Origin of the sequence: Neobacillus terrisolis (assembly GCF_051233475.1) — a bacterium.
In the GTDB taxonomy this organism is placed as follows: domain Bacteria; phylum Bacillota; class Bacilli; order Bacillales; family Cytobacillaceae; genus Bacillus_BU.
This window is the reverse complement of record NZ_JBKFGH010000011.1, coordinates 1-115343: the sequence shown is the minus strand read 5'-3', so window position 1 is coordinate 115343 and position 115343 is coordinate 1. Positions and strand designations below refer to the sequence as shown.

The window sequence follows — 115343 nt, the reverse complement described above, 5'->3', positions numbered from 1 at the left end:
TGCGGTTTTTGCCGGGTTAATCACGCTGCTCATTGCCGAAATTGTAGCCGGTGCAAATTATCTCGCCGCGGTTGTACCAAATCATTTAGATACGATTATTTCTTACATAGAAAAGATGTTTGCGGGACAAATTCTTCCGTTTTATCATCAATTAACCAATTTATTTCAAAACCTCGATGCAGGTCAGCAAGAAACGATTATGACAAATATTGAAAACGTTGGAAAAAGGTTTGGCTCAACGGTTGGAAACTTTATTCAAAACTTTTTCGGTAATATTCCAAACGTTTTATCATGGTTTCCAAATGCAGCAACAGTTCTGATTTTTTCCCTCTTGGCCACCTTTTTTATCAGTAAGGACTGGTACAAGTTTTCGAATATGGCTGGACGCTTCCTTCCTAATCGGGCAAGAACAAGTGGGAAAACAGTGTTTGTTGATTTGAAAAAAGCTTTATTTGGTTTTTTAAAAGCTCAGGCAACACTCATCTCGATAACAACCATCATTATTTTAATCGGTCTATTAATTTTACGCGTTGATTATGCGATAACCATTGCATTAATTGCTGGGATTGTTGATATCATTCCCTATTTAGGAACAGGCGCCATTTTTGTTCCCTGGATCATTTACGAAGTCATTACGGGTGAAACAGGTCTTGCGATCGGTTTAGCCGTTCTTTATATTGTTGTTTTGGTTCAGCGCCAAGTAATGGAGCCAAAAGTTTTATCCTCCAACATCGGCCTTGACCCTCTGGCAACATTAATTGCCTTATTTGTCGGGTTTAAGTTAATTGGCTTTCTTGGCTTAATTGCAGGGCCTGTTGTTTTAGTCATCATCAATACTTTACATCGAGCAAATGTATTCAAAGATGTTTGGTTGTTTATAAAAGGGGATTAAATAGTAGATCATAGGGCTGACATTGCGTCAGCCCTTTTTCATCTTATTATCGTGATTCTCCCTTTGTTAAGCCATTTATTAAAAAGGCTCGTTAACAGCTTTTTGAAAAAAATTCTCGTAGGGGGAACTAAAAGTAAAAAACCTAGGCTATCGGTAATAAATCCAGGGGTTAACAACAGTGTGCCGCCCACGAGGATACAAATACCATCTAATAATGCATCTTGAGGCATACTTCCATAATTTAATTGTTCCTGGGCCCTTCTAATCGTTTCTAAACCTTGTTGCTTTGCTAAATATGCCCCAATAATCCCCGTTAGAATAATCAATGAAATAGTAGGAATGAGACCTAAAATTTGACCTGATAACATAAGCAAACCAATTTCTCCGGCAGGAATAATAATTAACAATAAAATTAAATAACGCATTCCATCACCTGCTCTCCCCGATTTGTTCCAAAAAAGGATGGGAATTCCCATCCTTTTCATCCTTATTTATAGTACGCTGGCATGGCCGTTGTAAATGACGCCTCTTGCGGCATCAACTGTAATCTCTTGACCATCTGTTAATAATTTTGTTGCATTCTCAACACCAATGATAACAGGAATACCTAAGTTTAACCCTACAACTGCGCCATGGCTTGTCAAACCACCCTCTTCGGTGATTAACGCACTGCATTTTTCAATCGCAGGAACCATATCCCGGTCAGATCCAATCGTAACTAAGATGGAGCCTTCTTTAACCTTACTTAGTGCTTCACTAGCATTTTGAGCGATAACAACTTTTCCATACGCCGATTTACGCCCAATTCCTTGAGCCTTAGCCAGAACATCACCAACAATATGGATCTTCATTAAATTAGTCGTTCCTGTTTCACCTACTGGCACTCCAGCTGTAATGACAACAAGGTCACCATGCTTAACGATTGAGCTGTTAACACTTTCTTCAACGGCAAAATCAAGCATTTCGTCTGTTGTTGTAGCTTTTTGACTTTTTTGAGGATAAACTCCCCAAACGAGCGCTAAACGATTGCAAACATAATCATCATACGTAACTGCGACGATTGGTGCTTTCGGACGATACTTTGAAATCATTCGCGCTGTATGGCCGCTTTCAGTTGGAGTAATAATCGCATTTACATCTAAATTCAATGCTGTATGTGCCACTGACTGACCAATTGCATCGGTAAGATTGTGTTCTGTATTTTTACTGCGATTAGATAAAATCTCCTTATGGTCTAACGCCATTTCTGCTCTAGATGCGATATTGTGCATCGTTTGGACTGCTTCCACAGGGTACATTCCTGCTGCAGTTTCTCCTGATAACATAATTGCATCGGTACCATCAAAAATTGCATTCGCAACATCACTTGCTTCTGCACGTGTTGGGCGTGGATTTCTTTGCATCGAATCAAGCATTTGGGTAGCTGTGATAACAGGCTTTCCTTGAGCATTACACTTTTTAATTAATTGTTTTTGAACTAACGGCACCTCTTCAGCCGGTATTTCAACCCCTAAATCACCACGTGCAACCATTAATCCATCTGAAACCATTAAGATTTCATCGATATGGTCCACACCCTCTTGATTCTCGATTTTCGGGATAATTTGGATTTGAGTGGCTTGATTATCCTCTAGTAACTGACGAATTTCTAATACATCTGACGCTCTTCTTACAAAAGACGCTGCAATAAAATCAACTTTTTGCCCGATACCAAACAAAATATCTTGTGCATCCTTCTCAGTGATTCCTGGTAAGTTCACTCGAACACCTGGGACATTTACGCCTTTTTTATTTTTTAACGTTCCGCCATTCAGTACTTTAGTTACAATTTCACCGGTTTCTTTTTCTACCTTAGTTACTTCAAGACCAATCAAACCATCATCTAATAAAATGATTGAACCAGGATGAACATCATCAATTAAGCCTGGATAAGTAATCGAGAACTTTTCAACCGTTCCCAATACTTCAGTCATTGAGATTCTTACTTCCTGACCAACCACAAGGTCAATGGCCCCGTTTTCCATATTATTAGTACGAATTTCTGGACCTTTCGTATCTAATAGTATCGCAACATTTTTACCAGTGTTTTTTGCAGCTTCACGAATATTTTTAATTCTTTGCCCATGCTCATCATGATCACCGTGAGAAAAATTCAAACGGGCCACGTTCATGCCAGCCTCAATTAATTGGGTTAGCTTTTCTACACTTTCACTTGCTGGACCAATCGTACAAACAATTTTAGTTTTACGCATTTCATAATCCTCCTGCCGGATAAATAGTACTTATATTGATAGCTCTTTTGATAATTTTAATAAATCAAAATCAACCACGTGTTTTTGTGCTAATGCTTCAATGATATCGTAATCAACTAAACGATTGCGCTCAATTCCAACCGCTCGGCCACCCTTATTATTGATTAATAACTCTACCGCATGTGCGCCTAGTCGGCTAGCTAACACTCGATCGGCTGCTGTTGGTGTTCCACCACGCTGAATATGTCCCAATACAGAAACCCGAACATCCGCATTTGTTGCCGCCTTTAATTCCTTGCCAAATTCAACACCACTAGTGACACCTTCTGCAATAACGATAATACTATGCTTCTTACCGCGCTCAGAACCCTTTTTCAAACGATTTAAGATTTCTTGCATATCGTAGTTTTCTTCAGGAATTAAGATTGTCTCTGCTCCACCTGCTAACCCGGACCAAAGAGCAATATCACCCGCGTCACGACCCATAACCTCAATTACAAATGTTCTTTCATGGCTAGTCGCTGTATCACGGATTTTATCGATTGCGTCAATAACAGTATTTAAAGCTGTATCAAAACCAATTGTCAGTTCAGTTCCCGGAATATCATTATCGATTGTACCTGGAACGCCAACACAAGGATATCCTTGCTCAGTTAACGCTTTTGCTCCCCGATAAGAACCATCACCGCCAATAACAACCAGTCCATCAATACCATGGGCTTTTAATTGCTCAATCCCTTTTTGTTGGCCTTCTTTTGTTTTAAATTCTTCACAACGAGCAGAATATAACATTGTTCCACCACGATGGATAATATCACCTACGGAGCCTAATTCAAGTTTTTTAATATTTCCGGTAATTAAGCCTGCATAACCTCCATAAACACCATAAACCTCTAAGTTGTGGTAAATAGCCTTACGAACCACAGCACGGACGGCAGCATTCATTCCTGGAGCATCTCCACCGCTAGTTAATACACCAATTCTTTTCACGATGACATCACCTCATATTATTATAGGTAAAAAATATGTAAAAAATTTCTAATCACTAAACCTGTTGACTTTCTTATTATGAACAATATCTTATGGAATATTTCTAAAATATCATGAAGAAAGAGGTATAACAACTGAATCCTGCCTATTTTTTCATATACGGAATTATTCGTAAAATGCAACCGCTTTATTCGGTATATTTTTAGGGTTTCCCTCCCTTTTTTCACAAATTATTACCATAAAAATGAAAAACCTGTGACTGGAAATGGCTGTCACAGGTTTATATTTTTACTATTTCACAACACTATATTCGGATGAAAAAGAATACTCACCGATTGCTTTAAATTTTTCATATCGGTCGTCAACAAGTTCTTTTTCAGAAAGCGCTAGTAATTCTTTTAACGATTTCAATAACATTTTATTAATTTCTTCTGCCTGAGCTTCAACATCTTTATGAGCTCCACCTTTGACCTCAGGAATTATTTCATCAATTACGCCCAATTCCTTCAAATCTGGTGCAGTAATTCTCATTGTCTCAGCAGCTTGTTTCGCAAGGGCGGCATCCCTCCACAAAATGGAAGCTGCACCCTCAGGAGAAATGACTGAGTAAGTGGAGTTTTCAAGCATATAAATACGATTACCAACTCCTAAAGCAAGCGCACCACCGCTTCCACCTTCACCAATAACAATACAAATCACAGGAACCTTTAGGCTGGCCATTTCAAACAAATTACGAGCAATCGCTTCGCTTTGACCGCGTTCTTCCGCCGCCTTACCAGGATAAGCTCCTTTCGTATCAATAAAACAAACAATCGGACGACGAAACTTCTCAGCTTGTTTCATTAGCCTTAAAGCCTTTCTGTACCCTTCCGGATGAGGCATACCAAAATTACGTCGAATGTTTTCTTTCGTATCTTTTCCGCGCTGATGGCCAATGACAGTTAGCGGGAGACCATTAAACTTCGCAATTCCACCAACGATCGCTTCATCATCACGGAACGTTCTATCACCGTGACATTCAATAAAATCGGTAAATAAAAGTGAAATGTAGTCAAGTGTTGTTGGCCGATTTTGGTGGCGAGCAAGCTGTACTCGGTCCCAAGGCTTCATATTTTCATATATCTCTTTTTCAAGCTTTTCCAGTCTCATTTCAAGATTGAAAATTTCCGTTGATAAATCAACATCAGCGGTTTTAGTGAACTCCTTCAAATCGAGTATCTTTTGTCTAAGCTCGATTATCGGGCGCTCAAATTCTAATTCTCCAGCCATTCGAGCTCACCTCCCGGTTGATGAATAGAAAGTATAGTAGCAACCTTTTCCTTTAAATCTAATCTAGAAAAAACAGCATCAAGTTGCCCATACTTTAATAGAAATTCAGCAGTTTGGAAATCCTCTGGTAGTTCCTCGCGAATGGTTTGCTCAATGATTCTTCTGCCTGCAAAACCGATTAATGCACCCGGTTCAGCTAAATTATAATCACCAAGTGAGGCAAAGCTCGCAGAAACTCCACCGGTCGTAGGATGGGTCATAATTGAAATAATCAGCCCGCCATTATCACTAAAACGTTTTAAAGCAACACTTGTTTTCGCCATTTGCATTAAGCTTAGTGCACCCTCTTGCATTCTTGCTCCGCCAGATGCCGTAAAAATAATAAATGGGACAGACAGTTCGTCCGCTTTTTCAATCGCTCTGGCTATTTTTTCACCGACAACGGAACCCATACTACCCATTCTAAAGGTAGAGTCCATAACGGCAACGACCGCAGAAAAATTATTTATTTTAGCCATTCCTGTTACAACCGCTTCATTTATGCCTGTTTTTGCTCGGTCCGCTTCAAGCTTTTCAAGATAATCAGGAAACTGTAATGGATTAGTAGAAACCATATTTTGATTGATCTCTTCAAAACTACCTTCATCGACAAAGCTTTCTAGTCTCTCCCTTGAATTCAACGGAAAATGATAGCTGCAATGCAGACAAACCTTCAAATTTTTCACAAGTTCTTTTGTATACATATTCTTTTTGCATTTTGGACATTTGATCATGATTCCTTCTGGAACATCACTTTTTGCAGGTTCTGTTGGAATTGTCGCATACTTCTTTTTCTTTGGTTTTGTAAAAAACTCTTTAAGCAAGGTGTTACCTCCCTTGTTGATTCACTAATGTTTAAGGAAATATCAACATTACATTATTATTAACAAACAGTATCGTTACCCGGAAAGTGGCCAGACCACCCAAAAGAATATACGGCTTGTCATTACATTATAAGAGAGTAAAAATTAAAAATCTGTAGGATTACGTCGTCATCGGCTCGACAATTTTCTTAGTATGTTAAAAGCAGAAATAATTGCAGTATGATCTTTGTTAATTAACGCTTCGAGCAAGGTAAAATAATTCTCTCTTGGCATTTGCTTTTTCTGCTTATGTAATGCAATGTCATATTCCTTTAAAATTAACCAGATTCTTAATATTAACCTGTTTTCAGCTAATGTGACAATGTGTAAAAAGAAATCATCATCGCTAAAATCGCTTTTTTTCAGCCAGTTATATAAATTATTCAACTTTTCTTCATTATTTCTTTGAACAATCAGGCGTAAACAATCTAATTCAATTAAATATTTTGTTTCATGGACATCTTTTTTGGCCTGCTCATCCTGCAAAATAAATGTACTGAGTAATTCAACGAGGTGATGGCCCTTGAAATCTCTAAGAAAAGTGCCTTCCCCTCGCCTAGTCTCAATTAACCCTAAAAGCTCTAAAGAACGCAGAGCCTCTCTAACGGAAGAGCGCCCTACACTAAGGCGCTCTGTTAGTTCCCGTTCCGATGGAATTTTATCTCCAGGTTTAAGATTATCCGAATGAATCATGTCCCTGAGCTGTTTCACAATCTCTAGATAAACCTTGGAATTTTCTTGTGATGTATTCACGTATTTGTCACTCGCTTTTTCCTAAACTCGCAAGCTTTCGTGTCTTTTCTTTTATTTCTTCAAGATCGACTTTAATTCGTGCAACACCTGTCTCCATTGCAGCTTTAGCTACTGCTACAGCTACGGCAGGAGCAACACGCGGATCAAACGGCCCTGGAATCACATAGTCGGCATTTAGTTCATCATCACTAACAAGATTTGCTATTGCTTCAACTGCTGCTACCTTCATTTCCTCATTAATGTTCGTTGCACGAACATCTAATGCACCGCGGAAAATACCAGGGAATGCCAACACATTGTTAACTTGATTTGGAAAATCTGAGCGGCCGGTTCCTACAACCATTGCCCCGGCTTCTTTTGCAACAGACGGCATAATTTCCGGATTAGGATTAGCCATTGCGAAAATGATTGGATTTTCATTCATCGTTTTTACCATTTCAGCGGTTAGAGCCCCTTCTGCTGAAACACCGATAAACACATCCGCACCTTGAATAACATCAGCTAGGCTTCCTTGAAGATTTTCCCGATTCGTAAATTTTGAAACCTCATCCTTAATTTTATTCATACCAACAGGGCGTCCTTCATAGATGGCACCTTTTGTATCACACATAATGATATCGCGCACACCATAAGTGAATAAAAGCTTAATAATAGCGATACCAGCAGCCCCAGCCCCATTAGCAACCACTTTAATTTCAGTCATTTTTTTGCCAGTCAGCTTTACCGCATTTACCAATCCGGCTGCTGTAACAATTGCAGTTCCATGTTGATCATCATGAAAAACTGGAATATTTGCTTCTTTCTTCAATCTCTCTTCGATAACAAAGCAATTAGGTGCTGCAATATCTTCAAGATTGACCCCACCGAAATTCGGCTCTAATAATTTAACCGTTTCGATGATTTTTTCAATGTCCGTTGTGTTTAAACAAATTGGAAATGCATCCACACCAGCAAAGCTTTTAAATAAAACGGCTTTTCCTTCCATTACAGGCAATGCAGCTTCTGGACCAATATTCCCTAAACCGAGAACTGCGGTTCCATCGGAAACGACAGCAACCATATTTCCCTTCATGGTGTAATCATAAACCGTTTCAGGTCGATCATAAATTTCCTTACAAGGCTCGGCTACCCCAGGTGAGTACGCTAAACTCAAGTCTTTAGCGTTTTGAACCGGAACCTTAGGAACGGTTTCTAACTTTCCCTTTTTTATACTGTGCATGTGCAATGCTTCTTCACGAATAGTCAACTTTTCCCACTCCCTCAAATGTACCAAGAAATAGCGTTTATCGCTTACGATTGAATCCTTCTAGTGGTCTGACCAGTTGTCATATATCAATATATACTATTCCTTAAATAGATGTAAAGATAGATTATTTTAAAATTACATTCTCAACACCAAGTAAATCCATTAATTCCTGCCTACATTGTTCCGTCCCATTTACGCTTTCCTCTTCTGGCAATAATACCGTTTTATCCACTCCGTCATAATGAAGAACAACATTTATATCACCAGAAAAACGATGCAGCAAAGCTTTCAATTGATGAAGATGCTCTGGTGTTTGTTTATCAGTTACTAATTTCAAATAAAGCTTTACTTTATTCATTTTCGACAAAAAACCCTTAATTTCCTGTCCATTTTTTACAATAAACTGTAATTTCCCTTCCCTTTCCTCGACATCCCCTTCAATCATCAGCATTGCGCCTTGTTGAAATAAATGACCAATTCTCTTAAAAACAAGAGGAAATAGCACAGCTTCTAGCTCTCCACTTTGATCACTAATCGTTAAAAAAGCCATAGGATCGCCTTTTTTTGTTCTGATCTTCTTTATGTCTGAGACATAAACTCCTTTTTGTGCCTTCTTCATTCCTGGATAAAGTTCTGCAAGCGACGTGAGCTTTGCTGTTTCAAATTCTTTCTTAAAGACCGCAAGAGGATGATCGGATAAAAATAAACCTAAAACCTCTTTTTCAAAAGCTAATTTTGCATCAATTGGCAAGGGATCAACCGTAACATATTTCGGTTTGATTAAAAATTCATCCTCATCAAAAATATCAAATTGAACTGTATCTTCCGGCATAAACAATAGAGCATGTTCAAGCGCTACATCTAAGCTGGCAAGCAAAACGGCTCGGTCCTGTCCAAATTCATCGAAACTTCCTGAGTGGACAAGTGCTTCCATTGTTTTTCTGTTTACCGCCTTTGATGGAACCCTTAGGCAAAATTCAAATAAATCTTTAAATGGTTTTCCTTTTCGAGCCTGAAAAATTTCCTTTAACGCGTTAGCCCCTACCCCTTTTATTGCTAAAAGGCTGTAACGAATCGAACCTTTTTCAACTTGAAAGGCATAATCGCTTTTATTAATAGATGGCGGAAGCAGCTTGACATCCATTTGATGAAGCTCCCGAATATATTGGACAATCTTATGATCATTCCCGATTGCCGAAGATAGTAAGCAGGCCATAAAATATAAAGGATAGTGAGCCTTTAAATAAGCAAGCTGGTATGCAATGAGACTATAGGCAACAGCATGGCTTCGGTTAAAACCGTAATTTGCAAAGCGGACAATTAAATTATAAATTTCATTTGCCGCATTTTCACTATAGCCGTTTTTCTTGGCTCCTCTTACAAAATGATTACGTTCACTATCAAGGGTTTGTTTTTGTTTTTTACTGACAGCTCGGCGCAACAAATCGGCTTCTCCAAGCGAAAAACCGGCCATAACGGATGCAATCTGCATGATCTGCTCTTGGTATACAATGACTCCATATGTATTTTTTAAAATGGGTTCCAAGTCCGGATGTGGATAAGAAATCTTCTCACGACCATGCTTTCGATTAATAAAGGTTGGAATATTTTCCATCGGGCCAGGCCGGTACAAAGCATTAACAGCAACAATATCCTCAAAATTAGTTGGAGCAAGCTGCATTAGTACTTTTCGCATTCCTTCTGATTCCAATTGAAAAACCCCGGTTGTATTACCTTTTGCCAACAAATCAAAGGTTTGTTTATCATTTAATGGAATGGATCGAATATCGAGCCTTTTTCTTGTATGGCGAAAGATAGATGAGAGGATTGACTCGATAAAGGAAAGATTCCTTAGTCCAAGAAAGTCCATCTTTAATAAGCCAACATCTTCTAAATACTCCATTGAATATTGTGTTAAATACACTCCATTGTGTCCAGACTGAATTGGAACGGTTTCTACTAATGGTTGCTCACTGATGACAACACCTGCAGCATGAATGGATGTATGCCTTGGAAGCCCCTCAAGTTTTTGGGCAGTATCAAACAAACGCTGGTGCAGTTCTGACTCCGAAATAAATCTTCTTAACGGTTCCGACTCTTGGAAAGCTCCATTTAACGTTATTCCAAGCTTTGCGGGAATCAACGAGGAAAGTTGGTCCAATTCTTTCGGATTGAATCCAAAGACCCTTCCTACATCCTTTATTGCCGCCCTAGCTGCTAAAGTCCCAAACGTAATGATTTGAGCAACGTGAAGTTCACCATATTTTTTGGCCACGTATTGAATTACTTCTTCTCGCCGAGTATCCGGGAAATCAATATCGATATCCGGCATCGAGATTCGTTCTGGATTTAAGAATCGCTCAAATAATAGATGATGCTCAATTGGATCGATATCTGTAATATACAAAACATAGGCAACCATCGATCCCGCTGCAGACCCCCGTCCAGGTCCAATTAATATCCCTTGTTCCCGGGCGAATTTGATAAAGTCCCATACAATTAGAAAATAATCACTAAAATTCATTTTTTGAATAATGGAGAGCTCGTACTTTAACCTTTTCTTATGTAAACTGGTTGGATTAGCATACCTTTGTTCGAAGCCTTCTAAGCAAATTTTTTCCAAAACCATGTCAGAGGTTTGGCCTGCCTCGATAGGGTATCTCGGAAGTCTTTTCTGATTAAGATCAAAGCGGACCTGGCATCTTTCAGCAATTTTCAACGTATTCTCTAACGCATCCGGTAAGTCTGAGAAGAGCTCAACCATTTCCTGAGTGCTTTTTAAATAATATTGATCGGTTTCCAAACGTTTTCGGTTCTCATCATTTAATTTTCCGCCATTTTTTATTGCCATCAGACATTCGTGTGCAAAGGCATCAGCTTTTTCCAAATATTGTACTTCATTTGTAATTACTAGCTGAGTATTTGTCCTTTCCCCAAGCTCTGTTAAAGATAAAATGAGCGATTTTTCGGTTTGGATTCCATGGTCCTGCAGGGCTAAATAAAAGTTTTCTGCCCCAAACATCTTTTTGTATATATCTACTAAATGGTTGGCTGTGTCAATTTTTCCATTTAGCAGAGCCTCCTCGATCTCTCCCGATTTACCAGGTGTTAATGCGATCAATCCATCTGCGTAGTGTTTTAGCCATTTAATCGGAATTCCAAGTGAAGATTTGGTTTGTACGACACTCGATATTTTCAACAGATTTTGAAACCCTGTTTGATTTTTAGCTAATAAAACAAGCGGATAAGCTTTCGCTTCAACCGTTTCACTCTCAATATCCACCGTTAGACCTATGATCGGTTTAATTGATTGTCTAAGACATTCCTTATAAAAAGCTACTGTGCCGTACATGACATTTCTATCTGTTAAGGCAATAGCGGGAAAACCATTTTCCTTTGCTTTCTTAACAAGCTCACGTATGTCAGCGGTACTTGATAAAAGGCTATATGAACTGTATACATGCAGGTGAATAAAAGACAAGATTCTTCACACCCTTATCACTACTATCTTTATTTATTATAAGGTGAAACATTAGGAAAAGAAAATATGTTCTTATTTTACATAAATAGAATTGTTAAATTCATAATCTAAGAGGATTGTCCATAAAATAAATTATGTCGATCAAAAAAGGTGAATTTTCGTGAAGGAAGGAACATTTTTCCCATCATTTATTGAAAGCTATTTTATTGCATTAGGTGTTATTCTTGGTGGGTCGATTATTGGCGGTTTGGCCGCATTTCTAAGTGGAAATCCACCGTTAACGGCCATCTATCGACTTTCAAACCTGCTAAGGATTTGGGCAATTGTTGCCGCAATCGGGGGAACCTTCGATGCGGTGTATAGCTTTGAAAGAGGACTCCTTCAAGGTGAAACAAAGGATTTATTTAAACAATTCTTACTGATCTTAGCAGCGTTGGGTGGTGCTCAAACTGGCTCCCTGCTTATTAAGTGGATGACTCAGGAGCATCTATCACCATGAGAATCCCGCCCTATTATCATAAACCTTCCTGGCAGCAATTTTTCTCTGGGATGGCCATCGGTGGAGTGATTAGCTGGGGGCTGTTTCTCTATATTTATGGTGTTTGGCAGGAGGAACAGTCAAAAGAAATTCAAACACAAAAGGAAACCATTGAAGATCTAAATCGTGCTATAAAGATTTGGCAGGATGAGTTTGCAGCACTAAACAAAAAAAACATTGAACAAATGACGATTCAAGAAATCAGAATAAGGCTTTCTAATGCTGAACGATATGATTTTGACCGATTAAGCGTGTTTCAAATCGAAGAAGGTGTCAAAGAGGATATTAATATGGTGATGGCCAAAGATTTAGAAACCGTTTATAAGAGTAAAGAATTAATTCGAAGAGCGATCGAAAACAAGGTAGTAAAAGTCAATGATAAGCGTTACCGCTTAAAAATCAAAGAAATTTTCATCTATACGACATTATCTATTTCAGTTGAATTGCAGTTAGATAATTAATCCCGACGTACGATGAACCACTAAAGAAGTGAGGCTAACATATCGTTAGCCTCACTTTTTTTACTTACAAATTTCTTCTACATCACGAAGGACGTCTTCCACTTCATCCCATGAGTGAATCGATGCACCAGCGGCAAGCGGATGGCCTCCGCCTTTATACTTTTTCGCAATGCCGTTAATAATCGGGCCTTTCGAACGAAGCCGGACACGAATTTGGTCGTCTTCTTCGATAAAGAATACCCATGCGATAATTCCTTTCACATTTCCCAATACACTCACTAACAGGGAAGCATCCGATACTTTTGCATCGAATTTCTGCAATAGCTCCTTAGATAAAATCATTGAAGCCACACCATTTTTTCTTACATCAAAGTTTTGTAAAACATATCCATTTAATTTAACAATATTCGGCGCTAATTCATACATTTTGTCATAAAGCTCTGTTCTTGAGAACTTGTAATGAATGAGTTCACCTGCGTACATAAACGTTTTATCCGTTGTGCTCGGATATAAAAATCTTCCGGTATCTCCCACGATTCCACCATAAAGAAGTCTCGCAGCCTCATCCGAAATGGTTAATTGTTGTTCCTTGGCAAATTCATAGATTAACTCACTAGTTGAGCTGGAGGTTGTGTCAACCCAAACAATATCTCCGTATGGATCTTCATTTGGATGATGATCAATTTTTATCAATTTATCTCCCGTCTTGTAACGCTGATCATCAATTCTTTCAACATTTGCGGTATCACAAACTATCACTAAAGCCCCCTGATAGACTTCATCGGGGATAGAATCGAGCCTGCGCATAAAATTGAGCGATTCCTCTTCTTTTCCAACCGCAAATATCTTTTTTTCTGGGAAATTAGTTTTCAACACTTCAACTAGTCCACATTGTGACCCGTATGCATCTGGATCTGGACGGACATGGCGATGGACTATGATGGTTTCGTACTGACGAATGGTTTCAATTATTTTTTCCTTCATTAGTTGACTCCTTATTAAGAAAATTCAAAATCTGCAGCTTGTTAATGGAATTTCTATTAAAATACAGCTAAAATAGGGTAAGATTATTTAGACTTGGAGGATAGTAAAATGCCATTTCTTGTTTTTCTAATAATGTTTTCTCTTGCCCTATACCTTTTTTATAAAACAAAATATTTTCGTTGCAATAGACCTGCTGAAAAAAAATGGCTTTCGGCAAAGTCTAGCATATCTCTAGGGGTTTTTGTCGGTTTATTTGGAATTAACCAGTTGTTCCTTTTTTCAAGCACGATAACGTATGTGATTGCTTCCATTTTCATTTTACTAGGGTTTTTAAGCGCGATAAACGGAATAAAAGCCTATCGCTTTTACCTTCCTTTTGCTCAAAAGGAAGCTGAAGAATGGAGTCAACATTAATTTTTTAGGATCAACTCGATTAAATAAACTTGCCAAGGCTGATCTCCCTTCGAGGATTGATCAGCCTTTGTTAATTCCGATCAATTAACTGGCACATCATCATTGCTTTTCCGACTAAAATACCTTCGTTAAATACTTCAACATCTACTTTTCCAAATTTCCGCCCAACCTCAAGCACTTTTGGATATATTTCTAGTGTACTTTCAATTTGAACGGGTTTGAGAAAGTAAATAGTCATATTCTCTACAACTAGATCTCCCTTTTTGGAGCTTCTAAGGATACGGTTTGATGCTTCCGTAACAATGGTGGTTAATACCCCATACGAAATTGTTCCAAGATGATTGGTCATCTGCGGGGTAACATCACAACGATAAACCTCTTCGCCTTTCGGTCTCCCTTGAATAAGAGCGAGACGGCTTGTCACTGTATCATCAATTGTCTCCCCAACCTGTGGTTGGCGCTGAATCATTTGCAATGCTTTAAGGACATCTTGTCTTGAGATCATCCCGTCTAATTTATTAGAATCATCGACAACGGGAAGAACCTCAATTCCTTCCCATACCATCATATGGGCAGACGAAGCAACACTGGTTTTCCCGCTTACCGTCATCGGATTTTTTGTCATAATCTTTTCCACTGGGGTATCTTGATCATGACCGATGACGTCCTTTGATGTAACCATCCCTTGAACCTTCATATTTTGGTCAACCACCGGGAAGCGACTATGCATCGTTTCTCGATTACAATGATACCAATCCGCTACGGTTGAATCTGTTCTCAGGTATACAGTACTTTCGAGAGGAGTAAGGATATCCTCAACAAGAACGATCTCTTTCTTAATCAACTGATCGTAAATCGCGCGATTAATCATCGTTGCTACGGTAAAGGTATCATAGCTAGTTGAGATGACAGGCAACTGTAATTCATCAGCTAATTTTTTCACATGCTCTTCGGTATCGAATCCCCCAGTTATTAGGACAGCGGCACCAGCCTTTAACGCAAGTTCGTGAGCATTTGTTCGATTTCCGACGATTAATAAATTTCCCGCACCGGTGTATCTCATCATTGCCTCAAGCTTCATCGCACCGATTACGAATTTGTTCAATGTTTTATGTAGTCCTGCTCTTCCGCCCATTACTTGGCCATCTACAATATTGATTACCTCTGCGAAGGTGAGCTTTTCAATATTCTCTCTCTTTTTCCTTTCAATTCGAATCGTACCAACCCGTTCAATTGTACTCACATATCCTTTATTCTCCGCATCCTTAATGGCCCGATATGCAGTACCTTCACTGACGCTCATTGCCTTCGCAATTTGTCGTACAGAAATTTTCTCACCCACTGGCAGTTCATCAATATATTGCAAAATTTGTTCATGCTTTGTAGCCAAGAGCTTCACCCTTTTTCCAGTTTTTCCAAATTGTATGATAATCTTGTAATTTTCCTTAACTTTATTATAAGGTGAATAGTTGCATGATTCAATTTTATATATTGATGAACTTATGAAGGTTAGCCGTGGTATGAACGAATTTTCCTGTTTGTTTTTAAATTGGAAGGTGAATGATGGTCATTTCTCCGTTGTTTTTTAGAAAATAATAAAGCGGATAAGTTTCCTGCGATTACCATTAAGGCAAACAGAAGCCAGCTGATCGCAAAGACTCCCTTTATGCCATCATTAAAAATGTCCAACCTTGGTCCCGCATAATAAATCATCCCACTGCATAATAGCAAACAGAGTACATAACGATTTCGTTCCACTTATCTCCCCCTCCTTCTTTTTTAGCTTGTTTCATCATATGCAAATCAGGCTAAAAAAAGTATGCAAATAGGCACCCCTTTGCGCCCAATTGTTTTCCTTTTTAGAGGGAGAATGCATCTCTGCGGAAAAATTAGCCCTTATAGCTCAAATACTTCGCCGAGTTCTAGTACTAAACCTTGACCTTCATCAAGTAACTCAACATACTTTTTCGGATCTTGGACAATAGGTGGGAATGTATTGAAATGGATTGGTACTACTTTTTTTGCCTGCAAAAACTGTGCTGCAAGGGCTGCATCTTCAGGGCCCATTGTAAAATTATCTCCAATTGGCAGGAACGCCAGATCGATTGGATGCCGTTCACCGATCAGTTTCATATCAGAAAATAAGCCAGTATCACCTGCATGATAAATTGTTTTTCCTTCAATAAATAGCAAGACTCCTGCAGGCATACCGAGATAGATGATTTCATTATTTTCTGTAACAAGTCCTGTTCCGTGGAAAGCAGGTGTTAGTTTAACGGTCCCAAAGTCAAACTTAAAAGCACCGCCAATCGACAAACCATGTGTCATTACCCCTTGCCAGGATAAATAGGTTGATAATTCAAAGTTAGCAATAACAAGGGATTGATTTCTTTTTGCCAGTTCGATTGTATCTCCCAAATGGTCTCCATGTCCGTGAGTGACAATAATAACGTCCGGCTTTTCCTCAGAAGCATTTAAATCAGTAGCAGGATTACCCGTAATAAATGGATCAATTAAGATTACTTTTTCACCTGTTTTGATTTTTACCACTGAATGTCCATGATAGGATATCTTCATCGTTTCATCTCCTCATTTATTATTGATTACTATTTACATTTACATTTCCATAATCACCGATCTTTTCCTTTTATCCATTGTTACTTTTTTTAGATTGATTTTACATTTTTAGTTTAAGTTGCTAATCTGAAAGGTGGAACAAATCAAAGATAACGTTATCCGATTGGAGGCAGTATTTTGACTAATAAATTGAATGAAATTTCTAAATGGCTTAAAGAAAACGATAGCGAGGTTTGCTTCATAACCTCTCCTGAAAATGTATTTTATTTAAGTGGTTTTTACAGCGATCCGCACGAACGGGTACTCGGATTAGCCATTTTTCAAGATGCAGAGCCCTTTTTAATCTGTCCGGGAATGGAAACAAATGATGCACGTAATGCCGGATGGCAATACGAGCTTATTGGCTATAGCGATATTGAACACCCTTGGGAGCTAGTACATAATGCAATAGTAAAACGAGTGAAATCCATTTCAAAAATTGCCATTGAAAAAGAACATATGAATGTTGAAAGATATGAGGCTCTTACTAACCTGTTCCCTGGATCCATCTTTCTCTCAGCTGAGGAAAAGCTCCGAAAGCTTAGAATGATTAAAAGCAAGGATGAAATAGCTACACTTCGTCAAGCGTGTGAGTTAGCTGATTTTGCCATTCAAATCGGGGTCGAGGAAATTAGCGAAGGCAAATCAGAGTTAGCTATATTAGCAGCAATTGAATATGCCTTAAAGAAAAAAGGCGTCTCCCAAATGTCATTTTCGACAATGGTGTTAACAGGTGCAAACGCAGCCTCTCCACATGGAACACCTGGACCTACAACGATAAAAAAAGGCGACTTAGTATTGTTTGATTTAGGTGTGATTGTTGACGGATATTGCTCAGATATAACGAGAACCGTTGCCTACGGAGATATTTCGGATCAACAATATGAAATTTACAATACTGTTTTAAAAGCTCAACTAGCTGCCGTTTCAATGGTTAAGCCTGGGGTTACATGTTCAGAAATTGACCTTAAAGCAAGACGGACAATTACCGATGCAGGTTATGGCCCTTATTTTCCACACCGGCTTGGACACGGCCTGGGAATCAGTATTCACGAATACCCGTCCATAACCGAAAAAAATTCACTGCCACTTGAAGAAGGCATGGTGTTCACTATTGAACCAGGAATATATGTCCCTAATGTTGCTGGGGTAAGAATTGAAGATGATATTCTTGTGACAAGTACAGGGTGCGAAACCTTAACAAAATTCCCAAAGGAGCTTCAAATTATTAAATAAACGGGTTCTTATTCGAAGTGCAAAAAGGAAAATTCCCATTAAAACGCTGTACCCTTTTGAAAAGGACATACGTTCCGTTATTTTTCGAAAAAAGGATCGTTTAAGAGGACAAGCGGACATAGGTTCCGCTATTTGCCTAAAATCGAGCTACTTGACGTGTATTTTTAGCAAATAGCGTACCTGATGTCCGCATCCACCTCCAAAATACCCGTTTTTATTAAAATAACGTACTCCATGTCCGCACAATTAATCGGGTTGCATTAGTTCCATTAATAACGCTGTTGAAATCACAATCAACAGCGTTTTCTTATGTGATTATAAATAGAATTAGCTTTTTACTGCTGCAAAAGCTCCTTAGTGCCGCGATACGGCAAATTTAACGAGTCTGCAACAGCTTTATAAGTGATAAATCCTTTAAGTGTATTAACCCCTTTTAATAAAGCCTCATTTTCAAGACAAGCTTGCTTGTAGCCCTTGTTTGCTATTTGAACTGCATACGGCACAGTTACATTCGTTAAAGCAATGGTAGACGTTCTGGGTACCGCTCCGGGCATATTAGCTACAGCATAATGAACAACACCAAATTTCTCATAAGTTGGATGATCATGTGTTGTAATCCGATCAGTCGTTTCAAATATACCGCCTTGATCAATCGCCACATCAACAACAACAGACCCATTACCCATTTGCTGTATCATGGCGGTTGTGACAAGCTTAGGCGCTTTCGCACCTGGAATAAGAACTGCTCCAATTACAAGGTCGGAATGTTTGACGGACGTAGCAATATTATAGGGATTTGAAATTAATGTGGTAATACGATGGCAAAAAATGTCATCCAGCTGACGTAATCGTTCAGGGTTTACATCTATAATCGTTACATTTGCGCCTAAACCAATCGCCATTTTGGCTGCGTTTGTACCCGCTATTCCACCACCGATAATCGTTACTTTACCTCTAGGTACTCCAGGGACACCAGCAAGTAAAATCCCTTTCCCTCCATATACTTTTTCTAAAAACTGAGCCCCCACTTGTGTGGCCATTCTGCCCGCAACCTCACTCATTGGCGTTAAAAGCGGTAAGGTCCCGTTTGGAAGCTGAACAGTTTCATAGGCAATTCCAATAACCTTCTTATCGAGTAATGCCTTTGTAAGGACTGGTTCTGGGGCTAAATGCAAGTATGTAAATAATAGTAAATCCTCACGAAAATATCCGTATTCACTTGGGAGAGGTTCTTTTACCTTCATTACCATTTCCATTGCCCAAGCTTCAGCACCTGTTTCAACCAATTTGGCCCCTGCATCCTTATAATCATCATTACTAAAGCCTGAACCAATGCCAGCATCCTTTTCTATGAATACCTCGTGACCAAGCTTCGTTAAAGTTAAAACTCCTGCAGGTGTTATTGCTACACGGTTTTCATTATTTTTTATTTCCTTTGGCACTCCAATACGCATCAGTTCGCCCCCCCACCAACATGGATACCTTTACTATATCATCGTTTTAAAAGAGGAAAAAATAATAAGCCCCTAATCTATTTCCAAATGAAAAGCTGCCTATTGCAGGCAGCTCAGGCTGTCGAAAAACTTCAGATGGGCTTTTTAACAAGTCTGTTGATTTGCGCTCCAGGCGCTTCGCGCACCTTAGGGGCGGGCGCTGAGCCTCCTCGTCGCTCATGCTCCTGCGGGGTCTCACCTTCCCGCTGCTCCCACAGGAGTCTTCGCGCCTTCCGCTCCAATCAACAGGTGGTATTAATAAAGACCTTCATTTCAACTAATAGTTAATAAAATTTTCATTTCTTTTAAAAAAGATTCGTCCTTCTCATGTTCTTTATTATATTAACAATGAAAAGGCAAATGGGTTGGCTATCCTTTTAGTAAAGTCTGTTAAAAAAAAAAAGATTGCAACACACTTATAATGGTTTGAAAAAGTGTGTTGCAATACTTGTGGTTGATTTGCGCTCCCTGTTGATTGGAGCGGAGGGCACTCGACTCCTGCGGGATATAGAGGTCACTGGAGACCCCGCAGGCGCTAAAAGCGCCGAGGAGGCTCCAGGAGCTCCCCACGGAAAGCGAGTGCCCGCAGTGGAAATCAACAGGCCCATTTGCAGGGTCACTTGCTTTTCCATGTTAAACGGCAATTAAGATAACGAGTCTGATTCTTCTTGTTTATTCTTAGGATCTTTCGTTTGATCAATTACACCGCTGTTGTAAGCATCCATAATTTGGTCACTCACTTGTTTCGTCCCTGTATTATCATAATAATAAGTTTTCAGGGTATTATTCTCGCGTTCCTTCATGCTGTTCTCCCCCAATTTATTATTGAATAACGATATTATTGTTTGATTTTTCGAAAGATATATACACCTTATTTTATTTAATTATTGTATAATATAGGTAAAGGAGGAGAGAATCATGTCTTTAAAATACAAAAAAATATTGGTTGCAGTTGATGGATCAAAAGAAGCAGAATGGGCATTTAAAAAAGCGATTGAGGTAGCTAAACGTAACAACGCTAAGCTTTTATTAACTCACATCATTGATACAAGAACGTTTGCCACAGTTGAAGCTTATGATCGTGCCATTGCGGAAAGAGCTGATCAATTCGCTGCTGAGTTAATGCAAAATTATCAGAAGCAAGCAGTTGATGCAGGGATAACCGATGTAGACTATATAATTGACTATGGCTCTCCAAAGGTTAAAATAGCCAAAGATGTTGCCAAAAATAACGATGTTGATCTGATTATGTGCGGAGCCACCGGATTAAACGCAGTCGAACGGTTCTTTATCGGTAGTGTATCAGAACATATTACTCGTTATGCAAGCTGTGATGTTCTTGTCGTCCGTACTCAAAATGATCCTGAATAATCATATAAGTACTAGAAAAAGAGTCTGACTCAAATGAGTCAGACTCTTTTTTAATCTTCTAGACAAAGTTTTGCTTTTTCAAGTGCTAAATAAACCTGCTTAAATCCTGTCCCACCGGCACTATTACGACGTTCCACTGCCGTATACGGATCTAAAGCATGATAAATATCCTGTTCAAATAGCGAACTTGCTTCTTTATACTCATCAAGTGTTAAGTCAGCAAGATAACAACCTTTATTTACACAAGCTAAAACAAGCTTACCAACAACTTCATGTGCTTCTCTAAATGGCATCCCTTTATCAGCTAAATAGTCGGCTAGTTCAGTCGCATTCGAAAAATCAGTCTTTACTGCTTTTTTCATTTCATCTGTGCGAACCTTCATAGTTCGAATCATTCCGGCAAAAATCTTTAATGAACCAGTTACCGTTTTAACTGTATCGAACATTCCTTCTTTGTCCTCTTGCATATCCTTGTTATAAGCAAGTGGCAAGCCCTTCAATACCGTTAATAGGCCAACAAGATTTCCATATACTCGACCTGTTTTTCCACGGATAAGTTCGGCCATATCTGGATTTTTCTTTTGCGGCATAATGCTGCTTCCCGTTGAAAAGCTGTCATCAAGATCAACAAAACGGAATTCCTGGCTTGACCAAAGAATGATTTCTTCACTTAATCTTGATAGATGCATCATTAAGATAGAGCTTGCTGAAAGGAACTCAAGGATAAAATCACGATCGCTAACTGCATCGAGACTATTCTCATATATACCATCAAACTCAAGCAGTTCGGCGCTGTAATATCGATCAATTGGGAAGGTGGTTCCCGCCAACGCTCCTGCCCCAAGTGGAGAGATATTGATTCTCTTTAAACCTTCAGCAAAACGAGCTTTATCTCGTTCAAGCATCCAAAAATAAGCAAGTAAATGATGGGCAAAAGAGATAGGCTGTGCTCGTTGCAGATGTGTATATCCTGGCATGATTGTTTCCACATGCTTTTCAGCTTGTTCAATCAGCGCAGACTGCATTTCGGCAATTAGTTCCGTTATGTTGCTTACTTGATTTCGCAAATATAAATGCATATCGGTTGCAACCTGATCGTTTCTGCTTCTTCCTGTATGAAGCTTACCGCCAACGGGTCCAATTTTTTCCGTTAAAAAACTTTCAAGATTAAGATGAATATCTTCTAATTTAACAGAAAATGGGAGCTTATTCTGCTTAGCTTCTTCTTTCAACTCTAGCAAGCCGCATTTGATGGTCTCTCCTTCTTCAGGGGAGAGAATCCCGCATTTTGCCAGCATCGAAACGTGTGCAATGCTTCCTTCAAGATCCTCCATTACCAGCTGTTGGTCGAAGGAAATGGAGGCACCAAATTCATCTACCCATTCTTCTGCAGTTTTTGTAAATCTGCCGCCCCAAAGTTTTTTCACACTGTCACCTTCTTGACTTGTTCCATTGCTTGAACCTTTGTTGGAAGACCAAATAATTTAATAAATCCTACCGCTGCATCGTGATCGAATTGATCTTCAGATGTGTAAGTAGCTAATGCCTCATCATATAAAGAATATGGTGATTTTCTTCCTTCAACAATTGCATGTCCTTTGAAAAGTTTTACGCGGACTGTTCCAGTTACATACTTTTGTGTTTCTTTTAAGAAAGCTTTCAAAGCATCTGTTAACGGTGAGAACCATAGGCCGTTATAAATAACTTCTGCAATTTTTTGTGAAATAATTGGTTTAAAGTGTGCTACTTCCTTAACAAGAGTTAAGTCTTCAAGCTCCTTGTGAGCTTTTAGTAATGTTAATGCACCAGGAATTTCATATACTTCACGAGATTTGATTCCAACAAGTCTATTTTCAACATGATCAAGACGACCGATGCCGTGTTTACCTGCAAGTTCATTTAATTTTAAGATGATTTCAGAAAGTAATAGAGATTCACCATTTAATGTTACGGGTACTCCTTGTTCGAAACCAATTTCAATCACATCTGGAGTATCCGGTGCATTTTCAAGGCTTACAGTTAACTCATAAGCATCTTCTGGTGGAGCCATCCATGGATTTTCAAGAATTCCACATTCATTTGCTCTTCCCCAAAGATTTTGGTCAATTGAGTATGGGCTATCTAGATTAATTGGAACCGGAATTCCATGCTCTTTTGCGTATTCAATTTCTTCTTCACGAGACCATTTCCATTCACGTACTGGAGCCAATACTTCTAAATCTGGATTTAATGCTGAGAAGGAAACTTCAAAACGAACTTGGTCATTTCCTTTTCCGGTACAGCCATGTGCTACCGCTACTGCACCTTCTTGTTCTGCAATTTCGACTAATTTCTTGGCGATTAATGGACGAGATAATGCAGAAACTAGTGGATATTTTTGTTCATAATATGCTTGCGCCTGTAGTGCAACTAATGCAAAATCCTGTGCAAATTCTTCTTTTGCATCAATAATATAGGATTCAACAGCACCCATGTCTTTTGCTTTTTGCTGAATAAAAGCTAAATCTTTTCCTTCACCTACATCTAGGCAGCAGGCTACTACATCGTATCCCTTTTCCATTAACCATTTAATAGCTACTGATGTATCTAAACCCCCGGAGTATGCTAGTACTAATTTAGGCTTGCTCATTTATTTGTTCCTCCATTCTATTGTATAAACATTCATGTTTTTTAATTTTTATTCAAATATGTATACACTTTAGCAACTTTTTAGGAAAATTTCAATAGGTATTCTACAATTCTTGCAAAAATTAATTTTAGTGATGTATGTCACAAAAATGTCAATGGATACCAAACTTAGAATATAGTACAATTAATATATTAAAATCGAAGGGGGAGTTTATAAATGATGGAAGGTTATTTTTTCCACGACGCCCGTTTGGGAATACCTTTACCCTCCCTGGAAAAGGATTGGGAAGAATACAACATGATGACCCAGCAGGAGATCCTTTTACACTGGGAAGCTATACGAGGTCAAATCCCTGATCGAATCGCATCATTAGAAAATGTTATCAACCAAAAACTTGCACAACTGTCGGATGAAAGTGATTTTATGCAATCTTGTCGGTTAAACAATGAAATTGCTGAACTTGCCTCTGTTATTAATGACCTTTGGATTTGGTACCGTTCCTCAGAAGACACTATTGAAAGCAAATTAGAGCAATAGACATCTCTCCTAAAGCTTTCCCATCATATAGAGACCAGCTAATACACCAACGGGAACAATATTCGTTATCTTTTATGAAAAGAGCCTATCTTTCCTTTTGGGAAGATAGGCTCTTTCCGGTATAAAGGCATGTATGTAAATGGTAAGACCTCATAAAACACGTTACAAATCTTTTTGAAGTTCGCTCACCACATGACCTATTTCCGGTAAAATAAGCTTTGTCATCGCCAGTCTAACAGCACCTGTAGACCCCGGTGTAGAAAAAACCGCTTTATTGTCGATCACCCCTGCTGCTGCTCTTGATAAGATCGCAGCTGAACCAATATCTTCTTGATAACTTAATAAACGAAATAACTCCCCGAACCCTGATATTTCCTTTTGGAATAAAGCAGCAACGGTTTCGATAGTTACATCGCGAAGTGCAATCCCAGTTCCTCCATTGGTTAGAACAACATCAATATTAGGATCTTCACAGCCCTTTAATACCGCGTCACGAATCGGTTCTGCATCATCTTTTACGATGACATAATCTGCAATAACGTGTCCCGCCTCGGTTAGTAACTCAATCATGAGTCCTCCGCTTTTATCGTTTTCTTTAGTTCTCGTGTCACTAACTGTAACAATTTTACACCTAACATTCTTGGGAGCTGCCTGTTTATGTTCCTTTGTGCTCATATTAATCTCCTTTTTTTTCGACTAAGTATCTCATTTGATAGTACTTGTGAGCAAAATCTGTTATCTTTCGTGTAAATAAATAATTGGAACTGGCACCAATTCCGATACTGATTATCGGAATCCCCTTCATCGTCTTCTTTTTAAACATAGCGATAACGATTGCCTTAAAAATTTGTTTGATTGGCTGTTCCATCCAACTTATATCGGTTATTTCTTCATTGCCTTCATAAAAATATCCATTGTTCGCAAATTGTAGCTCGCTAAACAATTCCTCCCAGGCCTTGTTCTGGATTCTTGTTGGAAGTGATGCACTATGAAAAACCTTTAATGAGGTCATCATTTCAAAGGGTGTATTCACCTCAAAACCGTAAGACAAAGCAATTAATTGGACGACACGCAGATTAATAACTGCCATGGCAGGAATGTCCGATCCAAGTAAAAGGGATCCTCCTGTTCCTGTTAATCCCCCCTGCACGAACGAATACGTCCGGTGCCGGGAGATTTGCTGCTCGGCTATGTATTGAAGCTGATCAAATGGTAAAGAGCGCAATTCTTCTATCTTACTAATGCCCGAATCAAAAATTCGTCCAGCTGTAATGATTCGCTCTTTCGCATCCATTTGCAGCTGGGACCCTTGGATCATTGAGTGAAGATGAAACAACCAGCTGTCGAGCATAGAAAAAAATTGGTCCTGGACCCTCTCTGGTAAAAGGGCAAAGGATTTATCTAAATATTTATCAAAGGTTAACTCAAAATCGTTTGCTTCGTATTGTGAAAGCTGATCTTTCCATTCAAGTATCTCCTGTAATACCTTTAATTCCCGTTCAGTAAGTGGCATTCGGAAAACCTCCCTTGCACAGGCCGTTTTTAACAGTATAACATAACCAAATGGCGCTGTAGACCTTACACCCCGTAACAATCTACCCCAAAATTCACAAACAAAAAAAGCCATCGAGGTTGAGCCTCGAATGGCTTTTTAATGTTTTAGCATTTTTGTGCTACTTTTGAAAGACTAACAACATCACGAGCAATCATTACTTCTTCATTTGTTGGAATGATTAGTACTTTTACCGGTGAATGTGGATAGTTAATAAATGCTTCCGTTCCACGAACCTTGTTTAAAGATGGATCCCAATATACACCCATAAACTCTAATCCTTGAAGGACACGAGCACGAATAACATCACTGTTTTCCCCGATTCCTGCAGTAAAGATGATCGCATCTACACCACACATCCGTGCTGCATATGAACCAATGTATTTGTGAATTCTGTTCGCAAATAACTCTAATGATAACTCAGCACGTTCATTTCCTTTTGAAGCCTCTTGCTCAATATCACGGAGGTCACTTGAAAAACCGGATACTCCAAGTATTCCACTTTTCTTATTTAAAACGTCAAGTACTTCATCCGCATTTTTTCCAGTCTTCTCCATTATATAAGGAATTAGGGCTGGATCAATATTTCCTGAGCGAGTTCCCATTGTTACTCCAGCTAGAGGAGTGAATCCCATCGAAGTATCAATTGATTTACCACCTTCTATGGCAGCAATACTTGCACCGTTTCCAAGATGGCAAGAAATTAAACGCAGATTTTCAATTGGACGACCTAGTAAGTCAGCAGCACGCTGTGAAACATACTTATGGGAAGTGCCATGAAACCCATATTTTCTAATTCCATAGTTTTTGTAATATTCATAAGGTAAACTGTATAAAAATGAACTTTCCGGCATGGTTTGATGGAACGCGGTATCAAATACTGCAACAGATAGAACATCTGGAAGTACTTGTTGAAACGCTTTAATTCCCGTAATATTAGCCGGGTTGTGGAGCGGTGCAAGTTCAGATAATTCGTCAATTTTATTGAGAACCTCTTCTGTAATAATAACGGAATCATTAAATGCTTCTCCGCCATGAACCACACGATGACCAATTCCTTCAATTTCAGAAAGGGATTTAATAATTCCTAAATCCGTTAGCTTATTAAGCAAAAGCTTAACCGCAACTTCATGATCAGGAATATTAGAAATTTCCTGAATTTTTTCTCCATTTACCGTGATGTTAAAAACTCCATCAGTTAAACCAATTCGTTCAATTAAACCTTTTGTAATTACTTCCTCACTAGGCATTTCAAATAATTGAAATTTTAATGATGAACTGCCCGCATTAATTGCAATAATTTTCGCCATTAATCTACCGCTCCTTTTATTAGTGCCACATCTATGGTGAGACCGCAAACCTGTACAAAAGTTATTTTGTACAAATGTCAATAAATATATCTCTCAATTCTTCATTAAAACATTGGGAACCGTACATTTCAAGAAGTTATTGGTGTTGTTAACGTTTTCAGCACAAAGTAAATATATTCAAAATATCCAACAATTTTTACTTTTCTGATATAATATAGCCAGAACGCCAAACGGCGCCTGGCTTATTTTGGATATATTTTTATTTTTTGTTCTCTTTCACCCAATCATCAATCTGAGATAATATATTTTCAATTGACTTAACCTTAGAAATAGAAGGCAAATTTACAAGTAATGCTTGCTTTGGCGGTACTACATGTTCACCTTTTTTTTGCAAAATTAAGATGCTTTTTGCAGATTGTTTCGTTTTAAACATGGTGAGAGGCAATTGTAGAAGTCCTTGTATAATTACCTTTTCTTTCAAAAATCCATGAAGCTTTGCGGCTTGCTCACTTTCGAAAAGACCGTTTGGAATCATGAAAAACAGATAGCCACCATCCTTAGTATGCTTTATACTTTGTTCGATAAAAAGATGGTGGGAATAAGAATGTCCTTGTATAGCCGCTAACTCATATTGTGAAGCTCTTACATCATTTGGATAATAACCAACTGGGAGATCACAAATGACTACGTCAACAGGGTCAACATATAACGGCTCAAGACTATCTTGGTTAAAAAATTCAATCGGATGTTGCTGTAAATTTGCATTTACATATGACAGCCTAATTAATAAATCATCAACGTCCACACCAATTGCACCTATCTCTTTTGGTTGAAGATAATTCATTACAGTGGTAAGTAAATTTCCCGTTCCGACTGCTGGATCCAATAGGGTAAATGAATGATCCGTTACCAATTTATTCAATAAATGGCTGATTAACATTCCTACTGCATCAGGCGTCATTTGATGATTAGCTTGAACACTTTCTCTCATTCCTTTTAAAATAACGAGCTGAAGTGCTTTTCTTATCTCTTCGTTTTGATACTTATTTAATTGCACTTGGTCATATAATTTTTCAAGGCGTTTTTTATTTAATTCACTTATTTCCTCTTGAAGAACTGCTTCCTGAAACAAGTTTTCTCCGGTCTCAGCTAGCGCCTCTAAAAATGTACATGCTATCTCTTCTTGTATGATAAGAGCTGTTTCATTGATTATCGTAAAGAGCTCTTCAACTGGCGAGATTTTTACCATGAGTTTCCTCCTAATTTATCCTATTTTCCTATTTTAACGGTCAACCTAACCAATCTCAAGTATCAATTCTACAAAACATGACAAAAAAAATAGACCCTTTATAAAAGGGTCTATTGCATCGAGCTTATTTTGCTTGCTTTGCTGCTTCAATTGCCGCTTCGTAATTTGGATGATTAGTAGCTTCGCTGACATATTCTGCATATGTAACAACATCATTTGAATCGATTACGAAAACAGCACGAGCCAAAAGACGAAGTTCTTGAATGGCTACACCATATGCTTCTCCGAAAGATAAATCACGGTGATCGGAAAGAGTTTGGACATTTTCAATTCCAGCCGCTCCACACCAACGTTTTTGTGCAAATGGAAGGTCAACGCTTACAGTTAAAACCTTAACGTTCCCTAACTTTGTCGCTTCTTCATTAAAACGGCGAGTTTGTGCATCACAAACTCCAGTATCTAAAGAAGGAACTACACTTACAAGACGAACGCTGCCTTTTGAATTCTCTAATGTAACTTCAGATAAATCATTTGCTAACACAGAAAAATTAGGTGCCTTGTCTCCGACCTTGACTTCCTGACCTAATAGAGTTACTGGATTCCCTTTAAATGTTACTGATGCCATGTTTTTGCCTCCTTAATTATTACATCTCTCATAGTGTTAATCATAACTTTTCAAAATATTTTTTTCAATTATTAAGCCTCGGGATAGACAAACTTGATCGCAAAGGAAAACTCGCCCTTAAAAAGGCGAGTTTTCTAAAATTCCTGTTTTTGTCCATCATTATTTCCCTGTTGATTGTTTTGCTGTTGTCCTGATTGATTATTTTGATCCTTTTTAGACATCATTTGCTGTATTTTTTCAACTGCCTGAGGAGCTAAATCTAATATTTTTTCGTATAAATGAGTATTTTCATCTAAATGGAGCATTTTTACACCATTTGAACTTACAATCAAAAATGCGATTGGCGTAATCGAAACACCGCCACCACTACCGCCGCCAAACGGATGCTTAGGCCCGCTTTGATTCTGCTCTTTAGATCCTGAGCCCCCTCCTGAACCGGAGCCTCCACCCCCATTATCAATAATAAATTCACTTCCTCCAGCCGCAAAGCCAAAGCCTACTTTCGAAACCGTTAAAATGACACTGCCATCTGGTGTTTCTACTGGATCCCCTATTATCGTATTAACATCAATCATTTCTTTCAGGTTCTCCATCGCGGTTGTCATTAATCCTTGAATTGGATGATCAGACATGCTATCTTCCTCCTTCATTAAACACTTTTGACTTATCCTTAGAAATGAACTTTAATTGCTCGGACTGGAAATGAGGTCTCCCACCTTTCCAGAATTTCACTAGTTTTATTCCTGCTAACATAGCATACCCGATGCGAAATTGAATCATACATTGAAAATTAGTTTGTGAAATAGCTTTTTGAAAACTAGGTGTTATCGAAATAATAGGCATTTCTTTTAGTTTAAAATAATGGCTAATCAAACCTATAAGCCCTCCTTTGGCAGCCCAAAGTGCCCCCGTTAAGCTTCCAGTTAATGCAGCATCACCGATTCCGATTACAGAATGCCACTCTACTTTCTTAACCGAGATCTTTTTAAGGAAACTTCGAACAATCTTATGTAAGGATATGACATGGTTTAACGTTACTTTCATATCATGCATGCTATTAATCATTTCTCTTGCAGAGAATTTTTTTACATCTTCCTTGTTTGGTTCTTGTTGTGTGGCTGTTTGCACTTTTTCTTTATACACAACGGAAGGAGAATCATTATCCAGTTTGATAAGAGGGACGGAGATTTTATAGGTAATTAATCCAAACCAAGCTTTAAATTTTACATTAATCTGGTTATCTTGTTGGCTGTGCAGAACACTAAAAAGAATTGTAATTTTTGTAATAATAATTAGAATGATTAGGAGAAAAAAAATGAAGAGTCCAATGACAAGCCATTTCAAATTACCTCACTACCTTTCAGCCTTTTAGTATCTACGTAAAGAAAAAAAATAAACCTGCTAAAATTTAGCAGGTTTATCCATTTACTTATTATGGATTACGCTTGTATCAACGAAAAGATCATGCAAGCCTTGTTTTTTTGGTAAAAATGCAATGATTACATAACTAACAAAAAGCGTCACGGAAATAAATCGGCCGATCCACTCCCGAAAAAGGACTGTATTCCATGATAATGGCTTCCCAGCTAAAGTAACAACCCGTAAGCCAAAGACCATTTTTCCAAGCGTCTGCCCAAAAAATTTGGTCATCAAAACGAAATATCCATAGAAAGTAACTGCCGTTACAATGGAAACCGGGGCGAATATACCAGGGTCTTGAAGGGAAAGATCAAAAAATCGAAAAATCGGGTTAATGATAATTCGATTAATACTTCCAATCACAATCAAATCAAGAAGATAGGCCCAAAACCGCATCCAAAAGCCGGCAAAGCGAATCGGTATCGCTGTTATATTATGATACATTTGATTGTGGTCCTGACCTTCCATCGACTCTGTAGAATGACTATTTATAGAATCACTTTCTCGAGACGGGACATCTACTTGTGTTGTTTGTTGCTCATTATAATCTTCGTAGCTCATGATTACTCCCTCCTTTATTCCGCGTAAAGATACATTAAACGGGGAGAATTCGGTTGAGCTAAGACCTTCATTAACCCTGCAATTTCTAAATCCTTGCCTGCTAGCTTACTCGCTCCCATTGAAAATAATGACTCAAAACCGAAACTTTCAGTATATCGAATAACTTGAGCATCTCTAATATGTAAATCTTTTCTCATGTTGGCAATAACATCATCTAAATATCCGTATTGATCAATTAAGTTTAACTCTTTTGCCTGACGGCCATCATAAATACGGCCATCTGCAATTTTTTTAACTTCGTCGGACGGAATCCCTCTACCGTCAGAAATCACCTTTACAAAGCCTTCATACGAATTATTTATCATATTCTGTAATATATTTCTTTCTTCTTCTGTCATCTCTCGAGTCGGACTCATGATATCTTTATACGGTCCGCTTTTTATCGTGACAAAATCGACACCGTATTTTTCGGCAAGACCTGAATAATTGATTCCTTGCATGATGACCCCTAATGAGCCTGTCATTGTTTCTTTACTGGCAAAAATTTTATCTGCCGGAGTAGCGATATAATATCCTCCTGATGCTGCGACAGCCCCCATTGAAACGTAAATTTTCTTTTTTGTTTCCTTCTTAATTTCTAACAGCTTATCATGAATTTCAGCACTTTCCATTACGCCGCCGCCGGGGGAATTTATTTTTAAAATAATTCCTTTGATTGTGTCATCGTCTTTTACATAATCAAGCTTCTCCATAAAACTACGATGATTATAGGTTGGACTTTCAAAAAATGAACCAACATCCCCAGTATCTTGAATAACTCCATCCACATCCAGGACAGCAATTTTATTGAATTCATCGCCCTCCTTGACAATCTCTTCCATAAACGTTTCATCGGTAGTGGCGAATAAATTAGTAAATCCAGAGTCCACCTCCGTAAATGCAAACGAACTTAATGTATTGATTAAAATAGATACTATAAATAACCCAGTCGCAATTCCCAATGCAGCCCAACGTTTTCCATTCATCTTTAATGCTCCTTCTCTATTTTTTTTAGCATTTAAAAATATGTTACACTAATTAATATTAATCATTGTACAAAATAATTGGCATAAAAGGTAAAAAAAAACATCATTAATTTCATAAAGGAGGAAAAACAGATGACCAACCGAAATTCTTTGTATTTTTTTCATCATAATGATGCTGACACAATACAAAAAGTCACTCCCCTTTATAAAGAAGCAGAAACGTATGGATTTCACATCACGAATGATCCTAAAAAGGCAAATATCATTGTTAGCATTGGAAATGATGGTACCTTTTTGCAAGCAGTAAGAAAAACTGGCTTCAAGGAGGACAGTCTGTATGTCGGTATTTCCACAACTGGACGTTTAAATATGTACTGTGATTTTCATTTAGATGAAATTCCAGAGATGATTTATGCAATGGCAAATGAACAAATCCAAGTGCTTCGTTATCCAATTATTGAAGCGATTGTTGACGAGGAAACGACATTTTACTGTTTAAACGAATTTAGTATCCGGTCTGCGATTATTAAAACTTTTGTTGTTGATATCTTTATTGATCAACTCCATTTTGAAACATTTAGAGGTGATGGCATTATCGTTGCCACTCCCACAGGAAGTACAGCATATAATAAATCCGTTAACGGGGCTGTTGTAGACCCCTCTCTTCCGTGTTTACAAGTGAGTGAGCTCGCTTCATTAAATAATAATCGGTTCCGTACTTTAGGTTCCCCATTTATTCTTAGTGGCGAACATTCGCTTACGTTAAAGGTGGTTCAAGATGGCAATGACCATCCAACAATGGGGATGGACAATGAAGCGTTAAGTATTAAGCACGTTGAAAAAATAGAAATTAAATTGAGTGATAAAAAAATAAAAACGGTTAAATTGAAAAACAATTCCTTCTGGGAAAAAGTTAAAAGGTCTTTTTTATAGGCTGTTAGATTGCTGTTGATTGCAGCGAGAGGTGCTCCCTTTCCGCGGGGGAGTCCAGGAGCCTCCTCGGCGCCATAGCGCCTGTGGGGTCTCCCGTGACACCTTCTCCCGCAGGAGTCTCGCACCTTCCGCTCCAATCAACAGCGTGCTTAAAATTAACATTGTTCTTTAACACAGCAAACAATAAAGGCTGACCGAAGTCAGCCTTTATTGTTTTTCTTTATCGTGCGCTGAAAGCTTCTAATTCTTTCTGACGTAATTCAATACGACGAATTTTACCAGAAGTTGTTTTTGGAAGTTCTGATAAGAATTCAATTGCACGAGGATATTTATAAGGTGCAGTAAGCTCCTTTACATGCTCTTGCAGTGTTTTTATAAGATTAGGGTCATTTTCATTAATTTCTTCCCTTAATACAATAAAAGCCTTTACGATATTTCCACGGATTTCATCTGGACTCGCTACTACCGCACACTCTTTAACATAAGGGTGTTTCACAAGTGCATCCTCTACCTCAAATGGCCCAATCGTATATCCAGAACTAATGATGATATCGTCCCCGCGACCTTCAAACCAGAAATATCCTTCCTCGTCCTTCTTCGCTTTGTCACCGGTTACATAATATTCGCCACGGAATTGCATCGCCGTTCTCTCAGGATCCTTATAGTATTCCTTAAATAGAGCTGGTGTTTCGACATGGACAGCGATATCGCCCACCTCTCCTACTGCACAAGGTTGTCCATTTTCATCGATTATTTCAACACGATTTCCCGGTGTCGGTTTGCCCATTGAACCAGCCTTTAACTCCATACCCTTTGTAACACCGATTAATAAAGTATTTTCAGTTTGACCATAACCATCTCTAACTTCAACATTAAAATGGCGCTTAAATGTATCGATTACTTCACGGTTTAATGGCTCCCCTGCAGAAACAGCACTGTGAAGGTGCGGCAAATTGTATTGGTCAAGATTATCGACCTTAGCCATAATCCGGTATTCAGTTGGAGTGCAGCACAGTACATTCACATCATTCTTTTCTAACAATTGCAGATATTTTTGCGGTTCAAATTTCCCATTATATACAATTCCAGTTGCACCTGAACCTAAAACAGATAAAAACGGGCTCCAAATCCATTTTTGCCAGCCTGGACTCGCTGTTGCCCATACCTTATCTCCCTCTTCAATGCCAAGCCAATTTTTCGCTGCCGTACGTAAATGAGCATATGCCCATCCGTGAGTATGAACAACTCCTTTTGGATTGCCAGTTGTTCCTGAAGTATACGATAAAAAGGCCATATCACTTGCTAGCGTATCTGCAAAATCTAATTGATCAGAAACATGCGCCAATTCCCCATCAAGCTGGATCCAACCATCAGCCTCTGCGCCGATCACAAATTTTTGGAGATTTTCCGCTTCTTCAAGCCCTACAAATTGATCTAAATACGGATAATAACATACAACAGCTTTCACATCACCATGAGTGATCCGATATTGCAAATCTTTTTTTCGTAACATTTCTGAACTTGGAATCACGACGATACCTGTTTTTAAAGCGCCAAGATAAACCTGATAGGCCTCAATTAAACGAGGTACCATAACTAAGATTACATCTCCTTTTTGTAAGCCATTTTGTTTAAGGAGATTTCCAACTTTATTTGTATTATTGATTAATTGCTTATATGTAACTTCTTTTGTTTCCCCAGCTTCATTTTCCCATTTTAATGCGAGCTTTTGTTCATCTCTCGCATATTGTTCTACCTCACTTACTAAGTTGTATTGCTGTGGTGCAAGTAATTCTCCTCTACCCATACTATTTCCCCCTTTGAAATAATGGTCATAATAAAAATAACTTACCTCTTCATTTTAATACAAATTTTTTAAAAATTTAAAATTATTTTTCTATTTATTTTGACAAAAAGCGATGAAAAGATGTCACTTTTTGTAAACGTTTCCAACAAATAATAAGAAGCGAGCCCGAAGACCCGCTTCCTGTAGCCATTTATATTTTTTTGTTATCGAGTAAAACCACTCAACTGTTGTTGAGCCATTGATACTAAACGCTTTGTGATTTCACCACCAACGGAACCGTTAGCGCGTGATGTAGTATCTGCCCCAAGGTTTACACCAAATTCAGTAGCGATTTCATACTTCATTTGGTTAAGAGCTTGCTCTACACCTGGAACTAATAAGTTGTTTGAGTTGTTGTTTGGCATGTGATTTCACCTCCTTGTGAGTATAGAGTGTGTAGAATCACATAGCTTCATACAAAACTTCTGTTGGTAAATGTTCACAATTTCTTAACAAATGATGTTTTCTACCTAGAACAAATCGTCTACTGACATATTATGGTTTTCGTTCCCTATTCTTATACGAACTATTTCAGTTTCATTTACAGCTTTTTCAATAAAAGGTTCAAAATCAAAAAAGCTTTCATAATGTAGAACTTTATCACGTTTTGGCTTCGTTTTTGGTGAGGAAGGAACAAAAACGGTACAACAATCGTCATAAGGACGGATCGAAATATCGTATGTATCGATTTCCTTAGCAATCTCGATTGTGTCGTGCTTATCTACAGTAATCAATGGTCTTATTATCGGTGTATTCGTGACATCATTGATGGCATACATGCTTTCCAACGTCTGACTCGCAACCTGACCAAGGCTTTCACCCGTGATAATTGCCAGTCCTTCCCGTCTTTTCCGAATTTCATCAGTTATTCTCAGCATCATCCGTCTTGTCGTTGTCATCGAATAATTTTCTGGTATTTGCTTTTGAATGATTTGCTGGATCTCAGTAAATGGAACAATATGAAGATCAACATAGCCGCTTACATTGGCCAATTTTTCTGTTAAATCGATTACTTTTTGTTTGGAACGTTCACTTGTGAATGGGGGACTATAAAAATGAACAGCTTCTATCTCTAATCCCCTTTTCATTGCTAAAAATCCTGCAACCGGACTATCAATACCACCGGACAGCATTAACATTGCTTTACCGCTTGAGCCAACCGGCAATCCGCCCGCGCCCTTGATGGTCTCGCACGATAGATACGCAGCATCAGAACGAATTTCAATCAATAAATTGATATCAGGATTTTTTACATTTACCTTTAAATTGTCTATGTTTTGAAGTAAATGAGCACCAAATTCCTGATTTATATCTTCACTGGTCAGCTCAAAAGTTTTATCGGAACGTTTACCAGTAATTTTAAAGGTTTTCCCTTCTTCATATACTTCTTGAAAAAGCGTTAACGCAGCTTCCTTCATTTTTTCGATGTCCTTGTCTACTTTAACTGCCGGGCTAAAGGATTGTATCCCAAATATCCCCTTTAATCCTTCGATGATTCCAGAACCATTTTCCCCGTTTAATAAAATGTACATTCGGTCTCGACTTGCATCGATTTTGGCTCTTGGTGTGTTTCTTAACAACGGTTTGATGCTTCTTCTTAATTTATCAATAAATAATTTTCGATTTCTACCTTTTGTCGATATTTCGCCGTAACGAATAATAATCCGATCATAATTCATCTTAGTTCATTACCTCACCTAAATGGTTTATTGTCTCTTTAATAGCACTGATTACATATACCGCTTCTTCAATTGTGTTATTGTATGACAGGCTTATCCTTAATGCACTTTTGGCAATTTCCTCCGGAATTCCCATTGCAAGTAACGTTTTGCTAACTTCTGCTTGTTTAGATGAACAAGCACTAGTTGTTGATACATATACTCCCTTTTCCGCAAGAGAATGGACAAAAACCTCTCCTTTAAAACCTGTAACCGAAAAATTAACAATATGAGGCGCTGTACCCTCTTTTGGGGAATTTACGGTAATCTCTTTCACTTTCTGTAATTCATCTCGTAAATACTGCATCACGTGTTTCATTTTTGATAAATCTGCACTATAGTGATCCATTGTCATACGCAATGCTTTTGCCATGGCAACCATTCCTGCAACATTCTCTGTTCCACTGCGATGTTTGGACTCTTGATTTCCTCCAGTGATAAGAGGAGAAATTTGCAATCCCTCTCGTAAATAAAGTGCTCCTGTACCCTTTAAGCCATGAAATTTATGCCCGGAAATCGAACATAGATCAACCCCTGCCCCATGAATATCCAAAGGGATTTTTCCAGCACCTTGAACATGGTCTACATGAAATAAAACCTTCGGATAATTCTTTAGCATCGCGCCAATTTCTTCAATCGGTTGAATGGTACCTACCTCATTTTGAACGTGAATGACCGATACAAGAATCGTATCTTGCCGTATTGAATTTTCAATATCTTTAACGGATATTCTCCCATCCTGATCAGGCTGGATATAGGTTACGCTAAATCCCAATTTCTTTAACTGTTCCATTGTTTCCCGAACGGATGCATGTTCAATTTCTGTTGTTATAATGTGCTTGCCTCTCCCCTTGTACATCAATGCTGTACCTTTAATAGCAAGATTGTTACTTTCTGTTCCTCCAGAGGTAAACAGGATTTCCGAAGCTTTTACCTTCAAGAGCTTTGCGATTTGGTTTCTTGCTTGAGATAACAGCTGCTCAGCCATACCGCCCAATTGGTGCAAGGAGGAAGGGTTTCCAAAGTAATCTGAAGATACCTTTACGAAAGAATTAATTACTTCGGTATATGGTTTAGTTGTTGCACTATTATCAAAATAAATCATGGTTTTCCCCTTTCAAATAAGGACCGTTTGCATCTTTGAATCTTACCATAATCCATTAAATTCGCAACAAAAATGATAAAAAACCCTTTGTGCACTTTTCAACTATTATTCCAAAAAAACTATAAAATAACAATCGATAGAAAATATGGTAACTGATTCTAAACGATCCCATCCTAAAAAGCTGGTTCCCCAACAAATTGGTGAACCAGCTTTTTAGAAATATTATAATACTTTTTCCGACATGAGCGCTTCGATCTTCTTCATTGCACCTGGCTCAACCTTTTCAATCGTTGTAGCAGCTTGTTCAAGGGCTAATTTATAATCATAATCTCTAAAAGCCAGCTCTGCTTCATTTAACCCTTCAGCAACCGAAGGGTATCTACTTTTAAAACGGTTTCCATATTGAATTACTTTTTCTGCTAACAAGACATTTTCTAACATTTCGTCCGTATTTTTCACCAACTCTTCCACTGATTGAACAGCTAAATCAAGAAAATGCTGCACAGTTGGAATATTTAGAGGTTTTTCAGCAAGCTTCTCGATCACCCTATTTATACTTTCCTCGGCGTCCTCTAACAAAAATTCATATTCTCGTGGAAGACCAGGTATTTTACTTTTTGAAACGGTACGAATTGCTTCAGCCATTTTCTTTTTGAGCTCTTTTACTTTGTCTCGTGCAATAATTTCATCTTTTCTAAGCATATGCAAAGCTTCTCGATACTCTTTTTGCTCTGTAGCAATCGTTTCAATCATTTGTTTTATTTCACTAAGCTCTTCTGAAAGGTGTGAGTGAGCATCGCCCTGCTCAGATATTCTTATTTCAAGGTGTTCATAGCGCTTTAAGAGCTGCACTACTTGTTTTTCAGACTGTTTCTGAGCATCTAGCTCTGTTTTTGCAAGATGATAAATCTGCTGTACATACTCTGTCTCTTCTTTTAGAATTCTGCAATTATCTTCGATTTCGTTTAATGCAGCTTTTATCTCATCCTTATTCTGCTGTATGTAGTGTTTTGCAAGAACTTCCTTTTCTAACAGGACATACAACTGTTCAATCGTTTCTTTTACTACGGCAATTCCCGTTTCAACTTCTTCAACCTCAGTTTGGCCAAGCTGTGCTAAGAATGATTGAATTTCTTGCTCTAATCGGACTATTTCTTGTTCAAACCGCAAATGTTCAAGTCGATAGCCTTGCCCGATCATTTCATGGAAACCGTCTTTTAATTCATTTATTTGCATTGGCAATCCTGTTTGGCAGTCCATTAAAAGTTTAGGGATAGCTTCCATTTTTTCTGAAATTTTCATCAGCCGCTCTTTAATGGTTAGGACAACCTCGCGTGCTTCTAAGTAATCACCGTGCTCTGTTTTTTCTTCAAAGATTTGAAAGTTTTCCATCATCTCATCCAATTGTTTTTCAAACGCATCAACTGCATGACCATATGTATGACGATGAGCTAATAATGACCTTTTTGATTCTCGATATACATCTTTTAGCTCTTCCATTTCTTCTCTGTTTTTTTGCTCACTTCCAACTAATTCGTTTAATTCAGTAAGGATTTGTTTAATTTTTTCTTCACTTTCTGTTAAACTCGCTCTGATTTCAGCTTGAATCTCTCCGGCTTTTTTAAAGCGGAGTTTATCAATGGCTTCCTCTGCATCAAACAATAGCTCATCAATTTCTGGAAGTCCTCCCGCTGCAATCTCATCCCATTCCTTACGCCATCTTTCGAAAAGTTCCTCTGTTTGTCCAGTCATATTTAATTGTTTAACCTTCGACATTTCATCCTGAACGGGTCTATTTGTAATATCTATTTTCCAACTTTCCAGTCGATCTATTTCTTTATAATATTTTTTCCTAGTAAAATATCCTACCAATAATATACAAAGTACAACTACAATTGCACCGATCACAAATCCCATCTTGCACACACCTGCTCTCACAGAATACGAAGTTTTCATCCGTTTCAAATTTTTTATCGATATATTTACACCCTTACTTTTAACGTAAAAGGGAAATCAAAATTAGGATTAAGAATAACATTCATAAAAATGTCTTTTTCATTGTTTTTATGATAACATGTAAACGACATTTTTTGACTAATAAAATCATTTTTTTTTGGAGAAATTCTGCCATTTCCATGCGAATGAAAGGCAACTATGGCTATTTTATGACCAATGGAAATTTTCTATGAAAGGGAGTGTCGAGTTTGCTAAAAGATGGACATATTCACTCGCCCTACTGCCCACACGGAACAAAGGATTCCTTTAAGGAGTATGTAGAAAAGGCGATCACTTTAGGGTTTAAGGAGATCTCCTTCACTGAGCACGCACCACTGCCAAGCGGTTTCATCGACACAACTCCAACCCAAGACAGCGGCATGCAGATGGACGAACTGCAAAGCTATTTTCACGACATTTCCATCATCCAAAACGAATATCATCGTCATATAAAAATTAATTGTGGACTTGAAGTGGACTATATTGAAGGTTACGAGGTTGAAATCAAAGACTTTCTCACTTCATTTGGTCCACAATTAGATGACGCCATTTTATCAGTCCATTTTTTAAAACATGATAATGGATACGATTGTATGGATTACAGTCCCGAGGTTTTCGGACAAATGGTAACCATCTATGGTTCGATTGATGCTCTTTACAAGAAGTATTACGACACTTTATTAAAATCGGTTAATGCAGACCTTGGTCCATTTAAACCAAAACGGATTGGGCATATTACACTTGCCCAAAAGTTTAAAAAAAGGTTTCCGACAGAATCCCGCTTTGAATTGGAAGTGGACAATCTGTTATTAGCGATTAAAGAAAAAGGCTATCAATTAGATTACAATGGGGCTGGATGCGCCAAACCACTTTGCCGTGAGCCATATCCGCCTCTTTGGATCATTAAAAAAGCGATTGCACTTGATATCCCGTTAGTATATGGTTCAGATGCCCATCAAGTTAAAGAATTGGCTCAAGGAATTGATCAAATGGAAATAATAAAAACATCCTAACTTGATAGCTAGTTAGGATGTTTTTAACATACAGCTGCTCTGCATGGCAGGATCAATACAGACGATTCTATCAACCCACTGGTTAATCTCTTGTAAATACTTATCCGCAAAATAACGCTCATGGGGAAATACATGCAATACTTCCGTTAAATACTGTGTATTTAAGAATGGGCTGGACAAGAGTCCCTTAAATTGAATGATTAAATACTGGATTGAGGTAGCTTTAAACTCCTTTGTATCCATACCCTTTTCAATAACCTTATGAAATATATATCGCTCTTTCGTATAATACGTTGTCAAGATTTCTCTTACAATCTGGGAATCAATGGACATTTCCCTTAACACAAATCTTGTCAGTTGAATATGGTTGCACTGATAGTTCCAAAGTTTCTTGGCAATTTCCTTTAAACATTGTGAAGCACCATGCTCTAAACTTTGAAAACCCTTTTCTAATTCCGCCATATAGTTTTCGAAGAAGACGGTAAGACAATACTCTAATAGGCCTTGCTTATTTCGAAAATAATAGGAAATATTAGCAGCATTAATCTTAGCTTCCTTGGCTATGTCGCGGATCGAAGTACCATCAAATCCATTTGCATTAAATAATGAAACGGCTGCAGTTACGATAGCTTCCTTTGAATTTTTTCTCATAAGCCCCTGTTTTCCTCCTATTAGTATGTTGATTACACATCATTCTTTATAATTAAGAACATTCTTTATCATTAGATAATATCCTTTTAAAAAATATCGACAAAATCCCGTGATTTTCCGCATTGCTTGCTAAACAGAATGAAAATGGATCAATAATCAACTAGAAACGAGTCGAAATAAAGTAAAAAAGCAGGAAAGGCGTAACCTTCCTGCTTTTTATCGTTTCAGTTCTTTTTGGGTGACCACTTTATTTTTCCCAGAGGTCTTTGCTAAATACAATGCTTGATCCGCTCGGTTAAATAACTGTTGGACAGAATCTTTCTTCCTTTTTGTCCAGTGCGAAACCCCGCAAGACACAGTAACAGATGGACTCGTCCCTTCCATAACCCGCTCGACGATTCGTGTGGCGATCATACTTCCCCGTTCAATTGATACCTTCGGCAAGTAAATGGCTAACTCCTCCCCGCCCCAACGTGCAGCTACATCGGAATCTCGAATATTTCCTCTCATAACATTTGCAACCTGAATCAGAATATCATCTCCAACTTGATGCCCATACGTGTCATTAATCCCTTTAAAATTATCAATATCTATTAATATAAAGGTTCCTTGGCTGTCATCCCTCATGGATAGTTGAATTTGTTGATCCAAATAATTACGAGTAAATAACTTAGTTAAATAGTCGGTAATTACCATCCGCTCTAATTCTTCTCTTAACGTCGAATTAACAAAAGCAAGCGTAGAATGATAGATAAGGGAACGCAGGAGTTTATACGACTCGAATGAGAAATGATATGGCTGTTTATGCATAACCAGTATAAAACCTTCGATTACACCTGTCTGAATCATTGGTACCGCCATGATGGAGCGAAACTGGCGATCATTGAGCAAATTAAAATCCCCAATAAAAACGGCACCCTTTTCCCGTAAAAGCTGCTCTTGAAAATACTGAATGTATATTTCTGCTTTGTTTGTAAAGAAAAAACGAGTGCTTCCTTCTAATATTTTTGCCTTTTTTCGACTTTCTTTATAAAGAATAAAACCAACCTCTTCTGCATCAAAGGACTTAATAATTTGATCGCACATATAGGTTACTGTATCGCTAAATCGCTGCTTAGAATTCAGGTGGTGTGAAACTTGATTTATTAATTTCAAATCGGAAATTAGCCGTTTAGACTGCTGGTACAACTGAGCATTCTCTAAAGCATTTCCTGCAGTGTTAGCTAAAAGAGAAATAAATTCAACCTCTTTTTTGGGAAAAATAAGCGTGTTCGAGGCAGTAATTTGGAGAACACCATAAACGCCTTGCTTACCCTTTAAAGGCGCATAAAGATTCGATCGATTTTCATTTATAGAATCCTCTGTTTGAACAATCCCCGTGACGTATGCTTCCATTGCCGCCATATTTTCACTATCATAATGTAGTCCTTTGATGGGGAGGTGGCTATTACTATGATTATCTTGAGATAGGTATAATGAATAATGGAAAGCGGGGTATACCTCCTGCAAAACGGCAATGATTTCCTCTAGCACCCCATCCATGTCCATGGTTGAATGAAACTTCTCTGTTACCCTAAAAAGGAGACGATATTTTTTCTCCCTAACGGCGATTTTTGAAAGATTTTGAGCTTTCTTCAGAAAGCATCCGGCCTCGCGTCCAATTTCCTCCAATAAAAAAGAATTTCTAGCATCAAAATCAGTTCCGTAAATGGCTAAGAAGCCAAAAGTCTCACCATCATTACAGACTAAAAGTGTTGAGGCTGAGCCTTGTTCAACACCTTCAGCAAATTCCGAACAGGAAACAGCTGGCCGGACCAAGTCTGTATCGTCAATATTTACCCCATCAACCATCAAGCGTTCCTTCCAATCGGAACAATAGAAAAAGCAAACCTCATTTACTCTAATCGTATCCGCAATGATCCTCGTCATATTTCCAATGATCTGTTCAAAATGTAACAAACTATTTTCTTCATCTAAAATATCTAAAAAACGGCTCTTAATATGTATTAAAACCAGATCTTTTTCTTTTTCCATCCTACATCACCTATGATCCATTTTGGTGTAAAGGGAAAATATATTTATGTAATAAAAAAATCAAAGAAAGCCTAATGTGTTAAAATTTTCGCTCAATATTTATTATTCTATTATATCATACAAAAGTCGCAGGAAAATTGACTCATTTATTAATTATTCTTAACATCGTATTCTTCCATTGACATTTACATAGGAATAATCATATAATATTCTTTGTGTAAAATATCGCAGCCTATATGAACACTTTTTTGTCATCATTTTGTTCCATCGCTCAATTGATTGTGAGCCGTTTTTTGGTGGGGTATTGCGTAACCCTCTGCTGCGAGGGCGAAGGTACATGAAAACAAAATGAGCATCATTGTTGTTTCATTACTGTTTTTATTTTACCAAAATAAAAACACAAGGAGGAGTCATTCATGGCTCGTTATACTGGCCCAAGCTGGAAATTATCCCGTCGTCTTGGCGTTTCACTAAGTGGAACAGGAAAAGAATTAGAAAAGCGTCCTTACGCTCCAGGTCCTCACGGTCCTAACCAACGCAAAAAGCTTTCCGAATACGGATTGCAATTACAAGAAAAACAAAAACTTCGTCACATGTACGGTGTAAATGAGCGTCAATTCCGTAACCTATTTGACAAAGCCGGCAAAATGGCTGGTAAACACGGTGAAAACTTCATGGTTCTTCTTGAATCACGTTTAGATAACGTAGTTTACCGTTTAGGTTTAGCTCGCACTCGTCGTGCTGCTCGTCAGTTAGTTAACCACGGACACGTAATGGTTGATGGATCTCGCGTTGATATCCCTTCATACCGCGTAGCTCCTGGTCAAACTATCAGCCTTCGCGAAAAATCTCGCAACCTTGATGTTGTGAAAGAATCAGTTGAAGTAAACAACTTCGTACCTGATTTCTTAACTTTCGATGCTGACAAATTAGAAGGTACTTTCACTCGCTTACCAGAGCGTTCTGAATTACCAGCTGAAATTAACGAAGCTCTTATCGTTGAGTTCTACTCACGTTAATAACTTGTGGAAAACCCCTTGGTCGCTTGACCAGGGGGTTTTTATTTGTTGATTATTAAAAGCAAACAGAAAATAGGGCTCCTTTGCTCGATTTAGTATCCTCCCTTCCTTTCGAAATTCTTTATTTAGGGTACTATTCCTATCGTTAGTGCCCTCTTTTCCTTTCCAATTTTTAATTCAGGGCACTAATCTCACCATTAGTGCCCTCTTTTCCTTTCCAATTTTTAATTCAGGGCACTAATCTCACCGTTAGTGCCCTCTTTTCTTTCCTGCGCACAAAAACAGGGAGCTAATTTAATTCTAAAAATTACGGCTTAGACTATTCACACATAATATGTCCCTTTGCCAACTCCAACAGCAACATAATGTTTTTTTAAAATCTTTCTTAGCCATTTCATAGAAATCGAAAGCATACACCAATCTAGTACAATATTGGCTGTAATCTTCACCTCTGGAAAAAGCAACTTCAGTTCTTCTACGCATCTTACGACAGCAAACTCAATTTTCTCCTGCTCCCCACACTGTAAACACACAATTTTTCTGCCATCGACTTCCAACGAAGTTGAACAACAATTATTACAAATTATCCTCTTCCGAAGCGATTGATATTTATATGATGGCAGCTGCATATAAGGCGAATCAGCAATATGCTCCTCCAGCAAAAAATCCGCCAAATTCCAGTGGTTGCTATTTAAGTTGGCAGGTTTGGAATCTAATTCAGTAAGGAATTTTTTGAGTTGTGGGTGGAAGACGGTTGGTTCATTCATCGGGGCTTGGTACAAATAAAATTCGGGATTGATAAAGATAAGGTGACCTTCGACGGGGATGTTGAAACCATTTTTTTGAAGCAATTTTTGAAGCATGATTTTAATTCGGTTTAATTGATCAAGAGGGTTTTTAATAATATTTTTGGAACTGCAACTGTAAAAATTTTTATCGCCGTGGTAATAATAGTTTCCGTCAAAATTTTTAATTTCACAAGGAAGAATCCAATGCTGGGTAATAATGGTGGAATCAATTTGAAATATAGTATTGTCATATTTCAGTAGTAAATCATTTAAAATATAAAACTTCTTATCGAGACCTGCTCCTTCTGTATATTGATCAAATTGAACTTCACCTTCATAGCCTTTCTTCAAATTTAAGTAGTGTTGCTTTTCATTCTGTTGCAAATCCATTCTTGCGTTTAACAAATGAAGACTCCTTAGTTCCTTCGATTCTTCTCGATTTTTATAAAACATATTCCACTTCCTTTCTGGGATTCTACATTCATCTTAATTAAAAAATGATGGACAATCATATGAACAATGTGTGAATTTTTTGAAAAAACCAAAAAATCAAGCATGTCCTGCTAGCAGACAAAAAAGAGCCCCCCAACAACTGGAAGGCCCCCTACTCAAAATCAATCTTTAGTATTTTATCAACGTGTATTTCTTCTTGCCACGGCGAATAATCGTAAACTGCCCCTCAATTCGATCTGCCTCACCTAAAACATAGGCGGTATCCGTTACCTTTTCCCCATTCACAGACACTGCACCATTGGCAATATCCTCACGTGCCTGGCGCTTAGACGGTGAAATCTTGGCATTAACAAGCAAATCAACAAGTCCAAGTTCCTCAGCACCAACAACATGATAAGAAGGTACATCCTTAAAGCCCTGTTTGATTTCGGCAGCTGTTAAATTTTTAACATCGCCACTGAAAAGAGCAGCAGAAATCTTCACAGCTTGATCCAAGGACTCCTGCCCATGAATCATCCGGGTCATTTCCTCTGCCAAAGCCTTTTGCGCCTTTCGTAAATGCGGCTCCTCAGCAACCGAAACCTCCAATGCCTCAATTACCTCACGGGACAAGAACGTAAAGAACTTCAAATATTTCACAACATCCGCATCTGCCGTGTTAATCCAGAACTGGTAAAACTCATACGGTGATGTTTTTTCAGGGTCAAGCCAAATCGCACCGCTTTCTGTTTTACCAAACTTCGTACCGTCGGCTTTTGTCACAAGCGGAATCGTCAATCCGTAAGCTTGCTTAGAACCTTCCGGACTCATTTTACGAATTAATTCCAATCCGGTCGTAATGTTGCCCCATTGATCACTTCCGCCAATTTGCATGCGGCACCCATGGTTTTCATACAAATGGAAGAAGTCCATCGCTTGTAAAATCGTATAAGTAAATTCCGTAAAGGAAATTCCCGTTTCTAAGCGAGAAGAAATTGTGTCTTTCGCGAGCATGTAGTTAATCCCGACATGCTTCCCAAAATCGCGCAAAAATGTCACGATATCCATTGAACCGGCCCAATCATAGTTATTTACCATGATTGCACCATTTTCACCCTCGAAATCAAAAATCCGTTGCAGCTGCTTTTGCAAACAGCTCACATTGTATTGAACGATTTCTAGGGTTTGCAATTTTCGTTCTTCCTTCTTGCCGCTTGGGTCACCAATTAACCCTGTTGCCCCTCCAACTAGCACGATAGGACGATGACCGGCCTTTTGAAACCGGCGCAGCGTTAAAAACGGCAAGAGATGCCCGATATGCATACTGTCAGCCGTCGGGTCAACGCCGCAGTACAAGGAAATACGCTCATCGTTAAGTGTCTTCTCAATTCCCTCTTCATCCGTTTGCTGATAAATAATCCCTCTCCACGCGAGGTCTTTTAATAATTCATTCATAAATCTTCCTCCTTCTCAAAAAAATAAAAACGCCCCTGCAATATGCAGGGACGCAGAATATGCGCGGTACCACCCAAATTAAAAACCAAAACGGTTTTCCACTCAAAAAAATAACGGTTTATCCGTTCACTGCTATCATTAGTTTTCACAGTGAAAGCTCCGGGAGGTAATTCATGCTTCTATTTGTACCGGCTCGCAGCAGCCGCCGGCTTTCTGGTAACAGGGATAGAAGAACTACTGGATTCCCATCAACGCATAATATTCAATTCATTATTGAATTTTTACCATAAATAGATAAAGATTGTCAAATACAATATGCGAAATACAGGAAATTTGACGATGCTTGTCATTTTCTTTCCGTCGTTATGCTATAATGTATGTGATTTTAGGGGGTTAGATAAGCTCATGAATGAAAATCAAAATTGGAAAGAAAAACTCAGGTCAAGCGTCCACCTTTTTAAAAATAAAAAAACAGTTAAAGGTGTTCGGATAACCTATCAAGTAGTTTGGAATTTATTATTATTATTTTTTATTATTCTCCTCATCGGAGGAACATTTGCTTTAGGTGTAGGCGGTGGTTATTTTGCTTCACTAGTAAAAGACGAACCGATCCGCACATATGCCAGCATGAAAAAACAAATTTATAATTATGAAGAAACATCAGAATTATATTTTGCTAATGACGTTTATTTAGGAAAGCTCCGCTCAGATATTGATCGGGAAGAAGTAAAGCTTGATCAAGTTTCAAAATATTTACAGGATGCCGTTGTGGCAACAGAGGATGAATATTTTTATAAGCATAGTGGCGTTGTCCCAAAGGCTATTTTTCGCGCTTTATTTCAAGAAGTATCAAACGCCTCTATTCAAACAGGCGGCAGTACATTGACCCAACAGCTTATCAAAAACCAGCTGTTAACAAACGAAGTTTCCTTCGAACGAAAAGCAAAGGAAATCCTCCTTGCACTTCGTTTAGAAAAATTCTTTGATAAAAAAGAAATATTAGAAGCCTATTTGAATGTATCAACCTTTGGCCGAAATTCATCAGGCCGTAACATTGCAGGTGTACAGTCAGCAGCAAAAGGGATCTTTGGTGTTGAAGCAAGCCAATTAACGCTTCCACAAGCAGCATTTATTGCTGGTCTTCCACAAAGTCCGTTCGGTTATACCCCATATACACAGAATAAGACGATCAAAAATGATTTAACACCTGGATTAGAACGAATGAAAACCGTATTAAAAAGAATGTTTGACGGGGGTTATATTTCTGAACAGGAATATAACGAGGCTCTTACTTACGATATTACAAAGGACTTTATCCCGCCAAAGGCGAGCCCACAGGAAAATTACCCTTGGCTCACTACTGAATTAGAAAAACGCTCAATTGAAATTTTAGCTGGAATCCTTGCAAAACAGGACGGCTATGAAGAGCAGGATTTGAAAAAAGATAACGAGTTGATGCAGGAATACCGCTCTGTTGCCGACCTTAATATTAGACAAAATGGTTATAAAGTTTATTCAACCATTAACAAGGACATCTATGATGCGATGCAGCAGGTAAAAGATAATTACCCACATTTTGGGCCGGACAAGCCACAGGAAAAAATCGATCCAGAAACAGGCGAAAAAGTGACTGTGATGGAGCCGGTAGAAGTAGGGGCTATCTTAATTGAAAATAAAACAGGAAAAATCATCAGCTTTGTCGGTGGACGTAATCATGAGCGCGAGGAATTAAACCACGCCACAAATGCGGTCAGACAAAACGGTTCAACGATGAAGCCGCTGCTCGTTTATGCACCTGCATTTGAGTTGGGCGCCGCTGCACCTGGAACCATCCTCCCAGATGTTCCTTTAAAGCTTAACCCTGCAAGCAGCAACCCATGGCCACAAAACTATGATTTGAGATACAGCGGATTAGTATCAGCCCGGTATGCTCTAACGAAATCTTACAACGTTCCGGCTGTAAAACTTTACAAGGATATTGTGGCACAAAGGCCAGCCAAGTATTTAGAAAAGATGGGATTTACTTCCCTAGTTGAAGAAGATTATTCGAATTTATCCACTGCCATCGGTTCTTTAAAAAACGGTGTCACGGTTGAAGAAAATACTAACGCATTTGGAACGTTTGCCAATGGCGGAAAATTCATTGATGCCTATATGATTGAAAAAATTACCGATCGTGATGGAAAAGTTATTTACCAGCATGAAGTAAAGCCAACTGAAGTTTTCAGTCCACAAACATCCTATTTAACGTTAGATATGATGCGTGATGTCATTAAGAAAGGAACAGCAACCTCATTAAATGGACGGTTGAAATTCCAATCCGATTGGGCAGGTAAGACCGGTACTGGGAACCAATTTTGGGATGCATGGTTTGTAGCGACCAATCCAAATGTATCTTTTGGGATTTGGACAGGTTATGATACGCCAAAATCATTAAAATCAGGTGGATTAAATTACAGTTTGCGTAATATCTATTTATGGGCTGATTTAATGAACGCCGCCTATGATATAAATCCTGATCTAGTTGACCCGGCTGACTCGTTTGCCATGCCTGGAGGGATTGTAAGACGTTCTTATTGTGCAGTTTCTGGATTACTCCCTTCTAACGCATGTTCGCGAGCGGGATTAGTTGAAACGGATCTGTTTAACGCAAAATTTGCCCCATCAAAAGTAGATGACAGTTTGATTGATGGGAAGTATGTTCAAATTGGCGACAAAAAGTATTTAGCGCTCGATTCTACTCCTAGTGAATTTGCTCATTCCGGGGTGATAATTAATCCTGACTATGTTCAAAAAATAATGGGAACCACAAAAGGGGCAAGTCAATTAATTCCGAAAAAGGACCGTTGGGCAAATGTACTTGTTCCAGATGCAAAAATGGAGGAAAACGGAAGAACTCCTGCTCCGTTAGGGCTTGCCTTGTCTGGTACTACAATGACTTGGGCACCGCATCCTGATGAAGATGTAATTGGCTATCGGGTATACAAAAAAAGTGGAACTGGAGTACAAAAGGTTGCCAGCATTAAATCTGGTGAATCCCTTTCCTATTCAGGAGGAAACGGTTCTTACTATGTAACAGCTGTAGACATTGCCGGAAAGGAATCTGATCCTTCAAATTCCGTTCAAATTGGCGAAAAGCCAGCTGAAACTGAAGCACCTGCTGCAAATTAACAAAAGCTGCCTCCAATCGTAAACAGCGATTGGAGACAGCTTTTTTAATGGTTTAAGAAACTATGATTTTAATGCTGTAAATAACTTTTTATACGTAAGACACGTCCAGCTCCAGCGCCTAACGACTAGTGGACTTCGCCCACCTCCCTACGATAAGTCAACATCGAATCGCTATCGCTCTTCGTGTTTCCTTTATCTCAGTCGATGTGCTCCAGTCCTGTCGTGCGCTACCCGGGCGCTTCCGCTTTTGTTCTTAATCTTCCATTGTTGACAAATCACCAGTCGGTAAATTGAGTTCCCATGCTTTAAGAACACGGCGCATGATTTTACCGCTTCGCGTTTTTGGAAGTTTATCACGGAATTCAATTTCACGAGGCGAAGCATGTGCTGCTAAGCCGGTTTTAACAAATTGACGAATCTCTTCAATCAGCTCATCGCTTGGCTGATATCCTTCACGTAATGCGATAAAGGCTTTAATAATCTCACCGCGAACCGGATCCGGTTTTCCGATTACGCCTGCCTCTGCTACAGCTGGATGCTCAACAAGCTTACTTTCAACCTCAAACGGACCAACGCGCTCACCAGCTGTCATGATCACATCATCGACGCGGCCTTGGAACCAGAAGTATCCTTCTTCATCCATGTAAGCAGAGTCTCCGGAAACATACCAATCTCCCGGCATGAAATAGGACTCAAATTTTTCACGATTATTCCAGATGGTGTGCATCATCGATGGCCAGCCTTTTTTAATCGCTAAGTTGCCCATGCGGTATGGTGGAAGCTCATTTCCTTGGTCATCCACAATCGCAGCTTGTACTCCTGGAATAGGTTTACCCATTGAACCAGGTTTAATTTCCATACAAGGGTAGTTACAAATAAGCTGCGCGCCCGTTTCTGTCATCCACCAAGTGTCATGAATACGTAAATCAAACACCTTGGCTCCCCATCTTACAACCTCTGGATTTAGCGGCTCGCCAACGCTCAGAATGTGGCGCAGACTGCTTAAATCATATTTGGTTACTACTTCGTCACCAGCACCCATCAACATTCTGAATGCAGTTGGGGCACTGTACCAAACGGTTACTCCATATTCTTCAATCATACTGTACCATGCATCTGGACTAAATCTTCCGCCTATGATGACATTAGAAGCCCCATTTAACCATGGACCAAATATTCCATAAGAGGTACCCGTTACCCAACCTGGATCGGCTGTGCACCAGTAGACATCCTCTTCTTGTAAATCTAGTACCCATTTAGCAGTTTGATAGTGTTGAATCATCGCGTTATGAACGTGGAGAACCCCTTTAGGCTTTCCTGTTGAACCGGATGTATAATGAAGAATAAGGCCATCTGTACGGTCTACCCACTCAATATCAAGCTTGTTACTAGCTTCAGCAAACTTTTTCTTAAAATCTATTAATTTTTCAGTTTCTTCGATGTTTTCTCCTACTAGGAAAATATGTTTTAATGCAGGAAGTTCATTAATTGGTACACGATTTAATAATTCTGGTGTTGTTACTAGAACCTTTGCTTCACTGTCCTCTAAACGATCGCGAACCGCACCTTCCATGAAAGCTTCAAAAAGCGGACCAACTATAGCACCTAATTTAATCGCGCCTAACACTGTAAAATAAAGTTCAGGTGATCGCGGCATAAAAATGAAAACACGGTCTCCTTTAACGACTTCACCGTATGCTTTAAGCACATTTCCTGCTTTATTTGACAGGTCCTTCATTTCCTTAAAGGTATACTTCTCTTTTCGAGCACCATCGCGATAGTATAATGCAACCTTGTTTTTTCGGAAAGACGCTGCATGGCGATCGATTGCTTCGTGTGCCATATTTACTTTTCCGGTTTCAAACCAAGTAAACTCTTTCTCAGTATCCTTCCAATCAAACTGCTTGTACATTTCTTCGTAGCTTTGCAAATTGAAGTTCCCCTTAATTGCTGACAGCGCTTCCAATTTCATTAAACATATTCCTCCTTTGTATCCCTTTTGGATAAATCTATTTTTTCACAATTTTTAAAATATTTAAAGTATTTTTTTAATTTTTTTTAAAAATTATTTTTTTCACTGTAGAAAATTAGTTGAAAGCGCTTTATTGTTCTCCATTTTATGTATAATAGAATGAAGAACGGTTTTGATATATTTAGGTGGTGACTAAATGGAGCATAAAAAAACGTACTATGCAAAGGAAATAGAAACACTAGAAGGAATTGTCGTTATTGAGGGTCCTGTTTCTGCCGAAAAACTTGCAGAATATGATTTTCATCAAGGTTTAATCGCCTTCCGTCCTCCGAGCGAGCAGCATAAAGCTTTGGTGGAGATTGCTAGATTACCTGAAGGCAGAATCATTATCGCCCGTCACCAAAATACGATAATTGGATATGCAACCTTCCTCTATCCAGATCCCCTTGAAAGGTGGTCGGAAGGAAAGATGGATAACTTAATTGAGCTCGGTGCTATCGAAGTCATTCGAGAGTTTCGAGGCTGCGCGGTCGGAAAGCATATCTTGATGGTGTCGATGATGGATGATGCAATGGAAGATTACATCACAATTACTACTGAATATTACTGGCATTGGGACTTGAAGGGCACCGGTTTAAATGTTTGGGAGTATCGAAAAATTATGGAGAAAATGATGAATGCCGGCGGACTCGAATGGTACGCCACGGATGACCCTGAAATCAGTTCCCATCCAGCGAATTGCTTAATGGCTAAGATCGGCAAGCGGGTTGACCAAGACTCGATCCAACGATTTGATCGGTTAAGATTTATGAACCGCTTTATGTATTAATCAAGTTCGGCTCTATCTGTTCATATGATTGCATTATAATTCAGTCAGCTGTTTTTGCATAGTATTTTTAGAATAATATTTCTGAATAATGAAAAAAGGAGGGTTCTATCCATGATAGTTGAGGAAATAATGAAGACAGATGTAGCTACATTAACAACCGTGAACACCATTGCTGATGCAATTGAGTTAATGGGAAGCAAAAATATCCGTCATATTCCCATCATTAATGAACAGCAAAATGTAGTTGGTTTAGTAACGGACCGTGACATTCGTGATGCAAATCCTTCCATATTTTATGCGGAAGAACATCGGGATATTTTAGAAAAGCCACTACATACAATTATGCAAACAAATATTATTACGGGGCATCCCCTTGATTTTGTTGAAGAAATTACCGCCGTATTTTATGAACATCATATTAGCTGCCTGCCTATTGTGAAAGAAAATAAGCTAGCCGGAATCTTAACAGAAACCGACTTGTTAAGAACATTAGTTGAGCTGACCGGGGCACATCAGCCTGGTTCCGTTATAGAGGTAAGAGTTCTGAATATGACAGGTGTACTAAGTGATGTTACAGCTGTTATAAAGAAGCGTAATGCAAGTATTCAAAGTGTTCTCGTGTATCCAGATAAAAAGGATGAAAACTATAAGAATTTGGTAATCCGACTTCGGACGATGAATCCGATGAATATCATAGAGGACTTAAAAAAGGCAGGCCATACCGTTCTTTGGCCAAATCTACCGGGGATTTCATCATGATCGACTCCGTTTTTGTTTTTTCAAACGATCTATTAAAATACAAATTTAATAGTCACCATCCTTTTAATCAGCGGCGTCTGGAAACTACACTTGATTTAATAGAAAAACTCGGTGCCATTAATCAAGAGCAGATGGTTCAGCCACGTATTGCAACTGATGAAGAGCTCCTCCTTATCCATGATCCAAATTATATTAATGCAGTAAAATTAGCCAGTGTCGGTCAACTCTCTGAGCATGTTGCAGAAAATTATGGACTAGGTACAGAGGATACACCTGTTTTTTCAAATATGCATGATGCAAGTGCCTTTTTAGTAGGCGGGACTTTAACCGCAGTCGATTATGTAATGACAGGGAAAGCACGCCATGCCTTGAACCTCGGCGGTGGGCTTCATCATGGTTTTCGCGGAAAAGCCTCAGGCTTTTGCATATATAATGACAGTTCTGTTGCCATTAAGTATATGCAAGAAAAGTATAATGCTAGAGTTCTATATGTAGATACGGACGCCCATCACGGTGATGGAGTTCAGTGGTCATTTTACGATGATCCAAATGTTTGTACACTTTCAATCCACGAGACAGGACGCTATTTATTCCCGGGGACAGGAAGTATAAATGAACGCGGGCAAGGAACAGGGTATGGTACAAAATTCAATATTCCGTTAGATGCATTTACAGAGGATGAGTCTTGGCTAAATGCTTATACGACCGCGTTACAAGAGGTTGCAGAATTTTTCAAACCCGATGTAATCTTAACGCAAAACGGAGCGGATTCCCACTACTTGGATCCACTCACCCATTTGTCTTCAACTATGAAAATTTATCGGGAAATTCCAAAGCTTGCTCACAAAATTGCCCACCAGTACTGTGATGGAAGATGGGTAGCAGTTGGTGGAGGCGGTTACGATATTTGGCGGGTAGTCCCTCGGGCCTGGGCATTGATTTGGTTAGAAATGACAGAAAACTCAAATTGTTCCGGCAGTTTACCTGCCGAATGGGTTGAGAAATGGCAGTCAAAATCACCTGTTCCTTTGCCAACAGAGTGGGACGATCCTAGTGATTTGTATCCGCCTATTCCACGAAAAGGTGAAATCACTGAAAAAAATGCGCAAACCGTTGAAAAAGCCCTTTACCCTATTCGTAATCAAAAAACCATTAAATAATAAGTAAAAACATTTTTCCAATATATAAAAAAGCTGACACGAGTGTCAGCTTTTTTTATGCTCTTGTTGAATTCCGTTCCTCAATTCGATGCGGAAGAACAACAATTTGATTGCTAATTTCTTCATGATTCATTAACTTCGTTAATAGTCTCATCGCCACAGCACCAATATCATAAAGCGGCTGTACTACTGTTGTTAATTGTGGACGAACCATTAAGGTTAATCGCGTATTATCAGAGCTGATGACTTCAAAATCCTCTGGGATTGAAAATCCTTTATCCTCTGCGCCGTGAACCACACCAAGTGCCATTTCATCAGAACCTACAAAAATGGCTGTTGGCTTCTGGCTCGCTTCCATTAATTTCTCAAAGGCCTCGATCCCAGAATCGTAAGTGTCATCTCCTTCAACAAGAAGCTCGTCAACAAATTCAATCCCTGCCTCAGATAGCGCTCGCTTGTACCCTGCTAATTTCTTCACGCTATTGATTGGTTCATGAAGAGGACCAATCACAAATGCGACATGCTTATGACCTTTGTCAATAAATGCCTTCGTTACATCGTAAGCAGCTTGTTCATAATCGATGTTAACGGACGGAATTTTTTCAGTTTCTTCAATTGATCCGGCTAAAACAATCGGCACTGGGGATTTTTCAAATTCCTCAACATGTCCTTGTGTAATATTGCCAGACATAAAAACAATACCATCTACTTGTTTACCAAGCATTGTATTTAACAAGTGCAGTTCTTTATCCTTGTTTTGGTCTGAATTACTTAAAATGATATTGTACTTATACATCGTAGCAATATCCTCAATCCCTCGGGTTAAATCCGCAAAAAACGTACTGGAAATATCGGGAATAATAACGCCGACAGTTGTTGTTTTTTTGCTGGCCAACCCTCGAGCTACAGCATTTGGACGGTACCCTAATCGTTCAATTACTTCTAATACTTTCTTTCTTGTTGCTGGTTTGACATTTGGATTTCCATTGACAACCCTAGAAACGGTTGCCATAGAAACATTGGCTTCTCTGGCCACATCATAAATGGTAATATTCAAGACACCCACTCCTTCAATTATGCCCACAAATCATTTTTATTCTTATTAGTTTACAGCAAGTTATCCTTGATTAAACCTTTTTCTTAAGTATGTGAGATAGTAAACTTGTTTAATTATGTATTTAATCATACGATACAGCACCAATTGCCGCAATGACCTGATATGTATTTTTAAAGAATTTGTCTAAATTTCAACAAAAACGTTCGGAATTGAAAAAATATACCAGAAAAAAACCTCCTGCGGATAGCAGAAGGTTCCTACTTTTATGATAACGAAACTTACAAACGAACAAATGGTGTATCCTTTAACCCCTCAAGGAAAGCATCAAATTGTTTTAAATCCATTTGCTGAGCCGAATCGGATAGAGCAACAGCTGGGTCTGGATGAACTTCGGCCATAACACCGTCTGCACCAATTGCTAATGCTGCTTTTGCACATGGTAATAGTAGATCTTTTCTGCCGGTTGAATGTGTTACATCCACCATAACCGGTAAATGAGTTTCTTGTTTTAAGATTGGAACTGCTGAAATGTCTAAAGTATTTCTTGTAGCTTTTTCGTAAGTACGGATTCCACGTTCACATAGGATGATTTGATCATTACCTTGTGACATAATGTACTCAGCTGCATTAATGAATTCTTCAATTGTAGCAGCAAGACCACGTTTTAATAATACTGGTTTTTTCACTGCCCCAACAGCCTTTAACAGCTCGAAGTTTTGCATATTGCGAGCCCCGATTTGAATGACATCAATATAATCCAGTGCCGTCTCAACGTCAGCCGGGCTGACAATTTCACTAATAACCGCTAATCCAAATTCATCACTAACACGTTTTAAGATTTTTAATCCTTCCAAACCAAGTCCTTGGAAATCGTATGGAGAAGTTCTAGGTTTGTATGCGCCGCCACGTAAAAGCTTAAAGCCTTTTTCTTTTACAGCAGCAGCTACTGCAGCTACCTGCTCATAAGATTCAACTGAGCAAGGTCCAAAGACAAAGTGAGGAGTGCCATCACCGATTTTTACCCCTTTCACGTCCACGATTGTATTTTCTGGTTTCTTCTTACGTGAAACTAATAGAGCCTTGCGATGATCATCTTCCTGCAGTTCAAGCCCTGCTTTAAAAATTTGCTTAAACATATGTTCAATTGTAGAGTTTTCAAATGGTCCATCGTTATTTTCTTTAATTAAGTCGAGCATTTTCCGTTCACGAACTGGATCATAGCGGTTAACACCTTGTGTTTCTTTAACTCGGCCGATCTCCTGTACCAGTCTAGCTCTTTCATTAATAAGGGCAAGCAGCTGTAAATTTAATTCATCCACACGGTTTCGCAATTGGTCAAGTCCTTGATTACTCATTTTTTTAACCTCCAGGTTGTAATTTCAGTTGAATTAATTCTGTAAATTTCGTCATCACAAAATATTTAAATATTTTAATTAGGGATAATTATATCTGATAATGCTCATATTGTCACGAAAAACTTTAACGATTAAACGCTTTTAAGCTTTTAAGCATTAAAGTATTTTGAACGGTAAAGCAATTTTAGTATTTATTTCTAAAAAAAAACATCCTAAGCTGGATGTTTTACAAATTTTCTTCCCGGGACTTTTTTAGTGAATCATAAGTTATTTTCCAATGTGATGCGTGCCATAAAACCTTATTGCTTTTAAATAAGAAGGCTTGAGGAGATTCATGCTTCACTTGAAATTGCTCGGCGATATAATTGGATAATGGACGTGAATCCTGTACGGTTAAATAATAGCAATTATGATCCGGAAAATCCTCTGCGAATTTAATATACTCCTCATAGGCCGCTTGGCTAATCGGACATGTAACGCTATGTTTTAAAAACGAAAATGCTTCCCCGGACTGAATTAATTGATTAAATTGTTCTTCTGAATCTATCTTATGCAATTCAATACCTCCTTGGAATAACCAAATTAATTGAATTTCTATTGAAAAAAGCGATCAACCTTGATTTTTGAAAGGTTTTCTCGCTTAATTTCTGTAATCTTATCACTTTTCGTAACGAATCTGCAAATTTAACGATTGAGTTTTTTCTCTGTCTCATCAAATGCTTTTTTCGTTTCAGCTAACATTTGTTCGATTGAATTCAAATTGTTTGTTAAAGGGGTCTCTGCCGGAATTGCTTCGGTATTGTCCCCTGCTTCTTCAGTATTCTTTCCTCTAATTTTTGAAATAGCTTCGGAAGATTGTTGAGTAATAGATTGAGTTAATGAACTGGTTTTTTCCTTTGTTTTTTGGGCGAGGTCAGAAACCTTTACTTGCAATGAACCAGCTTTCTCCTTTAGAACTGCCGTTTGATCATTTACTGATTCACGAAGGGCGGTACCCGATTTTGGAGAAAGCCATAAAGCAGTAACAGCACCAATTACACCACCAACAATGGCACCGAGCAAAAACTCTTTTGTTCCTGTTTTTTCATTATTTTCATTCAAATGAGTACCCATCATTTGTTCCTCCCTTAACAATATTTATTAACCTCTCTCACGATGTCTTTTTTCAACTGGCTTAATTTCTAATTCCTGTTTTTGTTGTTTTTTGTTTTTCCATTTTTCCTTTAGTTCAATGAAAACATTACTCCACTGCACAATTTGCGATATTTTTTCTTGATTTTGTTCATAGCTCCGATTAACAGTGTTCGTCACGTTTTGAAGTGTATGATTAAATTTTTGAAAGGAACCCCCTACATCTTTTACTGCAGTTACCACACTGTTAAGACTTTCTGCTTTTTCTTGTATGTCATCCGCTAATGCATTCGTTTTTTTTAACAAATCGGTTGTTTCACTCATTACTCCATCAATTTGTTTTTCAAGGCCATTTAATGTTTTTGAAACACTATCAAGGGTGACTTGTAATGTTTTAAATGTCTTTGATAAGTAAATGACTAAAATTAAAAATGAAATGGCAATTAGGGCCACACTAAAATAAAGGATATTAATCACTTTCTGCACCTCCGTTGTTCTACAACTATGTTTTACCCACACGGGCGGGAATAAACCCTTCGATACTAATTTCAATAAACATTTGAGAAACTCCTTCATTCGACACACGATAATTATGAATATTTGTATGCAAATGGGTCTAATTCAACAAATTCATCGAATTAGGTTACAATAAAAAGGCATAGTGAAAAAAGTGAGGAGGAATATTGATGAAGGACCCAAGAGTCGCTAAACTGGCCAATAATTTAATTAACTATTCTGTTCGTCTTCAAAAAGGAGAGAAGGTGCTAATAGAAAACTTTGGCCTACAGCGTGAACTAGTTGTTGAACTTGTTAAGGCTGCTTATAATGCTGGTGGGTACCCATTTGTGTTATTAAAGGATCAACAGGTTGATCGCTCTCTTTTATTAGGGGCACAGGAAGAGCATTTCAACTTAATGGCTGATTATGAAGCCAATGTCATGAGTCAAATGGATGCCTATATCGGCTTACGCTCAGGAGACAATATTAATGAACATGCAGATGTGCCTGACGAAAAGATGAAGATTCATGGTAAAACAATCGGTAAAAAAGTACATAGAGATATCCGGGTGCCAAAAACAAAATGGGTTGTGTTGCGCTACCCAAATTCGTCAATGGCACAGCTGGCTAAAATGAGCACCGAGGCTTTTGAAGATTTCTATTTTGATGTATGTAATCTTGATTATGGAAAAATGGACAAGGCCATGGATAACCTGGTTGCCTTAATGAATAAAACGGATAAGGTCCGGTTAACTGGTCCTGGAACAGATTTATCTTTTTCTATTAAAGACATTCCTGCCATTAAGTGTTCTGGACAAATGAACATTCCAGATGGAGAGGTTTACACTGCGCCTGTTCGCGATTCTGTGAATGGAGTGATTACTTATAACACCCCGTCTCCTTATCAGGGATTTACATTTGAAAATGTTAAACTAACCTTTGAAAACGGAAAAATCATTCATGCAGAAGCGAATGATACGGAGCGAATTAATCGAATATTTGACACTGACGAGGGTGCTAGATATGTTGGTGAATTTGCTATCGGCATTAACCCATATATTTTACATCCAATGCAAGATATATTATTTGATGAAAAAATAGACGGAAGCTTCCATTTCACTCCTGGACAATGCTATGACGAAGCCTATAACGGGAACCACTCAGATATTCATTGGGATATGGTCAACATCCAACGTCCTGATTATGGAGGCGGAGAAATATATTTTGATGATGTATTAATTCGTAAAGATGGATGCTTTGTTTTACCTGAACTTGAAGCGTTAAACCCTGAGAATCTAAAGTAACCACTTAAAAGGAACAAAAGCGCAAGCGCCCGGGTAGCTCACGACAGGACTGGAGCACATCGACTGAGATAAAGGAAACACGAAGCGCGATAGCGATTCGATGTTGACTTAACGTAGGGAGGTGGGCGAAGTCCACTAGGAGCTGGGCGCTGGAGCTGGACGAGTCTAACTGTGCAATAGTTATCCACAGCTTTGAATTCTATAATTTCCTAAAACATGAAAAATGATGCCGTTTTGAATAAAACGGCATCATTTTAATTTTTACAATGAAGCTAATTCTTTTTCGTATGCCTCTTGAAACTTTTGAATATCTCCCGCACCCATGAAAATAATGACACTATTTTCATGCTTTCTCAACAGATTGGTTTCCTTCTCGTTTAACAGCTCAGCACCGGGGATTTTTGCTTGCAAATCCTCAATCGTTAGTTTCCCATGATTTTCACGTGCGGAACCAAATATATCACACAAGTAAACCTTATCGGCTAGATTTAAGCTTTGAGCAAATTCATCCAAGAAGGTTTGTGTTCTTGAGAAAGTATGTGGCTGAAAAACAGCAACAATATCCCGATCAGGGTATTTCTGGTTTGCGGCATCAAGTGTTGCCTTAATTTCCGTTGGATGGTGGGCGTAATCATCAATAATCATTTGCGAACCAATGCTTTTTTCAGAAAATCTTCGTTTAACCCCAGTAAAGGTCAATAATTGTTCTTTTATAATGTTTATATCCATTCCCTCATAATGGCACATAGCAATGACAGCAAGCGAGTTTAACACATTATGATCCCCAAAAGTAGGAATAGTAAATGTATCAAAGAAAGTATTGCGGACAAAAACCTCAAAGGTAGTTCCTTCAGGTGATTTCGTAATATTTCTCGCTTGGTAATCATTGTCATCACCAAATCCATAAAATAGCACAGGAACCTTCGCTTGAATCTTTTGTAAATTCCGATCATCCCCGCAAGCAATAATTCCCTTCTTTACTTGCCAAGCCATCTCTTGAAACGCAGAAAAAACATCATCAATATTGGCGAAATAATCAGGATGATCAAAATCGATATTTGTCATGATTGCATAATCAGGAAAATACGATAAGAAATGACGTCTATATTCGCATGCCTCAAACACAAAGTATTCTGCATCGGCATCGCCTTTTCCGGTCCCGTCCCCTATCAAATACGATGTTGGCTTCGCACCTTGAATAACATGAGCCAACAGACCTGTTGTCGATGTTTTCCCATGTGCACCTGTTATCGCAATGCTCGTAAATCTCTGCATAAAATCACCTAAAAAACGGTGATAGCGAACAATTGGGAGACCCTTACTTCTTGCTTCTTCGATTTCCTCATGTGTATCAGGAAATGCATTCCCAGCAATGACCGTCATTCCCGGCTGAATATTCTCCTTTTGAAACGGAAGGATCTTTATTCCAGCGTGCTCTAGGGCCTGTTGAGTAAAAAAGCGCTTTTCGACATCGGAGCCTTGAACCTCAAATTTCATATCGTGAAGAACTTGTGCAAGAGCACTCATTCCGGACCCCTTAATACCTACGAAATGGTAAATAGTCATCTAAAGAACCTCCAACAAACGTCTATCTGTAACACATTATATGAGAATGTTTCCATTTTGCTCATTTTTATTACGTCACAGCGTTATCATATTAAAACATTATACCATAATCCAGAAACAAAAATTTCACTGTCTACTATAACTGTTTAGAAAACCTTGCATTAGTTTATTTTACTACTACTATTCAATGAGTCAAGTTCATTTTCAGTAATCAGCACATCACGTGGCTTGCTGCCTCTTGCTTCAGAGATAAATCCGTTTTGTTCCATCAAATCAATTAATCGTGCAGCACGATTATAGCCAATTTTAAAACGGCGTTGCAGGCTCGAGGTTGATGCGGTACCTTGATCCACGATGAACTCACATGCTTCGCTAAATAGTTCGTCTTCTTCCTCATTTACTTGAGCTTTTTTGATGAGTTCGGACTGTTCAAATAAATATTCCGGTTCCCCTTGGCCTCGAACGTGTTCCACCACTTTGTCAATTTCGGTATCAGAAATAAACGTTCCTTGGAGTCTTACAGGCTTAGAGGTTCCATTCTCAAGGAAAAGCATATCCCCACGTCCAAGTAATTTTTCTGCACCGCTTATATCAATAATCGTTCTTGAATCGATCTGAGATGACACGGAAAACGCGATACGAGTTGGGACATTTGCCTTAATTAACCCAGTAATAACATCAACAGACGGTCTTTGCGTCGCAATAATTAAATGGATCCCACAAGCCCGTGCTTTCTGGGCTATCCGACAAACAGCCTCTTCTACATCTGCAGGTGAGACCATCATTAAGTCAGCCAATTCATCAATGATAATAAGAATGTACGGAAGCTTTTCAGAATAGCGCTTTGCACTTTCTGCTAGATCATTAAAGCGAGATATTTCCCTAACCCCAGTATGTGCAAATAACTCATACCGTCGTTCCATCTCCTCAACCGCCCATTTCAAAGCAGCCGTTGCCGCCTTCACATCGGTGATCACAGGGCTAACAAGATGCGGAATATGATTATACGGGGCCAATTCGACCATTTTAGGATCAATTAATACGAGCTTCACCTCATTAGGATTGGCTTTGTATAAAAGACTGGTTAAGATTGAATTGATACAAACACTTTTCCCTGATCCTGTTGCACCAGCAATCAAACCATGCGGCATTTTCCGAAGATCGGTAACCACTGGTTTTCCTGAAATATCAAGTCCAAGTGCCGCGGTTAACGGAGATCGACTGTTTCTAAACTCAGGACTTGTTAATATTTCACTAATTAGCACTGGGCGGCTTGAATGGTTTGGCACTTCAATCCCAATCGTGTGCTTCCCAGGAATCGGTGCTTCAATTCGGATATCCTTAGCTGCCAAACTTAGTTTGATATCATCCTGTAAATTGGTAATTTTATTTACCTTTACACCGGGATCTGGCTGAACCTCAAATCTTGTTACCGCAGGACCTTGTGTCACATTGACTACCTTGGCACCTACATTGAAATTTGCAAGAGTTTGATTTAACAATTCTTCCTGTGCTTCTAGCCATTCTCCATTCTCTTCTTGAATGACGGGTGGCATCAAAAGCTGGTCCGAAGGAAATAAATAGTTCACCGCTTCTTCATCCTGCATAATTTCTCGGTGAGGTGGATCCAATTCTATTGTATGAACGGGCTTCGCTGATTCTTTTTCTTCTGGTTTTTTAGATTCAATGGAGCGATTGAAAACCTGATTCAATTTTTCACGATCTTGTTTAAGCATTAAAACATTGAAAGGAATATGCGATCTGCTCGGCTGCCGCTCACTCTGTTTTTCTAGAACATTTTCCTTTTCGATAAATTCTTGAGACTCTTTTTCGTCTGTTTGTTCGATTGAAGTTGTATTCTGAACATCTATCGGTTCGGTTGAATGTCCTTCCATTTGAATCGGTTCAGTTGAATATCCTTCCATCTGAATCGGTTCGTAACGGACATTGACAATCTCGGCATTTTGTCGATCTTCCTTAGTTAGGGAATTAGCTTCCTCTAAGAGAATTTCTTCTAATGCTTGTGAAAGTGGGTGATTACTTTCATTTAATTCGTTTGTATCCTCTGCCAAATCAGGTTCATTGGGATTTAACTGTTTCGTTTCCAGAATATCCTCTTTTTCGAGAGTAACGGCTGCCTCATCCATTATATTTGACTCTAGTTCCGGGATAAATCCGGTTAATTCGTGTTCAATAACCTTTGTTTGTCGCGGCCTATCATATCCGTATATCGGCGAAGGAATTTCAGTCGGACGAAACGGGCCATGACGTATTTTTTCCTTTTTTGGTTTTTCTTTTTCTGGTAAGGCGATAGTTTGAATATCTGGAATGATTTCTTCTTGTCTAGTATGCCTAAGCCTCGGAGATTGCTTACGGGCAGTATCTTTTTCGTTTTCTCTCTCCGTTAATTCAGTAGGTTCAGGTTGAAGTGCATACTTCCTTTTTGGGCGATCAACCCTTTGATTTACTATAGGTTGATTTCCAAATCGTGTTAATGACTCTCTCGGATATTGATAAGCAATTTTTGCGTTCATATCCCTCGAACTGTCGTGATTCTTTGTTCCACTGTTTAATCCCGGATGTTTATGTTCTATTAAATCCTCAGCCTCGACTGAGTCTTCTTTAAAAACTCGAATAATTTTTTTAAACCATTCCACTGTTGATCAACTCTTTCTGACTCAAAGTAACATATTTATTTTAACAGGTAATCGAAAAAATACGAGATATAATCAGTGAATAAATTATTAGGTATTCAATATAAAAAGGACCACCCCAGTGATCCTTTTTATTATTTTCGTTTATTTTTCCCTAAAATAAAAATTGGTTCCAGCTCGTTATTTTCATAAAGGAAGGATAAAGCGGTTATCGGCACTCGGCCACTTGCAAAGAAACTCATTGTCATTTGAGCTAATATATCATAACCTGCTTCATTTTGCAGATCAGCTATAATCAGGACATCCTGATGTGGAACAGCCACAGCCATGGTACCGGATATTTTTTCGGACATTTCTTTTAAAAAGGCTTGATTTAATATTCTGCTGGCATCATAACCATCATTTGATCTCAGAAAATAATATTTGTTTCCGGCAACCTCGTCTTCCTTCAAGCTTATTGGTAGGGCTCTGACATTAAATAATGCTGTTTCTCGAATCCGCTCCACTGTCCAATCCTCTTGAAGCAGACTTTCATCAATAAGACGATAGGAATTTCCTAGATCTAACGCATAATAAATCCTTGTTTCGGCTGTATGGTCTTCAATCACAAACCGTACCGATTCATTTGCCTGAGTTGGAAAAGATGTCGAACGGATAACAGGGAAAATCTTATTCTCATTCCCTGTTAAGGTTACGGAATCTTCCATCGCTGACAAGCCCTCTTCAACAAAGTAGACGACCTCATCAATCGCCTGTTCCTTCTGCTCGTTCCACTTTGCCATAATGCCGGGAAGCGATACTGAGATTCCTTTACCTGTGCGAATATTTTCAATCCGAAGTTGATCTTTTTCACGGTCAAAAATAAACGTCCGGCTAGGGTGCTTTAAACGTTTCTCCAGTTCTTTTTTGATCTTTTTTGTATCCATCATATTATTTTAGTCCATTAATAAAATTTTCGATTTCCTCTTGAGTTTTTCTGTCTTTACTAACAAATCGGCCGAGCTCATGGCCATCATGGTAGGCAATAAAGCTTGGAATTCCAAATACATCTAATTCTATACAAAGGTCAATAAATTGATCTCGGTCGATATAAATGAAAGTATAATCTGAGAATTTAGCTTCAATTTCTGGTAAGATCGGCTCGATCTCTCGACAATCCTTACACCAGTCAGCAGAAAATAAAAATATGTGTTTTCCGTTATCACGTAGTTCACTAAATTGCTCATATGTTTCTAATTTTTTCATAGTCCTCACCTCTAAATTATGTTCCCAAAAGATAGGTTATTTAACTTTATTATACGATCATATCAGTAAGCTAATCAAAGAGTCTACTCTGACGATTCTTTTAGGCTTAGCAGCAATAAAAAAATACCACAGCCTTAAAGGACCATGGTATGACTATTATATGGATCATACAAAATTATTGCTTAGCTTTCGGTTCAACTTTTTTAACAGAATTTACGATATACATCATCGTCTCTGCATCCGATTTCATACTTTTCGTTTTCACTTCAGTCGTCATCTTAACTCCACCAATTCCAACCGTCACTTCTTGCTTTTCTTCATCTAACTCTTTTATTAATAAATAAGCAAATTTCCCATCTTTTTTAAAGGTTTTCTTATAATCATATTTTTTATTGTTTATCGCAGCTTGATAAACAACTTGACTATCTGGACCTTCTTGGGGATTGTAAAAAAGAATATAGGTTTTTGAACCGTTTTTTAACAAAATATTATTTTGTGACTTTTCTTTAATTTCATAACCGAAAGGCAAATAAAAATGGATATCCTTGTTCTTGTTGTTAGCCTTTTTAGAAGCATTTTTAAACGCTTCCACAACTTTGTCATTTGTAGCTTGTCGTTCTTCCTTTACATTTGCTGAACATGCGCTGAGAAGAAGAACAGAAACCATTAAAAGCAAGGCTCCTTTTAAGAGTCTTGTCATTTTTTTTCCTCCTTGCCAATACAGGTTTTAACTTTTATATCATAACTTTAAAAATAATGTAATGACAAGGTGCTGTTCTGTTTTTTTGGGGGTGCAATAGAATTTTGTCAAAAAATATACATTTTTATCGAAATTTATCCTTTAATCGGTACTGATACTGACCTAATAGCAGCTTTGTAACATGGGAAAACATTTCAGCCCGATCAATCACTCCATTGGTAAATACTCCTATCGCCCCTTCATTTTTCCTGATATTTTGCTTTTTAGTATAATCATCCATAACGGGACCAAGCTCTTCACCTGACTTTAACCGAGCAGCAATATCGTCAGGAAGTAAAATTCTTGCTCCACCTGCAATAATCGGCTGACTGTCGCCTGTCACAAGCTCACCCCAATTACATAAAAACAGGCCAAATGAAGTATCCTGCACGCCTCCTTCAAGTCCGATTCCGATATGACCTTTTCCTTGCAGTAAAGCTTCTGTGGCCCGATTAACAGCCCCCTTAATCGTCTCCTCGTCCGAAAAGGGCTGTTCACTGACTCCGGATGATACATCCACTGCTATAAACTCATGATCATCAAAGCTAAAAATTTGTTTGACCGCTTGAATCTTCACTGGATTTTTCGAACCAATTATTATTCTCATATTTTACGGCTGAACCTAATCTCCTTTATAAAGCTAAAAAAGAGGCAGCAGTATCTGCCTCCTCAGCTTTTAATAATTATTTCGAATAAAATCTACTGTCGATTGATCACATGATTTTACAAGTTTTACGAGTAATTCTTTTGCAGCAGCATAGTCATCGACATGAATGATTGAAGCATGGGTATGAATATAGCGCGAGCAAATACCAATTACAGCACTTGGGATTCCATCATTTTCTGTATGAACCTTCCCCGCATCTGTTCCACCTTGTGAAACAAAATATTGGTAAGGAATGTGGTTCGATTCCGCTGTATCAAGAACGAAATCTCGCATGCCTCGGTGAGTTACCATTGAGCGATCGAGAATCCGTAATAAAACCCCTTCACCTAAGCGGCCAAATTCCTTTTTGTCGCCCGTCATGTCGTTAGCCGGACTAGCATCAAGAGCAAAAAATAAATCGGGGTTAATTAGATGTGCGGCAGTCTGCGCTCCTCTAAGTCCTACTTCCTCCTGAACTGTTGCTCCGGAATATAGGATATTAGGGTGGCTTTCCTGTTTTAATTCTTCCAAGAGCTCAATTGCTAAACCGCAACCATAACGATTGTCCCAAGCCTTTGCTAATACCTTTTTCTTATTTGCCATCGGCGTAAAAGGACAAATCGGAACAATTTGTTGACCTGGTTTAATCCCAATCTTGATTGCATCCTCACGGTTATCTGCACCAATATCGATTAGCATATTGGTCATTTCCATCGGTTTATTTCTGGTGGACTCATCTAAAAGATGTGGCGGAATTGACCCGATAACGCCCACAACAGGACCATTATTGGTAATAATCTGCACACGTTGTGCTAATAAAACTTGGCTCCACCAACCACCTAAAGGCTGGAATCGGATCATCCCATTGTTGGTAATCGCTGTAACCATAAAACCTACTTCATCCATATGACCCGCAACCATAATCTTCGGCCCTGTTTCCGTTCCTCTTTTCACACCAAAAATACTGCCGAGTTTATCTTGAATAATTTCATCCGTGTATTTACTTATTTGCTCCCTCATAAATTGACGAACTGCGTGTTCATTTCCGGCTGCTCCAGGCAATTCCGTTAGAATTTGGAAAAGTTTAAGCGTCTGTTCATTCATTTTTTTTACTCCTTTTAGGTGAGTCGTATGTATTCATATAAACAGATATATGTTTATATTACCGAAAATTTTCTCCTCAATCCACCAATAGCATAAACGGCAATCATGAACAAATCATTTTTTGCAAACAATGATTTCGATCATCCTTTTTGATATGATTGATGTTAAGATAAACCCAATTACTCTTTGGGAAGGCATTATTTTCAAACGGGGGTTATGGATATGAACTGGAAATCATTTTTCATTGGCTTAAGCTCAGGCCTGGCTGGAGGATTGGCTGCCTATTATTTTTTGACAAATGAAGAAAGGCAGGCTTCCTCTCCAGAAAAAATCCTTGAACAAGTGAAACATTTATTTAAAGAACAAGGACCCATTAGTGGTTCGTGGATTCATATGAAAGCGGAACCTTATGAGAAAGATCAGCTGAAATATATGGTATACAAGGGCGGTATTTCCAAAAAGAATGCCGATAGCAGCGAACAATATGAATTTATTGCGGATTCAACAACAGGTACTTTATTATCCATTACCAAATTGTAAAAAAAGAAAAAGGGGAGCCCAAAAATATTGGGAACCCCTTTTTTATCGATATTTTACCTCGGCCCGATAGATTCGATTGCCTTTTTTCGAAAATTTCTCTTCATACTCTGTCATGATATTTCCCTCGAAATCGCTATTATGGAGGTCCAAACTGACCCATTTTAGCAATAGCCCGTAGTCGGAAAAGCTGGTAAGGGAATACTCAAACAATCCCTGATTATCTGTTTTAAAATGTATTTCACCTTGGTCAATCAATATGTCTTCATATTGTTTTAAAAAGGTTTTATAGGTTAGACGGCGTTTTTCATGCCGTTTTTTCGGCCAAGGATCAGAAAAATTTAAATAAACTCTTTCTACCTCTCCTTTAGCAAAGAATTCCGTTACATCAGCAGCATTTACCCTTAACAGCTTTATATTTGGAAGCTCTGCCTCAATTAAACGGTCAAGTGCGGTCACAATGACACTCGGCTGCAGTTCAATTCCAAGATAGTTAATATTTGGATGGGCTTTTGCCATTTCTGTTATAAAGCGTCCTCTTCCCGTTCCAATTTCAATATGAAGCGGCTGCTCAGTCTCAAATACGTCCTTCCATTTACCTTTTAATAATTCGGGAGATGTTATGACATACTGAGGGTATTGTTCTAATTTATCGTTTGCCCATGGTTTATTTCGTAATCTCATTTGTTACACCCCTAAATTTATATACGTTCAAACAATAGCATGCATAAAGGCTAGTTGCAAGATTTTCCTAAAACTACCCCATTTATGCAACTAGATATTTTTTTGCAAAAGGCTGTGTTAAAGAACAATGTTGATTTTAAGCACGCTGTTGATTGGAGCGGAAGGTGCGAGACTCCTGCGGGAGAAGGTGTCACGGGAGACCCCACAGGCGCTAAGGCGCCGAGGAGGCTCCCGGACTCCCCCGCGGAAAGGGAGCACCTGGAGCGGAAATCAACAGCCAAATATAACAGAACCTTGCAAAAAAAGACCGTTAGCCAAAATGTATAAACTAAAAAAGGAATTCACAAATTAATAGTGAACTCCTCCTTGAAAGGACAGATTCAGATGCCATTAAATGATCAAGATCAAGTCAATTTATTAAAAGATATCCTTAGCAACCAGCAAACCGATTGCTGCGGTTCAGTGTCCGAATATGAACAATTGGAACGATTAGTCAAATCGTTAATGGTTAATACCAATGTCAATCATGATGTCAAAACAGTTTTACAAGAAATTTATTATTACAGTCAAAATGGAATTCAATCTAAGAATATTAACGATCATATCGATTCCAATCAACAACGTTTATCAAATTGGGTAAACGAAATCGATCAGCTTACTTAAAGAATTTTATCCAAATAATCAATCCATCTTTTCATTTCCGGAAAACGAGCTTTTTGTTTGTGCCATTGAATCGAAACTAAGGTATGAGCTAAAACGTACCACTTCATCCTTAACTTTAAATCATCTGTATCGATAAAGCCGTATCGTTCCAGCCAATCTTTCCATTCGGCTTCTGGGATATACCAATATAGTAATAGACCTAAGTCGATAGCCGGGTCGCCGATCATCGCTCCATCCCAATCTATAAGGTACAACTGGTTGTTTTCACCTAGCAGCCAGTTGTTATGATTCACATCGCCATGACAGACCACAAACTGTTTACACTCTAGATGACGAACTTCCCGCGCCAAAAATTCTGCAGATTTTTTTACAGAAGGAATTTGCAATAAATCATAGTCCAACCCACTTTGAACCATTTGCAAAAAGGGTTCAGGCATTACTGGGGTTATTCCAAGCCTGCTTAACATAGCCTTTAATGGTTCTGATTGATGGATTTTCTTCAGCAATTTAGCTACTTTCTCATCATTCATTTCAACGGGTGTTAATTCTCGCCCATTAAGCCATTGTTGGGCGGTTATAACATCACCATTTTCAAGTCTTTTCGTCCATACTAGCTTCGGAACGAGTCCTTCTGCAGATAGTACAGCAAGAAACGGAGAAGAATTTCGTTTCAGAAAAAGCTTTTGTTCTTCAAATTTTGCAAAAAAGGCTTTTCCAGTCGCCCCTCCTGCAGGAACAATCTCCCACTCTTGTCCTAATAAATGTTCCAAAGTTGTTCACCTTCATTTAATTCGCAATTTCCCTCAATGTATCAAATAATCTGTCGGCAAAAAGGGTAGCGCCCATTTTTATCCTAAACAGAACCAGTTGTATCATCTAAATCACAAATGCTGTTATTCTTAAAGGATTGGGCGCTATGCTCAAAAATATTATTTATAAATAACGAATGCCATTATCGTACTAAAAAAAGACAGCTACTGATACCAATAACAATAGCCATCTTTATAATATTATCCTCTATTTACTTTTTTCGTCAAGTCTCTTCGAAACGAAAAGCCCCTTTACAATTTTTTCTATTTCTGATTATTGAACTAAAACAGATAGACTAATCGACTCGATCAAATAGTGGTTTCCCTGAATTTCCCCAAACGGGATATGACTGGCACGCTTTTCATTGGCTAAAATATACCATTCCTCCTTATCAGGTAGTTCAACACTAACTGGATGAACAGAAGGATTAATTAAAACCAAAATCGAATCCCATAACCCAAATTGACCGACTTCCTTCAAAAAATATCCAATAGTCGGCCTTGGAATTGGAACAAATTCTATGTGGTCACGAATTATCTTGGCTGTAGGAAGTCGGAAAGCTCGATGTGATTTTCGTATATCAATCAAACCTTTTATATAGTTAACATTATTCGGATGTGATGCTTTTTCATCCCAATCAAGCCAATTAATTTCATTAGGTGATCGATAACTATTGCCAACTCCCTTTTTTGTTCGAAAAAACTCTTGGCCGCTATGAAGAAACGGTATGCCCTGACTAAGCAAGACCATCGCGGTAGCAAGCCGATGCCGCCTTTGTCTTATCAATGGTTCAGATTCCTGATCGCAAACAGAAAATTTATCCCAAAGCGTATGGTTATCATGGGATTCAACATAATTGATGGACTGATAGGGCTCATTAAATATCCCGTGATTTTGTTTTTCAATGCCGATACTGCCTGCTAACACTTGCATGGCAGCTTCATAATAGTGATCATTTCCAAAGCAAAAGCCGCGATCATATAGATTAAACGTACTCCCCTTTATAGAGTCACGAAACCAATCATTAAATTGACCAATTCTAGGAAGCTTCCTTTGATTTCGAATATTGGCCTTCTCTTCAATTGGAATGGGAGTGTTTAAGTCCCAGCCTTCACCAATAATTAACGCTGTGGGATCCATCTCATCAACTGTTTTTCGAACTTGATTCATCGTTTCGATATCAATAATTCCCATTAAATCAAATCGAAATCCATCAATATGGTACTCTTTCATCCAAAAAGCTATAGAATCAATGATAAATTTCCGAACCATTAATCGCTCTGAAGCAATATCGTTACCTACACCCGTTCCATTTGAGGGCATACCATGATGATCATGCCTGAAATAATACCCGGGAACAATTTTTTCAAATGAAGAGGTTTCTCTGATAAAAACATGATTATAAACTACATCCATAATGACCCTTAATTCATGCTTATGGATCGCATCAATCATACCTTTTAATTCTTTTATCCGTGCATAGGGTTCATTTGGGTCACTGGAATAACTTCCTTCTGGAACATTAAAATAATGCGGATTATAGCCCCAATTATATTCTTTGTTGCTTGCTAATTCATTTACGCCTTCAAAATCATTAAAGGGAAGAAATTCAATATGAGTTACGCCTAAATCCTTTACATAGGATAAACAAGTTAACTCCCCATTTGGGGTATAGGTATCTGTTTCAGCAACACCGAGATAGGTTCCTTTTTTCTCCACTCCACTTGAAGAGTGGATCGTAAAGTCTCGAATATGGGTTTCATAAATAATCGCATCTGTTGGACTATTTAATCGAGGAAGTTCTCGTTTGTTCATCTGTGTTTTTTCTAAATCTACAATGATGCCGACTTCACCATTTGCCGAAACGGCAACCGCATAGGGATCGACCGCTTCTCGCCATTCCATGTTTATGCATAGGAGAAAGGAATAGAAATACAATTCAAAATCTCCTTTTTTCTCTAAGAACCAAACCCCTTTTTTCGTTCGGTTCATCATCAACTCTTCAAAAGCTTCCTTCTGAGGCATGATTAATTTCACTTTGACTGCGGTTGCGGTTGGCGCCCAAATTTTGAAAATAACCCTATCTGGAAAATAGGTAACACCTAAATCATTACCTTCATAATAAAAATGCTGATCAAACTCTTTCGTGCGAATGACCGATCCTATTTGCAAATCCGTTCTGCCACCATACTCGTCAATAATCCAAGCAACTTCGCCAATAAGAACCTCAGACTCAACCGTACAAATATATTTATTTTTAGTTCCAAGGGGAATCATCTCGTTAATTTTTAACTCTTGAATTAAACTTCCTTCTTCAAGATAAAAACGATTTGAAACACCTTGGTGATACGTTTTGGGGAGAAGAATTGTGATCTCGTGTATTTCATCCAAATAAGCTGAAAAAAGGCGATCTTCGGGATTCATCGGAAATTCAACTCCTTCACTTCCTCTTGACTTCTCCTTCATGTCTCTATACCTTGAATGCCCTCCCCAGAAAACGCTAACAAAGACAGCTAAAAGCTTCATTTTTGCTAAATTGCTGACAAACCCCTATATTATTAGCAAAGATTGCTCTCATCTTTTTCTGATTTAATGATTTTACCTACACCAATATATTCAGGTTGTTTATTAGCGTTCCTAATAATCAAGTTTAGGGCTAATCGAGGATCCGTTGGAATGGAAAATCCTCTAGCAAAGTCATTCCCTGAACCGCATGGAATAATACCTAAAACGGCATTAGGATAGGACACCATTCCATTGATAACTTCATAAACAGTACCATCACCGCCCATGGCGACAATGACAATTGCTTCCCCTTTGGCTTCTTTACAAACCTCTTATAGTATATATATCGTTTCTTTTTCTCCCGATGTGTCTTTTGTCTATTTTCTTTAGGGAAGAGGTAAAAACTCTCATAAAATAATTATTCTATATCCTTAGGATGAAGCGTATAAGAGGCAACTGCTTCATATTTTGGTATTTGATCTAAATGGGTTTGATATAGGACAATTTTATTAGCCAAAAATACAATCGGACTATCTAAATTTCTTGATTCCTCAAAATTTACCACCGGAAAAGGAGTCGTTCCCATCCATTTTCTAGCTATTGTAATATGAGGATGAAATGGTCTTGTCTCTAATTGAAACCCTGCCTGCTCACAGGCTGAAAATACATGATCACGTATACTGTGTAAACGGTCCTCTTGCTTCACTCCTGCCCAAAAAATTCTTGGTGAATCTTTTCGTCCGAATGTACCTAACTGATTGATTATTAAAGGAAACGGTTTACTTCCCGCCATTTTTCCATCGACAAATTCTTTAGCAAGTTCAAGTTTGCTTTTCTCCGCACTCCCTAAAAATGCGAGGGTAATGTGATAATCTTGTTCATGAACCCACCGCGAAAATGGAAAGTCCACTTTTAACTGATCCGAACATTTTTTTAATTCTTGCTTTGCTTCCGTTGGGAGGCTTACCGCAAAGAAAAAGTGAGGATTATGAGCCATCTTGACACTCCCTTTCAACCTACAAAATACTATTAACACTAACGCAATATTTGTTTTATTGTGACAACCTTCGTATAATTTAGAATGAGATTGTTTTGCTGAATTTATCAAAATAATTATAGCAAACGTGTATTTATTAAAGTGAGAGATATCTTTTTAAAAAGTTAACGAACAGGGAAGGGAAGACTTAAATTGAAGGTTGTAAATAATTTAGCGGAATTGATCGGTGATACGCCACTTGTAAAACTAAATAAACTGGCACCTGAAAATGGAGCAGATGTATATTTAAAGCTTGAATTCTTTAATCCGAGTAAAAGCGTCAAAGACAGAGCTGCCTATCAAATGATAGAAGTGGCAGAAAGAGAAGGGAAATTGACGCCTGGAGCAACCATCATTGAGCCAACAAGTGGAAATACCGGAATTGGACTGGCAATGAATGCTGCGGCACGAGGATACCGAGCCATCCTTGTCATGCCAGACACAATGACAAAAGAAAGAATCAATATTTTAAAGGCATATGGTGCAGAAGTGGTCCTGACACCCGGAGACGAAAAGATGCCGGGATCAATCAAAAAAGCAATTGAACTGGCTGATCAAATTCCTAATAGTTTTATTCCAATGCAATTTGAAAACAGTGCTAATCCGGATGCCCACCGGCACTCCACAGCTCCAGAAATTATTGAAGCGATGAACATAATCGGAAAACCTCTGGCGGCATTTGTCGCCACTGCAGGAACAGGCGGCACGATTACCGGAACAGGGGAAACATTAAAGGAGCATTTCCCTCAGCTTACTGTTCACGTAGTAGAACCTGCAGGATCCCCAGTCCTATCAGGAGGAAAGCCTGGAAAACATAAACTTGTTGGAACAAGTCCTGGATTTATTCCTAATGTTTTAAATACTAAAGTTTATGATAAAATTCATCAAATTCAAGATGAGGAAGCGTATTTTATGACAAGGGAGCTGGCAAAAAAAGAAGGAATTTTAGTTGGACCTTCATCGGGTGCTGCCTGCTTTGCTGCAATTGAGGTTGCTAAAACTTTGACACCAAAAGAAGCTGTCGTTTGTATTGCGTGTGACACGGGCGAACGATATTTATCCAGCGACCTTTTTCAATATGAATAAATAGTTCATTGCCTAGTTAAGCCGAATAAAAGAGGTCTGTTCCCAAACGTTCATGTTACCGGGAAGCAGACCTCTTCATTGTTTTACTGAATCGTTCCGCACTGCTGAGCGATTTCTTGTTCAAGCAGATTCTGAAGCCTTACTGTCATTGCTCCTGGCTTCTCAGCAGCAAAGCTTGTTCCTGAAATTTCAATTATTGGCGTTACTTCAGCAGTAGTACTTGAAAGGAAGATTTCATCCGCTTCGATTAATTCCTCAACAGTAATCGCTTTTTCAACGAACGGGATTTGATTTTTTTTACAAATCAAAAGGAGTTGCTGTCGGGTGATCCCATTAAGGATATATTGATTAGCTGGATGAGTGTAGAGTATTCCGTTTTTAAAAATGGAGATATTGGATGAACTCCCTTCTGTAACAAGCTCTCCACGGTGAAGAATCGCTTCCGTGCAGCCGGACTCAACTGCCTTTTGTTTCGCCAACAAATTTCCAAGTAAATTCAAGCTTTTAATATCACAATGAAGCCAGCGAATATCCTCTACCAACAAAGTTCTTACCCCATGCTTCAATCCCTCAACAGGGCGTGAGATTTCCTTCGTATATGCAACAAATGAAGCTTTCGTGTCAGGCGCCGGAAATGCATGATTTCTTATTGCTACACCTCTAGTTACCTGAAGGTAGACAATTCCTGATTCTAATTGATTCTTTTCAATTAACTCATTCAGCATGCTCTCAATTTCCATCAATGACAAAGAAAGCTCTATGTTAATTTTGTTCGTACATTCATTAAGCCTCTCTAAATGTTCACGTGCAGCAAACATTTTCCCATTGTACACTCGAATGACTTCATAAATCCCATCACCAAATTGGTAGCCTCTATCCTCTATATCTACTTTAGCCTGACTACGTTCTACGAAATCCCCATTTAGTATCGCATACATTATTTCTCGCTCCCTCCTGACTGTTCATCACCCTTAGCTAACTCAAAAATGGCCTGTGCATATATGGCTGTTGCGCGTAACAAATCCTCAATGAAAATATATTCATCCTTCTGATGGGCAATATCTTCCCTGCCTGGGAATAATGGTCCAAAGGCAACTCCGGATTTTAAGGACCGCGCATAGGTTCCTCCCCCAATTGCCAGCAGCTCTGCTTTTTCCCCGGTTTGCTCCACATATACCTTTTGAAGCGTTAAAACCAATGGATCCTGTTTATCGACATAATGGGGATTGGAATTAGCAAAGTTTTCAATCGTAAACCCTTCTTTTTGGAAAAGCAAGTCCAGTCTTTCTTTCGTTTCCTCGATTTGATTTGTAACAGGATAGCGAAGGTTTAATCCAAGCCGCCCTCCCTCATTTTTTGAAAAGCTGAGCTTTCCTACGTTGATGGTTAATTCACCTGAAATATCATCTACAAAATCAATACCCAATTGTTTACCACGAGAATCACCACAAAAGTAACGGACAACAAATTGAATAAAATGGTTTGCTTCAGGGTTCATTTTTAATTTAGCAAGAAATTGTGCCAAGTATAAACCAGCGTTTTTTCCATGCTTCGGTTCCATTCCATGTGCCGATACACCTTCAACTTCAAGAACGAGCTTGCCGCATTCAACAAATTGATTTCCACTTAACCCATGGGTTTTTAAAAAGTCTCGAAAACACTGAACAATGTCCGTCTGCATCTGGAGCGCAATCAGTTCTACCCTGGCAAAGTCCGGAACCATATTGTATCTTCTGCCTGACTCAAAGGAGAGAATATGAACCTGAAAGTCCTTTTTCTCACTAACACTTGCGATTTGTACAACGTCAAAATCAACGATCCCTTTTTCCGCATAAATGATTGGAAAATCGGCATCAGGTGCAAAGCCCATTGTTGGCATTTCTTCCTGTTGAAAGTAATGTTCAACACATCTCCAATTACTCTCTTCATCGGTTCCAATAATCATGCGAACTCGTCTATCCATAGGAATGCCTAAATCTTTAACAATTTTCATAGCATGGAAGGCAGCGATTGTAGGTCCTTTATCATCAATTGCCCCCCGCGCAAAGATTTTCCCATCACGGATTTCTGCAGCAAAGGGATCACTCGTCCAACCATCACCCGGTGGAACGACATCAATATGGCATAATATTCCGACCAGTTCTTCCCCTTGACCAAATTCAATATGACCAGCAAGATTTCCAACATTCTTGACAGAGAAGCCCTCTTGTTCCCCTAATTGAAGCATATAATCTAAAGCTTCTTTAATCCCGCTGCCAAGCGGTGCTTCTGGGGCGGGCTTATTCTCATCTAATATACTTTTTATATGTAAAAGATTTTGAGTATCTTGAATGATTTTACTTTTTCTATTTTCGACCTCTTTTTTCCAATCAATCGGCTGCAACAGAAAAAACCTCCTTTTTACCATTTCACATTCATAATAAACTCATTATACACTTATTTTTTTCTTGAAAACGAATTGTCTGTGCTATTTTCTGCTCTGGCTAACATAAACGTCATGATTTACGGTTAGTTTAAATTTATTTACTGAATTTTCAAACTTTTAGCATATTTACTCATTTATTCACCATATTGTATAGTAATAATAAAAAGAAAGGGGAAAAGGGCCGATTTTAAAAAGAAAAATTTAACAATTTGTTAATTTTACTCTATTAAGTAGAAATTTTCTGAGAACAATAGTAAAATTAGATTAGAAGTATGGACCTCTAGAGTTTCTAAAAAAAGGTTTTAGAAAAGGAGTTGTCTGCTGAGGAAAACTACATATGTTGAAGTCATAAACTTCATGAGCCAGTCGGATGCAGGTATTTGCCACGGGTTTGAAAAAAGGATAGGGAGTGGTTTTTTGAAACCTTCGACTAACCGGATGTTAAACCGTATCAAATCCATCTACATGTTTATTCAAAAAAATGGGACAGTATCAACGCAGGATCTTGTAGAGGAATTTGGTATCACTCCTCGTACCATCCAGAGAGATTTAAATGTTTTGGCTTATAATGACTTAGTAGAAAGTCCCAGCCGCGGCAGATGGACAACAACTCATAAGAAGGTAAAGATGTCGTCTTAATAAAAATTTACAACGAAAAAATAGAAATCGTCCAATGGACGATTTCTTTATTTTTTGACTGTGTTAAAGACGAATGTTGATTTTGAGCACTCTGTTGATTGGAGCGGAAGGTGCGAGACTCCTGCGGGAGAAGGTGTCACGGGAGACCCCACAGGCGCTATGACGCCGAGGAGGCTCCCGGACTCCCCCGCGGAAAGCGAGCACCTGCAGCGGAAATCAACAGCCAAATTTAATACAGCCTATTTTTTCATCAAGAATTTTTATTATCAAAAGTTTCAACCTTAGGGCTGATAGTTTAATAACTGTTCCAACTCTTCTTCTGTTAAATCCCGGTATTCCCCTAATTCAAGCTCCTCATCAAGTTGAAGCGGCCCCATCGTCATTCTTTTTAAATAAACAACCTTTTTTCCTACCGCCTGGAACATGCGCTTTACCTGATGGAATTTCCCTTCTGTTATCGTCAGTTCAATCTCAGACCTAATTCCACTTTTTAAGATGGTTAACTCACCAGGTTTTGTTAAATAGCCGTCGTCTAATGTAACCCCATGTTTAAAGGCTTCTACATCTTCCGCTGTGACTTCTCCATCAATTTGCGCAAAATACATTTTCGGTACATGCTTCTTTGGAGACAGCAATCGGTGGGCAAGCTGTCCATCATTGGTGATTAACAACAGCCCTTCTGTATCTTTATCAAGCCGGCCGACCGGAAAGGGCTCGTACACTGCGTCAGCCATATCTAATAAATCGATCACCGTTTCATCTTTTGTATCCTCGGTAGCAGAAATAACCCCAGGCGGCTTATTCATCATTAAATAAATAAATTGTCGATATTCAAGTACTTCACCATTAAGGGTAACAACATCACTATCCAAATTTACGTGTTGCTTAGCATCCTTTACTACATTGTCATTTATTTTAACAGTGCCTGCTTTAAGTATTTGTTTAACTTCTTTTCTACTGCCATACCCTAGATTGGCTAACATTTTATCAATCCGCAAATTAGCTCCTCCCAACATTCTAAAAATTATTTAGGTATATGCCTATACCACACCTCGCTACGATACATAGACTGTTATCATTCTTACCCAAATTAAAAAATGGAGATGATTGAAATGGACTACAGACAACAATTCCCACAAGGTTTTCCAGGTGGTGGCTTCCCGGGTGGCGGTTTCCCAGGCGGTGGCTTTCCAGGCGGTGGTTTCCCAGGTGGCGGTAACGTTGACCGCCGTTTAGACCGACTAGAGCGTCGTGTTGATCAGCTTGACAGATTAGTGAACCAACTAGATCGACGTCTTGATCGGGTTGAACGCCGCTTAGGCTTAAGACAACTTCCAGAGTATTATTAAATTATCCTTCACCAAACAAGAGGAAATCCCCCTCTTTTATAAGTGGGGGGTTCTCTTTAAAACGGTAAACGTAATTTCCGCTTTATATTTTCGGCTCGTTGACCAAACAACAGGTACACTAACTTAGAGCGAAACGCTAAATATATATAGATTCCAGCTCCCACAAGTGCACAAATACCAATGATGAGCAGAGATTGCACTTTAGAAGCCGGGGATAGAACCAATAATAATAATTGATAGGTAATAAAGGCTCCAACCAGCATGACAAGGGTGAATGCGATAATTAACAAAGAGCGACGCACCACAAATCGAAACGGATAGCGTGCGTACTTTTTAATGACATACATATTAATAAGGATTGCTGCCGTATAGCCCAATGCAGTAGCTAATACCGCTCCATTTGTTTCCAAAACCTTAATTAACGGTATATTTAAGCTTAATTTTATTAATAAACCGACAAGAAGTCCTAGAATCGTATAACGCTGTTCATTAATTCCTTGTAAAATAGCTGCAGTCACGGAATAGAGCGCAAATAAAATCGCTACCGGCGCATAGGCACGGAGCACTTCTGTTCCTAATTCCTTGTGCTCATAAAAAACGGTGAATACAGGTTCAGCAAGCAGGGACAAACCTACTACGGCTGGTAGTGTTAAAAATAACATAACTTGAAAGGTTTGATTTAACTGGCGAAATAAACCTTTGCGATCGTTTTCTACAAAAGCCTTTGTCACACTTGGGACCAGTGTTAGCGAAAAAGCCGTTGCTAACGAAACAGGAATAATGACTAATTTATGTGATTCAAAATTTAACACGCTGAAGGCAAATTCGGTTTGCTTTGCCAAACCGATTGAAACCATCGCTCTGTTAAACGTCAATTGGTCAATCAGCTGAAACAACGGATTGGCAATTCCAACAAAAACAAATGGAGCTGCATATAGTAATACTTCTTTATAAATTTGCTTTAAAGATATCTCTATTGTTCCTTTATCTTTAAGTAGAATTTCATCTAAATATGGTTTTCTTTTGTACCAATACCAAAATAGAACAAAAAGACTGCCGAGCGCCCCGATAAATGCTGCAAATGTAGCTACACTGACCGCTGTTACAAGACTGCCATTCAAAACATGTAAAACAACATAGGCTCCCGCTAAAACGAAAATAATCCGGACAATTTGTTCGACAACCTGAGAAACAGCTGAAGGTCCCATTGATTGATGCCCTTGAAAGAACCCCCGAATCAAGCTCATAAATGGGACTACAATTAACGCAAAGCTTACCGCTCTGATAACCGTTACGACATCCTCTACACTTGAAACCTGATCCTTATCGCGAATCACCATTTCTCCCAGGGCAGGGGCTAAAAAATATAAAACTAAAAAAGAAACAACCCCAGTGGACAACATAACTAAGAGACCCGATTTAAACAGCTTCCGTCCAACTGCATATTCCTCTAGTGCATTATATTTTGCAATAAACTTCGAAACGGCAAGTGGTACCCCAGCAGTTGCAATACTGATGAAAATGGTATAAGGTACGTATGAATATTGGTAAAGGGTTGTACCCTTATAGCCTACAATTTCGTAAAATGGAATGACATAAAATAAGCCGAGAACCTTGGAAACCATTGTTCCCAGTGTGAGGATGAATGTTCCTCTTAAAAGCTTTGATGACATATGATCCCTTCCTACAAAAGAAAAGCGCTTGACCTTTTGCCAGACACTTGTCCAAATTTTCCTATCCTACTTACAAAATGAATCTAACATCGTATTTTATCATATTTTGGCGAAACAATGGAAAGGTTTTATGATATGAAGTATCTTTATTTCAGTTTAGAAAAAGTTGGTGAATTGAATGACGTATTTTGATGTAGTTGTAATAGGCGGCGGTCCTTCAGGGTTAATGGCCGGAATTGCTGCAGCCGAACAAGGCAGAAAGGTTCTGCTTGTTGATAAAGGTGATAAACTTGGCCGGAAACTGGCCATATCTGGCGGCGGTCGCTGCAATGTTACAAACAGACTTTCAGTTGATGAAATTATTAAACACATTCCTGGTAATGGCCGCTTTTTGCATAGTGCCTTATCATTATTTAGCAATGAGGACATCATTGTTTTTTTTGAAAAGCTTGGTATTGAGCTTAAAGAAGAAGATCATGGAAGAATGTTTCCTGTAACGGATAAGGCCCAATCGGTCGTAGATGCATTGATTGATCGACTAAATACACTTAAAGTGAAAATTTGGACTGATTGTCCCGTTAAGGATGTTCATTACGAAAATGGACGAGTTTCTTCCGTTCAATTACATAATCGTGAAACAATTGAAACAAGGGCCGTTGTCATTGCAGTTGGCGGCAAATCGGTTCCGCATACCGGGTCAACCGGTGATGGTTATGCTTGGGCTGAGAAAGCCGGACATACGATTACCGAGCTTTTTCCGACCGAGGTACCAATTACTTCATCCGAACCATTTATAAAAGAAAAAACGTTGCAAGGCCTGTCATTAAGGAATATCGCTTTAAGCGTATTAAATCAAAAAGGCAAGCCGCTCATTACTCATCAAATGGATATGCTCTTTACTCATTTCGGTGTCAGCGGTCCTGCTGTGCTCCGGTGCAGTCAGTTTGTTGTCAAAGAACAGCGAAAAACCGGAAAAAAAGAGGTAACGCTTAGTTTAGATGTAATCCCTGAGAAAAATGAAGAAATGTTGTTTCAAGAAATCATTAACATCATCAAAACGGATCCAAAAAAGGCACTCAAAAATAGCTTGAAAGGATTATTACCAGAACGTTATATGTTATTTTTGCTTGAACGAAATGGAATTGATCCTCTAGCCTCAGGAAATTCTATTTCCCATGAAAAAATCCGCAGCTTTGTTAAAAGCTGCAAGCAATTTCAATTCCGGGTTAACGGCACACTGTCATTGGAAAAAGCGTTTGTCACTGGAGGCGGAGTTTCCGTCAAAGAGATTGAACCGCAAACGATGGCATCCAAAAAAATGGATGGACTCTATTTCTGTGGTGAAATTTTGGATATCCACGGCTATACCGGAGGCTATAACATCACCTCCGCATTAGTAACCGGCCGCTTAGCCGGGCTTAATGCCGGAAAGTTTTCGGCTCACCATTAACTTTTTTGTGCTTGGTTGCTTACAGTAATGGAGGATTAGGTCCGATAAATAACCATTGCTGAAAAACAATAGATTTGCTCGTCCTCATCTTCTTGATAAGCTGCTACATTATATTTAATGTCTAGCAGCTTTTTATCGTCTAAGCCCTCTAAAAATTCATTCATTTCACTTTCTAAATCCTTTTCATGCTCATGATCGAAGACTTTTACTTGAATCACGGTTATCTTCCCTTTCGTTTTTACCATCATTATTGGCAATAATCTGATTTTTTAGTATTTGAAGGTTGGAAAATGTTTTCCGGGAATGAGTGTTGGATGCTTTTTTGATGAGTTTTTCACTTTTTTTATTACCTTTTTTAAGTTTTTTGATGTTTTTTTCGGAATTGGTCATGTTTTTGAGGAAAATGGCTGTGTTTTTTTAAAAAAATAAAGAATTTTACCCGCTTTCCGGGATTTTTGAGCCTCGAAGCCTAGTTTGGAGGAAATATATGCCCACGGAATTTTGGATATGACCACTTTAATTGTGGATATGGGACAAGTTTAAAAAAATATCGGACAACTTTTTAAATATATAGACCAACTTTAAAATTTTATGGACCAACTTTTGAAATATATCGGACAAGTTTAAAATTTTATCGACCAACTTTTAGATGATATTGGACAACTCTAAAATTTATGGACCAACTTTTGAATGATATCGGACAACTTCCAAACAGCACGTCAGAATCATCACAAATCACAACAAAAAATTCCCGGTCCACCACCTCATGACGGACCGGGAATCAACTACCCAAAACTTAAAACTAAAACTCCAATTCACCTTTCCATTCCAGCATACCACCAACCATGTTACGTACCTTAACGCCATGGTCATGAAGGAACCAGCCAACATTTTCACTGCGTCGGCTCGAGCGGCAAATCAAAATATATTCTTTATCATCCTCGAAATAATCGAGGTTCATTGGGATTTCGCCCATTTTAATGTGTTTTGCACCTGGAATCATCCCTTCGGCAACTTCTTCATCTTCCCTAACATCAACGAGTTCTAATTTTTCCCCCGCCTCAAGCTTCTTTTGTACCTCTTCAGGCGTAATGATATTTAATTCTTCCATCCCCAGCTTCCTTTCTTGTAACAGCGGATGAAGGAAACTATCCCCATCCGCTTTATTTATTTGGCTCTGTTAGTTGATTTCCGCTCCATGTGCTCTAATCAACTAACACTGCTAATTATTTAAGTTTTTATTCCAAACACAAATATGTGTTACCCCTATGGAATATTGTTAATTGGCAACGATGTTTACAAGTTTACCAGGTACTGCAATCACCTTGCGAACCGTTTTGCCGTCAATCTGTTCCTTCACCTTGTCATCGCCCATTGCAATCTTTTCAAGGATTTCCTTAGAAGCATCAGATGGTACATACAATTTCGTTTTTACTTTTCCGTTAATTTGCACGACAATCTCTACTTCATCATCAACAAGCTTCGCTTCGTCATAAGCAGGCCATGTTTCGTATGAAAGAGATCCATTATGCCCTAGCTTCGCCCATAGCTCTTCGGCTACATGCGGACAAATTGGCGCCAGCATTTTCACAAAGCCTTCCACATAATGTGTTGGAAGGACTGTTGCCTTATAGGCCTCATTGATAAATACCATCATTTGCGAGATCGCCGTATTAAAACGCAACCCTTCATAGTCCTCGGTTACCTTTTTAACGGTTTGATGATAGATTTTTTCAAGACTAGCATCGTCACTATCCTGGATTTTAGCGGTAATCTCGCCATTATCCTCGACAAATAAACGCCAGATCCGATCCAAGAAACGTCGTGAACCGTCTAATCCATTTGTGGACCAAGCAATGGAGGCATCAAGTGGTCCCATGAACATTTCATACAACCGCAATGTATCAGCACCGTGGCTTGTAACAATATCATCAGGATTCACAACATTTCCCTTTGATTTACTCATTTTTTCATTGTTTTCACCAAGAATCATTCCTTGGTTAAACAGCTTTTGGAATGGCTCTTTTGTTGACACTACTCCGATATCATATAAGAATTTGTGCCAGAAGCGAGCATACAATAAATGAAGAACAGCATGTTCCGCTCCGCCAATGTAAATATCAACCGGTAGCCATTCATTCAATTTTGCGGCATCTGCTAGCGCAGCATTATTTTTCGGATCAATATAACGTAAATAGTACCAGCAGCTACCAGCCCACTGCGGCATCGTATTTGTCTCACGGCGTCCTTTTTTGCCAGTTTCCGGATCTACAACATTAACCCAATCTGCAATATTCGCAAGCGGAGATTCTCCGGTACCAGAAGGCTTAATTTCCTTTGTTTTCGGAAGAACTAATGGGAGCTGTTCTTCAGGAACCGCTGACATTGTGCCATCTTCCCAATGGATGATTGGAATCGGCTCACCCCAATAACGCTGGCGGCTAAATAGCCAGTCACGAAGACGATAAGTAACCTTTTTTGTACCAATTCCTTTTTCTTCAAGCCAAGCGATCATCGCATTAATGCCATCTATCTTATTCATACCATTTAAAAATTCGGAATTAACATGCTCGCCATCGCCAGTGTACGCCTCTTTTGCAACATCTCCGCCAGCGACAACCTCGATGATTGGCAGCTCAAACTTTTGAGCAAATTCATAATCGCGTTCATCATGCGCTGGAACAGCCATTATAGCTCCCGTTCCATAGCTCATTAACACGTAATCAGCAATCCAAATCGGCATTTTAGCTCCATTCACAGGGTTAACGGCGTATGCTCCGGTAAATACCCCTGTTTTATCCTTGGCTAAATCAGTCCGTTCCAAATCACTTTTGCTTTTAATTTGCTCAAAATAGGCAGCAACTGCTTCCTTCTGTTCAGCGGTTGTGATCACACTTACTAACGGATGCTCAGGAGCAAGTACAGCATAGGTTGCTCCAAACAAAGTATCAGGTCTTGTCGTGAACACGGTAAATGTGCCCTCGTGTCCATCGATTCCAAACGTAACTTCGGCCCCTTCAGAGCGGCCAATCCAATTTCGCTGCATTTCCTTAATGCTTTCTGGCCAATCCACTTCGTCCAGGTCCTCTAACAGGCGATCCGCATAAGCCGTGATTCGCAGCATCCACTGCTTCATCGGGCGGCGTTCAACAGGATGTCCGCCACGCTCACTTTTCCCGTCAATAACTTCTTCATTCGCTAAAACCGTACCGAGTGCAGGACACCAGTTAACAGCCACTTCATCAATATAAGCCAAGCCATTCTTATATAATTGAAGGAAAATCCACTGAGTCCATTTATAATAGTTTGGATCGGTTGTGTTGACTTCGCGATCCCAGTCATAAGAGAATCCTAACGATTTAATTTGGCGACGGAAATTATCAATGTTTTGCTTTGTAAATTCAGCAGGGTCATTCCCCGTATCAAGCGCATATTGCTCCGCAGGAAGACCAAATGCGTCCCAGCCCATTGGATGCAGGACGTTATAGCCTTGCATTCTTTTTAATCTTGATAAAATATCTGTCGCCGTATAGCCCTCTGGGTGTCCGACGTGCAGTCCGGCACCAGATGGATACGGGAACATATCAAGAGCATAAAACTTGCGCTTACCTTTTTCTTCACTTGTTTTGAAGGTTTTATTTTCTTCCCAATACGTTTGCCACTTTTTTTCAATCTCCTGATGATTGAAGCTCATGGTTTTTCCTCCTATTTCATATGTACTTTATTTTTCTATGATTACAAAAAACCCCTCATCCCATAATAGGGACGAGAGGTCTGATTATATCTCCCGCGGTACCACCCACATTAGTGTATGCACACTCACTTAAACAATCCTTAACGCGGAAAACGGCAAGAGTTACTACTTTTTCACACTTGCGACTCAAAGGCGAGTTCATGAAGGGCCTGGTTGACTTGCACCAATCGTCAACTCTCTAGTTCAGGCTCACTAACATTACTACTCCTTGTCCATGTCGATTTATAAAACTAAACCTATTGTATAAAATTTCCCTACCTGATGCAAGTCTGCACTATATTTGTATCAAAAAGGTAATATTCATATTATGAAAGAATGGTGAAATAGGTGATAATTAATTTATTCTTTCTCGACAAAACTTACGACACATGTGCTGATAATTCCTGCTTTTCCACTAGCTTTCTATCATAAATAAAGGTAGTGAATAAAGAAAGGAGAAATAACACAATCATAACAATAAACAGCCTTTCCATCCCATAAAAATCAACAAGCATGCCACCCAAAATCGGACCAATCATCCTCCCCCCGGTCGCAGCACTGTTTACAATCCCTTGAAAAAACCCTTCCCTTCCAAGCGGAGCCAGCTTGTCTGCAACAGTAGGCACGGCGGGCCAGACCAACATTTCTCCAATCGTCATAATCATCATTGCCACCGCAAAAGCGCTAAACTGCTCAGCTTCCGATGCTACATAAAAAGCAATCGCAAACACAATCGTCCCAATAATGATTTGTGACTTGATTGTTTTAGCAAGATGAACAACCAATTTGTTCATAAGCGGTTGTCCTAATACAATCAATGCCCCGTTAATCGTCCAAAGATAGGTATATTGCTTTAAACTAATTCCAATTTCCTGAGTGTACGGAGCGATGGTTGCCTGCCATTGACAATAGCCAACCCATAAGAGAGCATAGCCAAAACAAAGAATCAACAGGGCATATAAATGGGTTCGGCTATCCACTTTCTTTTTATCAATTATACGATTGCTTTTGTTTACGGCCAAAGTATTGATTCCTTTATAACCAAACACAGCAATCAGTAGAAAAATAACATACATGAGGGCATTAGCGATGAAAATCCACTGAAAAGAAATGGCGGCAACAATGCCTCCCAAGGCAGAGCCGATCGCCACGCCAAGGTTTGAGGCTACATAAATCGCGTTAAAAGCCCTGCGTCCGCCTTCTTTCCAAACAGAACCAGCCATTGCATACATGGATGGAAAAACAATTCCTGAGCCGAACCCGACAATAATTAAGAAAATGACATAAGCTGGCCATCCGTTCCAGACGGACAGTCCCAAAAGAGCCAATACGGTAGTTCCAATTCCTAGCAGAATCGAACGATATCCGCCTATTCGATCAAATAATAGTCCTCCAAACAAATTTCCGGCAACGCTCGCTCCGGAATTGAGCATGAGAACCAGTCCAGCGATTGACATCGACTTCCCTAAATGGTCATGAATATAGATAGAATTTAATGGCCATAAAAAAGAAGCGCCTGTAACATTCACTGCCATACCAATCACCAAAAGCCATAAGGCACGCGGCATGAAAAACGCTCCTCTACAAATATTTAGTATACCGAAATAATAATATTTGTTTTTTTACTCTTTTGCAATAGTTTCATGTCACCCTTGATTGAAAAGTGGTATTGGTAGGCCATTGACACCGAGCACTAGATTTGCCACAATTTAATGTACAAAAGTGGAAGGAGAACTCGTCTTTCGCTTTTGTACCAAAATTAAAGATAATAAGAAAACACCGGGTAACGGCCATTACCCAGTGTTTTAAATCGTCTATTTTTTTGCTGGTGCTGCTGGTGCAGCTGGAACAGCTGGCGGCTGTTGAGCAGGGAAGTATAGGTTAATTGCTTTTTCCTTCTTCTTGAAGTTATCCTTCTCTCCGAATACAGCCTGCTTTGCTTTTTCAATCTCTGCTTTTAATTCCTCTAAATTAACACCTTTTTTAACTAACTCTTCTGTACCAATTTTAATTGCTTCGTTTGACTCCGCAATCGATGTTCTTAAAGAATCCATCGTTCCTTGTGGGTTATGGAAGCCTGCAGAGTTTTCTGCTGCTACGATATCCCAGAACCATTGTCCTTTACGAACATGATTTTGAGCTTGTTTGATTTTATCAGCACTTACACCTGAAATAATCATTTTATTAACAAAATAGTGAGCCTCTGTTGATACAGCTTGTGCTTCATGTAAACCTTCAACATTTGTTTCTTGAATTTCTTCAACAGTCTTCTTCAATTCCTCAAGATCACGGTTTGTATGACATGTTCCACAAGAACTTTCCATTGTCTTAAGCGGTGATGTCCAATAGTGTGAGCTGATTTTCTTTTTGCCGTCAACACGCTCATATGGCATATGGCAGTCTGCACATGTAACGCCTGCTTTTCCGTGTGGACCTTCCATATGTGTTTCAAACTCTGGGTGCTGTGATTTTAACATTGGAGTTCCAGAAACATTATGAATCCAGTCTTTTTCAAAGCCATTTTCTTTTGCAGTTGTTTCATAGTATTCATACATTTCTTCTGGCTTAAAACCATTTGCCCATGGGAAGGTTACCTCACTATTTGATGCAGCAAAGTAATATTCAACGTGACACTGTCCACAGACATAGTTACGCATATCGTTCTTCGTTGGGTAAGACATGTCAATACCTTGTGATTCCATTGCTTTAGTAAAGCTTGGACGTGTTACACGCAAGTCCATTGTCTCAGGGTCATGACAGTCAGAACAGCCGATTGGTGAGTGTCCCATACTTTCAGCTTTAGGCCAAATATCCTTATTGAAGTTCCCACTCCAGTAAGCGTCGCCCATTTCCTCAATCATATGTGGTACTGCTGTTGATTTACATGTTAAACAAGAACCAATCGATTTATCATTAATACGAGCGATTGCACGAATATCTTCATTGGCATAAACGTGACCGCGCTCTTCATTATATTCAGTCGCAAATCCATATCCATTAAATAGGATTGGTAATAACGGTTCCTTATCCGCTTCAAACTTGCTTCGTTTTACAGATCCACCATATTTTGTATCATCCATTTTTTCATTCTTTTTGTAGCTGTCATATTGAAGCGGGAATATGTCCTTAAACGCTTCATTACTAATTTCATCTTTTGCTAATCCAGTTTTTAGCTCGCCTGCTTTTTTTGTCTCTTCAGCTCCTGAGCATCCCGCAACTAGCATTATGACAGCGACTAGGCATATATATATCCAGTGTAGTTTCCTAGCCATTGTTCATTGTACCTCCCTTATTTTCTAATAGCTCTCCCGGTTTTGGCGCTTTGTAGAAATCTTCTGTTTTAAACCCTTTTCCATGCGGCACAGACTGGTGACAGACCGTACAGCTTTCTTTTGCCTCATGTGAAACATTATCTAATGTGCTTTTATGGCAACTTATACAATTGTGATTGATTGCTTCCTTAGAGCCATCGGTCGGATGAAGAACACCCGGGATTTTTTCTTCTCCCAATGTGTTAAAGTAAACATGGCCTAATCCCGATTTAGCTTTAAAGGTATATTTGCTAACTAATGAATCGTGTGGTAGATGACAATCCGCACAAGCCAATTCAGCATGAGTAGAATCTGTAAAAGAATCATAAACATTGTTCATAATATGACAGCTCTTACAAAATTCGGCTGAATCTGTATACGCTAACGTTTTTGCCGTAACTACCGAGACAATAATTCCTACAAATAAACCAATCACCAGAAGTAATCGCTTATCAATTGCCAGCAGCTTTTTCAACATGATTACACCTCCCTTAAAAAATAAATATATCTATTAAAACACTTAAAGTGCTCTAACCATAGTTAGTGAAGCTTTTCAATCATTTCAATGAGTTTCTTCTTCGTTGTCGGTCCTGAGAACCGTTCACGAATGACTCCTTTTTCATCGATGATCATCGTTTCCGGCTGGCCTACCACATTATAGGCCCTGGCCGTTTCTTCTTTTGTATCAAGCAAGTATGTTAGCTTCGAACCCGTTTCTTCTATATATTTTTTTATTCGGTTTGAACTTTCCCCTTTTGCCAGAATTAAAAGGATGGCATCGCTATAGTCCTGGCCAAACGCCTCAAGCTCTGGAGCTTCATCAAGGCAAGGCTCACACCAAGTTGTAAAATAATTTATAACCACAACTTTTCCTTTAAAGTCGGAAAGCCGGTAGTTTTGCCCATTAACATCTTTTAACATAAAATCTGGTGCATGGTCGCCCATTTCTGCCGATGTTGCCTTCCCGTTTAAACCATTTAATAGGAGACCAATAAAGATGGCAGCTGCAACCACAACCGATAACGAAATGAGTTTTCTCTTCAAAGCCTTCACCTGCCTATTAGGTGTAATAATGTAAATCGAGGATTACCTTGTCTAAATGCTTTTTATACTCGCTTCGCTTGAGCTCGTATTTTTCTTCGCTCAGTTCTCCCTGTTGTTTTTGCATTTCAAGTTCAGCTATTTTCTTTTCAATAATTTGTTTTTTTGTTAGTAGATGCTGGAATTTCTCCTCATCAGAATCGATTTGAGGATGCTCAACCGACTTTTGCCGCTTGATGAAAAATACAACCATTGCACTCACAGCCAAGATTATTAGAAACCAATGCGGATTAATCAGCCTTAGGACCGGAGTTGAAAACCAAAAGGTTACCAGCCATTCAGGATGAAATGGAGGGAACTGGCTCATCCAATTTGTCTTCCCTTCTGTTTCCGGATTTTTTGTAATTCTATTAAAATATCTTCATCAATATTGGATGCATCCTTGATTTCATGACGAACTTGCTCTTCTTCTATTTTTAAAATTTCTGCAGCCATGATTTGGTAACGCATTTTCATTTGCTGAAAATCTGCTTCGGTTATTTTTTTCATTAAATAATCCATTTCCAATTCATTGATCGCTGCGTAAATGGTTTCGATTGACGTCCCTTCTTCGCTTGCCACTTTTTTTTGTGATTGATGTGGGTCTGTTTTAAAAAAGGGGGCAGCGATAAAATAAATACAAATGATCGTAACCATCGAACCGACAATTAAAAATACATAGTCTGTCATGTGTTTCCCCTCCTTAGGTAACGGCTCGGTTTCCGATCTCTACTTAACTTGAAAAGGTCAGTTTAATCCTTTAAAAGAATTTTCGCCGTTCTTCGTCGATTGTTTTTTCAAATATCTCCTGGTCCGTTTCACTGTTCCAGTTGATTATTTCCAGCTCTTTTTTGTTTTCTCTTAACGCAATTCTCTTAATCCATCGGGTTACAATAATCGTTCCAATTACTAGAGCAACAGCCGGCATGACCCACGCAATCACTCCATTTAAATCATTCCCTGGTGTTCTGAGCGCCGCTTGTCCATATTCATTTACATAGGACTTAATGATGTCATCTTCAGACTTTCCTTCTTTTAACATGTCAAGAACTTCATCATAGTAAACCTTCTTAACCGTACAGGTAGAAAGCTCATGATCGGCGTGACCTTGCATATCTAATTGACTAATCACTGCTCTAAATTCCAACGAGTTATAGTCCACACCGGCAGCAAAGGAAACGGTTGGCATGGTAAGCAGAATCAGTAGAATCAACAACATGTTTTTCCTAACCATTTACCTTCACCCCTTCCGTGTGGATAGAAGATCTGTTTTTTATGCGGTGAAGGGTCGTTTTACCGCCAATTAAAGCGATCGCAATTCCGATAACCATAATGAATCCCCCTGCCCAAATCCAACTGACAAAAGGATTTACTTTTACTAAAAAGGTAACCTTATTTCGATCTTCCCAAGAGCTCAACACCAAATATAAGTCTTCCTTAAGATTGGTTTTTATCTCCACTTCCGTTGATGGCTCTGGCCAGTTAGCATAAAAGATTTTTTCAGGATAAATTTTTCCGATTTTTTTCCCTTGGTACGTTACAGACACGTCTGCATGAACAATATCATTGCCGCCATCAGACCGTTCCGACAAGCTGTTAAAGGTTAAGCGATACTCTCCAATTGATAAGCTCTCACCTTTATTAACGGTCTGTAATACCTCCTCTGAATAGGCGTGCGAGGAAATTACTCCGACTGCTAAAATGGCGATGCCGATGTGAACTAAATAACCGCCGTATCTGCGCTGATTTTTTACCGTTAAGCGAAGCATTGCCGTCAGTAAACCTTCATTGGTAGCCTTTTTGCGAGCCTTTATTCCGGTAATAAATTCCTGAATATGAGTGGCCATCATAAAGACAGTTGCTGATAAACCGATGATGGCAAATGCTCCGCGAACACCTAGAGCAACAAGCCCGAAAGCAAATACGAGCGCTAACACAATCGGTACGAGCATATTTCTTAGAAACCGGTTGAAAGCCGCCTTTTGCCAGGCAATAAGTGGACATATTGCCATCAGGACAATCAGACCAAGCATGATTGGTGCCATTACTTTATTAAAATAAGGCGCTCCGACATTAACCTTTGTTCCGGTTAACGCTTCCGAGATAAGTGGATACATCGTTCCCCATAAAACCGCGAATGCCGCAGCAATAAGAATGAGGTTATTTAATAAAAAACTGCTTTCCTTTGAAAAATAGGCTTCAATAGGACTCGTTTCTTTTTTAATTAACTGGTACCTGGACATCACAATATAGATGGCAAAAAGAGTCATGAAAGATAGGAAGATGATAAAATAAGTTCCTAGATTCGTATCCCCAAAAGCGTGAACGCTCGTTAACACACCACTTCGGACTAAAAAAGTTCCAAATAAGGTGAGCAAATAAGATAGCACGATTAGACTGATGTTCCAGGTTCTAAGCATATTTTTTCGTTCTTGTATCATGACGGAATGTAAAAATGCTGATGCCGTTAACCATGGCAAGAACGATGCATTCTCAACGGGATCCCAAGCCCAATAGCCGCCCCAGCCAAGTTCTAAATAGGCCCACCAACCACCGATAATATTTCCTAATGTTAAGAATAACCAAGCTGTTAACGTCCACCGTCTCGTTAATTTAATCCATTCTGCATCCATTCGCTTCATAATCAGCGCTGCAATGCCAAACGCAAACGGAACAGCTAAACCGACATATCCTAAATACAACGTCACCGGATGTAGGACCATGCCTGGATTTTGCAGCATTGGATTTAGTCCTTTTCCGTCTGGCGGAATCGTATCCGTCATTGCAAACGGGTTTACACTCGTAATTAAAACAATATAGAAGAACAATAAATTCAGTAGCAGAATACTTGAAACATAAGGATGCATTTCTCTGCCTTTTTTCGATAAGACAATCATTCCTGTATAAACGGACAGGAAGAACAGCCATAAAAGGAGCGACCCTGCATTGCCCGCCCAAAATGCCGTTAGCTTGTAAACGAGCGGTAAATCTAAACTGGTGTACGTGGCAACGTATTTATACTCAAATTGACTTGTCCCCAACAAGAACAGGAGAAGGAAGGCAGAAATACTGGCGAGGAATGTCACGGATAATATCCCCGCTTTTGCGCTTTCAAGCCATTTTGAATTTTGTTTTTTTATCCCGATAATCGTGGCAATCAATGAATACGCTGTTATGATTAGCCCTAAATAAAGGGAAAGATTCCCTACAATATACATTTTGGCACCTCCCTGTCCTTGGATCGCTTGCTACTTGCTGATTGATGACACGAGTCAAATTACCCGCTACCTTCGCTTATTTCACTTGCCTGCCTAATTGGCTAGTTTGTTAAGCAATTGCTGATACTCTTCTTCAGTAATACTGCCATTGAGCAGCATTCCTCTTAGGCGCTTCTTTTTCGTTTCGTCATCTGCTTTTCCTAAGTCGATTTCTTGATGAATGGTTTGTTCAGCTTTTTGCTTTGTTTTTCTTTTTAAAAGAAGAGCAATGATGAAGATGACCACAATACTGATCCCGGCAATACTCCCAATGATGATGCCAACCGGAAGTGTCTTATTCTCCTTTACCGCAGTAGAGGTTGCAGTTTTATCGCCCATTTCATTCATAATGTCCATGGTTGTTTTCGTTTCTGACCGTACATATTTCAAATTAATTTCCTTTGTTTGGCCTGGTTTCGTTCCTTGAATTTGATACATAAACATATTCATTCCATAGCCATTTTCTTGATGAGATTCGGCTGCAGGTGTGAGACTGAAGCTCTCCGTTTTAAGCGGTTCAAGGAATAAAATTCTTACCATGCCAATATCCGCAAAGCTTACAAATTTATAGGAAAGGGTATGATTTTGTTTCTCCACTTTAATATCATTTGTATAATATTCAATAACGAATTTATAAAGCTCGCCTGGCTGAATATCTTCGCTAGTAGTCCAAGACACAGTACCTTTTGCTTTATTAATTTCATACTCAATTTCATTCATTTTGGTTTGATCACGGTTATAATCGGCAACATACCCAATCCGGAAATCCTTTGCCTTTAATGGGAGAGGAATTTCAATTTGGCCTTTTTGCGGCTCAGCGCTTTTATTCATTAAGGTGCCATGGAGACCGACCAATAACGGCGGCTGATCTTTTTTCTTTTCTTCCGGGTGGAACGAATATTCCGGCATAATTTGAATCGAAAGCTCCTCCATCGTGAGAATAGGAGCAGTTTGCTCTGCGCTTGATACAATTGGTAAAACAAATAGTAGGCAAATGAACGCGCTTATAAAGCTCGATAGTTTTTTCATAAGTTCCTTCCTTTCCAACGGTGTTCCCTTATTTATAAATCATTATTTTGATATAACTCTTAATCGGCGTTGTGATATTTATAACAATCCGTTTGTTCTCCCTTATTTAACGATTTTTCACGTTAGGTATCTGTGACCTACTTCACAGTTCTTATCCCAGTTCGTTACCTTTTTGTGAACGTCGTTTTAACATTATTGGTCCAGTGTCTATATTGTTACAAATAAGCCGAGTGGGAATTATTGGGTGATAAATAATAAACAGCCCCTACAATTAGCTGTAAGGGCTGTTAAATAGGTTTATGAGGATTGTTCAGGTTCAGGATGGAATTTAGATTTTACTGGTTGGCCGCCTGATTTTTCATAGTTTCTTTTTGATTGTATAACCGGATCATAGTCTTTCCCAAGTTCCATGTCTTGATTATTAATCCCATTTCGCGTTTTTTGTTCTGGATTATTTTGTTTCGAGCGCTTCTTCATCGTTACACTCCTTATCGATCAAGTAAAATCATTGAGTTTTGAGTATGCTGGAGCTGAAGCCGCATCCGGTGAAGCTGTTCCCGTTGTTGTTCATTTGCACTATGAGCAAGATCCGCTAAATCATTGTATGCATTTTCTACCTTTTGAAGAGCATCCGTATATTCATCTTCGTTATAGTGCTCCTGCAGCGAGGCTTTTTGATATTGGTCTTCAGCATATTTAAGTACTTCCTCACACTTCTCAAAAAAATCGGACATCGATTGACGGGTTGCCATCTCTATTTCCTCCCTTGTGGATGATGGACATGAAGCAGAAAGCTTCAATATTATTTTGTTCACAACTCCTAATCCTAACACTTCAATAACCGTTAAATTCCTTCCAATTCAGACAAGCTCTTGGAATAGTCTCCAACTTCGTGATACAATTTCCTTTATGAATAAAATTATCTTTAAAAAGGAGGAATCTGAAATGAATCAGATCAACCCTTTTCCATATGCAACAGATGACAAACGCTATCATACGTGGAACTACCATTTGCGCCAGACCTTCGGCCATAAAGTTTTTAAAATCGCTTTAGATGGCGGGTTTGATTGTCCCAATCGTGATGGTACGGTTGCCCATGGCGGCTGCACTTTTTGTAGCGCCTCAGGCTCTGGTGACTATGCGGGAAGCCGTGCGGACGACCTTGATACACAATTTCAGGCAATCAAAGCAAAAATGCACGAAAAGTGGAAAGATGGAAAATACATGGCATATTTTCAAGCTTTCACTAATACTCATGCTCCTGTTGAAGTGTTAAAAGAGAAATTTGAAAAAGTATTGCAGCAGGACGGTGTCGTTGGCTTATCCATTGCCACTAGACCAGATTGCTTACCTGATGATGTCCTAGAATATTTAGCAGATTTGAACAAAAGAACGTATTTATGGGTTGAACTAGGACTTCAGACTGTTCATGAAAGAACGGCTCTTTTGATCAACAGAGCCCATGACTATCCGTGCTATGTTGAAGGAGTGAATAAGCTTCGCAAGCATGGAATCCGCGTTTGCAGTCATATCATTAACGGGCTTCCGCTTGAAACACCACAAATGATGATGGAAACTGCTCAACAAGTTGCCAAGCTTGATGTTCAAGGAATTAAGATTCATTTGCTACACTTATTAAAAGGGACGCCGATGGTAAAGCAATATGAAAAAGGAATGCTTGAATTCCTAACATTTGATAACTATGTAAGTTTAGTATGCGATCAATTGGAGATATTACCCCCGGAAATGATTATTCATCGTATTACCGGAGATGGACCAATTGACTTAATGATTGGGCCGATGTGGAGTGTAAATAAATGGGAAGTATTAAATGCTATTGATGCGGAGCTTAAACGACGTGATAGCTGGCAAGGAAAGTTTTACAAGGGTTAAATTGGAACGGAGGCTTTGAAATGAAGCTTGAACGAGTGCTGCCTTTTGCACGAAACTTATTAGAAAGCGCTGTTGGTCCCGGTGACATCGCAGTTGACGCCACGCTTGGAAATGGGCATGACACTGCTTTTTTAGCTAAACTTGTTGGTGAAACAGGGCGGGTATATGGGTTTGATATTCAATCCGATGCGATTGCATCAACCGGATTCCGATTAGACGAACTTGGTTTAACGGAACGTGTTGTGCTTTTTCATAAAGGCCATGAGAACATCCTATCCTCCGTTCCAAAGGAGCAGTTTGGAAAGGTACGAGGCGCCATCTTTAATCTTGGTTATTTACCTGGCGGAGATAAATCGATTGTGACGAAATCCAATACAACGATTGCCGCTGTTGAACAACTCCTTGAGATCATGGCTCCGGAAGCGCTGATTGTTCTCGTCATTTACCATGGACATGAGGAAGGTGTCCAAGAACGGGATGAACTGCTTCAATTTGTAAAACAGCTTGACCAAAAGAAGGCTCATGTTCTTCAATACCAGTTCATTAATCAGGTCAACCACCCACCGTTTATTATTGCGATCGAAAAGAGATAAACAAAGGCTTATGTCAATGGAATCATTCCTTTGGCATAAGCCTTATTTTAAAGGTCTCAAAAAGGCGGTTGGCACCCATTTTTCCACTCTTCGAAAAATCAACCCATTTAAATAGAAAAAATAGCTGACTGCTCCCCCCGTTTTAATTATCTCCTTGGCTAATTTCCTGACACCCTTTTGTTTTGCCACCTTTTCATCTGACAAATAAATTCCCAGTAAGCCGCGATTGATTAACTGATGGAAGCGCTGGTGAGGCAATACCGTTGTATGTCGATCGGCCTCTTGTAAAAAATGGTTTAACCTCTCAAACAGTGTCTGGTTATTTTCATAATAAAAACAAAAATTCAAATCACCGCCGATTCGGTCTTCCTCCTGATCAATAAAGTAATCAAGCAGAATATGTAACCCTTGAATATATGGAAAATAGCCGTTTCGAATTCTTAACGCATGGCTCTCTTCAAAATCATCGCGCATCGCATAGGATAGAAGGCAAAAAATACCGAGTGTTGACCCGGAACAAGCCGAAAATTCATACCATTCCATCTTTGGAACAAGATTTTTATACTTGTGAAACCACTGCTTAAGTCGTGGAATTCGCTCTTCCATTTCAACATGCTTATGAATTTGCAGGTCACAATAGTATTCGCAAAGCTCAAACAAAAAATTTTTGATTTTTTGATAATGGGCCAAATCGTTCAATACCGTTCGACAGACTGCGGCTAATTCAAATAAATAACCTCCATCATCCTGATCGCTTCGATACCGATAATAATTTTTCCTGTCAGCTTCTAAGCTAATCGCATCCATCATCGCCTCATGCAGTGCGGCAAAATCATCCGGGTCTAGAGAAGTACTTCGGTCACATAAATTATCTAAATAATCACTAATCGTTTGGTACGCCACGATAAAACGAATTGCCTTATGATAATTATCCCCTGCTAACAATGCCAGAATCGCCCCACCCTGACAATGAAAGGCTTTATTTTCAAGACTAGCTAATGCCTGTTTACGGAGCTCCACATTCGGAATTTCTTTTGCCCTATTTTTCCAATAGGTTAGCTCTTGACTGACAAGCGGTAAAATTCTCCAATAAACCTTGGCCATTAAACTGATCGGTCGAGTCGGTATCGTCATGTTAACACCCCTTTGAACGCAACATCTCCTTTCATGGAGATGTTCCTTAAACCAAATAACCAATCACTTTTAGTTGACTGTTTACGAAATCCTTTGCATATTCAAAAACATCTTCCCGTTCTGGTTCGTTAAAAATTTCATGATAGCATTTGTTCCATTCTTTAAACCTTTTTTCTGAAAGAGGCACCTGATTAAACCAGTCCCTAACACCTTGTTTATTGACGATTTTGTCATCCCCGCCCTGCATAACCAACATTGGAATATCAGGTAATTTATCAATATTCTCGAAACCAAGCTTAATACCTTGAATCAGTTCACGATACCATCTCACAGATACTTTTGTTACATACAAGGTGTCATTTAAATCAGCATCCCGGACATCTTGATTTCTTGTTGCCATTTCAACGGTAATTCCAGAATTCATCCTTAATTCCGGGAATATGATATTTAATCCTATCGATAAGGCATTTAGTATTTTTGATGGAGAATTTACAAGCCCAAGGCACGGGGAAGACAAAATGACCCCTGCAATATTGACTTTTTCCTCCTGCAACATACGAATTGCGATCAAACCACCCATGCTATGGCCGAGTAAAAATACTGGTAACTCAAACGAATAGGCTGCCTGAATCCAGTCCTTTACTTCTATAATATAATCATCAAAGGAATTAATATGTCCTCTTCTTGACCGGGTTGTCATTCCTTGTCCCGGTAAATCCCCCATAATCACGTGAAATCCCGAAGAACGCCACATTTGAATCAGCCAACCGTAGCGGCGATGGTGCTCCATCGCTCCATGAATCATTACTATTACAGCCTTTGCTTCTCCTTCAGCTTCCCATTTCCACATACTCCAGATTCCTCCGTCATTAACTACAAAGATTAGACTATTACATCATTCTCCAACAATATTTTGAATTTTCAAGTTAAATCCTTTGACAAACCAAGGATATTTTTGGCTAAATTTTAACTAGTATAGTTAAAAGGAGAGAAATAAATGATTTATCCTTATAAAGGGAAATTCCCCAAAATATCTGATTCAGCTTTTATCGCAGATTATGTAACCGTTACAGGAGATGTCGAAATCGGCGATGAATCAAGTGTTTGGTATAATTCTGTTATCCGTGGGGATGTAGCCCCTACCATTATTGGCAAAAAAGTTAATATCCAAGATAACTCCATTCTTCACCAAAGCCCTAATAATCCGCTCATCATTGAGGATGAAGTAACGGTTGGCCATCAAGTGATCCTTCATAGCTGTATCATCAGAAAAAAGGCATTAATCGGGATGGGCTCAATCGTTCTTGATAATGCTGAAATTGGTGAAGGTGCCTTTATTGGTGCTGGCAGCCTTGTCCCTCAAGGAAAAAAAATACCACCAAATACGCTTGCTTTTGGTAGACCGGCCAAAGTAGTACGAGAATTAACTGCAGAAGATATTGCTGACATGGAAAGAATCTCTCGCGAATACGTTGAAAAAGGCCAATTCTATAAATCAATCCAAGCTGAAAAACAAGAAAAATAAGCTCTATTAACTCGGATAGTTTCCCCAAAACACAAGAAAATAAACTATCGCAATGGTTCTTATTATTATAGCGTTTGTTGTAAGATCGTGCCAATTGAAAAAACCGTTTCGGAGTTTATTCCGTAACGGTTTTTTCATAGCATATTTATTGCATGACCTTTTTTTTCAAATATTCCTGCTCAAAGGAATACTTTTTTTCAACATACACATCATGCCAGACCATGAACATTAAAACAGTCCATATTTTCCTGCTATTATCTGCCTTATCTAAGCAGTGATCATCTAGCAATTTTAATAGGTAGGCCTTATTTATCAAATGATCTGTGTTGCTCTCGTGAATAATCCGTTTTGCCCATTCGTTCATTTCATTTTTTAACCAATGGCGAATTGGTACCGGAAATCCGAGCTTTTTCCGATTTAAAACGTGATCAGGTACGACACCCTCGACTGCCTTCCGTAAAATATACTTCGTTGTACCATTAGCTGTTTTAAGACTGGTAGGAATTTTTGATGCCACCTCGAAAACCGCTTTATCTAGAAACGGTACGCGTAGCTCTAGTGAATGAGCCATCGTCATTTTATCAGCCTTTAATAAAATATCGCCGCGCATCCATGTATGAATATCAATAAATTGCATCCGATCGACTGGATCGTATCCCTTGCTTTGTTCATAAAGCGGTTTCGTCACATCGGTATATTTTATTTGTTCATTATAAACATGAAGTAAGTTACGCTTTTCTTCCTCCGTAAACATCTTTGCATTCCCTATATAACGTTCCTCCATTGGGGTGACACCACGCTCAATAAAGCTTTTCCCTTTCATCCCCTCTGGCATGATATTCGCAATTCCTTTTAACAGCGTTTTACCTATCGCCGGAATTTTATTAAATACCTCAAGGGACTGTGGTTCACGGTAAATATTATACCCACCGAATAACTCATCGGCACCCTCTCCTGATAACACAACCGTAACATGTTTACGAGCTTCCCGGGCCACGAAATAAAGTGGAACACAGGCTGGATCGGCTAATGGGTCATCCGTATGCCACATGATTTTCGGAAGCTCATTCATATATTCTTCAGGGGAAATGATATAGCTGATATTTTCAACTCCAAGTTTTTCAGCTGTTTCTTTCGCTACATCAATCTCACTAAAGCCATTATGGTCAAACCCAACCGAAAACGTTTTGATTGCTGGATGGAACTCCTTGGCAATCGAAGCAATAATCGAAGAATCAATCCCTCCGGATAAGAAAGAGCCTACCGGAACATCACTTCGCATATGAATTTTAACGGAATCAAACATGACATCTCTAATTTCTTTAATAAACGCATCCTCTGACTTGTTCACAGGATGGAAAGCAGCCTTCCAATAGCGAGAAATCTTCATTGGTTCGCCAATTTTTTTCGTAAAATAATGCCCTGGCTCAAGCTTAAAGATTCCCTCCGTCATCGTGTCCGGTTCTGGAACAAACTGATACGTTAAGTACTGTTGTATCGCATCATAATTTAATTCATTTTTTTCAAGGGCCAGTAAAATACTTTTCTTTTCTGACGCAAAATATGTCCGTTGTTCATTTTCATGATAAAAGAACGGTTTAATCCCAAACGGATCTCTTGCACCATAAAGAGTTTGCTCTACCTTGTCCCAAATGACAAACGCAAACATCCCGCGTAGGCGTTCAACAGCCTTTTCTTTTAAATGGCTGTAAAGGGCAATGATAACCTCTGTATCAGAGTGTGTTGCAAAGGTGAGCCCTTCCTTCAAAAGCTCTTCCCGAAGCTCAACATAGTTATATACTTCACCATTAAAAATAATCCAGTATCTTTCATTTTCATAGGTTAACGGCTGATGACCACATTCAATATCAATAATACTTAAGCGGCGAAATCCAAATTGGATATGTTCATCATAATAATATCCATCATCATCAGGTCCACGATGAGTGATGATATTGTTCATATTTTGAAATTGCTGTTTTTGCTCATCCCGAAAATCTTGTGTTTTTTCATGTACACAACCAATAAAACCACACATTATGTACGTTCACCTACTCCGTTCTATTAGCATCCCTAAAAAGGAACTCTCATTTTTTAATATGAATCTTACAGAATTCATACATTATATACTAACATATAAGAACAAAATCGCAAGCGCCCGGGTAGACCAGACACAACTAGAACACATCGACTTTTCCATGCAAATGGGCCTGTTGATTGGAGTGGAAGGCGCGAAGACTCTTGCGGGAGCAGCGGGACAGGTGAGACCCCGCAGGAGCGATAGCGACGAGGAGGCTTACCGCCCGCCCCGCGGAAAGCGAAGCGCCTGGAACGGAAATCAACAGACTAGTTAAAAACGGATAGCCAAAAAGAGGGCGCCCCTAAGGGACACCCTCTAGCTTATTATTTTATTGATTGGCTTGTTCTTTTAAGCTGTCGGCTTTGTCCGTACGTTCCCAAGGAAGATCAACATCCGTACGGCCAAAATGACCGTAAGCAGCCGTTTGCTTGTAAATTGGGCGACGCAGATCCAGCATCTTAATAATTCCAGCCGGGCGAAGGTCGAAGTTTTTGCGAACAAGATCAACTAAAACGTCTTCGCTAACCTTTCCTGTTCCAAACGTTTCAACTGCGATCGATACAGGCTGTGCCACTCCAATTGCATAGGCAAGCTGAACTTCCACTTTTTCAGCCAGACCCGCAGCAACAATGTTTTTTGCAACATAACGAGCAGCATAAGCTGCTGAGCGGTCTACTTTAGTTGGATCCTTACCGGAGAACGCGCCGCCACCGTGACGAGCGTATCCACCATAAGTATCAACTATAATTTTCCGGCCAGTTAAACCAGCATCCCCTTGCGGTCCGCCAATAACAAAACGGCCTGTTGGGTTAATAAAATATTTCGTATTTTCATCGATTAGTTCCTGTGGAACAACCGGATTAATCACATGTTCCTTAATATTTCTTTGAATTTGCTCTAAAGAAATTTCAGGATGATGCTGCGTTGAAATAACAATCGTATCAATACGTACCGGCTTATCATTCTCATCGTATTCAACGGTAACTTGAGTTTTTCCATCTGGACGAAGGTAAGGAAGAATTTCATCTTTGCGAACTTTTGTAAGACGGCGTGATAGCTTATGGGCTAATGAAATAGGAAGAGGCATAAGCTCCTTTGTTTCATTACAAGCAAACCCAAACATTAAACCTTGGTCACCAGCACCAATTGCTTCGATTTCCTCATCAGACATAAGACCTTCTCTAGCTTCTAACGCCTTATCAACACCCATCGCAATATCAGGTGACTGTTCGTCAATTGAAGTTAACACGGCACATGTTTCAAAATCAAAACCGTATTTAGCCCGAGTATAGCCGATATTTTTAATCGTTTCTCGGACAAGCTTTGGGATATCCACATAAGTAGAAGTAGTGATTTCACCTGCTACAAGAACTAAACCAGTTGTTACTGAAGTTTCCGCAGCCACGCGAGCATTAGCATCTTTTGCTAAAATAGCATCTAAAATCGCATCAGAGATTTGGTCACAAATTTTATCGGGATGACCTTCTGTTACCGATTCAGAAGTAAACAAACGACGTTTTGACATCTTAGTTCCTCCTTATATATAGAAATAAAGCGAGGTTAGCCGCGGAAATTTATTCGTCCCTTTTGTTAACCTCATGTTGATACGGTACTCATTCCCTAAGTAGTATGAAATAAACATAGAGTTTTTATCCCAGTTATGTAATGGATTCATGATGATTGGGGGATAAAAGCTAACACATTTTTTCTTAGGTGCAAAATAAAAAACCTTCCCTATTAATGAGGAAAGGTTTTGAGCAACAATTTGCGCCTTTCACTCTTATCGTTCAAGGTTTATATACCTTGCGTCAGGTTAGCACCTTTGCTTAAAAGAAATCCCAAGGGTTTACCTCAGTAGATTTTCTTATTTAGCAGGTTGCTGGGTTTCATAGGGCCTGTCCCTCCACCAGCTCAGGATAAGAGAGTATCCGTTCAAGGTAGAATCATACCTTATAGGTTTTAATGATGTCAATTGTTTTTTAGAATTGTTCACCAATTAGTAAAGAATAAATCCGCGCTCGCTGCACCTATTATTACTCATTATTGGTACTTATCCGACCGAATTAGAATATCTTAATTAACACATTTAATTAAATAACAACCTTATATAAGGAGAAAACTATGTTAATTTATTTTATTTTAGAAAAAAATGCATATTAGTATAGATTATTTATCCTAATGTGTTATACTATTCACAACACTCAAAAATATTTGATAAAGGATGGTATTTATCAGATGAATTCTGTAAGTATTTCCAATGAACTGAATGAATTGTTAAAAGGGAGCAATATTCGCAATCAACTCTCTGTTCCGCAATTAGTTGAAAAGGTACTAGAACGTAAAGAAGGTATCCTTTCCTCTACTGGTGCGGTTCGGGCGACAACTGGAAAATATACTGGTCGTTCACCTAAAGACAAGTATATTGTAGAAGAAGCAGGATCTAAGGACAAAATTGAATGGGGTTCTGTTAACCAACCCATTTCGGAAGAAGCATTTTCAAACCTTTACAATAAGGTAATTACGTATTTGCAAGAACAAGAAGAAGTATATGTATTTCGCGGTTTTGCTGGGGCGGATAAAAAATTCAGATTACCAATCCAAGTCATCAATGAGTATGCTTGGCATAACCTTTTCGCCCATCAACTCTTCATTCGTCCAAACGAGGGCGAATTAACAAACCACGATGAGCCATTTTCTGTAATTTGTGCTCCAAACTTTAAAGCAGATCCAGCTGTTGATGGAACGGCATCTGAAACGTTTATCATTATTTCTTTTGAACGGAGAACGGTTTTAATCGGCGGTACGGAATATGCTGGAGAAATTAAGAAATCAATTTTCTCTGTTATGAATTATCTGCTACCGGAAAACGGTATTATGCCAATGCACTGTTCATCAAATGTTGGTGCTGAAGGCGATGTCGCTTTATTCTTCGGTCTTTCCGGAACAGGTAAAACAACTTTATCAGCAGATCCTAATCGCAAGCTGATCGGTGATGATGAACATGGCTGGTCTGCAAACGGTGTCTTTAATATCGAGGGCGGCTGCTATGCTAAATGCGCTGATTTAACGCGTGAAAAAGAACCGCAAATCTTCGATGCCATTCGTTTCGGTGCGGTGCTTGAAAATGTCATCCTTGACGAAGAAAGCCGTATTGCGGATTACTGTGATACATCTTTAACTGAAAATACTCGTGCTGCGTATCCTTTACAAGCGATTAGCAACATCGTAGATCCAAGCGTTGCTGGTCATCCAAACACGATTATTTTCTTAACGGCTGATGCATTTGGGGTATTACCTCCAATCTCTAAGCTTACAAAAGAACAAGCGATGTACCACTTCCTAAGTGGTTATACTTCAAAACTTGCTGGTACAGAACGTGGAGTTACTTCACCTGAAGCAACATTCTCAACTTGCTTTGGTTCTCCGTTCCTTCCACTTCCTGCAACACGCTATGCAGAAATGCTTGGAGAAAAAATTGATGAGCATCATGCAAATGTATTCCTAGTGAATACTGGATGGACTGGTGGAGAGTATGGAGTTGGTTCAAGAATGAAGCTTTCTTATACTCGTTCAATGGTTCAAGCTGCTCTTAACGGAGAATTAAATCATATCGAGACGGATAAAGATGAAATTTTTGGATTAGAAGTGCCGTTACACGTTCCTGGTGTTCCTGATGAAGTGCTACAACCAAGCAAAACTTGGGCTGACAAAGCTGCATATGCTGCAAAAGCAACTGAATTAGCTCGTAAATTCCATGAGAATTTCAACAAATTTGCTAATGTACCACAAGAAATCAGCGTTAAAGGTGCACCAATCGCACGGTAATTGAAGTGTATATAATGGCAATATTTCTGGGGGATGTATTGCATTAAGATAATTTGCACGGAAAAAATGGGGTTAAGAATAAAAACAGGCTGTAGTGGAAGAAATCCACAACAGCCTGTTTATTTTTTTAATTGGTAGTGTGCAAGGAAATTAGTTGGTAAGTAATCGTTGTATTCTTATTTTCCCATTCTACTTTTTTAATCAATGCTGTACCACTTACTTCACTGTCTAATGTTTTTCTTACTTCTAATGGGATTTCTATTGGATAAAGTCGATAGCCTTCTTTTGTTAATGAAAAATTATTTTCATCCAGCCGTTTTTCTCTACCTTTAGTGACGATCAGTGTATTTAATTCGAGCGGCATTCCCATCATGATCTCTCCTTCAAAGTCCTTTTCGTTATTTTATCATTTCTGAGCCTGCATTTTCATCCAAATTGTAAGATCTTTCACAACTTCTCGGTTGACCTCCGGAGGAAAGTAGTGAGTGAATTCACGAAAATACCATGTGGTGACCGGTTTATGTAATTGATTCAGAGCTTGCTCTAATCGCAAAGCGTGTTCGACCGAAACATTGGTATCATTCCAACCATGAATAATCAAAACAGGGGCTTCTAGCCTTTCTAAATTATATAATGGAGTTCTTTCCCGATATCTGTCTGGATATTTATTTGGAGTCCCGCCAATGACACGTTTCATCATTTTACGAAGATCCTCCCTTTCCGTGTACGTTAGCTCCATATCACTGACTCCTCCCCAAGTAACAACTGAAGTAGCTTCAGCGAATTGGATAGCAGTCTGCAGTGCCATTACTCCACCACGGGAAAAGCCAAAAATATGTATATTTTTTACTCTCTGATGGGCCTTTAAAAGTTGATATGCCGCAAAGGCATCGTTGCGATCTTCACCGCAAAAGTCCTCATTGCCTTCCCCGCCCTGATTTCCACGGTAAAACGGAGCAAACACAATAAATCCTTCAGCAGCAAACTGCGTGACTCTTGCAGGCCTTACTTTCCCAACATTTTTTATCCCGCCCCGCAAATATAGAAATCCATCCTTTACCTCGTTGCCTTTAGGCTCAGCTAATAAGCCTTTTACGATTAATCCTTGTGAAATATAAGAAACGATCGATAAGCGAATGGCTGGATTTGGTGAGGGAAAGTTCCATTTAGTCAAAATCGTTCCATCTTCCATCTGTTCGACTCCTTGTTTCAAAAGTTACTATAGGCATTCACACATTTTTTATTACATCATACGATACTATAAGCAAATATTTCGATCATTCTTTCTCTAAAAAATTGTATCAGTTTGATTTTTGCGAAATCCGCTCCCTTTCCGCGGGCTCGCCGTTGAGCCTCCTCGGTCGTTCCTCCCTGCGGGGTCTCACCTGTCTCACGTTCCCGCAGGAGTCTCGCAAATTTCGCAAAAATCTAATCAATATCCACACTTTTAAAAATAAGCTGGTTTGGAGGTTAACGTAATGAAATACTGGTTAAAATTTGGGTTCATTTTATTATTAATCACATTTCTAATGATTCCAATTATTGCTTGTAGCAATAGTCAGAGAAATGCAGATCAAAAATTGGTTAAAGTGAGAGTTGCCGAGGTGACTCGTTCATTGTTTTATGCTCCGCAATACGTAGCCATTTCCGAAGGATTTTTTAAGGATGAAGGATTGGACGTTGAACTGACTACAACCTTTGGCGGGGATAAAACGATGACGGCCCTATTATCTGGTGGTGCAGATATCGCTCTGGTTGGATCTGAAACTTCTATCTATGTTTACGCTCAGGGCTCAACTGACCCTGTCATTAATTTCGCCCAACTCACACAAACAGACGGTACCTTCTTAGTTGCCAGAGAAAAAATTGATCACTTTTCATGGGATATGTTAATCGGTAAAACCTTTTTAGGTCAGCGAAAAGGCGGAATGCCGCAAATGGTTGGAGAATTCGTGTTGAAAAAGTTTGGAATTGATCCGTTTAATGATTTGAATTTAATTCAAAATGTTGACTTTGCTAATATTGCCAATGCTTTTGCCTCTGGGACAGGAGATTTTGTTCAATTATTCGAACCAACTGCCAGCGTTTTTGAAAAAGAGGGGAAAGGCTATATCGTTGCTTCATTCGGGACAGAGTCTGGTCATGTCCCCTATACAACCTTTATGGCCAAAGAAAGTTACATGAGTGAAAATAAACAAACTGTTGAAAAGTTTACCCGCGCCATTTATAAAGCTCAGCAATGGGTTAACAACCATAGCTCTAAAGAAATAGCTTTATCGATCCAATCCTATTTTCCTGATATTGATTTAGAAATTCTTGAAATGGCGATTAATCGCTATAAAAATCAAGGCTCGTTCGCTACTGACCCTATTTTAGATATTGAAGAATGGAATAATCTCCAAAATATTATGCAAGAAGCAGGAGAGCTCCCAAAACAAATTGATCATAAAACACTGGTTAATACTGAAATTGCCGAAAGCGTTAAAGACTAAACCAAAAAGCAAAAAAGGAGGGCGAATTAGATGACTTATTTAACGATCAAAAATATCAATCACACTTATTTTACGAAAACCTCAGCTACCACAGCCCTCTCCGCTGTTTCACTGGAAGTCGAGGAAGGGGAGTTTATCTCCTTTCTGGGCCCAAGTGGCTGCGGAAAAACGACCTTATTATCGATTATTGCCGGTTTAATTGAGCCTACTTCTGGGAGCGTAACCCTTGAGAATAAACCGGTAAAAAAAATAAGAGGGCAAATCGGCTATATGCTTCAGCAAGATTATTTATTCCCTTGGAAAACCATTGAGGAAAATATTTTACTCGGTTTAAAGCTAACTAAACGTCTTACCGAGGAGAATACACAGTATACGCTCAATCTCCTTAAGCAAATTGGGCTAGCAGGAGTTGAAGCTCTGCTTCCAAAGCAATTATCTGGTGGAATGAGGCAAAGAGCTGCCCTTGTCAGGACACTTTCGACTAAGCCCAAACTTTTGTTGCTCGATGAACCGTTCTCTGCCCTTGATTACCAAACGAAGCTAAAGCTAGAAAATTTAGTTTCCGAAACGTTAACCCGCTTTCATAAGACAGCTATTTTGGTCACTCACGATATTGGTGAAGCGATTGCGATGAGTGACAGAATCTACTTATTCTCATCGCAACCGGGAAGAGTTTATAAAACGTTTATCATACCGGAAGAATTCCACACTCTTTCTCCCTTTGAAGTAAGAAATCATCAAGCTTATCCTGAGCTATTTCAAACTATATGGAAGGAGTTGGAGTCCCTTGAAGCAAACACAACCAAACATCAAACTCCTTCATGAAAGCTATATCAAAACCCTTAAACGTGAAAAAAGCTGGGTCCGCTTTTACCAGCTGATTATCTTTATCCTTTTTTTCACGAGCTGGGAAATTTCTAGTCAATTAAACTGGATTGACCCACTTATCTTTAGTTCTCCAAGCAAGATTTATAACTTGTTTCTAGAAAAAATCGCTGATGGCTCACTAGTGGAAAATCTCGGGGTAACCCTAACCGAAACTGTTTTCGGCTTTATTCTTGGTACTCTCATTGGCACGATGCTTGCGTCCGTTTTGTGGTGGTCACCGTTCCTGTCAAAGATTCTTGATCCCTACTTAGTCATCTTAAATGCAATGCCCAAAGTTGCTTTAGGTCCGATCCTCATCGTTGCGTTAGGGCCTGGATTTACTTCCATCGTTGCAATGGGGGCGATTATCTCGATTATTATCACCACCATCGTAGTTTATACTTCCTTTAGTGAAGTAGACCCAAACTACCTTAAAGTCCTGCAGACACTTGGAGCGAATCGCTATCAAAGCTTTAAGGAAGCCGTTTTACCCGCTTCATTTCCGACGATTATTTCAACCTTAAAGGTGAACGTTGGCTTATCTTGGGTCGGTGTCATTGTCGGTGAGTTCCTCGTTTCTTCAAAAGGACTAGGTTATATGATCATCTACGGCTTTCAAGTATTTAACTTCACCTTAGTGCTGCTTTCTCTGCTTATTATTGCAGTGATGGCGACGATTATGTATCAGCTCGTTTCTCTGTTAGAAAAGAAAATCATTAAAGGTGGAAATTAAAGCGATCCATTTATAGTAAGGTCTACTTAGCAGTCACTAAGTTGACTTTACGTACATATGAAAAGATTACTTTTATGCTTTACTATTTAGAGTCAATCTCATTTCGTTAAGATGTTCTAAACTTTTTTTTATCATGTCATCTTTCATAATAAAGCTATATTTTTCTTGAAATCGACAGGTAAGGATATCCCCCTCTTCAAAAACAGGACCATTCGTTTCCATGTAATGCTTTTTATCAACTAGTTTGCTAACCGTACCAAAAAAAATCGTTTTCACGAATTGATTGGTTCCGTTGGAAACCTGATATTCACCAAGAGGAAAAAAAGTGTCTAGTATACCGCCAGTCTCCTCAAACACTTCCCGCCGTGCTGTTTGTTCGGGAGTTTCACCTGGTTCAATTTTACCTCCAGGAAATTCCCATCCCCTTTGTTTATGTTCTGTTAACAACCATTTATCGATAAATCGGCAAATGACAATCACATGCGCACTCTTTTCGGAAAAAGCATGTTGCTTGAAATCCAATTTTACCGTACAGCCATTTTGGTCTAAAAATAGATCCACTGTTATTTCCCCCCGCCATTATCTCTTATCCTATTTTACAATAGGAACCTAGTTTCGGGGAATTTTCATTACAGCGGGTCAGGAAGAATCCCTATTGATTGAATATGCTGCTTGGCAGCGTCATCTCCAAGTTCATATATCATCTGATATATTTTAATCAACGTTTCATCATAGGCATCATTTTCACGGTCATAATGATATTGAACATACGGGACATGAGCCCGAAAAAAATTCTGCCATTCAGTCGAGTAATTTTGATCAAAATACTCACGCAGTCTGGTTATCTCATCATCTGTTGCTTCAATCTTAAAATTCCAGGGTGACGCTGTTGAAGTTTGCATAATTTCACCCGTTCCAATCGAGATATAGTAGGGTTTTTTTATTGAATCCACATTTTCATCCCCTTATGATCTAATGATTATCGTTTCCCACATATCCGCATTAATTATTCGTAAAGATTTGGTAATTTCTATAAAAAGGAAAATCTTCTTCTTTTTGAGTAACATAACTAACACATCCATGTAGTTTTGGGGTAAACTAAAATTAAATCCGGTTGGGAGAAAGAATAATCCTTCCTTAAGAGGGATTTAATAAGAAAGACCGACATAAGATGTTTATAAAACTTGAAATGGGGGTGTTAACATGAAGTTGGTGGATGAATTGTTTGAATTATACCGAGATAAACTTACCGGGGATGATGAAGATATTGATATGCTTGCCTTTGCCATTTTGGAAGAAATGAGCCGGGAAGATTTATTGCATTTAGTCCAGGATTTGTCGACGCAAGAACTATATAATGTCATAGGGGTATACTTAATCGAAAGCCTACGGGAAAAATTTGCACAAGAGGAATATGGGCAACACCGTCCACAACCAAACGTATCTCGTAATATCCATTAAAATACATAAAAGCTGGCTCCTTCGCCAGCTTTCTTTATTTCTGCTATGTTTAAGTTCATTTATTTATAGGTGTAAATCATTACCCTAAAAATGATTGAAGCATCCACATATGCTTCCGTAAACTTTTTTGAATTCCTAGTAAGATGTCGGCTGTTCCTTGATCCTCAGCCTGTTCTGCCAGTCCGATGGCTGTTTTCAACTCATCTGTTAAGGTGGTGAAATCAGTGAGAATCGCCTTTACCATCTCCGCTTCTCCCTCTGTCCCAGAAGCCTCTTTAATGGAAGCTGTAGCCAAGCATTCTTTAAGCGTTCCAATCGGCTTACCACCAATCGATAATATTCTTTCAGCCAGTTCATCAATAATCGTAGCTGCCTCATCATATAATGCTTCAAATTTTTCATGCAGTGTAAAGAAATGTTTCCCTTTTATGAACCAGTGATAATTGTGAAGCTTTACGTAAAGGACTGTCCAATTTGCTACTTGCTTGTTCACTTCCTGAATTAATCCAGTTGTCATTTTATCATCCTCCCGCACCCTATTATCCCCAACAGATAGAGATTAATTCGAGAAACTCCGGACGGATCTTTCTTAATTATAGGAATTTTATGATAAAATAACAAAGGACAGGGGAGGGAAATAAATTGAAGGTTATCATGATTATTTCAATCATAATCGTGTTTGTTGTTCTGTTATTAGCTGTATTAACTACTTCTAAAGCCTATTCATTTAAGCATACTATTGATCCAATTGATGAACTTCCAGATGGTGAAGACAAACAAGAGCCTAAAAAAGCAGGGACTGACCTTTAGAGTTAGTCCCTGCTTTCATTATGCAAATACTTCTTTAAGATTATTTTTATCATGGTTAAGCCAGTTGCGCATTAAGCTCTTGGCTCCTTCTAAATCATGAAGCTTTGCTTGCCCGCACTGAGTTTCATTCGCAGCCGGAATATCAGTAATTTCCATTGCATCTTTCATTGTATCCTCTAATAAATCAATAATTTCTTCAACAGTCGGCTCACCACTAACAACCAAATAATAACCCGTTTGGCAGCCCATTGGCGAAATATCGATTATATCAAAATGTTCGTATTTCTCTGAATGCTTTCGAATATTAAATGCAAGCAAATGCTCAAGCGTATGGATGGCATCAGGCTTCATAGCATCCTTATTCGGCTGACAAAAACGAATATCAAATTTATTAACGACACCGTCACTTCCCACTTTATGGACACCACAGTGGCGAACATAAGGTGCAACAACAGCATTATGGTCTAACTCAAAGCTTTCAACCGATGGCATGTTAACACTCCTTTTTTGGTAGTTTTAATTTCTTTCCGCAATCCCAATTTTAGACGAATACTAAAATTTATGCTACCGTTTATTTTAATCAATGTTTTTGAAAGGATGCTTGTTTATGCTTGCCAAAATATTTATGAAATTGATTCGGTTTTATCAAGTTTTCATTTCTCCGATTAAACCACCATCATGCCGCTTTTACCCAACCTGCTCTCATTATGGCTTAGAAGCCGTTCAGCGTTTTGGCGCATTAAAAGGTGGCTGGTTAACAGTTAAACGCATATTAAAATGCCACCCGCTTCACCCAGGCGGTTTGGATTATGTTCCGGATGAATGGCCTCAGAAAAAGAAACAAGAATAAACCGGTAATTATTCTGTAAGCTCGTACCCATTCTCAACTAAATCTAATTTTCCCGTTGTAGGGTCAATGACTAATCCATGGACCGCAACATTCTTCGGAATTAATGGGTGTTTTCTTATTACGTTAACACTATGTGAAACGCTATCAGTAACATTGTCGAAGCCTTTAAGCCAGTTTTTCACATCAATGCCTGAATAGGACAGCGTATCAATCGTTTCTTGCTTAATTCCTCGGTCTTTCATTTTTTCAATAATCGGATCTGCTTTTAACCCACCCATCCCGCAATCATAATGACCAATTACTAATACTTCCTCAGCTTGCAATTCATAGATTGCCACTAAAATACTGCGCATTACGCTTCCAAACGGATGTGTGATAAGAGCACCGGCATCCTTTACGATTTTTACATCTCCATTCCCGAGATTTAAAGCTTTTGGAAGCAATTCAAGTAATCTTGTATCCATGCATGTTAAAATTACCATATGCTTATTTGGAAACTTTGTCGTAATATATTCTTCGTACTTCTTTTCAGCCACAAATTGCTCATTAAATTCTATAATTTCATTAAGTAATTTCATTTCCCAATCTCCCCTTGTTTGTCGTTTTTTGTCCATAATAATAATATACAAATGTTTTGTTAAATCGACAAATTTTATTGTTGCAATTTTGGAATAAATTTTGTATGATACTAAAGTGCAAATCGTAACGATTACGAATTAGAGTTAAAATCTCGTAATCTAGTTAATACTATAAATAAATAGCAACCCTCCACGTTTCGTTGTCATAAGGGGGAAACTTGCTACAGAAAGGTGATTTCCTTGAAAAAATCATTATTGATACTCTTTTCTATTCTCCTCCCAATTGGCCTATTTTTAGGAGGATGTTCAAAACAGCAGGAACAGAAAAAAGACAGCAATCTTATTACTGTTTATACGACTGTTTACCCGCTTCAATATTTTACAGAACGGATTGGCGGCAAATATGTAAAAGTCGATACGATCTATCCACCAGGTGCTGATGAACATACATTTGAACCTACCCAAAAGGATATGATGAACCTCGTTGATGCCGATCTATTTTTCTATATCGGCTTGGGCTTGGAAGGATTTGTCGAAAAAGCAAAGGAAACATTAAAAAATGAAGATGTGCAAATGATTGCCACCGCGGATGGCCTTCCAATTGACGAGAATCAAGATGGAGAAGACCATGAGGCTGAGGCACAAGCAGATGAACATGCTGAAGAGGATGAGCATGGTCATTCCATAGATCCTCACGTTTGGCTTGACCCTATTTATGCACAAGAGCTAGCCAAAACAATTAAAGATTCCTTAATCACAAAAATGCCTAAACAAAAAGAAGAATTTGAACAAAATTATCAACGGTTAATAGCGGAATTACAAAAACTTGACCAAAGCTTTGAATCAGTGGTGAAGACAGCTGACCGAAAAGAAATCATTGTTGCTCACGCTGCTTACGGGTATTGGGAATCACGCTACGGGCTTAAGCAAATTAGCATTTCCGGTTTATCAACAACAAATGAGCCTTCTCAGAAGAAATTAGAAGAAATTATTTCTCAGGCTAAACAATATAAAATAAAATATATTCTTTTTGAGCAAAACGTGTCTTCAAAATTAGCCGATATTGTCGAAAAAGAAATTGGGGCAAAACCGATGACACTCCATAATTTATCTACACTAACAAAAGAAAACATCAATAATAAAGACACCTACTTTACAATTATGAACCAAAACATCAAAACATTAGAAAAAGCCTTAAACGAATAAAACTTTAACACAGTAAAGCGGCGGGGGACAGTCCCCCGCCGCTTT

Annotated in this window: 113 protein-coding genes, 1 riboswitch and 2 other annotated features (1 of these 116 running past the window's edge); of the genes, 32 read left to right on the top strand and 81 right to left on the bottom strand. The window is 38.8% G+C overall.

Annotated features, from left to right (window positions below; all coding sequences use genetic code 11):
* Positions 1 to 892 carry the 3' portion of a sporulation integral membrane protein YtvI gene (ytvI, locus tag ACI48O_RS07815; protein WP_435561168.1) on the top strand. 218 nt of this gene lie to the left of the window's left edge, so 892 of the gene's 1110 nt are visible here — the last part of the coding sequence; its start codon lies off the left edge, out of view; its stop codon occupies positions 890 to 892.
* A gap of 38 nt (positions 893 to 930) precedes the next feature.
* Here the strand turns inward: ytvI and ACI48O_RS07810 are convergent, their stop codons facing one another.
* From ACI48O_RS07810 to dnaE, 8 genes are all read right to left on the bottom strand, one after another.
* Positions 931 to 1317, bottom strand: a complete 387-nt coding sequence (locus ACI48O_RS07810; protein WP_435561337.1) for an FxsA family protein — start codon at positions 1315 to 1317, stop codon at positions 931 to 933.
* 66 nt (positions 1318 to 1383) lie between these two features.
* Positions 1384 to 3144 carry a pyruvate kinase gene (gene pyk, locus ACI48O_RS07805; RefSeq protein ID WP_435561167.1) on the bottom strand — a complete coding sequence of 587 codons (1761 nt, stop codon included), beginning with the start codon at positions 3142 to 3144 and terminating at the stop codon, positions 1384 to 1386.
* Between the two features lie 30 nt (positions 3145 to 3174).
* On the bottom strand, positions 3175 to 4134 hold the full coding sequence (pfkA, locus tag ACI48O_RS07800) for a 6-phosphofructokinase (RefSeq protein ID WP_435561166.1): 960 nt from the start codon (positions 4132 to 4134) through the stop codon (positions 3175 to 3177).
* 291 nt (positions 4135 to 4425) lie between these two features.
* Complete coding sequence (gene accA / locus ACI48O_RS07795) at positions 4426 to 5403, bottom strand: acetyl-CoA carboxylase carboxyl transferase subunit alpha (RefSeq protein ID WP_435561165.1); 978 nt, start codon at positions 5401 to 5403, stop codon at positions 4426 to 4428.
* A complete protein-coding gene (accD, locus tag ACI48O_RS07790; protein ID WP_435561164.1) occupies positions 5388 to 6266 on the bottom strand; it encodes an acetyl-CoA carboxylase, carboxyltransferase subunit beta in 879 nt (292 codons plus the stop codon). The genes accA and accD overlap by 16 nt, the downstream gene beginning before the upstream one ends.
* A 168-nt stretch (positions 6267 to 6434) precedes the next feature.
* The gene (locus tag ACI48O_RS07785; RefSeq protein ID WP_435561336.1) at positions 6435 to 6998 is read right to left on the bottom strand and encodes a FadR/GntR family transcriptional regulator; all 564 of its coding nucleotides are present in this window, start codon (positions 6996 to 6998) and stop codon (positions 6435 to 6437) included.
* Between the two features lie 67 nt (positions 6999 to 7065).
* Positions 7066 to 8304, bottom strand: a complete 1239-nt coding sequence (ystJ, locus tag ACI48O_RS07780) for an NADP-dependent malic enzyme (protein ID WP_435561163.1) — start codon at positions 8302 to 8304, stop codon at positions 7066 to 7068.
* A gap of 124 nt (positions 8305 to 8428) precedes the next feature.
* Complete coding sequence (dnaE, locus tag ACI48O_RS07775; protein WP_435561162.1) at positions 8429 to 11785, bottom strand: DNA polymerase III subunit alpha; 3357 nt, start codon at positions 11783 to 11785, stop codon at positions 8429 to 8431.
* Positions 11786 to 11945: 160 nt separating this feature from the next.
* Here dnaE and ytrH point away from each other — a divergent pair, with 160 nt between their 5' ends.
* Both ytrH and ytrI read left to right on the top strand, forming a co-directional pair.
* A complete protein-coding gene (ytrH, locus tag ACI48O_RS07770; protein ID WP_435561161.1) occupies positions 11946 to 12284 on the top strand; it encodes a sporulation membrane protein YtrH in 339 nt (112 codons plus the stop codon).
* Positions 12281 to 12784, top strand: a complete 504-nt coding sequence (gene ytrI, locus ACI48O_RS07765; protein ID WP_435561160.1) for a sporulation membrane protein YtrI — start codon at positions 12281 to 12283, stop codon at positions 12782 to 12784. The genes ytrH and ytrI overlap by 4 nt, the downstream gene beginning before the upstream one ends.
* 60 nt (positions 12785 to 12844) lie before the next feature.
* Here ytrI and ACI48O_RS07760 read toward each other — a convergent pair whose 3' ends face one another.
* The gene (locus tag ACI48O_RS07760; protein WP_435561159.1) at positions 12845 to 13768 is read right to left on the bottom strand and encodes a DHH family phosphoesterase; all 924 of its coding nucleotides are present in this window, start codon (positions 13766 to 13768) and stop codon (positions 12845 to 12847) included.
* Positions 13769 to 13876: 108 nt separating this feature from the next.
* Here ACI48O_RS07760 and ACI48O_RS07755 point away from each other — a divergent pair, with 108 nt between their 5' ends.
* Positions 13877 to 14182: a YtpI family protein gene (locus ACI48O_RS07755; protein ID WP_435561158.1), complete on the top strand. Its 306-nt coding sequence runs from the start codon at positions 13877 to 13879 to the stop codon at positions 14180 to 14182.
* Positions 14183 to 14252: 70 nt separating this feature from the next.
* Here the strand turns inward: ACI48O_RS07755 and ACI48O_RS07750 are convergent, their stop codons facing one another.
* The 3 genes from ACI48O_RS07750 to ACI48O_RS07740 all read right to left on the bottom strand — a co-directional run bounded on the left by ACI48O_RS07750 (position 14253) and on the right by ACI48O_RS07740 (position 16759).
* On the bottom strand, positions 14253 to 15572 hold the full coding sequence (locus ACI48O_RS07750) for a DRTGG domain-containing protein (protein WP_435561157.1): 1320 nt from the start codon (positions 15570 to 15572) through the stop codon (positions 14253 to 14255).
* A 119-nt stretch (positions 15573 to 15691) separates the two neighbouring features.
* Positions 15692 to 15940 carry a hypothetical protein gene (locus ACI48O_RS07745; protein WP_435561156.1) on the bottom strand — a complete coding sequence of 83 codons (249 nt, stop codon included), beginning with the start codon at positions 15938 to 15940 and terminating at the stop codon, positions 15692 to 15694.
* Between the two features lie 138 nt (positions 15941 to 16078).
* Entirely contained in the window at positions 16079 to 16759 is a 681-nt protein-coding gene (locus tag ACI48O_RS07740) for a metal-dependent hydrolase (protein WP_435561155.1), read from the bottom strand.
* A gap of 177 nt (positions 16760 to 16936) precedes the next feature.
* Between ACI48O_RS07740 and ACI48O_RS07735 the strand changes: the two genes are divergently transcribed.
* Positions 16937 to 18034, top strand: coding sequence for a M24 family metallopeptidase (locus ACI48O_RS07735; protein ID WP_435561154.1), 1098 nt, complete (start codon positions 16937 to 16939; stop codon positions 18032 to 18034).
* Between the two features lie 335 nt (positions 18035 to 18369).
* Here ACI48O_RS07735 and ald read toward each other — a convergent pair whose 3' ends face one another.
* Both ald and ACI48O_RS07725 read right to left on the bottom strand, forming a co-directional pair.
* Positions 18370 to 19488: an alanine dehydrogenase gene (gene ald / locus ACI48O_RS07730; protein WP_435561153.1), complete on the bottom strand. Its 1119-nt coding sequence runs from the start codon at positions 19486 to 19488 to the stop codon at positions 18370 to 18372.
* Positions 19489 to 20171: 683 nt separating this feature from the next.
* Entirely contained in the window at positions 20172 to 20330 is a 159-nt protein-coding gene (locus ACI48O_RS07725; RefSeq protein WP_435561152.1) for a hypothetical protein, read from the bottom strand.
* 115 nt (positions 20331 to 20445) lie between these two features.
* On the opposite strand from ACI48O_RS07725, the gene ACI48O_RS07720 reads away from it, so the two are divergent.
* Positions 20446 to 20898, top strand: coding sequence for a universal stress protein (locus tag ACI48O_RS07720; RefSeq protein WP_435561151.1), 453 nt, complete (start codon positions 20446 to 20448; stop codon positions 20896 to 20898).
* 50 nt (positions 20899 to 20948) lie between these two features.
* On the opposite strand, the gene argH is transcribed toward ACI48O_RS07720, so the two are convergent.
* Together argH and ACI48O_RS07710 are read right to left on the bottom strand one after the other, a co-directional pair.
* The gene (gene argH, locus ACI48O_RS07715; RefSeq protein ID WP_435561150.1) at positions 20949 to 22325 is read right to left on the bottom strand and encodes an argininosuccinate lyase; all 1377 of its coding nucleotides are present in this window, start codon (positions 22323 to 22325) and stop codon (positions 20949 to 20951) included.
* The gene (locus ACI48O_RS07710; protein ID WP_435561149.1) at positions 22322 to 23527 is read right to left on the bottom strand and encodes an argininosuccinate synthase; all 1206 of its coding nucleotides are present in this window, start codon (positions 23525 to 23527) and stop codon (positions 22322 to 22324) included. Before ACI48O_RS07710 ends, argH begins: the two co-directional genes overlap by 4 nt.
* Positions 23528 to 23746: 219 nt before the next feature.
* Between ACI48O_RS07710 and ACI48O_RS07705 the strand changes: the two genes are divergently transcribed.
* Positions 23747 to 24064, top strand: a complete 318-nt coding sequence (locus ACI48O_RS07705) for a hypothetical protein (protein WP_435561335.1) — start codon at positions 23747 to 23749, stop codon at positions 24062 to 24064.
* 162 nt (positions 24065 to 24226) lie between these two features.
* Here the strand turns inward: ACI48O_RS07705 and ACI48O_RS07700 are convergent, their stop codons facing one another.
* From ACI48O_RS07700 to sppA, 9 genes are all read right to left on the bottom strand, one after another.
* Complete coding sequence (locus ACI48O_RS07700; protein ID WP_435561148.1) at positions 24227 to 24739, bottom strand: MogA/MoaB family molybdenum cofactor biosynthesis protein; 513 nt, start codon at positions 24737 to 24739, stop codon at positions 24227 to 24229.
* Position 24740: 1 nt separating this feature from the next.
* Entirely contained in the window at positions 24741 to 25577 is an 837-nt protein-coding gene (locus ACI48O_RS07695; protein WP_435561147.1) for an EcsC family protein, read from the bottom strand.
* Positions 25578 to 25723: 146 nt separating this feature from the next.
* Positions 25724 to 26926: an acetate kinase gene (locus ACI48O_RS07690; RefSeq protein WP_435561146.1), complete on the bottom strand. Its 1203-nt coding sequence runs from the start codon at positions 26924 to 26926 to the stop codon at positions 25724 to 25726.
* A gap of 259 nt (positions 26927 to 27185) precedes the next feature.
* A complete protein-coding gene (locus tag ACI48O_RS07685) occupies positions 27186 to 28175 on the bottom strand; it encodes a class I SAM-dependent methyltransferase (protein ID WP_435561145.1) in 990 nt (329 codons plus the stop codon).
* A 124-nt stretch (positions 28176 to 28299) separates the two neighbouring features.
* Positions 28300 to 28800: a thiol peroxidase gene (gene tpx, locus ACI48O_RS07680; protein ID WP_435561144.1), complete on the bottom strand. Its 501-nt coding sequence runs from the start codon at positions 28798 to 28800 to the stop codon at positions 28300 to 28302.
* Positions 28801 to 28934: 134 nt separating this feature from the next.
* Complete coding sequence (ytfJ, locus tag ACI48O_RS07675) at positions 28935 to 29432, bottom strand: GerW family sporulation protein (RefSeq protein ID WP_435561143.1); 498 nt, start codon at positions 29430 to 29432, stop codon at positions 28935 to 28937.
* A gap of 1 nt (position 29433) precedes the next feature.
* On the bottom strand, positions 29434 to 30144 hold the full coding sequence (locus ACI48O_RS07670; RefSeq protein WP_435561142.1) for a DUF2953 domain-containing protein: 711 nt from the start codon (positions 30142 to 30144) through the stop codon (positions 29434 to 29436).
* A gap of 81 nt (positions 30145 to 30225) precedes the next feature.
* Positions 30226 to 30663 carry an RDD family protein gene (locus ACI48O_RS07665; RefSeq protein ID WP_435561334.1) on the bottom strand — a complete coding sequence of 146 codons (438 nt, stop codon included), beginning with the start codon at positions 30661 to 30663 and terminating at the stop codon, positions 30226 to 30228.
* A 131-nt stretch (positions 30664 to 30794) separates the two neighbouring features.
* Positions 30795 to 31805 (bottom strand): signal peptide peptidase SppA, encoded by a 1011-nt coding sequence (gene sppA / locus ACI48O_RS07660; RefSeq protein ID WP_435561141.1) that lies wholly within the window; start codon positions 31803 to 31805, stop codon positions 30795 to 30797.
* Positions 31806 to 31937: 132 nt separating this feature from the next.
* Here sppA and ACI48O_RS07655 point away from each other — a divergent pair, with 132 nt between their 5' ends.
* Complete coding sequence (locus tag ACI48O_RS07655) at positions 31938 to 32738, top strand: NAD kinase (RefSeq protein ID WP_435561140.1); 801 nt, start codon at positions 31938 to 31940, stop codon at positions 32736 to 32738.
* Between the two features lie 220 nt (positions 32739 to 32958).
* On the opposite strand, the gene mbcS is transcribed toward ACI48O_RS07655, so the two are convergent.
* The 5 genes from mbcS to ezrA all read right to left on the bottom strand — a co-directional run bounded on the left by mbcS (position 32959) and on the right by ezrA (position 39324).
* Complete coding sequence (gene mbcS, locus ACI48O_RS07650; protein ID WP_435561139.1) at positions 32959 to 34545, bottom strand: acyl-CoA synthetase MbcS; 1587 nt, start codon at positions 34543 to 34545, stop codon at positions 32959 to 32961.
* 203 nt (positions 34546 to 34748) lie between these two features.
* On the bottom strand, positions 34749 to 34949 hold the full coding sequence (locus ACI48O_RS07645; RefSeq protein ID WP_435561138.1) for a small, acid-soluble spore protein, alpha/beta type: 201 nt from the start codon (positions 34947 to 34949) through the stop codon (positions 34749 to 34751).
* A gap of 105 nt (positions 34950 to 35054) precedes the next feature.
* Positions 35055 to 36263, bottom strand: coding sequence for a tRNA uracil 4-sulfurtransferase ThiI (gene thiI / locus ACI48O_RS07640; RefSeq protein WP_435561137.1), 1209 nt, complete (start codon positions 36261 to 36263; stop codon positions 35055 to 35057).
* Position 36264: 1 nt separating this feature from the next.
* Positions 36265 to 37407, bottom strand: coding sequence for a cysteine desulfurase family protein (locus ACI48O_RS07635; protein ID WP_435561136.1), 1143 nt, complete (start codon positions 37405 to 37407; stop codon positions 36265 to 36267).
* Positions 37408 to 37629: 222 nt separating this feature from the next.
* On the bottom strand, positions 37630 to 39324 hold the full coding sequence (gene ezrA / locus ACI48O_RS07630) for a septation ring formation regulator EzrA (RefSeq protein WP_435561135.1): 1695 nt from the start codon (positions 39322 to 39324) through the stop codon (positions 37630 to 37632).
* A 287-nt stretch (positions 39325 to 39611) separates the two neighbouring features.
* Between ezrA and hisJ the strand changes: the two genes are divergently transcribed.
* Entirely contained in the window at positions 39612 to 40415 is an 804-nt protein-coding gene (gene hisJ, locus ACI48O_RS07625; RefSeq protein ID WP_435561134.1) for a histidinol-phosphatase HisJ, read from the top strand.
* 12 nt (positions 40416 to 40427) lie between these two features.
* On the opposite strand, the gene refZ is transcribed toward hisJ, so the two are convergent.
* Together refZ and ACI48O_RS07615 are read right to left on the bottom strand one after the other, a co-directional pair.
* Positions 40428 to 41066 (bottom strand): forespore capture DNA-binding protein RefZ, encoded by a 639-nt coding sequence (refZ, locus tag ACI48O_RS07620; RefSeq protein WP_435561133.1) that lies wholly within the window; start codon positions 41064 to 41066, stop codon positions 40428 to 40430.
* 216 nt (positions 41067 to 41282) lie between these two features.
* Positions 41283 to 43100 carry a sensor domain-containing diguanylate cyclase gene (locus ACI48O_RS07615; protein WP_435561132.1) on the bottom strand — a complete coding sequence of 606 codons (1818 nt, stop codon included), beginning with the start codon at positions 43098 to 43100 and terminating at the stop codon, positions 41283 to 41285.
* A 416-nt stretch (positions 43101 to 43516) separates the two neighbouring features.
* On the opposite strand from ACI48O_RS07615, the gene rpsD reads away from it, so the two are divergent.
* Entirely contained in the window at positions 43517 to 44119 is a 603-nt protein-coding gene (gene rpsD, locus ACI48O_RS07610) for a 30S ribosomal protein S4 (protein WP_435561131.1), read from the top strand.
* Positions 44120 to 44442: 323 nt separating this feature from the next.
* Here rpsD and ACI48O_RS07605 read toward each other — a convergent pair whose 3' ends face one another.
* Together ACI48O_RS07605 and tyrS are read right to left on the bottom strand one after the other, a co-directional pair.
* On the bottom strand, positions 44443 to 45360 hold the full coding sequence (locus ACI48O_RS07605; RefSeq protein ID WP_435561130.1) for a nuclease-related domain-containing protein: 918 nt from the start codon (positions 45358 to 45360) through the stop codon (positions 44443 to 44445).
* Positions 45361 to 45528: 168 nt separating this feature from the next.
* Positions 45529 to 46794 carry a tyrosine--tRNA ligase gene (tyrS, locus tag ACI48O_RS07600; protein ID WP_435561129.1) on the bottom strand — a complete coding sequence of 422 codons (1266 nt, stop codon included), beginning with the start codon at positions 46792 to 46794 and terminating at the stop codon, positions 45529 to 45531.
* Positions 46795 to 46837: 43 nt separating this feature from the next.
* Positions 46838 to 47055 (bottom strand) — a binding site (T-box leader).
* A 144-nt stretch (positions 47056 to 47199) separates the two neighbouring features.
* Between tyrS and ACI48O_RS07595 the strand changes: the two genes are divergently transcribed.
* Positions 47200 to 49965, top strand: coding sequence for a transglycosylase domain-containing protein (locus ACI48O_RS07595; RefSeq protein WP_435561128.1), 2766 nt, complete (start codon positions 47200 to 47202; stop codon positions 49963 to 49965).
* 253 nt (positions 49966 to 50218) lie between these two features.
* Here ACI48O_RS07595 and acsA read toward each other — a convergent pair whose 3' ends face one another.
* The gene (acsA, locus tag ACI48O_RS07590) at positions 50219 to 51937 is read right to left on the bottom strand and encodes an acetate--CoA ligase (protein ID WP_435561127.1); all 1719 of its coding nucleotides are present in this window, start codon (positions 51935 to 51937) and stop codon (positions 50219 to 50221) included.
* A 196-nt stretch (positions 51938 to 52133) separates the two neighbouring features.
* Here acsA and ACI48O_RS07585 point away from each other — a divergent pair, with 196 nt between their 5' ends.
* The 3 genes from ACI48O_RS07585 to ACI48O_RS07575 all read left to right on the top strand — a co-directional run bounded on the left by ACI48O_RS07585 (position 52134) and on the right by ACI48O_RS07575 (position 54685).
* Positions 52134 to 52766 carry a GNAT family N-acetyltransferase gene (locus tag ACI48O_RS07585; protein ID WP_435561126.1) on the top strand — a complete coding sequence of 211 codons (633 nt, stop codon included), beginning with the start codon at positions 52134 to 52136 and terminating at the stop codon, positions 52764 to 52766.
* Between the two features lie 111 nt (positions 52767 to 52877).
* Complete coding sequence (locus ACI48O_RS07580) at positions 52878 to 53525, top strand: acetoin utilization AcuB family protein (RefSeq protein WP_435561125.1); 648 nt, start codon at positions 52878 to 52880, stop codon at positions 53523 to 53525.
* A complete protein-coding gene (locus ACI48O_RS07575) occupies positions 53519 to 54685 on the top strand; it encodes an acetoin utilization protein AcuC (protein WP_435561333.1) in 1167 nt (388 codons plus the stop codon). The genes ACI48O_RS07580 and ACI48O_RS07575 overlap by 7 nt, the downstream gene beginning before the upstream one ends.
* A 55-nt stretch (positions 54686 to 54740) precedes the next feature.
* On the opposite strand, the gene ccpA is transcribed toward ACI48O_RS07575, so the two are convergent.
* The 5 genes from ccpA to ACI48O_RS07550 form a co-directional block, all read right to left on the bottom strand.
* The gene (gene ccpA / locus ACI48O_RS07570) at positions 54741 to 55742 is read right to left on the bottom strand and encodes a catabolite control protein A (RefSeq protein WP_435561124.1); all 1002 of its coding nucleotides are present in this window, start codon (positions 55740 to 55742) and stop codon (positions 54741 to 54743) included.
* 278 nt (positions 55743 to 56020) lie between these two features.
* Positions 56021 to 57097 (bottom strand): bifunctional 3-deoxy-7-phosphoheptulonate synthase/chorismate mutase, encoded by a 1077-nt coding sequence (locus tag ACI48O_RS07565; protein ID WP_435561123.1) that lies wholly within the window; start codon positions 57095 to 57097, stop codon positions 56021 to 56023.
* Between the two features lie 226 nt (positions 57098 to 57323).
* A complete protein-coding gene (gene ytxJ, locus ACI48O_RS07560) occupies positions 57324 to 57653 on the bottom strand; it encodes a bacillithiol system redox-active protein YtxJ (RefSeq protein WP_435561122.1) in 330 nt (109 codons plus the stop codon).
* 128 nt (positions 57654 to 57781) lie between these two features.
* Positions 57782 to 58213: a YtxH domain-containing protein gene (locus ACI48O_RS07555; protein ID WP_435561121.1), complete on the bottom strand. Its 432-nt coding sequence runs from the start codon at positions 58211 to 58213 to the stop codon at positions 57782 to 57784.
* Positions 58214 to 58237: 24 nt separating this feature from the next.
* On the bottom strand, positions 58238 to 58705 hold the full coding sequence (locus tag ACI48O_RS07550) for a DUF948 domain-containing protein (RefSeq protein ID WP_435561120.1): 468 nt from the start codon (positions 58703 to 58705) through the stop codon (positions 58238 to 58240).
* 209 nt (positions 58706 to 58914) lie between these two features.
* On the opposite strand from ACI48O_RS07550, the gene ACI48O_RS07545 reads away from it, so the two are divergent.
* Complete coding sequence (locus ACI48O_RS07545) at positions 58915 to 60030, top strand: aminopeptidase (protein WP_435561119.1); 1116 nt, start codon at positions 58915 to 58917, stop codon at positions 60028 to 60030.
* A 261-nt stretch (positions 60031 to 60291) separates the two neighbouring features.
* Here ACI48O_RS07545 and murC read toward each other — a convergent pair whose 3' ends face one another.
* From murC to ACI48O_RS07510, 7 genes are all read right to left on the bottom strand, one after another.
* A complete protein-coding gene (murC, locus tag ACI48O_RS07540) occupies positions 60292 to 61596 on the bottom strand; it encodes a UDP-N-acetylmuramate--L-alanine ligase (RefSeq protein WP_435561118.1) in 1305 nt (434 codons plus the stop codon).
* A gap of 161 nt (positions 61597 to 61757) precedes the next feature.
* Positions 61758 to 64253 (bottom strand): DNA translocase FtsK, encoded by a 2496-nt coding sequence (locus ACI48O_RS07535; protein WP_435561117.1) that lies wholly within the window; start codon positions 64251 to 64253, stop codon positions 61758 to 61760.
* 131 nt (positions 64254 to 64384) lie between these two features.
* A complete protein-coding gene (locus tag ACI48O_RS07530; protein ID WP_435561332.1) occupies positions 64385 to 65176 on the bottom strand; it encodes a DUF1444 domain-containing protein in 792 nt (263 codons plus the stop codon).
* A gap of 4 nt (positions 65177 to 65180) precedes the next feature.
* Positions 65181 to 65495, bottom strand: a complete 315-nt coding sequence (locus ACI48O_RS07525; RefSeq protein ID WP_435561116.1) for a thioredoxin family protein — start codon at positions 65493 to 65495, stop codon at positions 65181 to 65183.
* A gap of 175 nt (positions 65496 to 65670) precedes the next feature.
* A complete protein-coding gene (locus tag ACI48O_RS07520) occupies positions 65671 to 66195 on the bottom strand; it encodes a hypothetical protein (protein WP_435561115.1) in 525 nt (174 codons plus the stop codon).
* Positions 66196 to 66319: 124 nt separating this feature from the next.
* Complete coding sequence (locus ACI48O_RS07515) at positions 66320 to 66841, bottom strand: DUF84 family protein (protein WP_435561114.1); 522 nt, start codon at positions 66839 to 66841, stop codon at positions 66320 to 66322.
* A gap of 69 nt (positions 66842 to 66910) precedes the next feature.
* A complete protein-coding gene (locus ACI48O_RS07510) occupies positions 66911 to 67984 on the bottom strand; it encodes a M42 family metallopeptidase (RefSeq protein ID WP_435561113.1) in 1074 nt (357 codons plus the stop codon).
* Between the two features lie 222 nt (positions 67985 to 68206).
* Here ACI48O_RS07510 and ACI48O_RS07505 point away from each other — a divergent pair, with 222 nt between their 5' ends.
* Complete coding sequence (locus tag ACI48O_RS07505) at positions 68207 to 68524, top strand: hypothetical protein (protein WP_435561112.1); 318 nt, start codon at positions 68207 to 68209, stop codon at positions 68522 to 68524.
* Between the two features lie 42 nt (positions 68525 to 68566).
* On the opposite strand, the gene trmB is transcribed toward ACI48O_RS07505, so the two are convergent.
* A complete protein-coding gene (trmB, locus tag ACI48O_RS07500; protein WP_435561111.1) occupies positions 68567 to 69205 on the bottom strand; it encodes a tRNA (guanosine(46)-N7)-methyltransferase TrmB in 639 nt (212 codons plus the stop codon).
* Between the two features lie 384 nt (positions 69206 to 69589).
* Here trmB and ACI48O_RS07495 point away from each other — a divergent pair, with 384 nt between their 5' ends.
* The gene (locus ACI48O_RS07495; protein WP_435561110.1) at positions 69590 to 69868 is read left to right on the top strand and encodes a YtzH-like family protein; all 279 of its coding nucleotides are present in this window, start codon (positions 69590 to 69592) and stop codon (positions 69866 to 69868) included.
* Here ACI48O_RS07495 and ACI48O_RS07490 read toward each other — a convergent pair.
* The 4 genes from ACI48O_RS07490 to thpR form a co-directional block, all read right to left on the bottom strand.
* Complete coding sequence (locus ACI48O_RS07490) at positions 69865 to 70638, bottom strand: phosphotransferase (protein WP_435561109.1); 774 nt, start codon at positions 70636 to 70638, stop codon at positions 69865 to 69867. The two genes, ACI48O_RS07495 and ACI48O_RS07490, sit on opposite strands and share 4 nt — an antisense overlap.
* A 313-nt stretch (positions 70639 to 70951) precedes the next feature.
* Positions 70952 to 73102 carry a type I pullulanase gene (gene pulA, locus ACI48O_RS07485; protein WP_435561108.1) on the bottom strand — a complete coding sequence of 717 codons (2151 nt, stop codon included), beginning with the start codon at positions 73100 to 73102 and terminating at the stop codon, positions 70952 to 70954.
* Positions 73103 to 73236: 134 nt separating this feature from the next.
* The gene (locus tag ACI48O_RS07480) at positions 73237 to 73470 is read right to left on the bottom strand and encodes an acylglycerol kinase family protein (protein WP_435561107.1); all 234 of its coding nucleotides are present in this window, start codon (positions 73468 to 73470) and stop codon (positions 73237 to 73239) included.
* A 131-nt stretch (positions 73471 to 73601) separates the two neighbouring features.
* The gene (gene thpR / locus ACI48O_RS07475; protein WP_435561106.1) at positions 73602 to 74180 is read right to left on the bottom strand and encodes an RNA 2',3'-cyclic phosphodiesterase; all 579 of its coding nucleotides are present in this window, start codon (positions 74178 to 74180) and stop codon (positions 73602 to 73604) included.
* 192 nt (positions 74181 to 74372) lie between these two features.
* Here thpR and cysK point away from each other — a divergent pair, with 192 nt between their 5' ends.
* Positions 74373 to 75305 carry a cysteine synthase A gene (gene cysK / locus ACI48O_RS07470; RefSeq protein WP_435561105.1) on the top strand — a complete coding sequence of 311 codons (933 nt, stop codon included), beginning with the start codon at positions 74373 to 74375 and terminating at the stop codon, positions 75303 to 75305.
* An 83-nt stretch (positions 75306 to 75388) separates the two neighbouring features.
* Here cysK and dat read toward each other — a convergent pair whose 3' ends face one another.
* A complete protein-coding gene (gene dat / locus ACI48O_RS07465; protein WP_435561331.1) occupies positions 75389 to 76246 on the bottom strand; it encodes a D-amino-acid transaminase in 858 nt (285 codons plus the stop codon).
* On the bottom strand, positions 76243 to 77688 hold the full coding sequence (gene pepV, locus ACI48O_RS07460; RefSeq protein WP_435561104.1) for a dipeptidase PepV: 1446 nt from the start codon (positions 77686 to 77688) through the stop codon (positions 76243 to 76245). The genes dat and pepV overlap by 4 nt, the downstream gene beginning before the upstream one ends.
* Positions 77689 to 78147: 459 nt before the next feature.
* Between pepV and ACI48O_RS07455 the strand changes: the two genes are divergently transcribed.
* The gene (locus tag ACI48O_RS07455; protein WP_015595300.1) at positions 78148 to 78369 is read left to right on the top strand and encodes a DeoR family transcriptional regulator; all 222 of its coding nucleotides are present in this window, start codon (positions 78148 to 78150) and stop codon (positions 78367 to 78369) included.
* A gap of 281 nt (positions 78370 to 78650) precedes the next feature.
* On the opposite strand, the gene ACI48O_RS07450 is transcribed toward ACI48O_RS07455, so the two are convergent.
* Positions 78651 to 79367 (bottom strand): pseudouridine synthase, encoded by a 717-nt coding sequence (locus ACI48O_RS07450; RefSeq protein ID WP_435561103.1) that lies wholly within the window; start codon positions 79365 to 79367, stop codon positions 78651 to 78653.
* 114 nt (positions 79368 to 79481) lie between these two features.
* Between ACI48O_RS07450 and ACI48O_RS07445 the strand changes: the two genes are divergently transcribed.
* Positions 79482 to 79718, top strand: a complete 237-nt coding sequence (locus tag ACI48O_RS07445) for a hypothetical protein (RefSeq protein ID WP_435561102.1) — start codon at positions 79482 to 79484, stop codon at positions 79716 to 79718.
* A gap of 56 nt (positions 79719 to 79774) precedes the next feature.
* Here the strand turns inward: ACI48O_RS07445 and ACI48O_RS07440 are convergent, their stop codons facing one another.
* Positions 79775 to 81391 carry a putative polysaccharide biosynthesis protein gene (locus ACI48O_RS07440; RefSeq protein ID WP_435561101.1) on the bottom strand — a complete coding sequence of 539 codons (1617 nt, stop codon included), beginning with the start codon at positions 81389 to 81391 and terminating at the stop codon, positions 79775 to 79777.
* A gap of 178 nt (positions 81392 to 81569) precedes the next feature.
* Here ACI48O_RS07440 and ACI48O_RS07435 point away from each other — a divergent pair, with 178 nt between their 5' ends.
* Positions 81570 to 82841 carry a BaiN/RdsA family NAD(P)/FAD-dependent oxidoreductase gene (locus tag ACI48O_RS07435; RefSeq protein ID WP_435561100.1) on the top strand — a complete coding sequence of 424 codons (1272 nt, stop codon included), beginning with the start codon at positions 81570 to 81572 and terminating at the stop codon, positions 82839 to 82841.
* A 35-nt stretch (positions 82842 to 82876) separates the two neighbouring features.
* Here ACI48O_RS07435 and ACI48O_RS07430 read toward each other — a convergent pair whose 3' ends face one another.
* From ACI48O_RS07430 to ACI48O_RS07365, 14 genes are all read right to left on the bottom strand, one after another.
* A complete protein-coding gene (locus ACI48O_RS07430) occupies positions 82877 to 83059 on the bottom strand; it encodes a sporulation protein Cse60 (RefSeq protein ID WP_435561099.1) in 183 nt (60 codons plus the stop codon).
* Positions 83060 to 83643: 584 nt separating this feature from the next.
* Entirely contained in the window at positions 83644 to 83952 is a 309-nt protein-coding gene (locus ACI48O_RS07425) for a rhodanese-like domain-containing protein (protein WP_435561098.1), read from the bottom strand.
* 168 nt (positions 83953 to 84120) lie between these two features.
* Positions 84121 to 86535, bottom strand: a complete 2415-nt coding sequence (gene leuS, locus ACI48O_RS07420) for a leucine--tRNA ligase (protein WP_435561097.1) — start codon at positions 86533 to 86535, stop codon at positions 84121 to 84123.
* Positions 86536 to 86599: 64 nt separating this feature from the next.
* Positions 86600 to 86819 (bottom strand) — a binding site (T-box leader).
* A 135-nt stretch (positions 86820 to 86954) separates the two neighbouring features.
* A complete protein-coding gene (locus tag ACI48O_RS07415) occupies positions 86955 to 88142 on the bottom strand; it encodes an MDR family MFS transporter (protein ID WP_435561096.1) in 1188 nt (395 codons plus the stop codon).
* Positions 88143 to 88388: 246 nt separating this feature from the next.
* Complete coding sequence (locus tag ACI48O_RS07410; protein ID WP_435561095.1) at positions 88389 to 89846, bottom strand: ammonia-forming cytochrome c nitrite reductase subunit c552; 1458 nt, start codon at positions 89844 to 89846, stop codon at positions 88389 to 88391.
* Positions 89839 to 90363 (bottom strand): cytochrome c3 family protein, encoded by a 525-nt coding sequence (locus tag ACI48O_RS07405; RefSeq protein WP_435561094.1) that lies wholly within the window; start codon positions 90361 to 90363, stop codon positions 89839 to 89841. Before ACI48O_RS07405 ends, ACI48O_RS07410 begins: the two co-directional genes overlap by 8 nt.
* A 62-nt stretch (positions 90364 to 90425) precedes the next feature.
* A complete protein-coding gene (locus ACI48O_RS07400; protein ID WP_435561093.1) occupies positions 90426 to 90929 on the bottom strand; it encodes a TlpA family protein disulfide reductase in 504 nt (167 codons plus the stop codon).
* A 16-nt stretch (positions 90930 to 90945) separates the two neighbouring features.
* Positions 90946 to 91293, bottom strand: coding sequence for a hypothetical protein (locus ACI48O_RS07395; protein ID WP_435561092.1), 348 nt, complete (start codon positions 91291 to 91293; stop codon positions 90946 to 90948).
* On the bottom strand, positions 91290 to 91655 hold the full coding sequence (locus ACI48O_RS07390) for a hypothetical protein (protein ID WP_435561091.1): 366 nt from the start codon (positions 91653 to 91655) through the stop codon (positions 91290 to 91292). The genes ACI48O_RS07395 and ACI48O_RS07390 overlap by 4 nt, the downstream gene beginning before the upstream one ends.
* 70 nt (positions 91656 to 91725) lie before the next feature.
* Positions 91726 to 92199, bottom strand: coding sequence for a cytochrome c-type biogenesis protein CcmH (locus ACI48O_RS07385; protein ID WP_435561090.1), 474 nt, complete (start codon positions 92197 to 92199; stop codon positions 91726 to 91728).
* Entirely contained in the window at positions 92192 to 94183 is a 1992-nt protein-coding gene (locus ACI48O_RS07380) for a heme lyase CcmF/NrfE family subunit (RefSeq protein WP_435561089.1), read from the bottom strand. The genes ACI48O_RS07385 and ACI48O_RS07380 overlap by 8 nt, the downstream gene beginning before the upstream one ends.
* Positions 94184 to 94276: 93 nt before the next feature.
* Positions 94277 to 95251 carry a hypothetical protein gene (locus ACI48O_RS07375; RefSeq protein WP_435561088.1) on the bottom strand — a complete coding sequence of 325 codons (975 nt, stop codon included), beginning with the start codon at positions 95249 to 95251 and terminating at the stop codon, positions 94277 to 94279.
* Between the two features lie 297 nt (positions 95252 to 95548).
* Complete coding sequence (locus ACI48O_RS07370) at positions 95549 to 95728, bottom strand: glycogen biosynthesis protein GlgD (protein WP_435561087.1); 180 nt, start codon at positions 95726 to 95728, stop codon at positions 95549 to 95551.
* Between the two features lie 11 nt (positions 95729 to 95739).
* A complete protein-coding gene (locus tag ACI48O_RS07365) occupies positions 95740 to 96003 on the bottom strand; it encodes a YtzC family protein (protein ID WP_435561086.1) in 264 nt (87 codons plus the stop codon).
* A gap of 193 nt (positions 96004 to 96196) precedes the next feature.
* On the opposite strand from ACI48O_RS07365, the gene mnmL reads away from it, so the two are divergent.
* Both mnmL and mnmM read left to right on the top strand, forming a co-directional pair.
* The gene (gene mnmL, locus ACI48O_RS07360) at positions 96197 to 97144 is read left to right on the top strand and encodes a tRNA modification radical SAM protein MnmL/YtqA (protein WP_435561085.1); all 948 of its coding nucleotides are present in this window, start codon (positions 96197 to 96199) and stop codon (positions 97142 to 97144) included.
* A gap of 20 nt (positions 97145 to 97164) precedes the next feature.
* Positions 97165 to 97737, top strand: a complete 573-nt coding sequence (gene mnmM, locus ACI48O_RS07355; protein ID WP_435561084.1) for a tRNA 5-(aminomethyl)-2-thiouridylate-methyltransferase MnmM — start codon at positions 97165 to 97167, stop codon at positions 97735 to 97737.
* A gap of 42 nt (positions 97738 to 97779) precedes the next feature.
* On the opposite strand, the gene ACI48O_RS07350 is transcribed toward mnmM, so the two are convergent.
* Positions 97780 to 98871: a tetraprenyl-beta-curcumene synthase family protein gene (locus tag ACI48O_RS07350; protein ID WP_435561083.1), complete on the bottom strand. Its 1092-nt coding sequence runs from the start codon at positions 98869 to 98871 to the stop codon at positions 97780 to 97782.
* Between the two features lie 46 nt (positions 98872 to 98917).
* Positions 98918 to 99721, bottom strand: a complete 804-nt coding sequence (locus ACI48O_RS07345; protein ID WP_435561082.1) for an alpha/beta hydrolase — start codon at positions 99719 to 99721, stop codon at positions 98918 to 98920.
* Positions 99722 to 99868: 147 nt separating this feature from the next.
* On the opposite strand from ACI48O_RS07345, the gene ACI48O_RS07340 reads away from it, so the two are divergent.
* Complete coding sequence (locus tag ACI48O_RS07340; protein ID WP_435561081.1) at positions 99869 to 100396, top strand: gamma carbonic anhydrase; 528 nt, start codon at positions 99869 to 99871, stop codon at positions 100394 to 100396.
* 145 nt (positions 100397 to 100541) lie between these two features.
* Here ACI48O_RS07340 and asnB read toward each other — a convergent pair whose 3' ends face one another.
* Entirely contained in the window at positions 100542 to 102434 is a 1893-nt protein-coding gene (gene asnB, locus ACI48O_RS07335) for an asparagine synthase (glutamine-hydrolyzing) (protein WP_435561080.1), read from the bottom strand.
* Between the two features lie 370 nt (positions 102435 to 102804).
* Positions 102805 to 104001, bottom strand: coding sequence for a methionine adenosyltransferase (gene metK, locus ACI48O_RS07330; RefSeq protein WP_435561079.1), 1197 nt, complete (start codon positions 103999 to 104001; stop codon positions 102805 to 102807).
* 252 nt (positions 104002 to 104253) lie between these two features.
* Positions 104254 to 104399: riboswitch (SAM riboswitch) on the bottom strand.
* A gap of 312 nt (positions 104400 to 104711) precedes the next feature.
* Between metK and pckA the strand changes: the two genes are divergently transcribed.
* Positions 104712 to 106301 (top strand): phosphoenolpyruvate carboxykinase (ATP), encoded by a 1590-nt coding sequence (gene pckA / locus ACI48O_RS07325; RefSeq protein ID WP_435561078.1) that lies wholly within the window; start codon positions 104712 to 104714, stop codon positions 106299 to 106301.
* Positions 106302 to 106428: 127 nt separating this feature from the next.
* Here the strand turns inward: pckA and ACI48O_RS07320 are convergent, their stop codons facing one another.
* Together ACI48O_RS07320 and ACI48O_RS07315 are read right to left on the bottom strand one after the other, a co-directional pair.
* Positions 106429 to 106671, bottom strand: a complete 243-nt coding sequence (locus ACI48O_RS07320) for a DUF2584 domain-containing protein (protein WP_435561330.1) — start codon at positions 106669 to 106671, stop codon at positions 106429 to 106431.
* Between the two features lie 36 nt (positions 106672 to 106707).
* Positions 106708 to 107493: an alpha/beta hydrolase family protein gene (locus ACI48O_RS07315; RefSeq protein ID WP_435561077.1), complete on the bottom strand. Its 786-nt coding sequence runs from the start codon at positions 107491 to 107493 to the stop codon at positions 106708 to 106710.
* 286 nt (positions 107494 to 107779) lie between these two features.
* Between ACI48O_RS07315 and ACI48O_RS07310 the strand changes: the two genes are divergently transcribed.
* Genes ACI48O_RS07310 through ACI48O_RS07300 form a run of 3 tightly spaced genes read left to right on the top strand, consistent with a single transcriptional unit; the run spans position 107780 to position 110393 of the window.
* A complete protein-coding gene (locus ACI48O_RS07310) occupies positions 107780 to 108793 on the top strand; it encodes an ABC transporter substrate-binding protein (RefSeq protein ID WP_435561076.1) in 1014 nt (337 codons plus the stop codon).
* A gap of 30 nt (positions 108794 to 108823) precedes the next feature.
* On the top strand, positions 108824 to 109618 hold the full coding sequence (locus ACI48O_RS07305) for an ABC transporter ATP-binding protein (RefSeq protein WP_435561075.1): 795 nt from the start codon (positions 108824 to 108826) through the stop codon (positions 109616 to 109618).
* Positions 109581 to 110393, top strand: coding sequence for an ABC transporter permease (locus tag ACI48O_RS07300; RefSeq protein ID WP_435561074.1), 813 nt, complete (start codon positions 109581 to 109583; stop codon positions 110391 to 110393). The genes ACI48O_RS07305 and ACI48O_RS07300 overlap by 38 nt, the downstream gene beginning before the upstream one ends.
* A gap of 72 nt (positions 110394 to 110465) precedes the next feature.
* On the opposite strand, the gene ytkD is transcribed toward ACI48O_RS07300, so the two are convergent.
* Both ytkD and ACI48O_RS07290 read right to left on the bottom strand, forming a co-directional pair.
* Positions 110466 to 110954 carry an RNA deprotection pyrophosphohydrolase gene (gene ytkD / locus ACI48O_RS07295; protein ID WP_435561073.1) on the bottom strand — a complete coding sequence of 163 codons (489 nt, stop codon included), beginning with the start codon at positions 110952 to 110954 and terminating at the stop codon, positions 110466 to 110468.
* Positions 110955 to 111022: 68 nt separating this feature from the next.
* Complete coding sequence (locus tag ACI48O_RS07290) at positions 111023 to 111295, bottom strand: hydrolase (protein ID WP_435561329.1); 273 nt, start codon at positions 111293 to 111295, stop codon at positions 111023 to 111025.
* A 301-nt stretch (positions 111296 to 111596) separates the two neighbouring features.
* Between ACI48O_RS07290 and ACI48O_RS07285 the strand changes: the two genes are divergently transcribed.
* Positions 111597 to 111854, top strand: a complete 258-nt coding sequence (locus tag ACI48O_RS07285) for a DUF6154 family protein (protein WP_435561072.1) — start codon at positions 111597 to 111599, stop codon at positions 111852 to 111854.
* A 79-nt stretch (positions 111855 to 111933) separates the two neighbouring features.
* On the opposite strand, the gene ACI48O_RS07280 is transcribed toward ACI48O_RS07285, so the two are convergent.
* Positions 111934 to 112371 (bottom strand): Dps family protein, encoded by a 438-nt coding sequence (locus ACI48O_RS07280; protein ID WP_435561071.1) that lies wholly within the window; start codon positions 112369 to 112371, stop codon positions 111934 to 111936.
* A 125-nt stretch (positions 112372 to 112496) separates the two neighbouring features.
* Here ACI48O_RS07280 and ytzI point away from each other — a divergent pair, with 125 nt between their 5' ends.
* Positions 112497 to 112664: a YtzI protein gene (gene ytzI, locus ACI48O_RS07275; RefSeq protein WP_435561070.1), complete on the top strand. Its 168-nt coding sequence runs from the start codon at positions 112497 to 112499 to the stop codon at positions 112662 to 112664.
* Between the two features lie 18 nt (positions 112665 to 112682).
* Here ytzI and ACI48O_RS07270 read toward each other — a convergent pair whose 3' ends face one another.
* On the bottom strand, positions 112683 to 113156 hold the full coding sequence (locus tag ACI48O_RS07270) for an S-ribosylhomocysteine lyase (RefSeq protein ID WP_435561069.1): 474 nt from the start codon (positions 113154 to 113156) through the stop codon (positions 112683 to 112685).
* Positions 113157 to 113271: 115 nt separating this feature from the next.
* On the opposite strand from ACI48O_RS07270, the gene yidD reads away from it, so the two are divergent.
* The gene (yidD, locus tag ACI48O_RS07265) at positions 113272 to 113514 is read left to right on the top strand and encodes a membrane protein insertion efficiency factor YidD (RefSeq protein ID WP_435561068.1); all 243 of its coding nucleotides are present in this window, start codon (positions 113272 to 113274) and stop codon (positions 113512 to 113514) included.
* Between the two features lie 8 nt (positions 113515 to 113522).
* Here the strand turns inward: yidD and ACI48O_RS07260 are convergent, their stop codons facing one another.
* Complete coding sequence (locus ACI48O_RS07260) at positions 113523 to 114092, bottom strand: beta-class carbonic anhydrase (RefSeq protein ID WP_435561067.1); 570 nt, start codon at positions 114090 to 114092, stop codon at positions 113523 to 113525.
* Between the two features lie 240 nt (positions 114093 to 114332).
* Here ACI48O_RS07260 and ACI48O_RS07255 point away from each other — a divergent pair, with 240 nt between their 5' ends.
* Positions 114333 to 115298: a metal ABC transporter substrate-binding protein gene (locus tag ACI48O_RS07255; protein WP_435561066.1), complete on the top strand. Its 966-nt coding sequence runs from the start codon at positions 114333 to 114335 to the stop codon at positions 115296 to 115298.
* Positions 115299 to 115343: the final 45 nt, after the last annotated feature.

What these genes read in the sequence shown, in the direction of transcription:
- ACI48O_RS07305 (WP_435561075.1), top strand. Translation starts at nt 108,824, where the DNA reads ATGACTTATTTAACGATCAAAAATATCAATCACACTTATTTTACGAAA.
- ACI48O_RS07605 (WP_435561130.1), bottom strand. Translation starts at nt 45,360, where the DNA reads ATGTTTTATAAAAATCGAGAAGAATCGAAGGAACTAAGGAGTCTTCAT.
- ACI48O_RS07525 (WP_435561116.1), bottom strand. Translation starts at nt 65,495, where the DNA reads ATGAAAAAATTAGAAACATATGAGCAATTTAGTGAACTACGTGATAAC.
- ACI48O_RS07755 (WP_435561158.1), top strand. Translation starts at nt 13,877, where the DNA reads ATGCCATTTCTTGTTTTTCTAATAATGTTTTCTCTTGCCCTATACCTT.
- ACI48O_RS07740 (WP_435561155.1), bottom strand. Translation starts at nt 16,759, where the DNA reads ATGAAGATATCCTATCATGGACATTCAGTGGTAAAAATCAAAACAGGT.
- ytrI (WP_435561160.1), top strand. Translation starts at nt 12,281, where the DNA reads ATGAGAATCCCGCCCTATTATCATAAACCTTCCTGGCAGCAATTTTTC.
- accA (WP_435561165.1), bottom strand. Translation starts at nt 5,403, where the DNA reads ATGGCTGGAGAATTAGAATTTGAGCGCCCGATAATCGAGCTTAGACAA.
- ACI48O_RS07700 (WP_435561148.1), bottom strand. Translation starts at nt 24,739, where the DNA reads ATGAGCACAAAGGAACATAAACAGGCAGCTCCCAAGAATGTTAGGTGT.
- pyk (WP_435561167.1), bottom strand. Translation starts at nt 3,144, where the DNA reads ATGCGTAAAACTAAAATTGTTTGTACGATTGGTCCAGCAAGTGAAAGT.
- ezrA (WP_435561135.1), bottom strand. Translation starts at nt 39,324, where the DNA reads ATGGGATTTGTGATCGGTGCAATTGTAGTTGTACTTTGTATATTATTG.
- ytfJ (WP_435561143.1), bottom strand. Translation starts at nt 29,432, where the DNA reads ATGTCTGATCATCCAATTCAAGGATTAATGACAACCGCGATGGAGAAC.
- ACI48O_RS07585 (WP_435561126.1), top strand. Translation starts at nt 52,134, where the DNA reads ATGGAGCATAAAAAAACGTACTATGCAAAGGAAATAGAAACACTAGAA.
- ACI48O_RS07710 (WP_435561149.1), bottom strand. Translation starts at nt 23,527, where the DNA reads ATGAGCAAGCCTAAATTAGTACTAGCATACTCCGGGGGTTTAGATACA.
- asnB (WP_435561080.1), bottom strand. Translation starts at nt 102,434, where the DNA reads ATGTGTGGTTTTATTGGTTGTGTACATGAAAAAACACAAGATTTTCGG.
- ACI48O_RS07725 (WP_435561152.1), bottom strand. Translation starts at nt 20,330, where the DNA reads ATGAAGGAACGCGAGAATAATACCCTGAAAACTTATTATTATGATAAT.
- rpsD (WP_435561131.1), top strand. Translation starts at nt 43,517, where the DNA reads ATGGCTCGTTATACTGGCCCAAGCTGGAAATTATCCCGTCGTCTTGGC.
- tyrS (WP_435561129.1), bottom strand. Translation starts at nt 46,794, where the DNA reads ATGAATGAATTATTAAAAGACCTCGCGTGGAGAGGGATTATTTATCAG.
- ACI48O_RS07310 (WP_435561076.1), top strand. Translation starts at nt 107,780, where the DNA reads ATGAAATACTGGTTAAAATTTGGGTTCATTTTATTATTAATCACATTT.
- metK (WP_435561079.1), bottom strand. Translation starts at nt 104,001, where the DNA reads ATGTCAAAACGTCGTTTGTTTACTTCTGAATCGGTAACAGAAGGTCAT.
- pckA (WP_435561078.1), top strand. Translation starts at nt 104,712, where the DNA reads ATGAATTCTGTAAGTATTTCCAATGAACTGAATGAATTGTTAAAAGGG.
- ACI48O_RS07385 (WP_435561090.1), bottom strand. Translation starts at nt 92,199, where the DNA reads ATGGTTAGGAAAAACATGTTGTTGATTCTACTGATTCTGCTTACCATG.
- pulA (WP_435561108.1), bottom strand. Translation starts at nt 73,102, where the DNA reads ATGAATCCCGAAGATCGCCTTTTTTCAGCTTATTTGGATGAAATACAC.
- ACI48O_RS07280 (WP_435561071.1), bottom strand. Translation starts at nt 112,371, where the DNA reads ATGACAACTGGATTAATTCAGGAAGTGAACAAGCAAGTAGCAAATTGG.
- ACI48O_RS07320 (WP_435561330.1), bottom strand. Translation starts at nt 106,671, where the DNA reads ATGGGAATGCCGCTCGAATTAAATACACTGATCGTCACTAAAGGTAGA.
- ACI48O_RS07685 (WP_435561145.1), bottom strand. Translation starts at nt 28,175, where the DNA reads ATGGTAAAAATCTCGCCAGTTGAAGAGCTCTTTACGATAATCAATGAA.
- mbcS (WP_435561139.1), bottom strand. Translation starts at nt 34,545, where the DNA reads ATGGGTAGAGGAGAATTACTTGCACCACAGCAATACAACTTAGTAAGT.
- yidD (WP_435561068.1), top strand. Translation starts at nt 113,272, where the DNA reads ATGCTTGCCAAAATATTTATGAAATTGATTCGGTTTTATCAAGTTTTC.
- ACI48O_RS07395 (WP_435561092.1), bottom strand. Translation starts at nt 91,293, where the DNA reads ATGAGCCAGTTCCCTCCATTTCATCCTGAATGGCTGGTAACCTTTTGG.
- ACI48O_RS07340 (WP_435561081.1), top strand. Translation starts at nt 99,869, where the DNA reads ATGATTTATCCTTATAAAGGGAAATTCCCCAAAATATCTGATTCAGCT.
- ACI48O_RS07370 (WP_435561087.1), bottom strand. Translation starts at nt 95,728, where the DNA reads ATGAAGAAGCGCTCGAAACAAAATAATCCAGAACAAAAAACGCGAAAT.
- mnmM (WP_435561084.1), top strand. Translation starts at nt 97,165, where the DNA reads ATGAAGCTTGAACGAGTGCTGCCTTTTGCACGAAACTTATTAGAAAGC.
- ACI48O_RS07530 (WP_435561332.1), bottom strand. Translation starts at nt 65,176, where the DNA reads ATGGATACAAAAAAGATCAAAAAAGAACTGGAGAAACGTTTAAAGCAC.
- ACI48O_RS07545 (WP_435561119.1), top strand. Translation starts at nt 58,915, where the DNA reads ATGAAGGACCCAAGAGTCGCTAAACTGGCCAATAATTTAATTAACTAT.
- ACI48O_RS07645 (WP_435561138.1), bottom strand. Translation starts at nt 34,949, where the DNA reads ATGCCAAACAACAACTCAAACAACTTATTAGTTCCAGGTGTAGAGCAA.
- ACI48O_RS07285 (WP_435561072.1), top strand. Translation starts at nt 111,597, where the DNA reads ATGAAGTTGGTGGATGAATTGTTTGAATTATACCGAGATAAACTTACC.
- ACI48O_RS07505 (WP_435561112.1), top strand. Translation starts at nt 68,207, where the DNA reads ATGAACTGGAAATCATTTTTCATTGGCTTAAGCTCAGGCCTGGCTGGA.
- ACI48O_RS07260 (WP_435561067.1), bottom strand. Translation starts at nt 114,092, where the DNA reads ATGAAATTACTTAATGAAATTATAGAATTTAATGAGCAATTTGTGGCT.
- ACI48O_RS07290 (WP_435561329.1), bottom strand. Translation starts at nt 111,295, where the DNA reads ATGCAAACTTCAACAGCGTCACCCTGGAATTTTAAGATTGAAGCAACA.
- thpR (WP_435561106.1), bottom strand. Translation starts at nt 74,180, where the DNA reads ATGGCTCATAATCCTCACTTTTTCTTTGCGGTAAGCCTCCCAACGGAA.
- ACI48O_RS07405 (WP_435561094.1), bottom strand. Translation starts at nt 90,363, where the DNA reads ATGTTGAAAAAGCTGCTGGCAATTGATAAGCGATTACTTCTGGTGATT.
- tpx (WP_435561144.1), bottom strand. Translation starts at nt 28,800, where the DNA reads ATGGCATCAGTAACATTTAAAGGGAATCCAGTAACTCTATTAGGTCAG.
- ACI48O_RS07695 (WP_435561147.1), bottom strand. Translation starts at nt 25,577, where the DNA reads ATGCCACTTACTGAACGGGAATTAAAGGTATTACAGGAGATACTTGAA.
- ACI48O_RS07635 (WP_435561136.1), bottom strand. Translation starts at nt 37,407, where the DNA reads ATGATTTATTTTGATAATAGTGCAACAACTAAACCATATACCGAAGTA.
- ACI48O_RS07435 (WP_435561100.1), top strand. Translation starts at nt 81,570, where the DNA reads ATGACGTATTTTGATGTAGTTGTAATAGGCGGCGGTCCTTCAGGGTTA.
- ACI48O_RS07690 (WP_435561146.1), bottom strand. Translation starts at nt 26,926, where the DNA reads ATGGCGAAAATTATTGCAATTAATGCGGGCAGTTCATCATTAAAATTT.
- ACI48O_RS07785 (WP_435561336.1), bottom strand. Translation starts at nt 6,998, where the DNA reads ATGATTCATTCGGATAATCTTAAACCTGGAGATAAAATTCCATCGGAA.
- ACI48O_RS07315 (WP_435561077.1), bottom strand. Translation starts at nt 107,493, where the DNA reads ATGGAAGATGGAACGATTTTGACTAAATGGAACTTTCCCTCACCAAAT.
- ACI48O_RS07375 (WP_435561088.1), bottom strand. Translation starts at nt 95,251, where the DNA reads ATGAAAAAACTATCGAGCTTTATAAGCGCGTTCATTTGCCTACTATTT.
- leuS (WP_435561097.1), bottom strand. Translation starts at nt 86,535, where the DNA reads ATGAGCTTCAATCATCAGGAGATTGAAAAAAAGTGGCAAACGTATTGG.
- ACI48O_RS07615 (WP_435561132.1), bottom strand. Translation starts at nt 43,100, where the DNA reads ATGGAAAAAGAAAAAGATCTGGTTTTAATACATATTAAGAGCCGTTTT.
- ACI48O_RS07655 (WP_435561140.1), top strand. Translation starts at nt 31,938, where the DNA reads ATGACCAACCGAAATTCTTTGTATTTTTTTCATCATAATGATGCTGAC.
- ACI48O_RS07760 (WP_435561159.1), bottom strand. Translation starts at nt 13,768, where the DNA reads ATGAAGGAAAAAATAATTGAAACCATTCGTCAGTACGAAACCATCATA.
- ACI48O_RS07495 (WP_435561110.1), top strand. Translation starts at nt 69,590, where the DNA reads ATGCCATTAAATGATCAAGATCAAGTCAATTTATTAAAAGATATCCTT.
- ACI48O_RS07380 (WP_435561089.1), bottom strand. Translation starts at nt 94,183, where the DNA reads ATGTATATTGTAGGGAATCTTTCCCTTTATTTAGGGCTAATCATAACA.
- ACI48O_RS07425 (WP_435561098.1), bottom strand. Translation starts at nt 83,952, where the DNA reads ATGGAAGAATTAAATATCATTACGCCTGAAGAGGTACAAAAGAAGCTT.
- ACI48O_RS07345 (WP_435561082.1), bottom strand. Translation starts at nt 99,721, where the DNA reads ATGTGGAAATGGGAAGCTGAAGGAGAAGCAAAGGCTGTAATAGTAATG.
- ACI48O_RS07665 (WP_435561334.1), bottom strand. Translation starts at nt 30,663, where the DNA reads ATGTATCATAATATAACAGCGATACCGATTCGCTTTGCCGGCTTTTGG.
- ACI48O_RS07720 (WP_435561151.1), top strand. Translation starts at nt 20,446, where the DNA reads ATGTCTTTAAAATACAAAAAAATATTGGTTGCAGTTGATGGATCAAAA.
- ACI48O_RS07555 (WP_435561121.1), bottom strand. Translation starts at nt 58,213, where the DNA reads ATGATGGGTACTCATTTGAATGAAAATAATGAAAAAACAGGAACAAAA.
- ACI48O_RS07810 (WP_435561337.1), bottom strand. Translation starts at nt 1,317, where the DNA reads ATGCGTTATTTAATTTTATTGTTAATTATTATTCCTGCCGGAGAAATT.
- sppA (WP_435561141.1), bottom strand. Translation starts at nt 31,805, where the DNA reads ATGAATGGAAAACGTTGGGCTGCATTGGGAATTGCGACTGGGTTATTT.
- trmB (WP_435561111.1), bottom strand. Translation starts at nt 69,205, where the DNA reads ATGAGATTACGAAATAAACCATGGGCAAACGATAAATTAGAACAATAC.
- ACI48O_RS07270 (WP_435561069.1), bottom strand. Translation starts at nt 113,156, where the DNA reads ATGCCATCGGTTGAAAGCTTTGAGTTAGACCATAATGCTGTTGTTGCA.
- ACI48O_RS07365 (WP_435561086.1), bottom strand. Translation starts at nt 96,003, where the DNA reads ATGGCAACCCGTCAATCGATGTCCGATTTTTTTGAGAAGTGTGAGGAA.
- ACI48O_RS07515 (WP_435561114.1), bottom strand. Translation starts at nt 66,841, where the DNA reads ATGAGAATAATAATTGGTTCGAAAAATCCAGTGAAGATTCAAGCGGTC.
- ACI48O_RS07390 (WP_435561091.1), bottom strand. Translation starts at nt 91,655, where the DNA reads ATGACAGACTATGTATTTTTAATTGTCGGTTCGATGGTTACGATCATT.
- ACI48O_RS07510 (WP_435561113.1), bottom strand. Translation starts at nt 67,984, where the DNA reads ATGAATGAACAGACGCTTAAACTTTTCCAAATTCTAACGGAATTGCCT.
- murC (WP_435561118.1), bottom strand. Translation starts at nt 61,596, where the DNA reads ATGACTATTTACCATTTCGTAGGTATTAAGGGGTCCGGAATGAGTGCT.
- ACI48O_RS07440 (WP_435561101.1), bottom strand. Translation starts at nt 81,391, where the DNA reads ATGTCATCAAAGCTTTTAAGAGGAACATTCATCCTCACACTGGGAACA.
- ACI48O_RS07595 (WP_435561128.1), top strand. Translation starts at nt 47,200, where the DNA reads ATGAATGAAAATCAAAATTGGAAAGAAAAACTCAGGTCAAGCGTCCAC.
- ACI48O_RS07705 (WP_435561335.1), top strand. Translation starts at nt 23,747, where the DNA reads ATGGAAGGTTATTTTTTCCACGACGCCCGTTTGGGAATACCTTTACCC.
- ACI48O_RS07565 (WP_435561123.1), bottom strand. Translation starts at nt 57,097, where the DNA reads ATGAGTAATCAAGGACTTGACCAATTGCGAAACCGTGTGGATGAATTA.
- ald (WP_435561153.1), bottom strand. Translation starts at nt 19,488, where the DNA reads ATGCGTATTGGAGTGCCAAAGGAAATAAAAAATAATGAAAACCGTGTA.
- ACI48O_RS07445 (WP_435561102.1), top strand. Translation starts at nt 79,482, where the DNA reads ATGGACTACAGACAACAATTCCCACAAGGTTTTCCAGGTGGTGGCTTC.
- ACI48O_RS07580 (WP_435561125.1), top strand. Translation starts at nt 52,878, where the DNA reads ATGATAGTTGAGGAAATAATGAAGACAGATGTAGCTACATTAACAACC.
- ACI48O_RS07480 (WP_435561107.1), bottom strand. Translation starts at nt 73,470, where the DNA reads ATGGGCGGTGATGGTACTGTTTATGAAGTTATCAATGGAATGGTGTCC.
- acsA (WP_435561127.1), bottom strand. Translation starts at nt 51,937, where the DNA reads ATGAAATTGGAAGCGCTGTCAGCAATTAAGGGGAACTTCAATTTGCAA.
- thiI (WP_435561137.1), bottom strand. Translation starts at nt 36,263, where the DNA reads ATGAATTATGATCGGATTATTATTCGTTACGGCGAAATATCGACAAAA.
- mnmL (WP_435561085.1), top strand. Translation starts at nt 96,197, where the DNA reads ATGAATCAGATCAACCCTTTTCCATATGCAACAGATGACAAACGCTAT.
- ACI48O_RS07520 (WP_435561115.1), bottom strand. Translation starts at nt 66,195, where the DNA reads ATGACAAGACTCTTAAAAGGAGCCTTGCTTTTAATGGTTTCTGTTCTT.
- ACI48O_RS07350 (WP_435561083.1), bottom strand. Translation starts at nt 98,871, where the DNA reads ATGACGATACCGACTCGACCGATCAGTTTAATGGCCAAGGTTTATTGG.
- ACI48O_RS07410 (WP_435561095.1), bottom strand. Translation starts at nt 89,846, where the DNA reads ATGGCTAGGAAACTACACTGGATATATATATGCCTAGTCGCTGTCATA.
- ACI48O_RS07415 (WP_435561096.1), bottom strand. Translation starts at nt 88,142, where the DNA reads ATGCCGCGTGCCTTATGGCTTTTGGTGATTGGTATGGCAGTGAATGTT.
- refZ (WP_435561133.1), bottom strand. Translation starts at nt 41,066, where the DNA reads ATGAGAAAAAATTCAAAGGAAGCTATCGTAACTGCAGCCGTTTCATTA.